Source organism: Luteimonas sp. 9C (genome assembly GCF_902506295.1).
In the GTDB taxonomy this organism is placed as follows: domain Bacteria; phylum Pseudomonadota; class Gammaproteobacteria; order Xanthomonadales; family Xanthomonadaceae; genus Luteimonas.
Genome location: NZ_LR733312.1, coordinates 1,781,373 through 1,895,358, shown reverse-complemented (window position 1 = coordinate 1,895,358; position 113,986 = coordinate 1,781,373). Strand labels below are relative to the sequence as shown.

Here is a 113,986-nt window from a genome sequence, read left to right as displayed (position 1 = left end):
TTGGCTGTCCGGTCCCGCACCCGATCCCGCTCGGATCGCCGGCACGCCGCAGCCGGCACTCGAGGCCTATCCCGTCTCGAAGCGGATCCGCAGCCGCGACGTCGACGATTACACCCTGCTCGAACCCGCGGTGCCAGAGGCCGCCGACGAGATGGACGACGACCCCGACGGAGACGTCGACGACGACTGACGAAAATCTCACATCGCAGCGCTATCGTCCGCGCTTCCCCCGACCGCTCCGGAGTTTCCCCATGACGATCCTGCGCACCGCCTGTCTTGCGCTGTCCCTTGCCGCCGTCGGCGCACCGGCATTCGCCCAGGCCCCGCTCGACGACACCCAGGCCGCTTACATGGGCGCACACGTCTTCGACCGGCAGATCGAGGTCTTCCGCGAGTTCTGCGCCAAGGATCCGGCCGGCGCACAGGCGCTCGACACCGGCGTGACGCAGTTCCGCCTGAACAACCCCGATTACGTGGCCGCGAAGGGCCGCAAGCCCGATTCGCCCGAGTTCGCCGCGACGGTCCAGGCCGTCGACGCACAGTTCGACCAGGTGGCCGGCACCATGCGCACGCAGCTCGCGTCACGCCCGGTCGGTCCCCAGTGCACGACGCTCGGCGACCAGCTGCGTCAGGCGCGTTTCGCGGCGTTGCTCGAGCAGGCCAAGCGCGGTGCGCCGCCGGCGCCTGCAACCCCCTGACGCAACGCTAGAACGGCGCGCCGTCGGTGGGATCGCGCGGCGGCGCCGGCAGCGCATGGATGCGCGCGCGCGTCGTCGCATCCGGCGCATCGCGCTGCAGATCCCAGTCCTGTCCATCGGGATAGGCACCGACCACGCGGAACGCGTCGTCGGAATTGAGACAGCGATGTCCGGTGCCCGCCGGCAAATACAGCGCGTCGCCTGTTTCAAGCGTGAAGATGCTGCCGTCCGGCCCTCCAATCTCCAATCGCGCGCGACCCGCGTACACGCCCAGCACTTCGTGCGCCGTCGAATGGTAGTGGTGATAGGCGTAGACGCCACCGCGCCAGTCCGGCGGCCAGCCGTGCGACGCGAACGTGCGCTCGAAGGCCGGCGCATCCAGCACGTGGCCGTCGGCTGCGCGCAGCCCGCGATACACGCGCACCGCGATTGATGGATTGTTCGGCACCCAGTCGTTGGGGCCGAGAACCAGATGTTCGACGCGCATCGCAGGCTCCGGACCGATCTGCCGACAGCCTGCCCAAGTAGGCGTCAGCGCGCCGGGAAGTCAGCCCTGCAGGGCGACGTGCAGCGGCGCGTCGCTGTCCCAGCGTGCGCGGCCCTCGAGCTCGGGTAGTTCGACGAGTACCGCGGCGCCGACGACGGCCGCGCCCTGCCGGCGTGCGAGCGACAACGCGGCGCGCAACGTACCGCCGGTGGCGAGCACATCGTCGACCAGCACCACGCGTGCGCCGGGCGGCAAGGCATCGGCGTGCATTTCCAGCCGGTCGCTGCCGTATTCGAGTGCGTAGTCGTGCGACAGCGTGCGCGCCGGCAGCTTGCCCGGCTTGCGCACCGGGACGAAGCCCGTGCCCAGCGCATGGGCGAGCGCGGCGGCGAAGATGAAACCGCGAGACTCGATGCCGATGAAGGCGTCGGGCACCGCGTCGCGCCACGGGGCGGCCATCGCGTCGATCGCATCGGCGAAGCCGCGTGCATCGGCGAGGACCGGCGTGATGTCCTTGAACACGATGCCGGGTTTTGGAAAGTCCGGGATGTCCCGGATCAGCGACGACCAGTGCGGCATCGGGGGAGGGCTCGTTCGGGGGGCGACGATCATGGCTGCACAGGCGTTCCGACACAATGTGCACCCACGGCGGCCTCGAAGGCCGCGCCCCGTCTCCGGTGCCGCCATGCCCCAGCTCCCGTCCATGTCGCACCGTTGGCCGGCCATCGTGATCGCGACCGCGCTCGTGGCCGCCGCGCCGGTCGAGGCGCGGACCGTGTGGCGCTGCGTCAAGGGCGGCACGGTGAGCCTGTCGACCGCGCCCGAGCCGGGGTCGAAATGCGAAGCGCGCGAGATCGCCGACGACGCGGTGCAGACGCCGAATCTGTGGGGCGCGATGGGCGTCTTCAGCGGCGTGCTGTACGAGCGCGAGCAGGACGGCGTGATGGTCTACGGCACGCGCCGGCTGCCGGGGTCGCGCGAGTACCTGCGCTTCACCGCACAGACGCCGCCCGGCGAGCCCGCCCACGCAGGCCTGGGCAACGTCGGCGCGCCACAGCTGAAGCCGCACTCGGCGCTGTTCGCGGCGAATGCGAAGACCTATGGACTCGACGAAGCCTGGCTGCGCGCGATCGCCCACGCCGAAAGCGGCTTCGATGCCACGGCCGTGTCGCCGAAGGGCGCGCGTGGGGTGATGCAGCTGATGCCGGATGTCATTGCCGACTACGGGGTCGTGGATCCGGACGCGCCGGCCGAATCGATCCGCGCCGGCGCGCGCCATCTGCGCGGTCTGCTGCGCCGCTACGACGGCGACCGCACGCTCGCGCTCGCCGCCTACAACGCGGGCATCGGCACGGTCACGCGGTTCGACGGCGTGCCGCCGTATGCGGAGACGCGCGCCTACATCGACAAGGTGCAGGCGCTGTACGTGCGCTACCGCGCGGCGCTGGGCAATCCGGTCGAGCGGCCGGAAATCTGAAGTTCCTAAAACGACGCAGGCCGCGGTGTCCCGCGGCCTGCGTTGCGACGCGTGGGCGGTCAGCCCGCGCGCGGCGCCAGCCGGATCAGGCGGCCGTCCTTGCCGTCCTCGATCACGTACAGCGCGCCGTCCGGGCCCTGCGCGACATCACGGATGCGCCCACCCATCGGGAACCGCTCGGCTTCGCGCGCGCTGTCGCCGTCGATCTCCACGCGGACCAGCGCCTGGCCCGACAGGCCGCCGATGAAGGCGTTGCCGGTCCACGCCGGGAACAGCGTGCCGCTGTAGAAGGCCAGGCTCGACGGCGAGATCACCGGCGTCCACGTGATCGCCGGCTTCTCGAACTCGGGGCGCGTGTCGTGGTCGGGAATCTCGCGACCATCGTAGTGGTCGCCGTTGGAGACGATCGGATAGCCGTAGTTCGCGCCGCGCTTGACGAGGTTGAGTTCGTCGCCGCCGGCCGGCCCCATCTCGCTGTTCCACAGCCGGCCCTGCGCATCGAAGGCGATGCCGAGCGGGTTGCGGTGGCCGAGCGACCAGACCTGCGAGGCGACCTCGCCCTTGCCGGCGAACGGATTGTCGTCGGGCACGCTGCCATCGTCGTTCAGACGCACGACCTTGCCGAGGTTGGACTGCATGTTCTGCGAGGGATCGAACTTCTGCCGCTCACCCGACGAGATCCACAGCTTGCCGTCGCCATCGAATGCGATGCGATGGCCGTAGTGTCCCGCGCCATCGACCTTCGGTACCTGGCGCCAGACGACCGAGACGTCCTGCAGTGCACCGGCTTCCAGATCGAGGCGTCCGCGTGCGACGGCCGCGCCGCGGCCGCCTTCGCCTTCTTCCGCGAAGCTCAGGTACACGATGCCGTTCTGCGCGAACTGCGGATGCGGCTTCACGTCGCCGAGCCCGCCCTGGCCGGTGTAGGCGACGGCCGGCACGCCCGAGATCTCGCGGACCTCGCCGCCCGGCAGCGTCACGTGCTTGAGCACGCCGCTCTTCTCGGTGACAAGCACGCTGCCGTCCGGCAGGAAGCCGATCGCCCAGGGCTCGTTGAACGTCGCCACGGCCGTGCTCGCGAACGGCAGGCCTTCGATCGCATCGGCGGCCGGCGCCGCGCCGGTATCGGCGGCAGTCGCCTGGGGCGAGGCGGCGTCCTGTGTCGCCGTCCCGTTGGCGGCATTGCCGTTACAGCCTGACAGCCACAGCAGCGAGGCAGCCAGGGTGGTGAGAACGAGGGGTCGCGTGCGTGTCATGCCGATCTCCGGGGCGCAATCAGGGTGAACCCGAGTGTCGCATAGCGCCTGCCATGGCGCGCTCTGGTGGGGCGCGCGGCGGAGATCGTAAACGTTGTGTTCGATTCAGCGCGCCGGGCGCATCAGGACGTCCAGTGGACGCAAATGTGTGCACGTCCGCATCGCCTGTGCGAAGGGGTTCCGCGGCTTGCGCTCACCTGCCGCGAACGATTGCACTAGAGCGCGTGGCACGCTCTGTGGTTAAGCGTTCGTAAGTCGCGCGTCCGCGGTCTCCGCCCGGTTCATTCGACCGCCTGCAAGGTGGCTTCCGTGCGGTATCCCCGACGAGGACGCATCACCACCCCGCGCAACAAACCCAAGTTCTGAAACACGGAGAAGACGCTCATGAAGAATGCACGCAAGCCGCTGACCGCGATGATCGCCCTGGGTGTTGCCATGGCCATGCCGATGGCATTCGCGCAGGATCCGGCCGCCTCCACCACGCAGGCGCCGCCGACCACCGAGGCTGCGACCACGACGCAGGATTATGCGCAGGACGCCACGGCCGAAGCGCCGCAGGCCCAGCAGGGCCAGGTCACCTGGGCCGATCTCGATGCCGATGGCGACGGCAAGCTCAGCCAGGCGGAAGCGGCAGGCCTCGAAGGCCTCGCGCAGGTGTTCAGTGAAGTCGACGCCGACGGTGATGGCTTCATCACGCCCGAGGAATATCGCGACTTCGTGAACCGCCAGGCAGCAGGCGCGGGCGCTGCGGAGGAGTGATTGCGGCGCATGCATGACGTGATCGATGCATGTGATCACGCGCCTTGGGGCGGCCTTCGGGCCGCCCTTTTTCGTGGCACGCCGCGATGTTTGCCTGACACGCCGGCGCATACTGCACGCATGACCGGACTCCGCATGATCGGCTTCGACGCCGACGACACGCTCTGGCGCAGCCAGGATTATTTCGACGACGCGCAGGCCGAATTCGAGCGGATCGTCGGTGGCTATGTCGATCTGGCCGATGTGCGGGTGCTCGACGCGCTGTATGCGGTGGAGACGGCCAACATCGCGGTCTTCGGCTACGGCGTGAAAGGCATGGCGCTGTCGATGGTCGAGTCGGCGACGCAGATCACCGGGGGGCGTATCGCTGCCCTGGATCTGCATCGCATCGTCGAGATGGCGAAAGGCCTGCTGCGGCATCCGGTCAAACTGTTGCCCGGCATCCGCAAGGCGGTCGAAGCGGTGGCCGTGGAGTTCGACGTGGTGCTGATCACCAAGGGCGACCTGTTCCATCAGGAGGCCAAGGTGCGCGAGTCCGGGCTGTCGGATCTGTTCCGGCGCATCGAGATCGTCAGCGAGAAGGATCCGCCGACCTATGCCCGGCTGCTGGCCGAGTTCGGGATCGACGCGGGGCAGTTCCTGATGATCGGCAATTCGCTGCGTTCGGACATCGCGCCGGTCCTCGCGCTCGGCGGCTGGGGCGTGCACATGCCGTACCGCACCACCTGGGCGCACGAGACCGCGGCGGAGATCCCGACGGACCAGGACCAGGCGCCCAGGATGCGCGTGGTTGCCGCGCCGGACGCACTGCCCGCAGCTGTCGACGCCTTGGCTGTATGCGCGAGGACGCCGCGCGAGGCCTGACGTCTGCTGCGCGTATCGTCGGCGTAAACGCTTTCAACGGCGGTAAACGGTTCCAGTTTGAACCGATTCTTTACGTCGCTGCCCGGCACGCGGCCTGCGCGGGGAAATTGCACGCCTGTTCATTCCGGACGCGCCATGTTGGCCCCATGGCCGCTGCGGTGGCGGCCCACTGGAGAGACGTCATGATCACCAACCCCCTGACCCGATGGATTGCGCCCGGCCTGCTCGCTGTCGGCCTGTCGGCCGCCGCGCTTGCGCCGGCGCCGGCGCATGCACAGTCCGGCGACGACCTCGTGCAGGTCATCGTCGATGTCGCCGATGTGGTGTTGCGCGGCAACCAGCCGTACTACCGCGGGAACTACAACGACCGTCTGCGCGTGTCGTACGACCATCGCGGCCGCCCGGTCTACTACCGGATGGCGCCGCGGCATTACGACGCGCGCTACTACTCGCGTCACAAGGGACCGCCGCGTCACGCACCGGCGCACGGCTGGCGCAACAACCACCAGGTGCGCCGCGAGAGCTGCGACCGTCGCGGTCGTTGCACCGTGCAGTACTACGATCCGCGCCAGGACCGCGCGCGCGATCGCCGCTGGCGCTGACGGCTGCACCGCGCGCGTGACGCGCGCCTCGCGCAAACCATTGCCATGCCGCAGTCACAGACTGCGGCGTGTGTCCGCCAGGCGCTTCTGCTAGCGTTGGGCCCATGCGCATTCCATGTCGTGTCCGTCGATTCCACCCACTGCCAGCGTGCGCCCTGGTGCTCTGCACACTCGCGGGCGTCCCGGCCACGGGGGTCGCAGCCGAGGCGATGCGCTGCGAACTGGCGTTCACGGCCGGTGACTGGTCGGCGCGTCACCGCACCGCGCGCGGCATCGGCGAACTGCGATGCGACGACGGGCGGACGTTGCCCGTGCGGGTCAGCGTGAAAGCCGACGGCGGCGACGCCCTGCGCATCGATGCGGGCGCGGCGAGCTTCAGCGGTCTCGAGGATCCGCGCGACGTGATCGGCGCCTACGTCGCCAGTGGCGAGGCCGGTGACGACCTGGCGATGCGCAAGGGCAGCATCGCCCTGCGCGTAACGGCAACGGGCGACTGGTGGCACCAGGGCGGGCGTCCGGGCACGCTGGTCATCGCCGCGCGCTGACCGGACGCGCGGTCCGTGGTAGGCGGATCAATCCGCCCGCAGGCGGTTGTCCTCGCTGCGCGGCAGTTCGCGCAGGCTGCTTTCCGCGTCGAGGCCGATCCGCGCGGCGAACCGGTCGAGCGCCAGCCACCAGACGCCCAGCAGTACGACGGCCACACCGATGCCGAGGCTCCAGCGCCAGATGCGGGCGGTGCGGGAGCGGGTGGGGAGGGCGGTCATCGCGGCTGTCCTTGTATCGCAGGGGTGGGCTATGGTCGTTCGCCGTGCGTCGCGGGGGCGTCGTGGTCACGCGGTCGCCTGCACGCATCCGGGTCAACGGCGCCCACGCGACCTCCCGGCCATTCGAGGAGCACGTCACCATGCCCATCCGTTCCGTCCTGATCGCGTTGCTGCTGATCGCCCCGGTGGCGCCTGTGCTCGCGCAGGACGCGCCCGCAGGCACGACGGCGCCTGCGGACGTGGCGCCGTCGCTTACCGGAGATGTCTGGCTCGACACCTGGCTCGCAGACGTCGACCTCTATGCCGGCCGCTATCGCGGCGCGTTCGTGGACGAGCTGGTGCGCTACCAGAGCGCGCCGCGCGCGTTCGTCGACGAGTTGCTGGCAGCCGGCGCGCGGCCGGCGGACGTGTATCTGGCCTGCGCGACGGCGCGGTCGCTGGGGCGGACCTGCCGCGAGATCATCGCCGAATGGCGGCGCGATCCGGCTGCCGGATGGCGCGGGGTGCTCGACCGGTTGGACGCAGGCCCCGGCACGGAGACATTCGTGCGCGTGCGTCGCGGGCTGGTGTCGAGCTTCGATCGCTGGGCGCGGCCGATCCGTCTGGACGCAGCCCTGCGTCGCGCGTTTCCGGATCGGGCGGACTGAGCGGTCCGGGCGCCGCGCAGGCGACGCCCGGAGATGCCTCAGCCGATCGCCAGCGTCTTGTTCTTGCGCTCGGCGAGGCGCTTCTCGAGATAGTGGATGTTCTGTCCACCGGCCGCGAAGCCCTGGTCGCGCATGATCCGCTGCTGCAGCGGGATATTGGTCTTGATGCCGTCGACGACCATCTCCGACAGCGCCACGCGCATACGGCAGATCGCCTGTTCGCGATCGGCGCCGTGCACGATCAGCTTGCCGATCATCGAGTCGTAGTTCGGCGGCACCGCATAGCCTTCGTAGACGTGCGTGTCCACGCGCACGCCCGGGCCACCCGGCGCGTGGAAGTGCCGGATCGTGCCGGGCGAGGGCATGAAGGTGTCCGGGTCCTCGGCGTTGATGCGGCACTCGATCGCATGGCCGGTCAGCACCACGTCTTCCTGCTTGATCGACAGCTTGTGGCCCGAGGCGATCATCAGCTGCTCGCGCACCAGGTCGATGCCGGTCACGAGTTCCGTCACCGGATGCTCGACCTGGATGCGGGTGTTCATTTCGATGAAGTAGAAGCGGCCGTCCTCGTAGAGGAACTCGAACGTGCCCGCGCCGCGATAGCCGATGCGGATGCAGGCATCCACGCAGACCTTGCCGATCTCCGCCCGCGCCTCGGCCGTGATCCCCGGCGCCGGCGCCTCCTCGACGACCTTCTGGTGGCGGCGCTGCATCGAGCAGTCGCGCTCGCCCAGATGGATCGCGCCGCCCTGGCCGTCGGCCAGCACCTGGATCTCCACGTGACGCGGGTTCTCGAGGAACTTCTCCATGTAGACCATGTCGTTCGAGAACGCGGCCTTGGCTTCCTGCTTGGTCGTCGCGATCGCGTTGACCAGCGCGGCCTCGGTGTGGACCACGCGCATGCCGCGTCCACCGCCGCCGCCGGCCGCCTTGACGATGACCGGATAGCCGATCTCGCGGGCGATCTTCACGTTGGTCGCCGCGTCGTCGCCGAGCGGGCCGCCGGAGCCGGGCACGCAGGGCACGCCGGCCTCTTTCATCGCGCGGATCGCCTCGACCTTGTCGCCCATCAGGCGGATGGTCTCGGCCTTCGGCCCGATGAAGATGAAGCCCGACTGCTCGACGCGCTCGGCGAAATCGGCGTTCTCGCTGAGAAAACCGTAGCCCGGGTGGATCGCCTGGGCATCGGTGACCTCGGCCGCGGCGATGATCGCCGGCATGTCGAGATAGCTCTGCGCGGAGGGCGGCGGGCCGATGCAGACCGATTCGTCGGCCATCGCCACGTGCTTGAGGTTGCGGTCGACGGTGGAGTGCACCGCGACCGTACGGATGCCGAGGGTGTGACACGCGCGCAGGATGCGCAGCGCGATCTCACCGCGGTTGGCGATGACGACTTTCTCCAGCATCGCGGCGGCCTCAGCCGATCACGAACAGCGGCTGGTCGAACTCGACCGGCTGACCGCTCTCGCAGAGGATCGCGACGACCGTGCCCGAGGTCTCGGCCTCGATCGGGTTGAACATCTTCATCGCCTCGATGATGCCCAGCGTGTCGCCGACCTTGACCGACTGGCCCACGGTCACGAAGGCCGGCTTGTCCGGCGCCGGAGACGCGTAATAGGTGCCGACCATCGGCGACTTGGCCACCTGGCCCGGGGGCAGCTCGTCGTCCGCGGCCTTCGGCGTGCCGCCCGTGGCGGCATCGACCGGCGAGCTCATCGGCATCACCGGTTCGGCCGGACGCGGTGCGGCCGGCGCCGGTGCCTGCGCGTACATCATCGGCGCGGCGGCCGAATTGCGCGACAGACGCACCGATTCCTCGCCTTCCTTGATCTCGATCTCGGTCAGATTGGACTCTTCGAGCAGGTCGATGAGCTTCTTGATCTTTCTCAGGTCCATGCGGGCCTCTCTCTTTGCGTGGGTCGCGCAATCGCGCGAAGACGGAACGGAAGGGTTGGGAGCGGGTCTCAGCCGGCGCGCAGCCGGGCGATCGCGGCGTCGAGTGCGTAGCGGTAGCTGTCGGCGCCGAAACCGCAGACCACGCCGATGGCGAGGTCGCTGAAGTAACTGGTGTGGCGGAACGGCTCCCGGCGGTGCGGGTTCGACAGGTGGATCTCGTAGAACGGCAGCGCCACCGCGGCCAGCGCGTCGCGCAGGGCCACCGAGGTGTGGGTGAGCGCGGCGGGGTTGAGCAGGATCAGCGCGGTGCCGTCGCTGCGGGCGGCCTGCACCCGGTCGACCAGCACGTGCTCGGCATTCGACTGCAGGCTCTCCAGCGTGTGGCCGGCGGCCTGTGCGGTCGTCTGCAGTGCAGTGTCGATGTCGGCCAGGGTCGCGTGCCCGTAGACCTGCGGCTCGCGGGTGCCGAGCAGGTTGAGGTTGGGGCCGTGCAGGACGAGGATCGAGGCCATCGGGGACGCGGTGCGGCGGGTGCGCGAAGTCTGCGGGATGTCCCCGATGGTGTCCAGTTCGCAGACGTTTGACGATTTTAAACGCCCGTTTGAATTTTCGCCGTCAGGGCTTGACCCAGCTGTCGATCTCACCGTGGGCAAACGGCCCGATCCGTTGCTTCAGCAACCGGCCGTCGGGCGACAGCAGCACGGTATAGGGCAACACGCCGCGCGGATTGCCCAGACGCACGCCGGCATCGGCCGGCCCCGGTGCATCGAGGGCGATGGGGTAGGCCACCGGAATGCGGTCGAGAAACGCGCGAACGGCGTCGGCGTCGTCGAGCGCGATCCCGAGCACCTGTACCCCGGTATCACCCTGCGCGCGGGCGAACCGGTCGAGTTCCGGCATCTCCTCGATGCAGGGGCCGCACCAGCTGGCCCACAGGTTCACCAGCACCGGACGACCCGCATAGGCGGCCGGCAGCTGCAGCACCGGGCTATCGAGACCGGCGACCTCGAAGGGCGCGATGACGTCGCCGCGGCGCGCGACGGTCACGCCTTGCGGCGGCGCAGGCGCGGTGGCGCTGAGCGTGTCGGCATACAGGTGTTGCCCGGTCTCGGTGCCGAGCAGCGGTCCCGGACCACCGACGAACAGGCTGGCGAGCACGCCGAGACCGCCGGCGACGACCGCGATCACGACGACCGTCAGCGGCCCGACCTTCACGGACCCGGTCCCGCGCGCCCGAGCGCGTCGACGACGATCGCATCGCTGAGCAGCGCCGGCAGCACCACACCGTCACCGCCGCCGGCGGGATACACCACGTAGAGCGGTACCCCGACGGCGCCGTGCGCTTCGAGGAAGGCACCGATCTCCGGATCCACATTGGTCCAGTCACCGACCATGTAGGCCGCCCCGGCATCGGCCAGCGCCGTCTTGAAGGCGTCACCCGACAGCACCCGGCGTTCGTTGGCCTTGCAGGTCACGCACCAGTCGGCGGTCATGTTGACGAACACCGGCGTGCCGGCGGCGCGCAAGGCGGCCAGACGGTCGGCGGCGTAGGCGATCCGCGCACCGTCGGCGCTGGCCGCAGCGGTCGTGGCCACCGGGGCGGTCAGCATCCCAACGGCGAACACCGGCAGCAGCGCCACCAGGGCGAGCGCCAGCGCGAGGCCGCGATGCAGCGCGTGGCCGGTCCAGCGACGGCGTTCGAACCACCACAGCGCCAGCGCGAGCACGGTCATGCCGGCCACCAGCAGCGCCATCGCATCGACGCCGCGCTGCTTGCCGAGCACCCAAGCCAGCCACAGGGCGGTGAGATACATCGGGAACGCCAGCACCTGCTTCAGCGTCTCCATCCACGCGCCGGGTTTCGGCAGGCGGTCGGCGAGCGCCGGCACCAGGCCGATCAGCAGGAACGGCAGGGCGAGGCCCAGGCCCAGCATCAGGAACACCGCCAGCGCCATCGGCGTGGACGCGGTGAACGCATAGGCCAGCGCGCCGCCCATGAACGGCGCGATGCATGGGCTGGCGACCACGCAGGCCAGCACGCCAGTGAAGAAGTCGCCGACCGGACCGGTGCGCCCGGCGAGGGCCTGCCCGACGTTGCCGATGCGCCCGCCGAGAGTGAACACACCCGACAGGCTCAGGCCCACCGCGAACATCAGATAGGCCAGCGCCGCGACGAACCACGGCTGCTGCAACTGGAAGCCCCAGCCCAGCGCCTGGCCGGCGGCGCGCAGCGCGATCACCAGTAATCCGACCGCGGCGAACGCGACCAGCACGCCGGCCGTGTACCAGAGCGCGTGCGAGCGCGCGGCGGCGCGACTGCCGCCGCTCTTCGCGATGCCCAGCACCTTCAGCGACAGGATCGGCAGCACGCAGGGCATCAGATTCAGCAGCAAACCGCCGAGCAGGGCCAAGCCGAGTGCGGCGAACAGGCCGATCGACGCGTCGCCGGGCGGCCGTGTACGCGCCGCGTTGTCGGCGCTGGCATCCGCGGCGTCGGCTGCCGCGCCCGGCCCTGCGGACGTGTCGAGGGCGCCGGATGTCGCGGGTGCCGGCGCTTCAGGCGCCCCGGCAACCTCGGACGCGCCGGACGGGGCCGTGGGGGACGCATCCCCCGACGCAGTGCCCGCCAGTGCCGCAGCCGCTTCGGCGACGGTCTGCGCGCGCCCTGCCGGCAGCGCGACGCGCACCGTGCGGGTCATCGGCGGATAGCAGATGCCTTCGCTCTGGCAGCCCTGGAAGGTCGCGACGACATCGACGTCCGCCGCGGCGGACGTCGTGCGTACCAGCGGCAACGGCACGTCGACCTGGTCGAAGTAGACGGTGACGTCGCCGAAATGCGCATCGTGATGCGCTTGTCCCTTGGGCCAGCGCGGCGCGCCGGCACGGATGCCTTCGACGCCGCGCACCTCGAAGCGGTTGCGGTCGCGGTAGAGGTAGTAGCCCGTGGCTGGGGTGAAGCGCAGCAGGATCGTGTCGCCGTCGCCCGCGATGGCCTCGAATGCGAACGCGCGCTCCGGCGGCAGGGCATCGTTCGCGCCGATGAGGGTCGGCGCGCGCCCCGCGCTGTTGCCGCCAAGCGCCTGGCCCAGCGCAGCGAAGCCGGAATCGCGAGTGGTCGGCGCGCGGCCTGCGCCGCGCGGCAAGGCGACCTGCAGGGTGCGCGTCTGCGGCGGATAGCAGATGCCCGCATCCGCGCAGCCCTGGTACTTCACCTCGACCTGCACCCGGTCGACGCCGTCGGCCGGCGCGCCGGTCAGGACGGCGGTGACTTGGCCGCGATACGTCTCGACCTCGCCGAAGAACTCGTCGGTGTGCTTGCGGCCGTCCGGCAACTGCAGGGGATTGGTCTTGAAGCCGGCCTCCACCCGCGCGCCCATGCGGTGGCGGTAGAGGTAATACCCGTCGGCGATGGCCCAGCGGATCTCGATCCGGTCCGGCGCGACCGCTTCGGTGGAGACCCGCAGCGCTTCGTCGACCGGCAGGACGTCGTCGAAGCCGATGCCCTGCGCCCGGGCCGGCAGCCCGGCCAGCAGCAGGAGGCCGGCCAGCAGTCCCGCGATCACGCGGGCCGGCGCGCCCGCAAAGAAGGAGAGCCGGCGATCGCGGCCTGACATGACTTCGGAGGAGAGCGCGCGCATCGCGCCAGTATCGCAGGCCGCCGCGACGGATGCCGAACAGCAGTTCAGCGCCGGCGGCGTGTGCGCCCAGGCCTGATCATCGACGGCCCGGGCCACCCGTGGCCCAGATGTACCCCGCCCGGGACCAGCTGGCCGGTCCGGCAGCGGATGCTCGCAAGCCGCACGGAGGCGGGAACACGGGCGGCCGAAGTCTCGACCGCTGCGTCGCTGCGGGTGGCGCAGTGCCGAAGCGCGACGCCGGTGCACCCGTGCACGGCGCCTCCACGCGTCCGACTCCACGCTTGCGCGCCGACGGGGACGCAGCATCCCGTCAGGCGGCCCCACGCATTAGTGAACCGGTCGGTATAATTTCCGACTTCCCGTTGCCAGACGAATCGCGCCGCGATTCCCACAGAGCTCGATGCGCCCGATTACCTCCCTCATTGCCGCAGCCGCGCTCGCCTGCGCCGCCCTTCCCGTCGCTGCCCAGAGCGCGCCCGTCGATATCGGTGTAGGCGCGTCCGCGACCCGCGAGAACGAGACCACGTTCGTCGCCAGCGCGGCCTGGCTGCCCGAATGGCGCCGCACCCGGAACGGCGTGCTGCGCTGGGACGTGGGCGCGATCTACGTGCGCGGTCGCGACAACACGCGATTCGACCTGTCCGAAGACGCCGGCGTCTTCCACGGCGGCGCGCGCTACGAGCGCGACAACGGATTCGTGGCCGGCTTCGGCGTGGGCGTACAGGCCGGGCGGACCAGTGCGCTGTCGGGCAATCCGCAGTTCGTCAGCACGGTGGGCTGGCGCTGGGACCGGTTCTCGCTGCTGGCCCGGCACATCTCCAATGCCAGCATCAAGCAGCCCAACGACGGCGAGACGATGCTGCTCGCGGCCTGGCGGTTCCGCTGAGTCCAGGCGTGTCCGGCGCGTACCGGGCACTGTTTTCGAGCGCCCGCGCCTGCGGATGACCGCGCGGCGCTGACAGCCGCACGACGATCTTCTTGACCGGTGCAGATCGCGCCGCGTGCCGGCGGGGCGCGCCCGGCGCATCCGGCCGCAGCGCCTGCACGGGCGATCGCCCGCGTGCCGGGCCGAGGCGCACCCGGTCCTGGTCCGGGCGCCGGAATTCTTTCGCCTCCCGCCCTTGTAATCCAATTCCCCGCGCCCATCTCCGGTGCGGCCCCGGTTCTGCCGGGTGCGTGCGCCAGGGTTTCTGGCACTCCCGCAGGGCGAGTGCTAGAATCGGCGTCCGATTTCTTTCCAATCAATCACTTAGCGAGGCTGTAATGAGCAACCTGAAGCCGCTTTACGACCGCATCGTGGTCAAGCCTGTCGAGGCCGAAGAGAAGAGCGCCGGCGGCATCCTGATTCCGGACAACGCCAAGGAAAAGCCCACCAAGGGTGAAGTCGTCGCCGTCGGCGAAGGCAAGGCCCTGGACAACGGCAGCGTGCGCGCGCCGAAGGTCAAGGTCGGCGACATCGTGATCTACGGTCAGTACGCCGGCAGCGCCTACAAGGCCGACGGCGTCGAATACAAGATCGTCAAGGAAGACGACGTCCTCGCGATCGTCGGCTGATCCGCGGCGGACGCCCCGGCGTCCGCGCGACTCGACGATCGACCCGGTGGGCCTCGCCCGCCATCCCATCCCCTTTCATTTCTGAGGTAATACCGCAATGGCTGCGAAGGAAATCCGCTTCGGCGAAGACGCACGTTCCAAGATGGTGCGTGGTGTGAACATTCTCGCCAATGCCGTCAAGGCAACCCTGGGCCCGAAGGGCCGCAACGTCGTGCTCGAGAAGAGCTTCGGCGCGCCGACGATCACCAAGGACGGCGTGTCCGTCGCGAAGGAGATCGAACTGGCCGACAAGTTCGAGAACATGGGCGCGCAGATGGTGAAGGAGGTCGCGTCCAAGACTTCCGACAACGCCGGTGACGGCACCACCACCGCGACCGTGCTGGCACAGGCGCTGATCCGCGAAGGTTCGAAGGCCGTCGCGGCCGGCATGAACCCGATGGACCTCAAGCGCGGTATCGACCAGGCCGTCAAGGCCGCCGTCGCAGAGCTGAAGAACCTGTCCAAGCCGACGGCCGACGACAAGGCGATCGCGCAGGTCGGCACGATCTCCGCCAACTCCGACGAGTCGATCGGCACGATCATCGCCGACGCGATGAAGAAGGTCGGCAAGGAAGGCGTGATCACGGTTGAAGAAGGCTCGGGCCTGGACAACGAACTCGACGTCGTCGAGGGCATGCAGTTCGATCGCGGCTACCTGTCGCCGTACTTCGTCAACAACCAGCAGTCGATGTCGGCCGAGCTGGATGATCCCTTCATCCTGCTCTACGACAAGAAGATCTCGAACGTCCGTGACCTGCTGCCCGTGCTCGAAGGCGTGGCCAAGGCCGGCAAGCCGCTGCTGATCGTCGCCGAGGAAGTCGAAGGCGAAGCGCTGGCGACCCTGGTCGTCAACACGATCCGCGGCATCGTCAAGGTCTGCGCCGTCAAGGCGCCGGGCTTCGGCGACCGTCGCAAGGCGATGCTCGAAGACATGGCCACCCTGACCGGCGGCACCGTGATCTCCGAGGAAGTGGGCCTGACGCTCGAGAAGGCGACCATCGCCGACCTCGGCCGCGCCAAGAAAATCCAGGTCTCGAAGGAGAACACCACGATCATCGACGGCGCCGGCGAGACCGGTGGCATCGAAGCCCGCATCAAGCAGATCAAGGCGCAGATCGAAGACACCTCGTCCGACTATGACCGCGAGAAGCTGCAGGAGCGCGTCGCCAAGCTCGCCGGTGGCGTGGCAGTGATCAAGGTCGGTGCCTCGACCGAGATCGAGATGAAGGAAAAGAAGGCCCGCGTCGAAGACGCCCTGCACGCCACGCGCGCAGCGGTCGAAGAAGGCGTGGTCCCGGGCGGCGGCGTGGCCCTGGTGCGCGCGCTGCAGGCCATCAATGGCCTGAAGGGTGCGAACGAAGACCAGAACCACGGCATCGTGATCGCCCTGCGCGCGATGGAAGCCCCGCTGCGCGAGATCGTCACCAACTGCGGTGAAGAGCCGAGCGTCGTGCTCAATGCCGTCAAGGACGGTTCGGGCAACTACGGCTACAACGCCGCGACCGGCGAATACGGCGACATGATCGCGTTCGGCATCCTGGACCCGACCAAGGTCACCCGTTCGGCACTGCAGAACGCGGCTTCGATCGCCGGTCTGATGATCACGACCGAAGCGATGGTCGCCGAGCTGCCGAAAAAGGAAGAGCCGGCGATGCCGGGCGGCGGCGGCATGGGCGGCATGGGCGGCATGGATTTCTGATCCAGCCCCATCTGCACTAACGCTCCACGAAGAACCCCGCCGCGAGGCGGGGTTTTTTTTGGCCTTCACACGGGACGCGACGCCGCCGGCCCCACGCGCTCACCTGCGTGGAGGCAGTCCTCACTGCCGGTCGCTCATGCTGATGGCATGCCGGCGACTCCTTCCCATCCGTGGTGGCGCGCGCACCGCACCGGCCTGCGCCGCGCGGGCATCGCCGCGTGCGTGCTGTATCTGCTGTATCTCGTCGCGGCCAATGTGTTCCTCAACAGCGCCTTCGGCGCCGATGTGATCAACCGCAAGCCCGAGCGCTTCCACGCGCGCTGGGACTGGGCGATGAGTCTGTACCCGGGGCACATCCACGCACGTGGCATCGTCATGGGTGGACATGCGCGCACGAACCTGTGGACGATCGCCAGTCCGCGCGCCAACGGACGCATCCGGGTCCTGCCGCTGCTGGGCCGCAAGATCACGTTCGGCACGATCCGTGCGCAGAACGTGTCAGTCCACGTCGCGCGCACGCCGCACGATCTGCCGACGACGGTGCGTCCGGGCACGTCGCCCTGGACACTGCGCTTCTCCGCGATCACCACGCCGAGTCTGTTGCGGCTGGATTTCTACGACGCGCGCGTGACCGGTCATGGTGAGGCGCGCTTCGTGTTCGAGAAGACCCTGCAGGGCGGGGCGATGGAAGTCGGGCCGTCCACGCTGACGATGCCCGACGCGACGCTGCAGGTCAGCGACGTCATCGTGCTGCGCGACGGCAGGCTCGATTTCGAGATCGAGATTCCGGCGCACATCCGCGAACAGGCGCAAGGCGAGGAAAAGCTGGTGCTGCTGGATGCGCGCATGCGCGTGGACGGGCCTGCGCCGGGCATCGACCTGGTGGCGCGCAACGACGATGCGCTGCCTGTGGGCACCGCGGGATTCGTCGGCCATCTGCGCGCCGACCTCACGCTGGCGCGCGGCGTGCTGATGCCCGGCAGCACGCTCGACTGGTCGGCGCCGGTGTATTCCACCGCGGCCGACGGGACGCCGTTGCGGCATCCGCTGGGGGTGGCGCTGCGCACGTCGCCCGACGCCATCCTGATGGCCGCCCGCGTCCCGGCGCCCGCATCGGGCACGCCGTGGCTGCGCGCCGATCTGCGGGTTGCCGATCGCCGCATCGGCCCGGACGACTGGCTGCGGCCGGTGCGTGCACTGGGCGGTACGGTCGAAACGCAATGGCCGGCCGTGCCGCTGCGCTGGATCGACGTGATCCTGCGTGACGTCGACTGGCTGGCCTTCGACGGCCGCGCGGATCTGGATGCCGACGTGCGTCTGCACGACGGACAACTGCAGCCGGGCAGCCGCATCGATCTCGACGATGCCGCATTGACCGCGCAAGTGCTCGATAACCGTTTCAGCGGCAATGCCCATGCACGCATGCGCATGCGCGAGGATGCAGACGCCGGGCAGCGCACGACGATCGGCATCGTGCTCGACCGCTTCACCCTCGCGCCTGAATCCGCGCCGGACCGGATCGATCTGCGCGGCCGCGATCTGCGACTGGATCTGAATTCCACCGGCACGCTGGCCGAATTCCACGAACGTCTCGATGCGCGACTGCGCTTCGAGGATGCGCAGGTGCCGGACCTGCGCACCTACAACCGCTATCTGCCTGGCGACAGTGCGCGTCTGGTCGGCGGCAGCGGACATGCCAGCGGCGACATCCGTCTCGACAATGGCGGCGAGATGATCGGCGGGCGCATGCGTGTGCGCGGACAGGATGTGCGCGTCGCGCTGGGGCCGTCGCAGCTGTCGGGCAATGTCGATCTCGACAGCCGTCTGTCACGGATGCAGCGCGTCGGGCGGCGCTACAAGATCGATGCGATGGCGTTGCGTCTCGACGGTGTGCGGCTCGACGGAGCGGGCGGCGACGATGCGCCGTGGTGGGCCAAGCTCGCATTGGAAGACGGCACGCTGGACTGGCGGGAACCGTTCGAGCTCACGGGCCGTGGACGCGTCGACATGCGCGATGTCAGCGTGCTGCTGGGCCTGTTTGCCGAGCGCAGCGTGTTCCCGCGCTGGATCGGCAATCTGATCGATTCCGGCGAAGCGCATGCGACCGGTGACCTGCGTCTGCGTGGCAACGAACTGGTGTTCGACCGCGTGCAGGCCCGCAACGACCGCATCGATCTGCAGGCGCGGCTGCGCATCGCCGACGGCACGCCGGATGGCGATCTGTACGCGCGCTGGGGCGTGCTGGGCATGGGCGTCGAGCTGCAGGGCGGCGACCGCAAGCTGCACATCGCCGGCGCGCGCGACTGGTATGAATCACAGCCGCCGCTGCTGCCGGAGTGACCGCGGTCCGGCGCGATGGTCGCGACTGCAACCGTCGCACCGCGCGGAGTGCCGTGTTATCAATAGCGCCATGAACCCGCGCCCCGCCTGCTGCTTCTATTGGTACGCGTTTCCGACGCCACAGGCGGCGGACGGTCCGCGCGCGCCCTGACACCAGGTCGCACGTATGTCCCGGAAGCCGCCAGAAACCCTGGCGGCTTTTTTCGTTTCCAGCCTGCCGTTTTCGAGATCGACCATGCCCCCGCACACCGACGACCTCCGCATCCGCGACCTGCAGCCCTTGACCCCGCCCGCCGTGCTGCTCGCCGAACTGCCCTGCAGCGAGGCGATGTCGACCACCGTCGCCGACGCCCGCGCCGCCTGCCACGCGATCCTGCACGGCGAGGACGACCGTCTGATCGTCGTCGTCGGCCCATGCTCGATCCACGACCCGGTCGCGGCGATGGACTACGCGCACCGCCTGCGCGCGCTGCGCGACATGCATGGCGACGCACTGGAACTGGTGATGCGTGTGTACTTCGAGAAGCCGCGCACGACTATCGGCTGGAAGGGCCTGATCAACGATCCCGATCTAGACGGCAGTTTCCACATCGACAAGGGCCTGCGCCTGGCGCGCGGCCTGCTGCGTGAGATCAACGCGCTGGGTCTGCCGGCGGGCGTGGAATTCCTCGACATCATCAGCCCGCAGTACCTCGCCGATCTGGTCGCCTGGGGCGCGATCGGTGCGCGCACGACGGAGAGCCAGGTGCATCGCGAGATGGCGTCGGGCCTGTCGTGTCCGGTCGGCTTCAAGAACGGCACCGGCGGCGACGTGCGCATCGCGGTGGATGCGGTCGGCGCGGCCTCGCATCCGCATCATTTCCTCGCCGTCGGCAAGGACGGGCGCTGCGCGGTGGCATCGACCGCCGGCAACCCGGATGGCCACGTGATCCTGCGCGGCGGGGCGGCGCCGAACTTCGATGCGGCGCATGTCGAGGCGGCGTCCGGCGTGCTGCAGGCGCAGGGCCAGCGCGCGGCGCTGATGATCGACGCCAGCCACGCCAACAGCAGCAAGAATCCCGACAACCAGCCGAAGGTGATCGCCGACATCGCGCGCCAGCTCGAAGGCGGCGAGCGCCGCATCGTCGGCGCGATGATCGAGAGCCATCTCGTGGCGGGCAAGCAGGCGCTGGTGCCGGGCACGCCGCTGGTCTACGGCCAGAGCATCACCGACGGCTGCATCGACTGGGAGACGACGGTGCGCACGCTCGATCGTCTGGCCGATGCGGTGCGGACGCGCCGTGCGCGCGCCGACGCGCAGGCGGCCTGATCCATGCAGGCGCGCGAGCGCGCTCCTACGACATTCCTTACGCCGCGCTGCCCGCGGCCATGCCCGACGCCCAGGCCCACTGGAAGTTGTAGCCGCCGAGCCAGCCGGTGACGTCGAGCACCTCGCCGATGAAATACAGCCCTGGCGCGTGCTGCGATTCCATCGTCCGCGACGATACGCCGCCGGTGTCCACGCCGCCCAATGTGACTTCGGCGGTGCGGTAGCCCTCGGTGCCACTGGCGACCAGCGGCCAGGCCTGCAGCAGCGCGGCGGTGTCCTGCAGCTGCGGCGGGGTGAACTGTTTCATCGGCCGGTTCGGCAGCCAGATTTCGCACAGGCGTTGCGCGAACCGGCGCGGCATCAGTTCCGCCAGCACGTTCTTCAGTTCGGTGCCCGGACGCTCGGCCTGCTGGGTCTGCAGCCACGCCAGCGCATCGCGACCGGGCAGCAGGTCCAGGCGCAGATCGTCGCCGGGTTGCCAGTAGGACGAGATCTGCAGGATCGCCGGTCCGCTGATGCCGCGGTGCGTGACCAGCATGCGGTTGCGGAAGAACGCGCCGTTGCAGCCGGCTTCGACATCGAGCGCGACGCCCGACAGGTCGTCCAGCCGTTCCTGGTGCTTGCCGCTGAGCGTCAGCGGCACCAGACCGGCGCGCGTCGGCACCAGCGTGTGGCCGAAGGCACGCGCGAGGTCGTAGCCGAAGCCGGTCGCGCCCATGCTCGGGATCGACAGGCCGCCGGTGGCGACGATCACCGACGCGCAGCGCAGTCGACCGGCCGCGGTGTCGATCACGTAGCCGCCGTCGACGCGTCGCGGCAGCTGCACCGCGCAGTGCGTGCGCACCTGCACGCCGACGGCGTCGGCCTCGTCGAGCAGCAGCTGCACGATCTGCTTCGAGGAGCCGTCGCAGAACAGCTGGCCCAGTTCCTTCTCGTGCCAGGCGATGCCGTGGCGGTCGACCAGCTCGATGAAATCCTGCGGCGTATAGCGCGCCAACGCCGACTTGCAGAAGTGCGGGTTGTGCGACAGGTACTGCGCCGGCGTGGTGCCGGTATTGGTGAAATTGCAGTGGCCGCCGCCCGACATCAGGATCTTCTTGCCGACCTTGTTCGCGTGGTCGAGCACCAGCACGCGACGCCCACGCTGGCCTGCCGCAATCGCCGCCATCAGGCCGGCGGCGCCCGCGCCGAGCACGATGACGTCCCAGTCGGTGGACGGCAGGGCGGTGGAGGCGGGGGCAGGAACGACGGACATCGTGGACGCAGGGGAGCAGGGGCGCGCAGTCTAGCGGGCGCCGGCCGGGCGCGTCGTCGGCGCATTCACGCGCCCGTGCCTAGGCTGTCGCACCTCCCCTCCGATGCACGCGCATGGATCTCAAGAGCGGTTATCCCTTCTGGGCCGTCCGCAACGGACTGATGCATGCGTTTCCGCGACTCGAGGCGCATGCTTCCTGCGACGTGCTCGTGGTCGGCGGCGGCATCACCGGCGCGTTGATCGCCGACGAACTCGCCACGCACGGGCATTCGGTGATCGTCGTCGAGCAGCGCGACATTGCCTGGGGCAGCACGGCCGCCAGCACGGCGCTGCTGCAGTACGAGATCGACACCCATCTGGTGGATCTGGCCAAGCGCTACGGCGAGGCCGATGCCGCGCTGGCGTATCGCGCCTGCGGCGACGCGATCGACATGCTGGGCGAGGTGGCGCGCGGCCTGCGCGACGTGGATTTCGAACGCGCCGACAGCCTGTACTACGCCAGCCGCAAGCGCGATGTCGCCAGTCTGCGCGAGGAGTACGCGGCGCGTCGCCGCCACGGGTTCGACATCGAATATCTGGAACCGGAAGCGCTGAAAGCGGAATACCGGATCGACGCGCCGGCCGCGTTGCGCAGCAAGCAGGCCGCCCAGGTCGATCCCTACCGTTTCGCGTCGCGCCTGCTCGCGCGGCTGGTCAAGCGCGGCGCGCAGGTGTTCGACCGCACCGCGATCCTCCGGCTCGATGCGCGCGCGCGCGATGTGGTCGCGACGACCGACAACGGTGCGCGCATCCGCGCCCGCCACGTCGTGATCGCGGCCGGCTATGCCAGCCAGCACTGGCTGCCCAAGCAGGTCGCGCGCAACCGCAGCAGCTATGCCTTCGTCACCGATCCGATCTCGGAGGCCCAGCTCGGCCCGCTCACCCACACCCTGGTCTGGGAAACCGCGCGGCCCTATCTCTATATGCGCACCACCGGCGACCGGCGTCTGCTGATCGGCGGCGAGGATGACGATGTCGACGTGCCCGCAAGGCGCGACGCGCGCGTGGAGAAGAAGGCGCGCGTGCTGATGAAACAGATCGCCAAGATCCGACCCGATCTCGACCTGACGCCGACCTTCTCCTGGGCCGGCACCTTCGCCGAAACCAAGGACGGTCTGCCGTTCTTCGGCCCGCATCCGGCCACCGGACCGCGCGTGCAGTTCGCGATGGCGTACGGCGGCAACGGCATCACCTATTCGATGCTGGGCGCCGGGCTGCTGCGCGCGCTGATCGAACGGCGCAAGCACCCCCTCGCGGCGCTGTTTGCCTTCGACCGACTGGACCGCTGACAGCGCTGCGCGCGTGTGGATAATCGGCGCGATGACCACACCGTCGCCCTGGCACCTGTACCTGCTCGAATGCCGCAACGGCAGCTGGTACGCCGGCATCACCAATGATCTCGATGCACGGTTTGCCGCGCACGCGGCCGGCCGTGGTGCGAAGTACACCCGCGGCAATCCACCGGTGCGCATTCTCGCCAGCCGCGGCTATCCCGATCGCGCCAGCGCCTCGCGCGCCGAGTGGCAACTCAAGCGCCAGCCGCGTGCGCGCAAGCTGGCCTGGCTGCAGGCGCCCACGTCGACGCTCGAGATCCGCGCCGGCGGTCTCGATGATCCACGCGTCATCGCGCTGCTGCAGGCGCATCTCGCCGCGATGGCCCTGCATTCGCCGCCCGAAAGTATCCACGCGTTGGACCTGTCCGGCCTGCGCGCGCCGGGTGTGTCGTTCTGGGGCGCCTGGCACGGCGACGCGCTCGCCGGCTGTGGCGCGCTCAAGGATCTCGGCGACCGGCATGGCGAACTCAAGTCGATGCGTACCGATGCCGCGCACCTGCGTCAGGGCGTCGCCGCGACGATGCTCGCGCACCTGATGGCGACCGCACGCGCACAGGGCTGGCGGCGGCTGAGCCTGGAGACCGGCACCGCGGCTGCTTTCGCGCCTGCGCATGCGCTGTATGCCCGCCACGGCTTCGAGCCCTGCGGTCCGTTCGGCGATTACGTCGACGATCCCTTCAGCACCTTCATGACCCGCACCCTGGACGACTGAGCGCGACGCGCGGGCGTGAACGCGTCGGGCGCACTGGCTATAGTCGTGCGCTGTCGTGATTCCCCGGGTTGTCCATGTCGCACGCGTCCCCCGCACCGCTTCCCACCATCGCCTGCGCCGCCGGCGGGACCGGCGGGCATCTGTTCCCGGCCGAGGCGCTCGCGCGCGAGCTGCAACGGCGCGGACATCCGGTGGTGATCTACACCGAGCGCCGCGGCGCCGCGTACACGCAGGCGCTGGCCGGGCTGGACCACGTGGTGCTGCCGGCGCGCAGCCTCGAGGGCGGCCTGACCGGCAAGCTGGCCGCCGGCCTGACGATCCTGCGCGCGACGGCGCAGGCCCGCGCCGACATGCGCCGCCGCGACGTGCGCCTGCTGGTCGGCTTCGGCGGCTATCCGAGCTTTGCCCCAGCGCTGGCCGCCAAGAGCCGTGCGCTGCCGCTGCTGCTGCACGAGCAGGGCGCACGGCTGAGCATGGCCAACCGCAAGCTGCTGCGCTTCGCCGACGGCGTGGCGACCTCGTTCCCGGCCACCGCGGGTCTCGACGGCTTCGACGCCGCGCGCATCGTCGACACCGGCAATCCGGTGCGTCAGGCGATCCTCGATGCGCGTGGCGACTATCCGCTGCTGGATGCGGCCGCACCGCTGCGCCTGCTCGTCGTCGGTGGCAGCCAGAGCGCGCGGGTGTTCGGCGACGTCGTGCCGCCGGCGCTGCTGCAGCTGCCGGATTCGATCCGCCAGCGCCTGCAGGTCTCGCTGCAATACAAGGGCGATGCGAGCGACCAGATCGAGCGCACGCTGCGTGCAGTCGGTATCGACGCGACCGTGCGTCCGTTCTTCGACGACATGGGCACACGCCTGCGCGATGCGCATCTGGTGATCACCCGCGCCGGCGCGACCACGGCTGCCGATCTGCTGACGGTCGGCCGGCCCGCCGTCCTCGTGCCGATTCCGCAAGGCGGCTCGCGCGAGGAGCAGCGCCGCAATGCCGATACGCTGGCCGCGGCCGGCATCGGCTGGTGCGTGCCGGAAGCCGACCTCACGCCCGAACGTCTGTCGACGCTGCTGTCCGATGCGTTCGTGTCGCCAACGGTGTTGCCCGAGGCCGCGCGTGCGTCCGCCGCGCTCGGTCGCCCGCAGGCCGCGTCGACGCTGGCCGATCTCGTGCAGTCCACGCTGGCCCGGCACGCATGAGCGGTCGCCGCGCCGACTGCGACGTGCTGGTCGTCGGCGGCGGCCACAACGGCCTGGTCTGCGCGGCGTATCTCGCCGGCGCCGGCCTGCGCGTGCGTGTACTGGAGCGCCGCCGCGTCGTCGGCGGCGCGGCCGTCACCGAGGAATTCCATCCGGGGTTCCGCAACTCGCTGGCGAGCTACACCGTCAGCCTGCTCAATCCGCAAGTGATCGCCGATCTGCGGCTGGCGCAGCACGGCCTGCGCGTGGTCGAGCGGCCGTACTCGAATTTCCTGCCGCTGCCCGATGGCCGTGCATTCCGGCTCGGCGGACCGGACGGCACGGCCGAACTCGCACGCTGGTCGCCGCGCGATGCCGCGCGTCTGCCCGAGTACTACGCGATGCTCGACCGCGTCGTCGTCGTGCTGCGCGCGCTGATGCACGCGACACCGCCCAACGTCAGCGATCGCTTCGTGCTCGCCGACTGGCTCAATTCGCTGACCGTCGCGAAACAGCTGAAATCGCTGGACATGCGCGGCCGCCGCGACCTGCTCGATCTGTTCTCGAAATCCGCCGGCGAACTGCTCGACGACTGGTTCGAGTGCGAACCGCTCAAAGCGGCGCTGGGCTGGGATTCGATCGTCGGCAATTTCGCCAGTCCCTACACGCCGGGCTCGGCCTACGTGCTGCTGCACCACGTGTTCGGCGAGGTCAACGGTAAGAGCGGTGTGTGGGGCCATGCGATCGGTGGCATGGGCGCGATCAGCGATGCGATTGCGACCGAATGCCGCGCGCGCGGCGTCGTGATCGACACGGATGCGGAGGTCGCGCAAGTGCTGGTGGAGGACGGGCGCGCGGTCGGCGTCGCACTCGCGGACGGGCGCACACTGCGCGCCGGCGTGGTCGCGTCCAACCTCAATCCGAAGCTGCTGTACACGCGTCTGGTCGCGCCCGAACATCTCGACGACGACACCACCGCGCGCATCCGCCGCTACCGCTGCGGTTCCGGGACGTTCCGCATGAACGTCGCGCTGTCGGAACTGCCGGATTTCCGCGCAGCCCCGGGCACCGTGCTGCAGCCGCATCACCAGAGCGGCATCCTGATCGGCGATTCGCTTGGCTATTTCGAACGTGCCTACTTCGACGCGAAATCGCGCGAACACAATCCGGGCTGGTCGCGCGCGCCGGTCGTCGAACTGGTGCTCTCGTCCACGCTCGACGACAGCCTCGCGCCGCCCGGGCAGCACGTCGCCAGTCTGTTCTGCCAGCACGTCAATCCGGTGATCGAAGCGGCCGACGGCGGCTGGGACGCGCATCGCGACACGGTCGCGCAGCTGATGATCGACACCGTGGATGCGCAGGCGCCGAACTTTGCGCGCAGCATGCTCGGCTACGACGCGCTGACGCCGCTGGATCTCGAGCGCCGGCTCGGCCTGATCGGCGGTGACATCTTCCACGGCGCGCTGGGGCCGGACCAGCTGTTCAGTGCGCGGCCGCTGCTGGGGCAGGGGCATTATCGCGGCGCGCTGTACGGCCTGTATCTCTGCGGCTCGGGGTCGCATCCCGGCGGCGGCGTCACCGGCCTGCCCGGTCGTAATGCCGCGCGCGAAATCCTGCGCGATCTGCGGCGCGGCCCGAAACCCTGAACAGGAAAGATTTTTTGAACCCGTCGGTATCGTTTTGCAATGCAGCGTGCAAAGCGGTAACGACTCTTTCACTATTGCCCTGCACCCGACGTGGGGGAGGGAGCAAGGCCCGCAACCGGTTTACCGGTCGCGGGCTTTTTTTTGCCTGATGTTTCTGCGCGGCCTGCCGGAACGCCACACGTCCCGGCGCGACGACGGCATCGCGATGCGACAATCGGCCGATGCCTGACGCCCCGTTGCCGCCCGAACTCGACGCCCAGCTCGACCGCCTGCTCGCACGGCTGCCGGAGCGCATCCGCAGCGACGCCGAGGCCATCGCGCGCATCCGCCCGGTGGCGCTCGCCAGCGATTTCGCGCTCGAGGTACTGCAGCGTCAGCTGGACGTGCTCGCGCAGCTGCTCGAAGACGATGCGCAGCACGGCCTCGCGGCGCCTGCACTTGAGGCCGCCAACCGCAGCGAATGGCCGGCGTTGCTGCGCCGCTACCGCACCGCCTGTTCGGCGCGGCTGGTCTGGCGCGACGTGCACGGTCTCGATGACGTCGACGCCACGCTGGCAGGCAGTACCGCGTTGGCCGAGACCTGCCTGTCCCTCGCGCTCGATGCACTGGAGGCCGAGTTCGCGCAGCGCTACGGCCGGGTGCGTGATGCGGCGGGCAACGCGGTGCGTCTGGTCGTGTTCGGCCTCGGCAAGCTCGGCGGCGGCGAACTCAATTTCAGTTCCGACATCGATCTGATCTATGGCTTCGCGACCGCAGGCGAGAGCGACGGCGCGCGTGCGCTCGCGGCCGAGGACTACTTCACCCGGCTCGGCCAGCAGCTCGCCAAGCTGCTCGACGAGCACACCGCCGACGGCTTCAGTCACCGCGTCGATCTGCGGCTGCGTCCCTTTGGCAGCGCCGGACGCATCGCGTTGAGCTTCGCGGCGATGGAGCAGTACTTCCAGCACGAGGGTCGCGACTGGGAGCGCTACGCGTGGCAGAAGGCGCGTCCGGTGGCCGGTGACCTCGAGGCCGGCGAGCGCTTTCTCACGCAGCTGCGGCCTTTCATCTATCGCCGCTATCTCGACTATGGCGCGCTCGACGGCCTGCGGGAGATGAAGGCGATGATCGCGGCCGAAGTCGCGCGCAAGGAGTTGTCCGACGACATCAAGCGCGGTGACGGCGGCATCCGCGAGATCGAATTCCTCGCCCAGGCGCTGCAGCTGATCCGCGGCGGCCGCGAGCCGGCGCTGCGCGATCGCCGTCTGTTGCCGACCCTCGAGGCGCTGCACGCGCATGCGCAGATCGATGCGGACACGCTGGGGCTGCTGCAACGTGCCTACCGCTTCCTGCGGCAGCTGGAGAACCGGCTGCAGATGCTGCGCGACGCGCAGACGCACGTATTGCCCGGCGATGCGGTCGACCGGCTGCGGATCGCGCGCGGACTGGGATACGCCGCCTGGGAGGCGCTGGTCGATGCGCTGCGTACGGTGCGCGCCTCGGTGGCGCAGGAATTCGATGCGCTGTTCGCCGTGCGCAGCCAGCAGCGTTCACCGCAGAGCGATGACGATCTCGCCGGCTACTGGCGGGCGCTGCCCGATGGCGGCGAGCGGGGCGTTCTCGAGGCGGCCGGGTTCGCCGACAGCGGCGACGTGGATGCCGCGCTGCGCGATTTCGCCCGTTCGCCCAGCGTGCGCGACCTGTCCGACAGCGCACGCACGCGTCTGGACAGACTGATGCCGGTTTTGCTCGAGGCCTCGGCGCCTGCCGACCGCCCCGTCCAGGCGATCCGGCGCCTGCTCGCGCTGCTGCACAACATCCTGCGGCGCGCGAGTTATCTGGCGCTGCTCGACGAGCGGCCCGCGGCGCTGGCGCGACTGGTCGACGTGGTCAGGCGGAGCGCATTCCTCGCCGAGCGCCTGGCCGCGCATCCCCTGCTGCTCGACGAACTGCTCGACGCGCGCGACGAGGGCCCGCTGCAGCCGCGCGGGGAGATGGCCCGGGCCTGCGCGCGCGCGTTGCGGCAGCCGGATCTGGAAGCCGGGCTGCTGGATCTCAACGAGACCCGGCAGCAGCTGAGCTTCCGCATCGCCCTGGCGACGCTCGACGGGCGCCAGTCCGGCCAGGACGCGACGCGCCAGCTCGCGTGGCTGGCCGACGCGGTGGTCGATACCGTGCTCGCGCTGGCCGTGCGCGATCTCGAGGCCACGCACGGCGCGCTGCCCGATGCGCGCTTCGCGGTGATCGGCTACGGCAGCCTGGGGGGCGAGGAACTCGGCTTCGGGTCCGATCTCGATCTCGTCTTCCTCTACGACGCGCCCGCCGATGCGCAGTCCACCGGTGCGCGCCCGCTCGATGCACAGCGCTGGGCGGCCCGTCTGGGGCAGAAGATCGTCGCGTTGCTGGGCACCGTCACCGGCGGCGGACGTCTCTACGACGTCGACGTGCGGCTGCGGCCGGACGGCGGCAAGGGCCTGCTGGTCTCGTCGCTGGCCAGCTATGCCGAGTACCAGCGCGAGCGCGCCTGGACCTGGGAGCACCAGGCCCTGGTGCGTGCCCGCTTCGTGGCCGGCCATAACGACATGGCCGCGGCGTTCGAGGCGGTGCGCCGCGACATCCTGACGACGCCGCGCGAGCACGACGCGCTGCACGCCGATGTCCTGTCGATGCGCCGTCGCATGCGCGCCGAGCTGGACCGCAGCAACGGCGAGCGGTTCGACCTCAAGCAGGGCAAAGGGGGGCTGGTCGATCTGGAATTCCTGCTGCAGTTCCTGGTGCTGCGCCACGCGGCCGCGCGTCCGGCGCTGACCGGGCCTCGGGCCACGCCTCTGCTGCTGGAGGCGGCCGCTGCGGAGGGCCTGCTGGACGCGGCCACCAGCGCGGGATTGCGGGCGGCCCACGCCACGCTGCTGGCGCTCGGCCTCGAGTGCACGCTGGACCGCCGCACCCGGATCGTCCTGGAGACGCCAGAACTGGAGCCGGCCCGCGAGACGATCCGTTGCGCCGCGGATTGGACCTGAATGCGCTGCTTTTCATGCGGGGTTGGCGGCTGGGCTTGCAGACTGGGCCTCGACACGTCGGCCTGGTTGCGAGCCACGGCAACGCGCCGAAGGTGAATAAAAGTCAACGAAATCTCGCACTTCGTTCTGTGAATGGAACACTCGGGAACTCCGCTCCGCCTTAGCAGTCCTATCTTGCGACTGCTAACATCCTTCCCCATGAGCACGCAGACCATGTCCCACGCCCTGGTTGCCAACAGCCTTCCGACCCTCAATCCGCTGGGTTCGCTGGATGCCTATATCGGCGCCGTGCACCAGATTCCGGTGCTGTCGGTCGAAGACGAGCAGGCCCTCGCGCAGCGCTACCGCGACGACGACGACCTCGACGCCGCACGCGAGCTGGTGCATTCGCACCTGCGCTTCGTCGTGCACGTGGCCCGCGGCTACAACGGCTACGGCCTGCCGCTGGGCGATCTGATTCAGGAAGGCAACATCGGTCTGATGAAGGCGGTGAAGCGTTTCGACCCCGAAGTCGGCGTGCGTCTGGTGAGCTTCGCCGTTCACTGGATCCGTGCCGAGATGCACGAGTTCATCCTGAAGAACTGGCGCATCGTGAAGGTCGCCACGACCAAGGCGCAGCGCAAGCTGTTCTTCAACTTGCGCAAGAGCAAGAAGCGTCTGGGCTGGCTCAATGCGAGCGAAGTCCGGGCGGTGGCCGCGGATCTCAACGTGTCCGAGCGCGAAGTGCTCGAGATGGAATCGCGCCTGTCCGGTCGCGACATCGGGTTCGACGCGCCCGCGGGCGAGGACGACGACAATGCACCGCCGGCGCCGGTGGCTTATCTCGTGGCCCAGGACGAAGACCCGGCGCAGGCCTACGAGCGTCACGACAGCGAAGGCAGCAAGCTCGACCTGCTGCGCGAAGGCATGTCCACGCTGGATGCGCGTTCGCGCGACATCATCAGCCGCCGCTGGCTCGACGACGAGCACAAGGTGACGCTGCAGGAGCTCGCCGACGAGTACGGCGTGTCCGCCGAGCGCATCCGCCAGGTCGAAGCCAACGCGCTGAAGAAGATGAAGGCGCTGTTCGCTGCCTGAGCCGCACGACCACAGCGATATATGGAACGGCCCGCGCAAGCGGGCCGTTTTCCGTTGGGTCGTTCAGAACTGTCGCGGGCTCACCATTTGAACAGCACCAGGCTGATCGCCAGCGCGGCCATGCCCGACACCAGGCCGTAGACCGTCTCGTGACCCTTGGCGTAGCGCTTGGCGGCGGGCAGCAGTTCGTCGAGCGCGAGGAACACCATGACACCGGCGATCAGGCCGAAGACGATGCCGAACACCGGCTCGGACAGGAATGGCCGCAGCACGGCGTAGCCGATCAGCGCGCCCACCGGCTCGGCGAGGCCCGACAGCAGGCAGGCGAGGAACGCGTAGAGCTTGTTGTTGGTGGCGAAGTACACCGGCACCGCGATCGCGATGCCTTCGGGAATGTTGTGGATCGCGATCGCGAACGCCAGCGGCATGCCGACGCCCGGGTTCTCCAGCGTCGCGAAGAACGTGGCCAGGCCTTCGGGAAAGTTGTGCGCGGTGATCGCGACGGCGGTCAGCAGACCGACGCGCTTGATGTAGCTGGCGTTGTGCTCGCGGAAATAGGGGTCGTCGACTTCCAGGCGCTCGTGCGGATTGGGCACCAGGCGGTCGATGCCGACGATGAACAGCAGACCGCCGAGAAACGACAGCGTGCCCCAGGTGAAACCGAGCTGCGGGCCATAGGCATTGGTGAAGGCGAGGATCGACTTGTCGAGGATCTCGGTCAGCGACACGTAGACCATCGCGCCGGCCGCGAACGCCAGGCCGAACGACAGCAGGCGCGCGTTGGGCTGCTTGGAGAACAGCACCAGCAAGCTGCCGAGGCCTGTGGCCAGGCCAGCGGCGGTGGTGACCGCGAGCGCGATCCAGAAGTTGTGGGTCGAGATTTCAAGCATGCGCGAAAACGCCGGAACGTATGAGGGGAGCGACTCAGCCTGGCTGCAGATCCGGCTTGGATGGGCGCGCGGCCATGCTAGCCGATGCGCGGTGCGTCAGGCCCTTCGCTCGTCGGCTTCGTGACCGGTTCGGCATCGACGGGCGGGCCGAAGATGATCCGCGCCGCGCGCTGGTAGCTCCAGTACGCCATGGTCCAGTTGAGCAGCACGACCACGCGATTGCGGAAGCCGATCAGGAAGAACACGTGGGCGACGAGCCAGAACCACCAGGCGAGCACGCCCGAGAGTTTCAGACGGCCGAAATGCACCACCGCGGCCATGCGCCCGATCGTCGCGAGGTTGCCGAAGTCGCGGTAGGCGAACGGCGTCGTCGACTGGCCGCGCAGCCGTGCGCGGATGCCGGCCGCGACGTGCCGCCCCATCTGTTTGGCGGCCGGCGCGACACCCGGCACGGGTTGGCCCGCGCTCTGGATCGCGGCGAGATCGCCGGCGACATAGATGTCGCGGTGACCCGGTACGCGCAGATCGGGTTCGACCAGCACGCGGCCGGCCCGGTCGCGCGGTGCACCGAGCAGGGCGCCCAGTGGCGACGCCGCCACGCCCGCGGCCCAGACCACCGTCTTTGCGGGCACGCGTCGATCGCCGAGGCGGTAGCCGTCGGCATCGATGTCGGCGACCGGCGTGCCGGTCTGCACCTCGACACCGAGCTTCTGCAGTTGTCCGCGCGCCTTCTCCGAAAGGTCGTCCGGAAACGACGACAGCACACGCGGACCGGCTTCGATCAGGCGCACCTTCGCCAGCGCCGGATCGATGTTGCGGAATTCGCTGCGCAACGTGTGGCGCGCGATTTCCGCCAGAGTGCCGGCAAGCTCGACACCGGTCGGGCCGCCGCCGACGACGGCGAAGCTGAGCCATGCCGCGCGCTTGTCCGGATCGGTTTCGGCTTCGGCGCGCTCGAAGGCGAGCAGCAGTTTGCGACGCAGCAGCAATGCGTCGTCGAGCGTCTTCAGGCCCGGCGCATGCGCGGCCCAGTGATCGTTGCCGAAGTACGCATGGGTGGCGCCGGCGGCGAGCACCAGCGTGTCGAACGCGAGCGTGGTGCCGTCGGCGAGCGCGAGGGTCTTCGCGGCGGTGTCGATGCCCTTCACCTCGGCGAGGCGCACCTCGACGTTGTCTTGGCGACGCAGGATGTGGCGCAAGGGCGCAGCGATGTCCGGCGCCGACAGGCCGGCCGTCGCCACCTGGTAGAGCAGCGGCTGGAACAGATGATGATTGCCGCGATCGACGAGGGTGATGCGCACCGGATCGCGCGCCAGCGCACGCGTGGCCCAGAGGCCGGCGAACCCGCCGCCGACGATGACGACGTGGGGAATGCGATCGGAACTGGACATGGCATCGACGTGCGTGGAGATGGCCGATTGTAGGCGGCGGCCCGGAAACGCGATGTCAGGATCGGGACCTGCAGGCGCGCTTGCACGCGATGGGCTCTGACAGAGGACGCCCGGTCGCGCACGAGCGCGCGCCTGCAGGAGACGCGTCGCGTGTGTCTCAGAGCCGCGCGCGCTGCGCGGCGAGAGCGTCGTGCTGTGCGGTCCAGTCGACGAGGCGCTGACGCTCCTGGTCGACGACGGCCACCGGCACCTTGTCGCTGAACTTCGCGATCTTCGCCGCGCTCTTGTCCTTCTCCGCCAGCACGCGGGCGATTTCCTTGTCCAGGCGCGCGCGCTCGGCATCCAGATCGACGAGGCCTTCCAGCGGCACGAACAGCTTCACGTCACCGACCAGGCCGGTCGCGGCCGGCGGCGGGTCGCCATCGACGGCGTCGATGCGTTCGAGCCGGTTGAGGAACTTCAGCTGCGACTCGAAGCGCTGCAGACGCACGCGCGCGGCGTCGCTGCCGGTCTGCACCAGCAGCGGCACCTGCTTGCCCGGCGACACGCCCAGCTCGCTGCGCACGCGGCGCAGCGCGGTGACCATCTGCTTGAGCCATTCGACGTCGGTCGTGGCCTGCGCGCAGCGGGCGATCAGGTCGCTGTCGGGCGCCGGGTAGGGCCGCAGCGAAATGGTCGCATCCGCGATGCCGACGCGCGGCGCGACCTGGCGCCACAGTTCCTCGGTGACGAACGGAATCAGCGGATGCAGCAGGCGCAGCAGCGACTCGAGCACGTGCAGCAGCGTGTGGCGCGTGCTGTGCGCGGCCGCGGCGTCGTCCCCGAGCAGCGCCGGCTTGGCGAGTTCGACGAACCAGTCGCAGAAGTCGTTCCACGCGAATTCGTACAGCGTCTGCGCGAGCAGGTCGAAGCGGTAGCTGGTGAAGTGCGCGCGCGCCTCGTCGGCGGTCGTCGCCAGTCGCGCGAGGATCCAGCGCTCGGCGTCGGTCGTCGGTTCGGGCGCACCGTCGGCGCTGAAGCCTTCGGTGTTCATCAGCACGAAGCGCGTCGCGTTCCACAGCTTGTTGCAGAAATTCTTGTAGCCCTCGGCGCGGCCGAGATCGAACTTGATGTCGCGGCCCGGGCCGGCCAGCGCGGCCATCGTGAAGCGCAGCGGGTCGGCGCCGTGGGCGATGATGCCGTCCGGAAATTCCTTGCGCGTCGCCTTCTCGATCTTCGGCGCGTCCTTGGGCTTCATCAGCCCGGTGGTGCGCTTGGCGACGAGGTCGTCGATGCGGATGCCGTCGATGATGTCGAGCGGATCGAGCACGTTGCCCTTCGACTTCGACATCTTCTGGCCGTCGCGGTCGCGCACAAGACCGGTCATGTAGACGTCGCGGAACGGCACCTGGCCGGTCAGGTGATCGGTCAGCATGATCATCCGGGCGACCCAGAAGAAGATGATGTCGAAGCCGGTGACCAGCACGCTCGACGGCACGAAGTGGTCGAAGCCGCGCTCGGCCATCGCCGCCTCGTCCGGCCAGCCCATCGTGTTGATCGGCCACAGGCCCGACGAGAACCAGGTCTCGAGCACGTCGGTGTCCTGGGTCAGGACGACATCGGCGCCGAGCCCGCTGCGCGCACGCGCGTCGGCCTCGTCGCGGCCGACGTGGGCGCGGCCATCGGCGTCGTACCACGCCGGAATGCGATGGCCCCACCACAGCTGGCGGCTGATGCACCAGTCCTGGATGTTCTCCATCCAGTGACGGTAGGTGTTGGTCCAGTTCGGCGGCACGAACTTCACCTGGCCGCTTTCGACGAGGTCCATGCCGCGCTTGGCGAAGCCGTCCATCGCGACGAACCACTGGTCGGTCAGGTAGGGTTCGATGACCTGGCCGGTCCGGTCGCCACGCGGGACCTGCAGCTTGTGCGGCTTGGTTTCGACGAGGAAACCGCCGCCTTCCAGATCGGCGAGCACGGCCTTGCGGGCGTCGAAGCGATCGAGGCCGCGGTAGCGCTCGGGCGCGTTCTCGTTGACCGCCGCGTCGGGCGTGAACAGGTTGATCATCGGCAGGCCATGACGCTGGCCGACCTGGTAGTCGTTGAAATCGTGCGCGGGCGTGACCTTCACCACGCCGGTGCCGAACGCGCGGTCGACGTAACCGTCGCCGATCACCGGGACCCGGCGACCGGTCAGCGGCAGCACGACCGACTGGCCGATCAGATGCGCGTAGCGCGCGTCATCGGGATGCACCATCGCCGCGGTGTCGCCGAGCATGGTTTCCGGGCGTGTCGTCGCGACGACGAGATAGTCACGCGTCTCGCGCAGCGTCTCGTTGCCGTCGGCGTCGACCTGGACGTGTTCGTAGCTCGCGCCATCGGCGAGCGGGTAGCGGATCGACCACAGCGAGCCGTCTTCTTCCTCGCTGACGACTTCCAGATCCGAGATCGCGGTCTTGAGCACCGGATCCCAGTTGACCAGGCGCTGGCCGCGGTAGATCAGGCCTTCCTCGTGCAGACGCACGAAGGCTTCGACGACCGCCTGCGAGGGCAGCGGATCCATCGTGAAGGTCTTGCGCGACCAGTCGCCGGACGCGCCGAGGCGACGCATCTGGCGCTCGATCGTGTCGCCGGACTGGCCCTTCCATTCCCACACCTTCTCGATGAAGCCGTCGCGGCCCAGCGAGTCGCGGGTCTCGCCCTTGCCTTCGAGCGCGAGGTTGCGCGAGACCACCATCTCGGTCGCGATGCCGGCATGGTCGGTGCCCATCTGCCACAGCGTGCGATGTCCCAGCATGCGGTGATAGCGGATCAGCGCGTCCTGCAGCGTGTGCTGGAACGCGTGGCCCATGTGCAGCGTGCCGGTGACGTTCGGCGGCGGCAGCAGGATCGTGTAGGCCGGGCCGTCGCCCTGCGGCTGGAAGACGCCGCTCTTCTCCCATTCCGCGTACAGGCGGGCTTCGAAGGTGCCGGGGTCGTAGCTTTGGGCGAGGGACATGGGAGGGCCGTGATGGGTGATTCGTAGTTCGGGACTGGACAGGCGGAGCGGCATCAAGCGATCGGCCCGGTGTCCTTTCGAATCACCCGTCACCCATCACCCGGTACCGCGTCTCACATGTCGTGCTTGGCGAGATCGAGGCCGGCGGCCTTGTACTGCTTCCAGCGCTCGCGCAGCGGTTCGCGCGCCGAGTCGTCGGCCGGCACCACTTCGAGCACGCGCTCGAAGCCCGGCGGCGCCACTTCGTCGCGCAGGTTGATGACCAGGGCGCGCATCGGCGCATCGAAGTCGGGTGGGGCGATGAGGACGGGGGTGTCATCGTCCTCCTCGTCCATGCCGGCGATCTGGTGCGGGATGTAGGCGTCTTCGCCCATGTCCCACAGCAGGTCGTCGAGCGCCTCGGCCTGTTCGGCGTCGCGGGCGAGGATCAGCGTCCACAGGTCGGCCGCATAGGACTTGCGGACCAGTTCGCAGACCAGGCGCAGCGGTTCCTCGCGGAAACGCGGCTTGGCGATCAGGTAGAAATCGGCGCGGGCCATGGCGGTGGCGGTCGGGCCGGAACCGGGGACGCGACGCGATGCCGCATCCCCGCTGGGCCCGGACCGGTCAGGCGACCTGGTCCATGAGCCACTGGCTCAGCAGGCCGACCGGGCGGCCAGTGGCGTAGGCCATCTTGCCGCTGCCGCTGGCACTGCCGGCGATGTCGAGATGCGCCCAGCGCTGGCCTTCGGTGAAGCGCGACAGGAAGCAGCCCGCGGTGATCGCGCCGCCCCAGCGGCCGCCGATGTTGTAGACGTCGGCGAAGTTGGAATCGAGCATCGACTGGTATTCGTCCCACAACGGCAGACGCCAGGCGCGGTCGAACACATGCTCGCCGGCGGCCAGCAGTTCGGCGGCCAGATCGTCGTGCTTGCTCATCAGGCCGGTGGCCTGCGTGCCCAGCGCGACCATGCAGGCGCCAGTCAACGTGGCGACGTCGACGAGCGCGGCCGGCTCGAAGCGTTCGGCGTAGGTCAGCGCGTCGCACAGGATCAGGCGGCCCTCGGCGTCGGTGTTGCCGACTTCGATGGTCTTGCCCGACATGCTGGTGATGACGTCGGACGGGCGATACGCGTCGCCGTCGATGCCGTTCTCCACCGCCGGCACGATCACGTGCAGGTTGATCGGCAGATCCAGGCCGACCGCGGACACGAACGTGCCCATGACCGTCGCCGCGCCGCACATGTCGAACTTCATTTCCTCGATGCCGCCCTGCGTCTTGAGGTTGACGCCGCCGGTATCGAAGGTGATGCCCTTGCCGACCAGCACGACGGGCTTGGCGTCGCCGCCGTTCTTCCAGCTCAGCACGACCAGGCGCGGCCGGTTGGCCGAACCACGCGCCACGGCGAGCAGCGAGCCCATGCCCAGCGCTTCCATCTGCGCCTCTTCGAGCACTTCGCACGAGGCCTTGTCGAAGCGCGAGGCGAATGTCTTCGCCTGCTCGCCGAGATAGGCCGGGTTACAGATGTTCGGCGGCAGGTTGCCGAGCTCGCGGGCGAACTGCACGCCCGCGGCGATCGCCTTGCCCTGCGCCAGGGCATCGCCATCGTCACCGACGATGGCGACCGACTGGAGGGTGTCGGGCTCGCGCTTCTTGTTCTTGGCGCCCAGCGTGGCGACGTAACGGTATGCCGCGTGATCGGCGGCGACCACGGCCTGGCGGATCTTCCAGGCGGTGTCGCGACCGGCGACGTCGAGATCGGCCAACGCGATCGCGGCGCTGGCGCTGTTGCCGTCGCGCAGCGCGCGCACCGCATCGGCGACCGCCTTGAGGTACTGCGGCACGCCGAACTTGGCGCGTTCGCCCAGGCCGATGGCCAGCACGCGCGGCGCGGTGACGCCCGGCAGGTCGTGCAGCAGGCTGGTGCGACCGGCCTTGCCGGACAGGTCGCCACGTGCGGCGAGGGCGGACAAACGGCCGCCGCTGGCGGTGTCGAGCGCGTCGGCAGCACCGGCGAGCGGGCCATCCGCGAAGACGCCAATGACGAGGCAATCGCTGGTCAGGGTGGCGGGGGACGTGTGGTTCAGGGTGAATTCGAGGGTCATCAACCAGATTCCATGGGGTGATCGGTACACTTCACGGTCCAGCGCACGGCGCCCAGTCAGGCTTGCCGCTGCAGAAGCGCCGTGGTGGCGCGGCTGGACGAACTCCCAAGTCTAAAGCAAAGCCCCCACACCCGATGTCGAAGCTCGACCGATACCTGTCCCGCGAGTTGGCCCAGTCCACGTTCGCCGCCCTCGTGGTGCTGCTGATCGTGAGCCTGGGCGGCGTGTTCGCGGACGTGCTGAGCGACATCGCCCGCGGCCGCGTGCCGGCCAAGCTGATGCTGGCCCAGCTGGGCCTGTCGGTCATCAGCTACATGCCGCTGATCCTGCCGCTGGGCCTGATGCTCGGGCTGATGCTGGGGTTCGGCAGGCTGTACCGCGACTCTGAAATGCCCGTGTTGACCTCGGTCGGCATCGGTCCGCGGCGCCTGCTGCGGTCGCTGGCGGTGGTGGTGGGCCCGATGCTGCTGGTGATCGGCGCCTGCTCGCTGTGGCTGGGCCCGTGGGCGCGCGACTATTCGCAGCAGATGATCGAAGCCGGCCAGCGCAGCCTGCTGGTGTCGGGCCTGGAGGCCGGACGTTTCGTCGAATTCCCAGGCGGCAGCGGCGTGGTCTACGTCAATGCGATGTCCGACGACGGCAGCAAGCTGGGCCGCGTGTTCGTCTATCGCCAGGACGAGGGGCGCATGGACGTGACCACCTCGTTGACCGGCGCGCTGAGCATCGACGGCACCGAACGCTTCCTGCGCCTCGATGAAGGCTTCCGCGTCGAAGGCCCGCTCGATGGCGGCCTCGACTACCGCCTGATGCGCTACGCCAGCAACGAACTGCGCCTGCCGGCGGTCGAATCGCGCGCCGACGGCGACGATCCCGAGCTGCAGCCGACGCTCTCGCTGTTCGGCGATGCCCGCCCCGAAGCGCATGCCGAGCTGCACTACCGCCTCGCGCCGGTGCTGCTGACCCTGGCATTCGCGCTGCTGGCGGTGCCGCTCGCGCGCAGCCCGCCGCGCCAGGCGCGCTATGGCCGGATGATGACCGGCTTCCTCGCCTACGTGATGGGCATGAACCTGATGATGCTCGGCAAGGACTGGGTCGCCGAAGGGCGCATTCCGGTGCTGCTGGGCCTGTGGTGGCTGGTGCTGCCGCTGCTGGGCTTCGCGGCCTGGATGTACTTCAGCGATGGCCGGGTCGCCGCGCCCAAGTGGAAGCGCGCGAAATGAAGCCCTTGATCCGCATCCATGACCTCTACGTCGCCAAGGTCGTCACCGTGATGGTGCTGGCGACCTGGATGGTGCTGGTCGGTCTCGACGCGGTGATGGCCGGCGTCAGCGAGATCGGCGCGGTCGGCCAGGGCGATTACACCTATTTCAGCGCGGTCACCTACATCCTGCAGACGCTGCCGCGGCGCGCGTATGTGATGTTTCCGACGGCGGCTGTCATCGGCTCGCTGATGGGCCTGGGCCAGCTGGCGGCGACCTCGGAACTCATCGCCATGCGCGCCGTGGGCCTGTCGCGCACGCGACTGAGCGTGTCGGTCGCGCTGCCATTGCTGCTGATGACCGCAGTCATGGTGCTCAACGGCGAGACGCTGGGTCCAATGGCCCAGCGCAGCGCGGACAGCATGAAGTCGGCCGCGCGTTCCAGCGACATGATCGTCGGCCGCTATTCGGGCCTGTGGGCGCGCGAGGGCGATACGTTCCTCAACGCGCAGAACGGGACCGAGATCAGCGACGGCGCTGGCGCCCGCATCCAGCTGCAGGACGTGCGCCTGTTCGAATTCGCCAGCGATGGCCGTCTGGAATCCGTGGCCCACGCCAAGACGGCGGAGCACGGCGTCGACGGCTGGCGCCTGCGCAACGTCCAGAGAACCTGGTTCGAGCCGCGCGCGGTGACCCGCACCGAAGCGCTGGAGGAGCAGTGGGATTCGCAGCTCGACGCGACGACCCTGGCGGCGAGCGCCAGCAACATCTGGCGTCCGCGGTACATGCCGGCGAGCGAGCTGCGGGCCGGCATCGAATATCGGCATCGCAACGAGCTCGATGCGAGCGAGTTCGAAGAGCACTACTGGGGGCGCTGGTTCTATCCCCTCAACGTACTGGCGCTGTGTCTGGCGGCGATTCCGTTCGCGTTCGGCTCCCTGCGCAGCGGCAACGCCGGCAAGCGCCTCTTCATCGGCGTCGTCTTCGCGCTGGGCTTCTGGCTGGGCCAGATGCAGATCGTCAAGCTCGCGGCCGTGTACCGCATCGACTATCGCCTGGCCTACCTCATACCGCCGGTGGTCATGCTGATCGTCTCCTGGACGCTCTTTCGCCGCCGGAGTGGGTGAGCGCCCGTCGCTCACGCGGCACTGCCGCGTGACGGGCGCGAACGCCTCGCGTGCGACGCGAGGCTGGACGCGCGATCCAATGAATCTTCGATAGCAGGTCGCCCAAGCCGCGTACGGCAGCGAACGCCTCGCGTGCTCCACGAGGCCGGACGTGAGATCCAATGATTCGTCGATGGCGGGTCGACCCGATCCGCGTGACGGGCGCGTACGCCGGACGCGCGATGCGACGAAAAGGCCGGGCGCAGCGCCGGAATGACGCGAGACCGCGTCAACCGCCGGCCGATCCCCGTTTCGCTTCCCGCACCATCCGCGTGCCGCTCGCGCGGTCGTGCCAGGTCAGCCGGTCTCGGTCGATCCAGGCCCACCAGAATCCCAGGCCGCCGGCCAGCAGCGAGATCGTCGCGACCCCGAATCGCAGCCACAGGGCGCGGGTCGATGCGCGCCCACCATCGAGCGTGCGCACGCGCAGACGCCATGGCCGCATGCCGAGCGTCTGCCCGCCGTTGCGCCAGCTGATCACGGCGTACAGCCCGGTCACGCCCCAGCACGCCGCCCACAGCGCGAACTGCAGCCCGCTCAGCGGCGCGATGTTCTGGTGCGCGTCGTGGCGGCCGAGAAACGTGAAAGCGGCCGTGAATGCCGCCGACAACAGCAGCCACAGCGCGAGTGCCGGCCACAGGTCGTAGACCAGGGCCAGCAGGCGCCAGCCGATCCATGGACGGGGACGCGCGGTCGGCAACATCGGGGCATCGGACATCGAGCAAGCATAGCCGCAGCGTCGACCGTCTAAGCTGGCGCCGATGTCCAGCCGAACCGCCACGACCACGCCTGCAGACCGCCGCGCGCTTGCGATCGCGCTGCCGCCGTTGCGCGAGGCCGACCGCCGCGACATCGAAAATTTCCTCGATGCGTTCTGGGCCGAACACGGCATCGCCCGGCAGACCGCGGCCGCCTACCGGCGCGATCTCGAGGGTCTGGCACGCTGGCGTGACGGTCGCGACGGCGGCATCGCGGACGCGGACCGAGTCGCGCTGTTCGAGCACCTCGCCTGGCGCACGCGGCATGGCTGGTCGCCCCGCAGCAACGCCCGGTTGCTGTCCGCGCTGCGGGCGTTCTTCGCGCATCGCCAGCGCCGACATGGACGTCGCGACGACCCCACCGCATTGCTCGATCCGCCGAAGCTGCCACGTTCCCTGCCCAAAGCGCTGGGCGAGTCGGAGATCGACGCGCTGCTGGGTGCGCCCGACACCACCAGCGTCGACGGCCTGCGCGATCGCACCATGCTGGAACTGATGTACGCCTGCGGCCTGCGCGTCAGTGAGCTGGTCGATCTGCCGGCCAACGGCGTCAATCTTCGACAGGGCGCGCTGCGCGTGACCGGCAAGGGTGAGCGCACGCGTCTCGTGCCGCTGGGCGAGGAGGCCCAGCACTGGCTGCAGCGGTATCTCGACGAGGCCCGGCCGACGCTCGCAGGCGGCAGGGGGGCGGCGCGCGACGCTGCGGGCGACACGCCCCTGTTCCTGACCGCGCGGCGCACGGCGATGAGCCGGCAACGATTCTGGGTGCTGGTGAAACGGCACGCGGCCGCGGCCGGCATCGACCCCGCCCGCATCAGCCCGCACGGCTTGCGGCACAGCTTCGCCACCCACCTGCTCAACCACGGCGCGGATCTGCGTGCCCTGCAGATGCTGCTGGGTCACAGTTCGCTGTCGACGACGCAGATCTACACGCTCGTCGCCCGCGAACAGCTCAAACGCCTGCACGCCACCCACCATCCGAGGGGGTGAGGCGCACCCGTATGCGCGGCACTGCCGCGCGGGTGCGCCGAACGCCCGGCGTGCTTCGCCGGGCCGGACGGGCGATGAAACGAAGGGCCGGCAGCGGGTCGATCCAGGCCGCGCGGGTGCGCCGAACGCCCGGCGTGCTTCGCTGCGACAACGCGCGTTCCCGCGAGCCGATCAGGTGCTGGCCGGGCGCGCGATCATCGTTGCGTGCAGTGCGCACGTAGATCGCCTGCACCGGTCGGAGGTGTCGTTCGCCGGGAGACCGGGAGTCAAACGCCCTCTCCCCGTGGGCGAGGGTTGGGGGCAGCAGGTCGCAGCGAACCGGCCGCCGTAACGAGGAGCGATGGGTTTCGCTTCGCTCTGGCCATCCTGCGAAACAGAACGATGCCCGGTCGCTGCGCTTTCGAACGCGCAGAACCGGTGTTTCCATCATCAGGCCGGGCCCGCCACGCCACTCCGGTCCCCACCATGAACGCCCCCAGCCGCGCTCCAGGCCGCGCGGAGCCCGCCCCAGCCCTTCATGCCAGAATGACCACCCCCGGGATCGCCCCCGCTCTTGGTCGTCAGATTCGATGAAGCACTACGTGTTCGCCCTGCTCGGCGCCTTCAGCCTGTCCGCCTGTGCCCAGAATCCCGGGGCCTCCGATCCCGTCACGGCGACTCCGTCGGCCACGCCCGCGCCGGCCGCGATCGAAGCGCCTGCAGGCTCGCCGGCTGCCGAGGCGCGCGATGCGATCCTCTCGATCAATCCGCGCGTGTCGATCGAAAGCGTCTCCGATGCGCCGCTGCCGGGTTTCCAGGAAGTGGTGGTGTCCGGCCAGGTGCTCTACGTCAGCAACGACGGCCGCTACGTGCTGCAGGGCAGCCTGTTCGACGCACGCGAGAAGCGTGACCTGAGCCAGGCGGGCCTGTCGAAGCTGCGCCAACGCCTGCTGTCGGAAGTGCCGGAAGACCAGCGAATCATCTTCGCGCCGGCCAATCCCAAGTACACGGTGTCGGTCTTCACCGATGTGGAGTGCGGCTACTGCCGCCGCCTGCATGAGGAGATCGCCGAGTACAACAAGCGCGGCATCGCGATCGAGTATCTGGCCTACCCGCGCATGGGCCCGGGCAGCGACGACTTCCGCCTGATGGAATCGGTCTGGTGCGCCGCCGATCGCAAGAAGGCCCTGACCGATGCCAAGGCCGGCCGCCGCGTCGATTCCAAGGCCTGCGAGAATCCGGTCGCCGCGCACTACGCGCTCGGCCAGCGCGCCGGCCTGACCGGCACGCCGATGATCATCGCCGCCGACGGCACCCAGATGCCCGGTTACATGCCGCCCGACCAGCTGCTCGAAGCGCTGCAGCGCCTCGATGGCGAGGCCGCTGGCGGCAGCCGCTGAGCCGATCGGACCCGCGCACAGGCGCGGTTGGGGCGGCGGGCGCGGCCATTGGCTACAATGGCCGGCCCTGAAATACGGTTTCCCCGGACATGATCGTCCTCGAGGGCCAGCAGGCCCTGTCGCCGTTCCGCCGCGAACGGCTTGAAGCACGTCTGCAGTCGGTGTCGCCCGCGCTTTCCGTCGCCGGTGCCTGGCATGTCTACTTCGTCGAAGCCGAGTCCGGGCAGTCGCCCGACGACGCCACGCTGCGACGCATTCTCGAGGTCGATGCCGGTCCCGCACCGGCGCGCGTCGACGGCGCGGTGTCGCGCTACGTCTCGCCGCGGCTGGGCACGATTTCGCCCTGGGCCAGCAAGTCGACCGAGCTGCTGCGCGGCGCCGGCCTTCCGGTGCATCGCGTCGAACGCGGCCTGCGCCTGGATCTGACCGGCTGGCCGGACGATGCGGCCACGCAGTCGGCTGTCTCGAAGTTGCTGCACGACCCGATGACGCAGTCGCTGCTCGACGACGTGGACGCCGCCGACGCACTGTTCGCAGCGCCCGCGCGCGGCGCGCTGGAGCGTATTCCGCTCGACGGTCTCGATGCCGCCAACACGCGTCTTGGCTTGGCATTGGCCGATGACGAAATCGCGTACTTGCGCGAACGCTTCGGCGCCCTCGGCCGCGATCCCGCCGACGTCGAGCTGATGATGTTCGCGCAGGCGAACTCCGAGCACTGCCGGCACAAGATCTTCAACGCGTCGTGGACCATCGACGGCGAAGACATGCAGCGCAACGGTCGCACGCAGTCGCTGTTCGGCATGATCCGCCACACGCATGCGACCACGCCCGAACACACGCTCTCGGCCTACAGCGACAACGCCGCGGTCGTCGAAGGCTATCCCGCGCAGCGGTTTCGGCCCGATCCAGTGTCGTTCGAATACCGCAGCGAGCCACTGGCCGACAGCGCGTTCTGCATCAAGGTCGAGACCCACAACCATCCGACCGCGATCTCGCCGTTCGCGGGCGCGGCGACCGGCGCCGGCGGTGAAATCCGTGACGAAGGCGCGACCGGCCGCGGCGGCAAGCCCAAGGCCGGCCTGACCGGTTTCTCGGTCTCGCACCTGCGCATCCCGACGCTGCCGCAGCCGTGGGAAGCGCCGCGCGCGCTGAATCCGCGCATGGCGCCGGCGCTCGAGATCATGCTCGACGGCCCGCTCGGCGGCGCCGCGTTCAACAACGAATTCGGCCGTCCGAACCTGCTCGGTTATTTCCGCAGTTTCGAACTGCCCGAAGGCGAGGACGGCCTGGTCCGCGGTTACGACAAGCCGATCATGCTGGCCGGTGGCCTCGGCGCGATCGATCGCACGATGGTCGAGAAGAAGACGCTGTCGGCGGGCGATGCGGTGGTCGTGCTCGGCGGCCCGGCGATGCTGATCGGCCTGGGCGGCGGCGCGGCGAGTTCGGTGGCCTCGGGCGAGAGCGCCGAGGATCTCGATTTCGCCTCCGTGCAGCGCGACAACCCCGAGATGGAGCGCCGCGTGCAGGAGGTCATCGACCGCTGCGTGGCGCTCGGCGATCACAACCCGATCCTGTGGTTCCACGACGTCGGCGCGGGCGGCCTGTCGAACGCGATTCCCGAGCTGCTGCACGACTCGGACGTCGGCGGCGTCATCGATCTCGACCGCGTGCCCAGCGACGACCCGTCGCTGTCGCCGATGCAGCTGTGGTGCAACGAGTCGCAGGAGCGCTACGTCCTCGGCATTCCGCAGGACCGCGTCGAGGAGTTCGAAGCCATCTGCGCGCGCGAGCGCTGCCCGGTCGCGATCGTCGGCGTGGCGACGGCCGAAGAACATCTGACGGTCGGCCATGGTGCGACGCTGGAGACGATCGGCAGCGGCCGTGACTGGCCCATCGATCTGCCGATGGATGTGTTGTTCGGCAAGCCGCCGAAGATGCATCGCGACACCGCACGCACCACACCGCATCGCTGGCCGGCGCTCAACAGCCGCGCCGTCGATCTGCACGAAGCCGGTCTGCGCGTGCTCGCGCATCCGACCGTCGCGTCGAAGTCCTTCCTCGTCACGATCGGCGACCGCAGCGTCGGCGGCCTGACCGCGCGCGACCAGATGGTCGGCCCGTGGCAGCTGCCGGTCGCCGATTGCGCGATCACGCTGTCGGGGTTCGAAGGCTTCACGGGTGAAGCCATGGCGATCGGCGAGCGCAGCCCGCTGGCGCTGATCGATGCCGCCGCCGCCGCGCGCATGGCCGTGGGCGAGGCGATCACCAACCTGTGCGCCGCGCCGGTCGAGACCCTGCACCGGGTCAAGCTGTCGGCGAACTGGATGGCCGCGGCCGGACATGCCGGCGAAGACGCGCGTCTGTTCGACGCGGTGCATGCGGTGGCCATGGAACTCTGCCCCGGGATCGACCTGGCGATTCCGGTGGGCAAGGATTCGCTGTCGATGCAGGCGCAGTGGCAGGCGGACGGCACCGCGCACAAGGTGGTGTCACCGGTCTCGCTGGTGATCACCGCCTTCGCCCCCGTGCCCGACGTGCGCACGCAGCTCACGCCGCTGCTCGGCCGCGAGCCCGACACCGAGCTGTGGCTGATCGGCCTGGGCGCCGGCAAGCAGCGTCTCGGCGGGTCGGTGCTGTCGCAGTGTTTCGAGGGCTTCGGCGGCGCCGTGCCCGACGTCGACGAACCCGAGCGCCTGAAGGCGTTCTTCGAACTGATCTGCGAAGCGCGCGAGGCCGGCCTGCTGATGGCCTATCACGACCGCTCCGACGGAGGCGCATTCGCCGCGCTGTGCGAGATGGCGTTCACTGCGCACGTCGGTCTCGACATCGACCTCGAAGGCTGGGGCGACGACCGCAACCGGGATGCCCTGCGCACGCTGTTCTCCGAAGAGCTCGGCGCGGTGGTGCAGATCGCAGGCGAAGACCGGGCCGAGTTCGCCGATCTCGTCGCACGCCATGGCCTGATCGAATGCGCGCAGCGCATCGCACGGCCGACGACGGCGAACGCGATCCGCGTCCTCGACGGCGACGACGTGCTCGCCGAGTGGAAATGGGAGGCGCTGTTCGATGCGTGGTGGTCGGTGACGCACGCGATGCAGGCGCTGCGCGACAACCCCGCATGCGCGGAGGAAGAGCGCGCGACCGCCCGCCGCTTCGATGCGCCGCCGATGCGTCCGGTGCTGACCTTCGATCCGTCCGAAGACATCGCCGCGCCCTACATCGCGACCGGCGTACGACCGAAGGTCGCCGTGCTGCGCGAGCAGGGGGTCAACGGCCAGATCGAAATGGCGTCCGCGTTCGACCGCGCCGGCTTCACCGCCGTCGACGTGCACATGAGCGACCTGATCGCCGGCCGCGTGGACCTGGCGACGATGCAGGGACTCGTGGCCTGCGGCGGCTTCAGCTACGGCGACGTGCTCGGCGCCGGCCGCGGCTGGGCGACGTCGATCCTCGAAACCGCCGAGCTGCGGGCCGCGTTCGAACGCTTCTTCGCGCGTGGCGATACGTTTTCTCTGGGTGTCTGCAACGGCTGCCAGATGCTCTCGCAGCTCAAGCCGATCATCCCCGGCGCCCAGCACTGGCCCCGCCTGCTGCGCAACCGCAGCGAGCAGTTCGAAGCACGCTTCGGCCTCCTCGAGGTCGAGGCCTCGCCATCGCTGTTCTTCAATGGCATGGCCGGCTCGCGGATTCCGGTGGCCATCGCCCACGGCGAAGGTCGGGTGCAGTTCGACGACGATGCCGACAGGATCGCGGCCACGGTCGCCCTGCGGTATGTCGACGGGGCAGGGCGGGCTGCGTGCTATCCGGCCAATCCGAACGGCTCGGAGGACGCCATCGCCGGCCTCGCCTCCGCCGACGGCCGCGCCACGATCCTGATGCCGCACCCCGAGCGCACACCGCGCACGGCCAATCTCAGCTGGGCACCGGCCGACTGGCCGGACGACAGCCCGTGGCTGCGCATGTTCCGGAACGCGAGGCAGCATCTCGGCTGAGCTGACGCACTGCGTCAGATGTTGCGCATACAGGTCGGGGCGGGCGATGGAGACATCGTGCCGGCCCGATCCATTTTGTGCGCTGTGCACGGTGTCATCCGACGTGATCGGCGCCGGCAGGGACGAAACCGCCGCCGTTGAGTCGCTCCGTGCGCCCATAAAAGCCAAACCGAATCAGTGATTTAACTGGATTTCTAGATCGCGGGCGGCAGGCGTTCGCCTGCAGGCATGGCGCATTGCACCCTCGGCCACGGAGTGACAATTTTTGCGCACCGCCGCTTGACGCCAGCGCTCACTCGGGAGGAGTATCGGGTCACAGTTTGGCGTTTGGGGAAGATTCAAGTTGCATACATCCCGCCTTCATCTGGCGCGTTATCGCGCTGCAACGCCGGTTCCGGGACGCGGAACCGCCATCGCCTGAGACATACCGAAGCCGCAGTGGTCGCTCGACGACCCTGCGGCTTTTTTTTCGCCGAAATTCCAATCAAACCAAGCACTTCTAGGGGCTGTCGAAATGAATCGCATCTATCGCAAGGTATGGAACAAGTCGCTGGGCCAGGTCGTGGTCGCATCCGAGCTGGCCTCCAGCGACAGCGCTGGCGCATGTGACGGTGGCGGCGCAGCCGCGCACAGCCGCTCCGCGCTCGCGGTGGCCCTGAGTCTGATGCTGTTCGGCCTGGCCTCGCCCATGGCATTGGCACAAGCGGTATGCGTGGACGCGGACGGCAACCCGATCGGCACTGCGGCGGGTGCGGACAGCACCGCCTGCGGTATCGGCGCCGAGGCGACCGGCGCCGCGTCGACCGCGGTCGGTCGCGCAGCGATCGCCAGTGGCCTGCGGGCGACGGCCGTGGGCGCCCGCGCCAATGCGACCGGGGACAACGCCACCGCGCTGGGCAACAACGCCCAGTCCACCGGCAACGCATCGACCGCCGTGGGGCGCAATGCCGTCGCCAGCGGCACCGCCGCGGCGGCGATGGGTGTCAACAGCACCGCGTCGAACACCAACACCACCGCGCTCGGCACCGGCAGCAACGCCACCGCGTCGAACAGCACGGCCGTCGGTCGCAGCGCGAACGCCCTCGACACGAATGCGGCCGCGTTCGGTGCGCTGTCGAACGCGGCGGGCCTGAACTCGACCGCGATCGGCACGGCGGCCATCGCAGGCGGCAATGCCGCCGTGGCCCTGGGTCGCGGCAGCCAGGCGCTGGGCGTCGCGTCGACCGCAGTGGGTACCACCAGTACGGCCTCCGGCGATGGTTCGGTGGCCCTCGGGACCTCGGCCAGCGCGGAAGCGGTGCGCTCCACCGCGCTGGGTCGTGGTGCGGTCGCCAGCGCCGCCGGCAGCGTGGCGCTGGGTCATGGCTCGGTGGCTGATCGCGCGAATACGGTGTCGGTCGGCACGGCCGACGCGCAGCGCCAGATCACGAATGTGGCCGCGGGCACGCAGGCGAACGACGCCGTCAACGTGGCGCAGCTGGAGGCCGTGGCGGACGACGCCGCGCAGTCGGTGCGTCATTTCCAGGCGACGGGTGTCGCCGATGCCAGCGCCACAGGTGCCGAATCGGTGGCGTCGGGTGCGGGCGCGAGTTCGTCCGGCGACGGCAGCGTGGCATCGGGCGCGGGCGCGGATGCCTCGGGCGTCGAAGCTGTTGCGATCGGCTACGCGACCGATGCGTCGGGGGACGGGGCCACTGCGGTGGGCGCGGAGAGCAGCGCGGCGGGTTCGCAGGGCGCGGCATTCGGTCTGGGTGCCTCGGCGGGCGGTGATTTCACGACTGCAGTCGGCGCGAATGCCGACGCCAGCGGCTTCAACAGCACCGCGGTCGGTAATGCGAGCCGCGCGACCGGTCTGCTGAGCCTGGCCGTGGGCGCCGACAGTGGCGCTGCCGGGGATTTCAGTACCGCGATCGGTACGGTCGCCTTCGCATCGGGTGACGAGAGTGTGGCGCTGGGCCTGTTCTCGGAAGCCGCGGCAGCGGGCAGCGTCGCAATCGGTGCGTTTTCGCTTGCCGACCGCGAGAACAGCGTGTCGGTCGGTTCGGCCGGCAACGAGCGCCAGATCACCAACGTCGAGGCCGGTACGGAAGCGACGGATGCGGTGAACGTCGGCCAGTTGGAAGAGGCGACGGCCAACAGTCGTTATTTCCGCGCCGATGGTGCGGGTGAGGCCTATGCGCTCGGCGCCGATTCGACCGCAGCGGGCTCCGATGCCTATGCGGAAGGCGACTTCAGCACGGCGATCGGTGCAACGAGCAGCGCGAACGCGGAAGGTGCTTCGGCATTCGGCAGCGGCTCGACTGCGCAGGCGAGCAATTCCACGGCGGTCGGCTTCAACGCGACCGCGTTCGGCCAGAACAGCGCCGCACTCGGCGCCGGGGCGCAGGCTGATGGTGCCGCCAGTGTCGCGATCGGCGGCAACGCGGTGGACGAAAACGGCGATCCACTGCTGACGCTGGGCGGCGCGCCGGTGGAGACCTCGGCCACCAGCGCGGGCGTCGCCGCGACGGCCGTCGGTGCAAGCGCGGACGCGACGGGCTTCGCATCCGCTGCGGTCGGCGTGGGTGCCAGCGCAATCGGTGACCAGTCGCTGGCGCTGGGTGCGGTATCGACCGCGTCGGCCGATTTCGCGACGGCGGTGGGCTCCCAGGCGGTTGCCAGTGGCGCCAGCAGCGTGGCGGTCGGCGGCCCGGCGGATCTGATCCCCGGGTTCGGCTTCTTCGTCTCGACGGCCGCCACCGGCGACAACGCCGCGGCATTCGGCGCGGGCACCATCGCGTCGGGCGACAACAGCACCGCGGTCGGCACGCTCAGTGAAGCGGCGGGCGCGGGCAGCACCACGGTCGGCTACTTCGCATACGCGGCAGGTGAGAACGCGACCGCGATCGGCGGCGAGTCCTGGGCCAGCGGCGTGGACAGCCTTGCAGTGGGCTACTTCTCGACGGCACTGGGGGCGAACAGCGTTGCGCTCGGCGCCAACTCGACGGCTTCGCGCGCGAACACGGTGTCAGTGGGCGACGTCGACAACGAGCGCCAGATCACCAACGTCGCGGCCGGTACGGAGACGACCGATGCGGTGAACGTGGGTCAGCTGGAAGAGGCGACGGCCGACAGCAAGTACTTCCGCGCGACCGGCGAGGGCGAAGCATTCGTCAATGGCGAAGACGCCACGGCCGCCGGCTCGAATGCCTTCGCCGATGGCGACTACGCGACCGCATTGGGTGCATCGAGCGATGCGTTCGGCACCGGTGCGTCGGCGATCGGCAGCGGCGCAGTCGCGCAGGCCGAGTACGCGACGGCGCTCGGCTACAACGCGAGCGCGTTCGGCCAGAACAGCGTGGCGGTCGGCGCACTTGCGCAGGCGGATGGCGCAGCGAGCGTGGCGATCGGCGGCAACGCCGTGGACGCGGACGGCGAACCGCTGCTGACCCTGGGCGGCGTGCCGGTGGAGACGGCCGCCACCAGCGCCGGCGTGGCCGGTACGGCAGTGGGTGCGAGCGCGGATGCCTCGGGTTTCGCAGGCTCTGCCTTCGGCGTCGGTGCAACGGCGTCGGGCGAGGTGTCGTCCGCCTTCGGTGCGGTTGCGACGGCCGCGGGCGATGCGTCGACGGCGATGGGCTATGCATCGGCGGCGAGCGGCGTGGACTCGACCGCGATCGGTTCGTACTCGGTGGCTTCGGGCCTCAACAGCGTCGCCGTCGGCGGCGGCGCGGGGATCTTCAGCCTCTTCCCGACTGCAGCCTCCGGCGACTACTCGACCGCCGTCGGTGGCGCCGCGTCGGCGAGTGGTTTCAACAGCACGACGGTCGGCAACTTCTCCGAAGCGTCCGGTGATGACTCGCTGGCACTGGGTTCGGACGCCATCGCCTCCGCGGAGGGCAGCGTTGCGCTCGGCCAGGGCTCGGAAGCCACGCGTGCGAATACGGTGTCGGTCGGCAGCGAAGGCAGCGAGCGTCAGATCACCAACGTTGCTGCCGGTACGCAGGGCACCGATGCGGTGAATCTGGACCAGCTGGAAGACGCCACCCAGTACAACAAGTACTTCGCCGCGACGGGCGGCGTGGACAACGACAACGCTGCCGCTGCGGATGGCGAATACGCCACGGCGGCGGGCGAGAGTGCCTTTGCGGGCAGTGATGGAGCGTCCGCTTTCGGTAGCGGCGCGTTCGCGTTCGAAACGGGCGCCACGGCGATCGGCTTCAACGCAACGGCCAGCGGCGCCAGCAGCGTGGCCCTGGGCGAGTCGGCAGAGGCGAGCAACATAGAAGCGGTCGCGGTGGGCTACACGGCCGCTGCAACCGGCAGCGCAGCCACCGCCGTGGGTGCGGAGAGCGTCGCCAGTGGCGACCAGACGGCAGCATTCGGTCTGCTGGCCGAAGCCTCCGGCGATTTCGCGACCGCGGTCGGTAGCAGCGCAGTGGCCAGTGGCTTCAACAGCGCCGCCTTCGGCAGCGCGAGCGCGGCCACCGGCGACGACAGTGTGGCGGTCGGCTCCGACAGCACCGCCTCGGGCCTGGGCAGCACGGCGGTCGGTCAGGGCAGCGTCGCTTCGGAAGAAGCGACCACCGCAGTCGGCGGAATCGCGGCTGGATTCGCAACACGCGCGTCGGGACTTGCCGCAACCGCACTGGGCGCTGGCGCGGAAGCGACGGCCGACTTCACCACTTCCGTGGGCACGTTGTCCTGGGCCGAAGCCGAAGACTCGACGGCGCTTGGTTTCGGCGCCTATGCCTCTGCAACCAACAGCGTCGCGCTCGGCGCGCTCTCCGAGGCCGACCGTGCGAACAGCGTGTCGGTGGGCTCGGCCGGCAACGAGCGCCAGATCACCAATGTCGCGGCCGGTACGGAAACGACAGACGCGGTGAACATGGGCCAGTTGGAAGAGGCGACGGCCGACAGCAAATACTTCCGCGCGACCGGCGAGGGTGAGGCGTACGCCGACGGCCTGGACGCGACTGCGTCGGGTTCGAACGCGACTGCCGGTGGAGACTATTCGACCGCCACAGGTTCGGGAACGAACGCCATCGGCGTCGGCTCGTCGGCCTTCGGCAGCGGTGCGGGTGCCTGGGGCGACTACGCCACGGCGTCCGGCTACAACGCAGTAGCCGAGGGCAATTCCAGTACCGCAGTCGGCGGCTGGCTGTATTACGAAGATCCGGACACCGGTGAAGTGCTGCTCGACCAGACGACGACCGCGCTCGGGGACGGCGCGTCGGCATTCGGCGCCGGCGCGCAGGCCAATGGCGCGTTCAGTACCGCAACCGGCGCAGCTTCGACCGCCGACGGTCAGCAGTCGACGGCGGTGGGCTACAGCAGCACCGCAATGACGGACGGCTCGAGCGCGCTGGGCGCGTTCTCCGAAGCGACGGGCGGTTTCGCAACCGCCGTGGGCTACGGCAGCGTGGCCAGCGGTGACTACGGTCTCGCGGTTGGCGGCATTGCCGACTACGGCGATCTGCTGATTGGCTTCCCAGGTCTCATCCTGCAGACGACGGAAGCCAGCGGCGTTGCATCGACGGCGCTCGGCAACGGCGCGCTGGCGACCGACATCGGCGCGACCGCCGTCGGCACGCTTGCCGAAGCGACCGGCATCCAGTCGACGTCGGTCGGCACACTGGCCTACGCCACCGCGGATGGCGCATCTGCAATCGGCAGCGGCACGTCGGCCTCGGCCGACGACGCAACTGCGATTGGATTCCTGGCGGATGCCAGCGCGGTGAACAGCGTGGCGCTGGGTGCGAACGCGGTGGCCGATCGCGAGAACAGCGTGTCGGTCGGTTCGGCCGGCAGCGAGCGCCAGATCACCAACGTTGCCGCGGCGACCGAGGGGACGGACGCGGTGAATCTGGACCAGCTGGAAACCGCGACCCAGTACAACAAGTACTTCGCGGCGACGGGCAACAACGCCGATCCGGCGGACGACGTCGGCGCATACGCAGAAGGCCTCAACGCCACCGCGGCCGGCGATGCCAGCAATGCGTTCGGTGACGGCGCATCGGCGTTCGGCAGTGGCGCCTTCGCGGGTGCCGACCTGGCCACCGCGATCGGCTTCAATGCGACTGCATCGGCCGCCAACGCGATTGCCATCGGTGCAACGGCCGAGGCGACCGGCGAGTACGCCGTCGCACTGGGTGCCGAAAGCCTGGCGAGCGGCGAACTCTCGACCGCCACCGGCGCTGCCGCTGTCGCCAGCGGCGACGGTAGCTTGGCGTCCGGTTCCCTGGCCGAGGCCTCGGGTGTCGAGTCGACCGCGGTAGGCTTCTTCGCCGAAGCATCCGGCGAGACCGCAACCGCAGTGGGCGCGGAGAGCATCGCCAGCGGCACCGAGTCGGCTGCGTTCGGTTTCCTCGCCGAGGCATCGGGCAGCTTCTCCACTGCCGTGGGTGGCAGTGCGGCCGCCTCGGGCTTCAACAGCTCGGCATTCGGCAACGCGAGCGCGGCATCGGGGGATGACAGCGTCGCGGTGGGCTCGGACAGCACCGCCTCGGGCCTGGGCAGCACGGCGGTCGGTCAGGGCAGCATCGCCTCCGAAGAAGCGACGACTGCAGTCGGCGGTATCGCGGCTGGATTTGCGACCCGCGCGTCGGGACTTGCCGCAACCGCCCTGGGCGCGGGCGCGGAAGCCACGGCAGACTTCACCACCTCGGTCGGCACGTTGTCGTGGGCCGAAGCCGAAGACTCGACGGCGCTCGGCTTCGGCGCGTATGCCTCTGCAACCAACAGTGTCGCGCTCGGCGCGCTTTCCGAGGCCGACCGTGCGAACAGCGTGTCGGTGGGCTCGGCCGGCAACGAGCGTCAGATCACGAACGTCGCGGCCGGCACGGAATCGACCGACGCGGTGAACGTGGGCCAGCTGGAAGAGGCCACCGCCGACAGCAAGTACTTCCGCGCGACCGGCGAGGGAGAGGCCTACGTCAACGGCGAGGATGCAACGGCCGCGGGCTCGAACGCGTTCGCCGACGGTGACTACGCCACCGCGCTGGGCGCAGCGAGCGACGCGTTCGGCACCGGCGCATCGGCAATCGGCAGCGGTGCACGTGCGCAGGCCGACTACGCGACGGCGATCGGCTTCAATGCCTCGGCGCAGGGCCAGAACAGCGTGGCGGTCGGCGCACTTGCGCAGGCAAACGGCGCTGCGAGCGTGGCGGTGGGCGGCCAGGCTGTCGACGAAAGCGGGAACCCGCTGCTCGTTGACGGTGACGGCAATCCCATCGAAACCGGTGCAACGAGTGCGGGCGTCGGCGGCACTGCAATGGGTGCGAGCGCCGACGCGACCGGGTTCGCGTCGACGGCGGTCGGCGTCGGCGCGGCTGCAACGGGCGCCCAGTCTTCGGCGTTCGGTGCGGTGGCCAATGCGCTGGGTGATTTCTCGACCGCGGTCGGCACCGAAAGTGCGGCCACCGGCGACAGCAGCGTGGCAGTCGGTGCGGGGGCAAGTGCAACGGGTGGATTTACGACGGCGGTCGGCAGCGGTTCGCGTGCGACTGCGGAGAATGCGACCGCGCTCGGCGAATTCGCCTGGGCGACCGGTGCCAACGCCACCGCCGTCGGCGAGTTCGCGTGGGCGACTGGCGCGGGCACCACGGCGCTCGGTCAGGATTCCTTCGCGACCGGCGCGAGCGCGACGGCCCTGGGGCTGGGTGCGTTCGCGTCCGCCTCGAACAGCGTGGCGCTCGGTGCCAACTCCCAATCCACGCGTGCAGACACCGTTTCGGTGGGCACCGCGACCAGCCAGCGACAAATCGTCAATGTGGCTGCAGGTACGCAGGCGAATGACGCGGTGAACCTCGCGCAACTCCAGGGTGCGGTCGCATCGGTCGATACGGAAGGCAATCGCTACTTCGCAGCGACGCCTGCCGATGGTGACGTCGGCGTCGGTGCGACGGCCGGCGCGGCCAGTTCGGTGGCGGCGGGTGAACTGGCGGTGGCGTCCGCTGAAAACTCGGTCGCTGTCGGTGCCAACGCCAGTGCCAGCGGCGTCCGCTCGACCGCGGTTGGCCAGGGTGCGTCTGCAAGCGACGAAGAAGCGGCAGCGTTCGGCCAGGCGGCCGATGCGTCCGGCTTCCATTCGACGGCGATCGGCGCGCTCGCCGAGTCCAGCGGCCGTGGCGCGACCGCGATCGGTTGGGACTCGACCGCGTCGGGTGCGCTCTCCACCGCCCTGGGCAACTCCGCAGCGGCGACGGGCGAGAACAGCACGGCACTGGGTCGCGCGGCCATCGCTTCGGCAGCCCGCTCCACAGCGGTCGGCCAGGCTGCATCGGCCAGCGACGAAGAGGCGGCAGCGTTCGGCCAGGCCGCTGATGCCTCGGGCTTCCATTCGACGGCGATCGGTGCGCTCGCCGAGTCCAGCGGCCGCGGCGCGACCGCGATCGGTTGGGACTCGACCGCGTCGGGTGCGCTCTCCACTGCGCTGGGCAACTCCGCGGCGGCGACGGGCGAGAACAGCACGGCACTGGGTCGCGCAGCCATTGCTTCCGCAGCCCGCTCCACAGCGGTCGGCCAGGCTGCATCGGCCAGCGACGAAGAGGCGGCAGCGTTCGGCCAGGCCGCTGATGCCTCGGGCTTCCATTCGACGGCGATCGGCGCGCTCGCCGAGTCCAGCGGCCGCGGCGCGACCGCGATCGGTTGGGACTCGACCGCGTCGGGTGCGCTCTCCACTGCACTGGGTAACTCCGCAGCGGCGACGGGCGAAAACAGCACGGCCTTGGGTCGTCAGGCGGCTGCATCGGGGCTCAACAGCACGGCGGTCGGCCAGACCGCGGTCGCAACTGCGGACAATAGTGTCGCGCTGGGCCAAGGTTCGATCGCAGATCGTGCCAATACCGTCTCCATCGGCGCTGCCGGTAACGCGCGACAGCTGACCAATGTGGCGGCAGGCACGGAGGACACGGACGCGGTCAACATGTCGCAGTTGAATGACACGAATGCGCGCGTCGACGTTGTTGAAGGACGCGTGGACGATCTTGATGTGCGGATCGGGGATGTGGAAGGCGCGGCGGCCAATGCCGTTGCGTACTCCGATGCCGACAAGTCGACCGTTGAGTTGGCCGGCGAGAACGGGACACGGATTTCCAATCTCGCTGCCGGCAGCGTCTCCGCTGCTAGCACGGACGCGATCAACGGTGGGCAGCTCTACGACGGTCTCGCGAGCACGGCGAACGCGCTCGGCGGCGGTTCGATGGTCGATACCGCGTTCGGCACGGTGACGATGCCCAACTACTCGATCCAGGGCAGCAGCTACGCCGGCATCGAAGCGACCTTCGGTGCGCTCAATACGGAAATCACCAACCTCAAGAACCGCGTCGGCAGCGTCGAAGGCGTGATCGAAGGCGGGGCCGGCACCAACGACCGCGTGGCGGTGGGCGGTGACGGCTCTGGTGACGACCATGCCAGCGTCGGCACCGACACCAACGGTGTGGCGATCGGCTCCAACGCCACCGCCAACGGCCAGAACGGCGTCGCGGTCGGCGGAGACGCCTACGCCGCCGGTCCCAACGACACGGCGATCGGCGGCAATGCACGCGTCGATGCGGACGGCAGCACGGCGGTCGGTGCGAACACCAGCATCTCGGCGAACGCGACAAATGCGGTAGCGGTGGGCGAGGGCGCGTCGGTGACGGCGGCGTCGGGCACTGCGATCGGTCAGGGCGCCAGCGTGACCGCGCAGGGTGCAGTGGCGCTGGGTCAGGGCTCGACGGCCGACCGCGCGAACACCGTGTCGGTGGGCAGCGCGGGCAACCAGCGCCAGATCACCAATGTGGCGGCGGGTACGCAGGCAACGGATGCGGCGAATGTGGGCCAGGTGGACGCTGCGCGGACCCAGGCTGTCGCAACCTCCAACGCCTACACGGACCAGAAGTTCGCCGCATGGAACGACAACTTCGAAACCTTCCAGGGGGACGTCGACCGTCGCTTCTACGACACCGATCGCCGGATCGACCGTCAGGGTGCGATGGGCGCGGCCATGCTCAACATGGCCACCAGCGCCGCCGGCATCCGGACCGAGAACCGAGTCGGCGTCGGCATCGGTTTCCAGGGTGGCGAGAGCGCGCTGTCTGTGGGTTACCAGCGCGCGATCAGTGAACGTGCGACGGTGACCGTCGGCGGCGCCTTCAGTGGTGACGAGAAATCAGTGGGTGTGGGTGCCGGCTTCGGCTGGTAAGCAATGCGTACGGGTCGCCGTCACGTCCGCTCGCGGGCAGGCGGGGCGGCGGCCCGCAGCGTCATGTCGAAAGTGGAACAAATCCAAAAACGTTGAGGAGAGTGTTGATGTCGATGAAGAACAAGACGCTGCTGTGCGCCGCTGTCGCAGCCGCAATGAGCATGCCGAGCGCGTTCGCAGCCGGTCCGGTGATTGGCGACTCGAAGATCGTCCAGCCGTCGGCGTCTGCGCAGCAGGCGGGCGCGCGCCTGATCGTCAAGTATCGGGAAGGCACGCTGGAGCGCAGCAGCAACAGCGCCAAGACGCGCGTCATCCAGTCCGCAGCAGCCCGTTCGGGTGCCAGCGCCAAGGCGGCCCGCAGTGGCGGTGTTTCGGCCACGCACCTGCGTCAGCTTGGCGTCGGTGCGGATCTGCTGCGTCTCTCGCAGAAGATGGACAGCAGCGCGCTGAACGCGCTGGTCCGCGAGATCTCGGCCGATCCGTCCGTTGAGTATGCGCAGGTCGACACGCGTGACTACGCGCTTGTCGGACCGCGCCGCACGACGGATGCGCAGCCGCAGTTCACGCCCAACGACCCGTTCTACGCGCAGTACCAGTGGAACTTCACCAACCCCGTGGGCGGCGTCAATGCATCCGCGGCGTGGGATGTCTCCAGTGGTGAGGGCATCGTGGTGGCGGTGATCGACACCGGCATCCTGCCGACGCATCCGGACATGAATGCCGGTCAGTTGCTCGACGGCTACGACTTCATCACCGATGCGTTCGTGTCGCGTCGTCCCACGGACGAACGTGTGCCGGGTGCACTCGATTATGGTGACTGGAATCCGGAAGCGGGTGAGTGCTATGCCGGCTCCCCGGTCAGCGGCAGCTCGTGGCACGGCACGCACGTGGCCGGTACGGTGGCCCAGTCCACCAACAACGCGCTGGGCGCAGCCGGTCTTGCTTACAACGCCAAGGTTCTGCCGCTGCGCGCCCTGGGTCGCTGTGGCGGTTACGGCTCCGACATCGCCGATGCCATCGTCTGGGCCTCCGGCGGTTCGGTTCCGGGACTTCCCGCGAACGAAAACCCGGCCGAAGTCATCAACCTCAGCCTCGGTGGCGGTTCCGCATGTGATGCCACGTACCAGGACGCCATCGACATCGCGACCGCCAACGGCAGCCTCGTGGTCGTGGCTGCAGGCAACAGCAACTCCAACGTCGCCAATTTCCGCCCTGCAAGCTGCAACAACGTGGTCGCCGTCGGCGCGTCGCGCATCACCGGCGGCCGCGCGTCGTACTCGAACTTCGGTCCGCTGGTCGACCTGGCGGCACCCGGCGGTGGTGGTGGCCAGGATACGGGCAACGACGGATGGGACGGCTACATCCTCCAGGCAGGCTCCAATGCCGAGACCACGCCCGATTCGGGTACGTTCTCCTACGTCGGTTACACCGGCACATCGATGGCCTCGCCGCACGTCGCGGCGGTGGCAGCGCTGGTGCAGAGCGCGTTGTCGGCTGCGGATCGTGACCCGCTGACGCCGGCGGCGCTGGAAGCCCTGCTGAAGTCGACGGCACGACCGTTCCCGACCACCATTCCCAGCAACACCCCGATCGGCACCGGCATCGTCGATCCGGTCGCGGCGCTGTCGCTGGCCCTCGAGGAGCCTTGCGATCCGGAGGTCGAAGAGTGCGCCCCGCCGGCCACGCCGCTCGCCAATGCGACGCCCGTGCGTGCGCTGTCGGGCACTGCGGGTGGCGAGACGCTCTACAGCATCGACGTGCCGGCTGGCGTCAGTGGCCCGCTGAGCGTCACCACGAGTGGTGGCAGCGGCGATGTGTCGCTGCATGTCAGCCTCGACGAGGCGCCGGGTGAGACCGGAACCTGGAACTCGACGCGTCCGGGCAACTCCGAAACCATCCGCATCAATGCCCCGGCTGCGGGTACGTACTACATCAAGCTGAAGGGCGTTCGCGCGTATTCGAACGTCACGCTGCAGGCGCGTTTCAGCCAGCCGCCGGTCTGACCCGGCGACCGCGCCGCGTTCGCGCGGCGCGGGTTGCATTGAAGACACGTCGCCGGCGGATGCACGCATCCGCCGGCTTTTTCTTGCCTGCATGAAAAACAAAGCGTCGCAGTCGCGGGATGCGTGCAGGTCCATGCGCAGACCGGTCGGGATGCAGCCGCGTTCGAGACCGCAAGCAGCACCGATCAGTTTCGCTGCGCGCTTCCCAGCACCGTGTCGGCCAGCGCACGCCCCAGGCCCTGGAACGCGGTTTCGGCCTGTGCGATGTCGTCGAAATCCTCCGCGCATGCGAGCACCAGCGTGGCGCCATTGCGGGCGCGTTCGGGATCGATCACGCCGACATTGCAGGCGCGTCGCAGCTGGGTGCCGGTCTTCTGGGCGAAATCCGTACCCGGTGGCAAGCCGGCGCTGATGCGGCGGTCCCCGGTGCTGATGGCGCGCATGTGGTCGAGCATGCGGCGTGTGCTGTCAGATGACAGCAGTTCGCCGGCCGCCAGACGGTCGAGCACGGTGGCGAATGCAGCCAGGGTCGCGGTATTGCGGTCGCCGCGGTAGTAAGCGTCGAACACCGATTCGAGCGTGTCGGCATCGAGATCCGCGCGCGGCACAACGAGTTCTTCCGCCAATGCCTGCAGACGCGGCTCGCCGGCGTCGGCATTGCGCAATCGCACGATCGCCATGTTGTCGAGCTGTGCCACCCCCGGATGCACCGGATCGTAGGCGTCGTAACGCACCTGCAGGATCGTCGTGACCGGGCCGAAGCCGCCGCCGATCCACTCGCGGATATGTGCGTTGAGGTGGTCTTCGCCGACCTTGCGGATCAGCATGTCGGTCGCCGTACTGTCGCTGTCGCGCAGGGACTTCTCCAGCAGCGTGGCGATGGTGAAGGTCTCGCCGGGCATGTGCTCGAGCATGTCGCCGGAGCCGTCGACGAAATCGGTCTGCGCGAGCGTCAGCGTCTCGTCGAGCGACAGCGTGCCGGCGTCGACCTGCTCGAGCACCGCGATCGCGACCGGGATCTTGATCGTCGACGACAGATACCACGCGCGATCGCCGCCGCGGTCGAGCGTGCCGGGCCGCGGGCCGTAATGCCGCACGTACACACCGAAACGGCCTGGCATCGCGTCGTCGAGTGCTTCGACACGTGTCTGCAGCGCCGACACCCACGGCGCATCCGTCAGGGACGCGGCATCGATAGCGGACTGCTCCGCCGGATCGTCGGTCGGTGGCGGCTCTTCGCCGCGACACGCCCCCAGCAGGGCAGCAGCCAGCACGACGGGGACGCATCGCCGCAGGCAGCGGGTGTACGATCGAGGCGTCATCGGGCAGGTGCCTGCGGCTTGAGGGAATCCAGTAGTCCGGACGCCGTAACCGCTGCGCCGAGTTCGCGCAACGCGCGCTCGCTGGCAACGGTGCCGGCGCCGCGGGCGCATGCGGCAATGACTACGTGCGGCTGCGTCCCGCCGTCGCGCGCCGGCACGCTGGCGATGCCTGAATCACAGATACGCCGGTACTGGGTGCCGGTCTTGTGCGCGAAGCGCGCATCCGGCGGCAGCCCCGCGCGCAGACGCTGCCTGCCGGTCTGCACGCGCGCCATCACGTCGAGCAGATAGCGCGTGCGGTGGAGGTCGAGTGCACGGCCTTCCTGCAGCGCTGCCAGCATGTGTCCGTAGTCGCGCAGCGTGGCGCTGTTGACGTGGGTCGCGTAGTAGGACTCGAAGGCGCTGTCGAGGTCGGGCAGCAGGAAATCCGCAGGCGTCACGCCGAGCCGTTGTGCGAGCGTGCGCACGCGCGCCTGGCCGGCACCGGCGCGTTGCAGGGCCAGCATGTCCTGCGAGGTGAGTCGCGCGGCGCCGGGGTGGAGCATGCCGTAGGCGAGACGTCGTACATCCGCCAGGGTGGTGATGCGCACGTCGCGCGCGATCAGTTCAGAGGCCACCGCGTTGACCTGCCCGAGGCCGACGGTCCGGATCAGTACGTCACTCGCGGTGTTGTCGCTGTGGATGATCATCTGTTCGAGGAGCCAGCCGATCGCCAGCCGGTCGCCGGCGCGATGTGCATTGGTGCGGCCGGCGCCATCGACGAAGTCGGTGTCGAGCAGCGTGATCGGCGTGTCGAGCGTCAGCCAGCCCTGTTCGATCTCGCGCAGCACCGCGATCGCGATCGGCACCTTGACGCCGGACGCGAGATACCAGATCTCGTCGCCGCGGAAGTCGTAGGCGCCATCATCGTCGAGTCGCTGGACGTGGACACCCAGTTCGCCCGCGAACCGCGCATCGATGGCGCGCACGCGCCGGTCCAGATCGATTGCCCACGGCGGCATGGCCGCGGGCATCGACCCGCCCGCTTTTCCGGCGGCGGGTTCGACGGGGATGGGCGCCGTCGCACTCGACGGGGTCGACTGCGCGAGCGCCGCGCCGCCCATCCAGAGCAGCGTGAGCGAGGCCGCCACGAGCCTCTGGCGCAGCGGTCTCAGCATGGCCATGGATACTTGATGACGCGCCGGTTCATTTGCGTTGCACGTCCGTGTCGGGCGTGCGCTTCAAGGCGCGCTTCATCGCGCTCCACAACCAGATCCAGGTTGCGGTGGCGGCGAGCAACAGACCCGTCAACACCAGCGCGCGTTCGTAGGTCACGGACTGGTACAGGCCCATGCCTTCGCGCAGCACCAGGAAGATCACGCTGATGTGCACGATGAAGGCCATCAGGGCGTCGCTGCCGATGACCGCGATCGGACGCAGCCAGGCCGCCAGGCGCTCGCCGCCGGCGACGGCGAGTGCGAGCAGCGCGAACGCACCGGCGGTGCTGAAGAGCATGAACATCAATTGGGGCGGATGCTTGCCGGTGTTGCGGGCGATCTCGACCAGCAGTGGTCGCAGCTCGCCGGCGCAGATCGCAAACCAGGCGAACAGCGCCGCCGAGACCAGCGCCAGCACACCCGCCAGTGCCCAGCGTGTGCGCGGCGCACGGTAGGCCTGCAGGAGCACGCCGCCGATCAGCAGGCCGATCAGGATCAGCGGTCCACGCGCGAGCTGGCCCCAGGTGTAGTAGTCGGGATGCTCGACGATCAGCGCCTGCAGCTGCGGCACGCCCCAGAAATCGAAATGGTGCAGCAGCCACCACGATGCGAACGCAACCGGGATCGGGCTCAACCAGCGCAGCATGGCCGGCGTCTTCGCCCACAGCGGCAGCAGCCAGGGAATCCACAGCAGGGCGATCGCGTAGAAGCCGAGAATCTCCACGAACGAGGGAAAATCCCGGTACAGCAGCGTGTCGACGATCGCGGCGGTGTCGTGGCGGCCATACATCTCCACGACGGTCAGCACCTTGTACCAGAACAGCACCACCAGACCGCGCCACAGCAGGCGGTTGCGCCGCTGTGGCCAGTCGGGCGCCGTGGTCCTGGGCACGAACGCGACTGCGAGCGCGATACCGAACACGATCACGAAGAGCGACGAGGAGAACTTGGTGATCGCATGGACCGGCACCTGGCCCCACGCGGGAAAGTCGTCGAGCGGCATCAGGCCGTTGGTGCCGTGACTGAGGATCATCAGGCAGACCGCGAAGCCGCGGGCGAGATCGATCGCGCCGATGCGCCCGGTGGATGGTGTCGACACGCGGCTGGTGGACGCCGCCGCCATGTCTGCCGTCGCCTCCGTCGCGCTCATGCCAGCAACTCGCGAGCCGACGATCGTGTCGGGCCTGTCGCCTGCGACATCACAACCGGTCCGCTGCGGTCCCCACTCGTGGCCCGGTGCGCAGATCCGGCTGCAACGGGCGCACGACGGCGCAACGGACGCAGCCTGTGGACGGAAGCGGGCACCTGGACCATGCGGATCCTTCAGGCTCGGGTGCTGCATTCCAGCAGCGCCTGCGTGAGGACCCGGTCAGCGGGTCCCCGCCGATCTGGGATACTGTCGCGCCAGACTTCCGCGCGAATGCAGTCCGATGTCCATTTCGTCCAAGTCCCGTCGCGACGCCAGGCGTCGCAACGCGCCGCGCCGTACTGACGGCGTGGCCGGCGCGCCGCAGGTCCATGCGCAACTCAAGGGTCCGGACGAGCGCGTGCTCGCCGGTGCCACCTATCACGAGGGCGAGTGGACGCTGGTCCTGCGCGGCGAGCCCGTCACCGCCACGCCGAGCGCGGCGATGGTGCTGGCGATGCTCCGCCACACCGCGGCCTTGCGGCATGCGAGTGGCATCGCCACCAAGCTGTCGGTGTCGAAGGCGCTTGACGCTGCGGCCAGCGCCGAGGCCCAGGCCGAAGGCCGCACGCTGGTCGAACATCTCGACTGGCTCGAGACGGAACGGCAGACGCGCAACGCGCCGCCCGCGGCCCCACCCACGACGCACTGACCTGACGGCGCGTCCGTCTGCGCGATGAACGTGCAGGGCGCGTCGGGATCGGCACGCTTGCGGGTCGGTATCATGCCGCGGTCCCGTCTTTCGACCGCCCCGATGCCGTCCGTCCGAGCCCTGTCGCGTGTGTCCGCCATCGCCGTTGCCGCCCTCGTACTGGCGGCATGCGGTCGCAATGCACGCGAGGACGCGCCGTTCATGGGGGAGTCCTTCGATTCCGACGAGACCTATTCGCGGACCTACGAACTGCCGCCGGCGCAGGTCTGCAGCGCCGCGCGACTGGCGCTGCTCGGCCAGGGCTACGCGGTGAGCAAGTCCAGCGACGACGCGGTGGAGGCCACCAAGAATTTCCAGCCCGAGGACGATGTGCATACGCAGCTCTCGGTGCGCGTGTCCTGTGTCTCGCGTGGCACCGACCGCTCGCTGTTGTTCGTCAGCGCGCTGCTCGACCGTTACGTGATGCGCAAGAGTTCCAATTCGGCGAGCGTCGGTGTCGGCGGGATCGGCTCGCTGTCGCTGCCGGTCGGCAGTCGCGAGGATTCGCTGGTGCGGACTGCCAGCAGCACGGTGCAGGACGCCGGTTTCTATCGTCGATTCTTCGAGCGCGTCGGGTTCTATGTGCCTGCGCCGAGCAGCCGGGACCGCACGCCGAGTGCCGACGAGATGCGCCGCGAGGATCCGCCGCCGGCGGATCTCCAGCAGGGCGCGGCGCCGGTGGCGGACGACCTCCGCCAGCGCTGATCCATCCCGGCGCCCGACGCCGTCGAACTGCTAAAGTCGGCCGGTCCGTAATCGATGGGATGGCCGTGCAGTGAATGCGGTGCTCGAGGATTCCACAGCGACCCCCGACACGCCCGAGGCGCGCATCGTGGCGCGCCTGCGCGCCAGTGGCCGGCTCAAGGACGTCGATCTGGCCCGCGCGCAGCGGCTGCACGCCGAAGCGGGCGGCAGTCTGCTGACGCTGCTCGGCCGGCTCGGCCTGGTGTCAGAGCGCGACCATGCTGAAGCCTGCGCCGCCGAACTGGGCCTGCAATTGTTGCCAGCCAAATCGGTGCCCGAGGAACCGCCGGAACTCGTCGATGGCGCGCAGCCGCTCTCGGTGCGTTTCCTGCGCCAGTTCCATGTCCTGCCGATCGGTGAAAGCCGCGGCCGCCTGCACGTCTGGATGTCCGATCCGCACGACGGTTACGCCCTCGATGCCGTGCGTCTGGCGACCGGCTGCGACATCGCGCCCGCAGTCGGTCTGCGTTCGGAGATCGACGATCTGATCGAACGCTGGTACGGCCAGGGCCGCAGCGCCATGGGCACCATCATCGAATCGGCCGACGGCGAAGGCGGTGGCGACGTCGACGACGTCGAGCACCTGCGCGACCTCGCATCCGAGGCGCCGGTGATCCGGCTGGTGAATCTGGTGATCCAGCGCGCCGTCGAACTGCGCGCGTCCGACATCCACATCGAACCCTTCGAGAGCCGGCTGAAGGTGCGCTACCGCGTCGACGGCGTCCTGATCGACGGCGAAAGTCCCCCGGTGAACCTGACGGCCGCGGTGATCAGCCGCATCAAGATCATGGCGCGGCTCAACATCGCCGAACGTCGCCTGCCGCAGGACGGGCGCATCATGCTGCGCGTGCAGGGCAAGGAGCTCGACCTGCGCGTGTCGACGATGCCGACCGCGCACGGCGAAAGCGTGGTGATGCGTCTGCTCGACCGCGAGACGGTGGTGTTCGATTTCTACCGGCTCGGCTTCACCGACGAATTCCTGCCGCAGTTCAACAAGGTGCTCGACCAGCCGCACGGGATCCTGCTGGTCACCGGCCCCACCGGCTCGGGCAAGACGACGACGCTCTACACCGCGCTGTCGCAGCTCAATACGCCGGACGTCAAGATCATCACCGTCGAGGATCCGGTCGAATACCAGATCGAAGGCATCAACCAGATCCAGGCCAAGCCGCAGATCGGTCTCGATTTCGCGCACGCGCTGCGCTCGATCGTGCGCCAGGACCCGGACATCATCATGATCGGCGAAATGCGCGATCTGGAAACCGCGCGCATCGCAATCCAGTCGGCGCTCACCGGCCATCTCGTGCTCAGCACGCTGCACACCAACAACGCCGCCGGCGGCATCACCCGCATGCTCGACATGGGCGTCGAGGACTACCTGCTGACCTCTACCGTCAACGGCATCCTCGCCCAGCGCCTGGTGCGCAAGCTCGAGCCGACGCACCGCGTGCGCTACGCCGCCTCGCCCGAGGAGATCGAACGCTTCGAACTGCGCCGGTTCCAGCCGGACGGCGAGATCATGCTGTATCGCCCGGGCCCGTCGGCCGGTGCGCCGACCGGCTATCTCGGCCGCACCACGATCGTCGAGTTCCTGGTCATGAACGACACGCTGCGCCGCGCGGTCATGCGCCACGCCGGCATGGGTGAACTCGAACAGCTCGCCCGCGAATCAGGCATGCGCACGATGTACGAGGACGGCATCCTCAAGGCGCTGGCCGGCGAGACGACGATCGAGGAAGTGCTGCGGGTGACGGAGGACGCATGACCCATCCGCAATGGCGCCGGACGTGCTCGGCAGGCACTGGATGAGATCGGCCGCAGCAGTGTGCGTGCTCGCCCTGTGCGTCGTGGCGTGCGGCGCTGATCGGAACCCGGAAGCACACGCAACGGGCGGTGCTGCGGTGGGTGAGAGCGACGATGTCGATCGCGCGGCGCACCTGGACGCTAACATCGGCGCGCTGACGGACGATGCACAAGACCCGACTGGATCGAGCCCGGCCGTCGAGGGCCGCATCGGTAGCGGTATCGGGTCCGGCGCGACCGATGCGCGGGGTCGGGCGTCACAGTCTCGCGCACCCGCTGAAGCACGCTTTCTGCAAGGAGAAACAGTGCTGGCGGACACGGCGCGGATCATCAACGACAGTGCGGCGTGGACCGATGCAGTCCGCCGATTCGAACATGCGGGCCTGACAGATCCCGAAGCGCTCGACCTGCACCGGCTTTTCGGCGATTGGCTGCGGGCGTCGCTCGCTCGCCACGAGTTGGCGCTTTCGGGTTTTGGCTGTGGGCGCAGCCTGTGCGCGGCGACGATCCCGCTTGCCGCCCACGATGGGCGTGCGCGGTACGATCTGTGGAAGTCGGCCGAGGCCAGCCAGCCGCCCATGCCGCTGCCAGTGTTCGTCGAGTTCATGTCCCCGATGTCGAGTGACGCGAGCGAGATTCGGATTCTCTTTTCGACGGATCCGGACGTCTCCGCGATCCAGGCTCCAGACCGTCCAGCCCCATGACCCTCTACCGCTACAAGGCCCTCAACAGCCGCGGCGAGACGCTCGACGGCACCATGGATGCCGGCAGCGAGGCCGAGGTCGCGTTGCGTCTGCAGGAACAGGGACATCTGCCGATCGAGGCGCGTCCTGCGAGCGAGGCGCGGGCGGTCGAGGACTGGAAGGCGCTGTTCAAGCCCAAGCCGTTTTCGGGGCAGCGGCTGGTGCAGTTCACCCAGCAACTGGCGACGCTGCTCAACGCGGGCCAGCCGCTCGACCGGGCGCTGACGATCCTGCTCGATCTGCCCGAGGAACCCGAAGCCAAGCGCACGATCACCGAACTGCGGGATGCGGTGCGCGGCGGCGTGTCGCTGTCGACGGCGCTCGAGCGCCAGCACGGCACGTTCTCGCGGCTGTACGTGAACATGGTGCGCGCCGGTGAGGCCGGCGGCAGCCTCGAAGACACGCTGCAGCGACTGGCCGACTACCTCGAAAGCGCGCGCCTGTTGCGCGGACGCGTGGTCAACGCGCTGATCTATCCGGCGATCCTGATCGTGATGGTCGGCGCGTCGCTGATGTTCCTGCTCGGTTACGTGGTGCCGCAGTTCGCGGCGATGTACGACAGCCTCGATGCCGAACTGCCCGTGTTCACGAAGATCGTGCTCGGGCTGGGCGAGTTTGTGCGCGACTGGTGGATCCTGATGCTGGCGGTGCCGGTGATCGCGCTCTACGCGTTCGTGCTGAAGCTGCGCGATGCGCGGTTCCGGCTGCGGTTCGATGGCTGGCTGCTGCAGCGGCGGATCTTCGGGCCGCTGGTGGCGCGCATCGAAACCGCGCGGATCGCGCGCACGCTCGGCACCCTGCTGCGCAACGGCGTGCCGCTGATCGCGGCACTCGGCATCGGCCGCAAGGTGCTGGGCAACCTGGCGCTGTCGGCGGACGTGGAAGCGGCCGAATCCGAGGTCAAGAACGGTGTCGGCCTGTCGACGGCGCTCGGCCGCAGCAAACGTTTCCCGCGACTGGCGATCCAGATGATCCAGGTCGGCGAGGAGTCGGGCGCGCTCGATACGATGCTGCTCAAGACCGCCGACACCTTCGACCAGCAGACCGGCACGTCGCTCGACCGCATGCTCGCCGCGCTGGTGCCGGCGATCACGATGCTGCTCGCGCTGGTGGTGATGGTGGTGATCCTCGCGGTGCTGGTGCCGATCTACGACCTGACCAGCGTCATCGGCTAGGTTCAGCTGCGCCGCGTCATACAATGCGGGTCCGATTCCACAGCGAGGCAGTGTCGATGCAGCCCATCCGCAGATCGCGTCCCCTCGGCAGTCCGCGCGGCGCGCAGGGCGGCTTCAGCCTGATCGAGATCATCCTCGTCGTCGTGCTGATCGGCGGCATCGTCGCGTTCGCCGCGACCCGCATCCTCGGCGGTGGCGACCGCGCACGCGTGAACCTCGCCAAGGCGCAGGTGCAGACGCTGGCCGAAAAGGTCCACCAGTACGAGATGGACACCGGCACGTTGCCGAATGCGCTGGGTGACCTGGTGACGCAGCCCGGCGGTGCCAGCGGCTGGCTCGGCCCGTATGCGAAGGATGCCGAACTGCGCGACCCGTGGAACACGCCCTACGAGTTCGCTGCGCCGGGCAGCAGCCAGCCCTTCGACATCGTCAGCTACGGCGCGGATCGCAAGCCGGGCGGCGACAGCGTGAACGCCGATATCCGCTACGAGTAAGCGGTCCGCACGCCGTGGAAAGCGGCGCCGATGATGCTAGATTCCGGGGCTGCTCCCGCTCCGGAACGTCGCCGCGCCAGATGTCGCATCGCATCGCCAGGGTCCGCGGTTTCTCGCTGCTCGAAGTGCTGCTGGTCGTCGGCCTGATCGCCGTGACCGGCGTGCTGGCGGCGGCCGCCATGAGTGGCGGCTTCGATCGCATCGCGCTGCAGTCCACGAGCAAGACGATCGCCGCGCAGCTGCGCTACACGCGCGCGCAGGCGATCGCGACCGGTGCGCCGCAGCGCTTCGTGGTCGATCCGCAGGCGCGGACCTGGCAGGCGCCGAACGGGCGTCACGGCACGATTCCCGAACCGCTCGCCGTCGAGTTCACCGGCGCGCGCGAGGCGCAGGCGAGCGACAGCGAAGGCGCGATCCTGTTCTTCGCCGATGGCGCGGCCACGGGCGGGCGCGTGCGGGTCCTGCTGCGCGATGCCGCGTGGCAGATCGACGTGGCGTGGCTGACCGGCGAAGTGCGTCTGTCCCGTGCGAATGCGAACGAATGAGGATGTGCAGCCAGCGCGGTTACACCCTGATCGAGGTCATCGTGGCGTTCGCGGTGCTGGGCATCGCGTTGATGCTGTTGCTCGGCACCTTGTCGAATGGCACGCGCCAGGTGCGCTGGGCGGCCGATTCGGGGCGCGCGGCGTTGCATGCGCAGTCGCTGCTGGACGGCATCGGCATCGACATCCCGGTGGTGCCCGGCAGTTCCACCGGCGAGTTCGAGGACGGCCGCTATCGCTGGTCGCTGGAGATCGCGCCCTACGTCGATCCGGCGCTGCCACCGGCCTTGGCCGATTCGTCCGGCCAGCAGCTCTTCGAGATCGGGCTCGCCGTCGACTGGGGCGAGCGCGGTCCGCGCGAGCGCCTGCAGGTGCGCACGTTGCGGCTCCGCGAACCCGACGCGCCCGGCGTGGCCCTGCCATGAAGCACGCGCGCGGCTTCACGCTGATCGAAGTCCTGCTGGCGACGGTGTTGCTGGCGGCCGGCCTGGCGTTGGCGCTGACCACGCTGCGCGCCGCGACCGCGACGGTCGATCGCGGTGAAGCGCTGTCCCAGCGCAGCGAGCGTCTGCGCGCCGTGGAGGGCTTCCTGCGCCGGCGGATCGCGTCCGCGCAGCAGATCGCGTTCCAGACCGACGACAACACCGGCGAGATCTCGCAGTTCATCGGCGAGCCGCAGCGCCTGCGCTTCGTCGCCGATCTGCCCAACTACCTGGGGCAGGGCGGCCCGCATCTGCACGACATCGCCGTCGACGAGGTGCGCGGCACGCAGCGCCTGACGGTGGCGTTCGGCATGGTGATGACCGGCCGTACGATCGAGCCGCGCAGTCCGCGCCCGGCCGAACCGCTGGTCGACGATCTCGTCGAACTGCGCCTGCGCTACCGCGGCTTCGACGAGACGGGCGCACTGGGTGACTGGCAGGACCGCTGGGGACCCGCGGCATTGCCGTTGCAGGTCGAAGTGTCGATCGAGACCGAGCGCGACGGCGCCTGGCCCGCGCTCGTGGTCACGCTGCCGCAGGGCACCGGACAGGCCGCGCCGGTGGCGATGCCATGAACGCGCGCCTGCATCGCGGGGCCGCGCTGCTGCTGGTGCTGTGGCTGATCACGCTGCTGGCGGCGCTGGTCGGTGCCTTCGCGCTGACCGCGCGGATCGAACAGCAGCAGGGCCGCACGCTGAGCCGCGGCGTCGCCGGCGACCAGGCGGCACGCGCAGGCCTCGAGTACGCCCTGACCCGGGTGGCGATGGACGACCCCGCGCTGCAGTGGCAGCCCGATGGTCGTCCTTATGCCTGGCGGTTCCACGACATCAATGTGGAACTGAAGATCGTGGACGAGACCGGCAAGATCGATCTCAACGCCGCCGACGGTCTGCTGCTGGCCGCGGTGCTGGAGATCACGGGCGCCGACCAGGCCACTGCGGTGCAGGTGGCCGGCGCGATCGTCGACTGGCGCGACGGCGACGATTTCGTGCAGATCACCGGCGGTGCCGAGGCCGCGGACTACATCAGCGCCGGGCGGCCCTACGGCGCCAAGAACGCGCCGTTCGAGAGCGTGGCCGAAGTCGAGCAGGTCCTGGGGATGACGCCAGCCCTGTTCGATGCGGTGGCGCCGCATCTGACGATCCACAGCCGCCTGCCGACGCCCGATCCCCAGTTCGCCGCGGGCCCCGTGCTGCAGGCGATGGGCGTCGACGCCGATCCCATCCTCGCCGCGCGCGATGCCGCCGTGGCGCAGCTCACGGGCGTCCTGCTGGGCGGCGGCAGTGGCACGTATAGTATCGAGAGCCAGGCGCGGCTTCCGGAGGGACGGGCCGCGCGGCTGCGTGCAGTCGTCAGGACCGGCGGTGGCGCCGTACCAGGCACGGCCTACACCGTGCTGCGTTGGGAGGAAGGAGCGTCACCACGATGATGTCCGCTACACCCGCATCTCCGGCCGACACCGCGCCCGGCCGCCGCGCCTGGCGTCTGGACGGCCGCACGTCGGCGCGCGTCCGCACGTTCCTGTCATGGTGGGGCGCGGCGCTGTCGAGCTGGTTGCCGGCGCGGGTACGGGAACTGTTCGGACTCGCCAGCCGGCGCCTGCTGCTGCGCGGCGACGTCGGCGAGATCGCCCTGCATCTGCAGGATGCCGACGGCGTCCGTGATCTCGCGCGCGTGCCCCGCGCCGCCTTCGACGACGGCGTGGGCGACCCGCTGGCGACCCTGCTCGCGCCGCGCACCATCGACCTGCCGCGCTGGCTGCTGCTGCCCGCGCGCGCCGGGCTGCGTCGCCAGCTGACCTTGCCCGAAGCCGCGGGCGATCGCCTGCACGACGTGCTCGGCTTCGAGATCGACCGCCAGACGCCGTTCGCCGCCGCCGACGTGCGCTACGACCATCGCGTGCTCGGGCGGCGCGGCGATGGCCAGATCGACGTGGAGCTGGTGGTGGTGCCACGCGCTGCGATCGACACCCAGCTCGCCGCACTCGGTCCGCTGGCGCCGATGCTCGCCGGCATCGATCTCGACGGTGAATCCGGTCCGCTCGGCGTCAATCTGATCGACGATGCACGGCGTCGTCGCCGCGAGGATCCGCAGCGGCGCGTGCAGGTGCTGATTCTCGGTATCGCGGTGCTGCTGACCGCGTTCGGTCTGTGGCAGATGCGCGAGAACCGCAGCGCGGCGGCCGATGCACTCGAAGCACGCGTCGCCGCCGAAGCCACGCGCGCGCGCGCCGCCTCGGCGCAGCGCCAGCAGTTGACCGATCTCCGCGAAGGCATGGCCTTCCTGCAGGCGCAGCGCGCCGCGCGCCCGCTGACGGTGGCGGTGCTCGATGAACTGGCGCGCCGCCTGCCCGATTCCACATCGCTGGAGAAGGCCGCGATCGAGGGCGACCGCGTGCTGCTCATCGGCCTGAGCACCGAGGCCTCGGCGCTGGTCGGGCAACTGTCGGGTTCCACGCTGTGGCGCGCACCCGCGCTCGCCGGCGCGCTGCAGAACGATCCGCGCACGCGCTCCGACCGCTTCACCCTGACTGCCGAGCTCGTGCCGCCCGTGGCCACGGCGGCATCCGCATCCCCTTCACCACAGGAGCCCGTGCGTGCGGACGACGCCCGATAGGCCCGTGTCGGCCCGCGACCGCTGGCTGGCGCTCGCGCTGCTGCTGGGCGTGCTGTTGCTGGGCTACCTGCTGTTGATCCATCCATGGTGGACGCAGCCGATGCGCGAGCTCGGTACGCGCATCGACACGCTGCAGGAGCGCGAGTTGCGCATCCGCCGCGAACTCGAGCAGGCGCCGCTCGTGCGCGCCGAGCTCGAGCGCGCCCGCGCGGCGATGGACGACGCGCCCGGTTTCATGCCGCAGGCCGGCGTCGAACTCGCGACTGCGGCGCTGGTGCAGCGGCTGGAAAGTGCGGTGCTCGAGGCCAGCCCCGGCAACCGCAGCTGCGCGATCAGCAACCGCTCGCCGATCGCCGGCCAGCGCAGCGACAAGTACCCGCGTGCCACCGTGCAGGTGCGCCTGCGATGCGGCAATGCCGAACTCGCCAACGTGCTGCATTCGCTGGAAACCGGCACGCCGCGATTGTTCATCGACAACCTCAATATCCTCAGCCAGCGGCATACGCTCGCCGCCGGCGCGACCAGTGGCGGCGTGGACGTGAGCTTCGACCTGTCCGGCTACGTGCTGCCGGCGCCCGGCGCGGCGCCTGCGGCCAATGCCGCCGCGCGCCCGGCTGCGGCCGATGGAGGCGCCGATGCGGATTGATGCCACCAACGCGCGCACCTGGCTGGTCGCGGCGGTCGGCGCCTGGGCACTGCTGTTCGCGCTGCTGTCGCTGGCCGGACTGGGCGGCCGGATCGGTGCGCTGGAGGACGACGGCATCGTCGCCGCGCCGATCGGTCCTGCGCCCGGCACTGCCGCGCCTGCACCGCCGCTGTCGAGTTTCAATGAAGTCGCCGCGCGTCCCCTGTTCACCGGCGACCGCCGCCCGCATCCGTTCTTCATCGATCCGCAGGACGAAGGCGAGGGCACCGGCACGGGCTTCGACTACGTGCTGACCAGCGTGCTGCGCACCCCCGAGTTCGCGATGGCGATCCTGCAGCCCAGCGGCGGCGGCGAGTCGATCCGGCTCAAGGTCGGCGAAGGCCCGCCCGAGGCCACGAACTGGCTGCTCGATTCGGTGGACACGCGCAGCGTGGTCTTCAATACGCCCGAGGGCCCTCGCACGCTGGAACTGCGAGTGTTCGACGGCACCGGGGGGCAGCCGCCGACACCGATGACGCCGACACCGCCCCCGGACGGGCAATCGCCGACGCAGGCGGCATCGCGCCCGCCGGCGACACCCGCACCGAACGCAGCCATCGCGGCGCGCGCGTCTGACAACGGCGCGGCGCCGCCCCCGGGCGGCACCGCGCAGACCGGCAACGGACAACCGCGGGGGCCCGCCAACCAGCGGCCGGCCCCGGTGGCCGACAACGGAAGCAGCGCGACACCCGAAACGGCGGCCGCCGCCGGCCCGTCCGAAGCCCAGGTCGAAGCGATCCGTCGCCGGATCGAAGAACGGCGCGCACGTCTGCGCCAGCAGCAACAGCAACCCAATTCCGCCCAGGACTAGACTCCCGTCGATGAAGCCTTTCCAGACGCCAGCCTTCCACCTCCGGGCGATCGCCCTCGGAACCGGCATCGCACTGCTCGCCGGCTGCGCCACCGCGCCGACGCCCGCGATGCGCCGCGATGCGGACCTCCGCCAGGGCGCGCAGGCGGGCGACACGTCCGCCGACACCGCCTCCGCGCCGGGCGCACGCACGCAACCGCTGCTCGGCGATGACGAGCGTCCGCAGCCGCAGATCCGCCGCGGCAGCGGCACGGTCATCAACCAGCGCGCTGCCTCCGCCGCGCCGCCCACGCTGGGCGCGACCAGCGGCCAGGCCTCGTTCAATTTCGAGGGCGAATCGGTGCACGCGGTCGCCAAGGCGATCCTCGGCGACATGCTGGGCCAGAACTACGTCATCGCGCCGGAAGTGCAGGGCACGGTGACGCTGGCGACGCCGCAGCCGGTGAGCGCGGCCCAGGCGCTGAGCCTGCTGGAGATGGTGCTGGGCTGGAACAACGCACGCATGATCTACAGCGACGGCCGCTACAACATCGTCGCTGCCGACACCGCACTGGCCACCGGTACCGTCGCACCGCGCACGGGCAGCACCGGCGCCGCCCGCGGCTTCGAAGTGCGCACCGTGCCGCTGCGCTACATCTCCGCGACCGAGATGGAAAAGGTGCTCGAGCCGTACGCGCGTCCGAACGCCATCGTCTCCGCCGACAACGCGCGCAACGTCATCACGATTTCCGGCAGCCGTTCCGAGCTCGACAACTACCTGCGCACGATCGAGATCTTCGACGTCGACTGGCTGTCGGGCATGTCGGTCGGCGTGTTCCCGCTGCAGTCGGGCAAGGCCACGCAGGTGGTCGCCGATCTGGAGAAGGTCTTCGGCCAGGACAGCGAATCGCCCGTGTCGGGCATGTTCCGTTTCATGCCGCTGGAGGGCGCGAACGCGGTGCTGGTGATCACGCCGCAGGCCGACTATCTCGGCGAGATCCAGCAGTGGCTGGAGCGCATCGACAACGCGGGCCAGGACCCCAAGCTGTTCTCCTACGAACTGAAGTTCATCAAGGCACGCGAACTCGCGCAGCGCCTGTCGGAAGTCTTCGGTGGCGGCAGCGGCAGCAGTGGCGGCCAGGATGCGGCGTCGCTGATGCCCGGCCTGACCGGCAACACGCTGCGCACCGGCGGCACGGACGGGTCTTCGGGTTTCGACAGCGGCAGCAGCTCGGGCCTGGGCAGCAACAATCGTGGGGGCACGTCGGGCATGGGCCGCGGCGGTAGCAGCAGCGGTGGCGGCGGCAACATCGGCCAGATGGAGCTCAGCGAGCAGCAGGACGGCCCCGGCAGCGTGACGCTGGAAGTCGAAGGCGACCGCGTCGGCGTGTCGGCGGTCGACGAGACCAATACCCTGCTGGTGCGTACGACGCCGGCCGCCTGGCGCTCGATCCGCGATGTCGTCGAACGGCTCGACGTGATGCCGGCGCAGGTGCACATCGAGGCGCAGGTGGTGGAGGTTTTGCTCAGCGGCGACCTCGAGTACGGCGTGAACTGGTTCATCGAAAAGGGATTGACGGATAACCAGATCGGACCGTTCCCCGGACCGGGTGCTCCCGGGATCGGCGGGCCGAGCCGCTGGAGCACGCTTGGCGCCAGCATCGGGGGGGTCTCGGGTCCGGGGCTCGCATGGTCGCTGGTGAAGAACGACGCCGCTGCGATCATCCGGGCGCTCGACCAGGTCACCGACGTGCAGGTGCTGCAGTCTCCCTCGGTGTTCGTCCGCAACAACGCGATGGCCGAGTTCAACGTCGGCGCGAGCATCCCCGTTGCATCGAGCAGCGTGAACCCGATCCTCGGCGACAGCCAGTTCACCCAGGTCCAGTACATCGAGACCGGCACCATCCTCAAGGTGCGGCCGCGCGTGACCCGCGACGGCATGGTCTTTCTCGATATCGTGCAGGAAGTCAGTACCCCCGGCGCGCAGAACACGGCCGACTCGCAGGGCAATGTCCGCATCGACACGCGGCGGCTCAAGACCGAGGCCGCCGTGCAGGCGGGCGACACCGTCATGCTGGCCGGTCTGATCCGTGACCAGGTGTCGCGCACGTCGTCGGGACTTCCCGGTCTGAGTCGTATTCCGGTGATCGGCGGGCTGTTTGGCTCACAAGGTTCGGGTACCGAACGCAGCGAAGTCATCGTTTTGCTGACGCCGACCATCGTGCGCAACCCGCTCGAAGCGCGTCAGCTGACCGACGAATACGGGCGTCGCTTCCGCGCGTTGCAGCCGTTGCAGACCCCCCGGGACTGAGGGGCCGCGGTGCGCGGAGCCACTGCGCATGGCTGAGCTGCCGGTGATCCTGCTGCCGGTCGGGCACGACGACGACGCGCTCGACGCGTGCCTGGCCGCGCTCGATGCCGGCACGCCGGCGGGCACGCGGATCTGGCTGGCCGACGATGCGCGCATCGGACCGCGCGGTGCGGAGATCGTGCAGCGCTGGCTCGCCACCACGCCGTTGCAGGCCGACTACACCTGCCGTCAACGTGCCATTGGTGAGGTCGCGCACCTCGACGACGTGCTGCGCGCCTGTGGCGATGTGGATGTCATCGTCCTCGCGCCCGATGCGATACCGACGCCGGGCTGGGCGAACGCCCTGGCTGCGTGCTTCGCGCGCGATGCCGCGATCGCCACCGCGACGCCGTGGTGCAACGCCGGCGAGTCCGCCGCGTGGCCGCGCATCGGTGAGATCAACCCGGTGCCCGACGATCCCTCGCGCCTCGCGCGCGCCTGCCGGGCACTGCCGCCGCTGTATCCGGAACTGCCGGCCGCGATCGGCCATGCGGTGCTGCTGCGGGGCAATGCGCGCCGCAAGGCCGGCGGCCTCGACGCGTCGAGTTACCACTCCTGGTACGCCGCCCTGATCGACCTGTCGTTGCGCATGGCCGGCCTGGGCTGGCGCAACGCGCTGTGCGAGACCGCATTCGTCGCGCGCGGTGGCGAGGGCGGTCCGGCCGACGGGGACATGGACGCACTCGCGGTGCGCTGGCCGTCCTGGCATTCGCGGCTGGCGACCTTCCTGATGCAGGATCCGCTCTATGCGACACGCGTGGCCCTGCAGCGCGGCTTCGATGCCCTGGAGAACGCACCGGCGCAGCAGCAGCTGTTCCGCGAGGAAACCGCGGATGCAGTCCCCCCGCTCACGTCCCGCGCCCTCCCGGAGGACGTGGGAACCGTCCGCGAAGCGGATGGTGAGGGGCGGGCAGCCGACGCGCGCGATACGCCAACTGCACCCGACGCAGCGGACAATATCGCGTCCACCGAAGACATGCCGCCCAAGTGACCGCTGCCGATTCCGCCCCGCCCGACATCGTCGCCGTCGTCGTCACCCATCGCAGCGGCAGCACGATCGACGCCTGCCTGTCGCGGCTGCGCGCGGCCGAGCGCATCGCGCAGATCCGCGTGGTCGACAACGCCTCCGACGACGCCACGCTGGCCATCGTGCAGCGACACGCGTCGCTCGATCCGCGCGTGCACTTCATCGGCAACCCGGACAATCCCGGGTTCGCGGTGGCCTGCAACCAGGGCGCGCGCGATGGCGACGCGTCCTGGATCGCATTCGTCAATCCGGACTGCCTCGTCGACGGGGACACGCTCGCGCGCCTGCACGCGCACGCCGACGCGCTGGCGGCGCCGTGCCTGCTGGGCACGGACCTCGTCGGCGAAGACGGCGCGCGGGATCCGGCCGCGCGCCGCCGTGACCCGGATTTCGTCGCGATGCTGCGTGACCCGCAGGCCCGCGTGCTCGCCGTGCCGCGTGATGCCGCGCAGCCGCTGCAGCGCGTGCAGGCGATCTCCGGCGCGCTGATGCTGTTGCCGCGCGCGCTGTTCGAGTCCATCGACGGCTTCGATACCGGCTACCGGCTGCATGCCGAGGATCTGGACCTGTGCCGGCGCGCGCGCGAGGCGGGCGCCGTCATCGCGGTCGCCAACGACATCGCGGTGCTGCACGTGCGCGGCGTGTCCAGCCGGTCGCGACCGGTCTTCGTCGAGTGGCACAAGCACCGCGGACTGTGGCGTTACTTCCGCCGCTTCGAAGCGGCGCGCCGCAGCAGCCTGCAGCGCATCGCGGTGTGGGCGATGATCTGGGCGCGGTTTCCGGTCGCGGTCGTGCGTCGCGCGGCGCAGGCGGGCTGACGATGGCCGCGGTCGCGTCGCTGCTCGATACCGATCTGTACAAGTTCACGATGATGCAGGCGGTGCTGCACCAGCACCCGGGCGCCCTCGTGCAGTACCGGTTCAAGTGCCGCACGCCCGGCATCGATCTCGCCCGGTACATCGACGAGGTCGACGCGGAGATCGATGCGCTGTGCGCGTTGCGGTTCACGGCCGACGAGCTCGCATACGTGCGCGGGCTGCGGTTCGTGAAGCCGGACTTCGCCGATTTCCTCGGCCTGTTCCATCTCGACCGCAAATACATCGACCTGCGCGCCTCGACCCGGGTGCCGGGCGAACTCGAACTCGAGATCACCGGCCCCTGGTTGCACACCATCCTGTTCGAAGTGCCGCTGCTGGCGATCATCAACGAGGTCTGGTTCCGCAACACCACCCGTCCCGATTTCGGGGAAGGCGAACGGCGCCTGCAGGCCAAAGCCGCGCTGCTGCGCGATGTGGCCGGGTACGAGGACTGCCGGATCGCCGACTACGGAACGCGTCGCCGGTATTCGCAACACTGGCACGGGCACATGCTGCCGCTGCTGCGCGATGCGCTGGGCGACCAGTTCGTCGGCACCAGCAATGTCCACTTCGCGCGCCGGTTCGGCATGACGCCGCACGGCACGATGGCGCACGAGTACCTGCAGGCGTTCCAGGCGCTCGGCCCGCGCCTGCGCGACTCGCAGATGGTGGCGCTCGACGCCTGGGCGCACGAATACCGTGGCGATCTCGGTATCGCCCTGTCGGACGTCGTGGGGCTGGACGCGTTCCTGCGCGATTTCGACCTGTATTTCTGCAAGCTGTTCGACGGGGTGCGCCACGATTCGGGTGACCCGTTCGTCTGGGGCGACCGGATGCTCGCGCACTTCGCCGAGCACCGCGTGGACCCGGCCAGCAAGATCCTGGTCTTCAGCGATGGTCTGGACATCGACAAGGTCAAGCGCCTGCACGCCTATTTTCGCGGGCGCTGCCGACTGGCCTTTGGCGTGGGCACGCATCTGACGAACGATCTCGGGCCGACCCCGCTGAGCATCGTGATCAAGATGGTCCGCTGCAACGGCCAGCCGGTCGCCAAGCTCAGCGATTCTCCGGGCAAGAGCATGTGCGACGACGCAGGCTATCTCGCCTATTTGCGGCAGGTGTTCGAAGTGCGGGCCGACGCCGGCCCCTGATCAGGGTTTCGCGTCATCGGCATGACACGGGGACGCGCTGGAATGTGCGGTCGCGATGTCTCGCGTCGTCCTCCATCGCCCGAATCCTCCATGCCTCGACTCTCCCGCGTGTCCCCGCTTGGCTTTTCTCCTTCCCCCGCATGCGGGGGAAGGCCGGGATGGGGGCGAACCATCCGGTTTCGGGGATCACAATCTCGTGCGGTCGCGAGGCGCGGGGCCATGCATGTCTCGATCCGAACGTTCGCCCCCACCCAACCCTCCCCCGTGCACGGGGGAGGGCTCAGGCAGCCTCAGCGATAGCGGTTGATCGCATCCCGCAACGTGCGCGCCTCGCGCGCTGCCGCATCCGCGTAATCGTCGCCGTTCGACGCGTACAGGATCGCGCGCGAGGAGCTGACCATCAGGCCGGTGCCGTCCGCGGTCTTCGCGTTCGTCACGACGGCCCCGACATCGCCGCCCTGCGCGCCGACACCGGGCACCAGGAACGGCATGTCGCCGACGATCGCGCGCACCTCGCGCAGCTGTTCGGGCCAGGTCGCACCGACGACCAGCGACACGTTGCCGTGGCCGTTCCACTCGCGCGCGATGGTCTCGGCGACATGCTGGTACAGCGGCCGCGTGGCGCCGGCATGCGCGACGGGCAGGTCCTGCAGATCGGCGGCGCCCGGGTTCGAGGTGCGGCACAGGATCACCACGCCCTTGTCGCTGCGGTCGAGGAAGGGCTGCACCGAATCACGACCGAGATAGGGATTCACCGTCACCGCATCGGCCTCGAAACGCTCGAAGGCCTCGGCGACGTAGCGCTGCGCGGTGCTGCCGATGTCGCCGCGCTTGGCGTCGAGGATCACCGGCACGCCGGGGTGCGTGGCATGCAGATGCGCGATCAGCCGCTGCAGCGCGTCTTCCGCGCCCAGCCCGGCGAAGTGCGCGATCTGCGGCTTGAACGCGCAGGCGTATTCGGCGGTGGCATCGGCGATGTCGCGGCAGAACGCGAACACCGCATCGGGGTCGTTGGCGAACCGCGCCGGAAACTTCGCCGGTTCGGGATCGAGGCCGACGCAGACCAGCGTGTCGGCGGACTGCCAGCGCGCGCGCAGCGCCTGCATGAAGGTGTGCGTCATGGAACGGCTCTCAGGTGACGATGATCGGCGCGCCGTGGGTGACGACGACCGTGTGCTCGAACTGCGCGCCGACACCCTTGGGGCAGATCAGCGACCAGCCGTCGTCCAGGTCTTCGGTGCGGGTGGCGTGGGTCGCCAGGAACGGCTCGACGGTGATGACCATGCCGTCGTGCAGGCGACGGGTGTCGCGGCGATCGAAATAGCCGGGAATCGAACCCGGCGCCTCGTGCAGTGCACGGCCGACGCCGTGGCTCTGCAGGTTGCGGATGATGCGGAAACCGCGGCGCGCGGCGACGGTCTCGATGGTGCGGCCGATGCCGCTGAGCAGTTCGCCCGCGCGCAGCTGGGCGATGGCGGCGTCGCGTGCTTCGCGCGTCGCATCGAGCAGACGCTGCTGCGCGGTGCTCGCGGTGCCGACGACGAAGCTCGCGCCGGTGTCGGCGAAGAAACCGTCGAGTTCGGCGGACACGTCGATGTTGACCAGATCGCCATCGCGCAGCGGCGTGGCATCCGGGATGCCGTGCGCGACGACGCGGTTGACGCTGATGCAGGTCGCGGCCGGGAAGGCGTAGGTCAGCACCGGCGCGGACTGCGCGCCGGCGTCGCGCAGCATGCCGGCGCCGATGGCGTCGAGTGCCCGCGGGGTGATGCCGGCCAGCGCCTGCGCGCGCATCGTCGAGAGGATGCGTGCCACCAGCGCACCGACGCGCTTGAGGCCTTCGAGTTCTTCCAGCGTCTGGATGGTCATGCGTGGCTCCCGGTGGTCTGCGCTGCGCTCCGCCCGACCCCGTTCCGGAAGGAGCGGGGGGCATCACCTGCCGGTCTGTGGGCCGCGTCTGCATCGACGTCGGCCCGTGACCGGCAGGTTTACTTCAGCGCCTTGAACCGCAGACGCTTCGGACCGGCGTCGTCGCCCATGCGGCGGCGCTTGTCTTCTTCGTACTCGCGGTAGTTGCCCTGGAAGAACTCGACGTGGCTGTCGCCTTCGAACGCGATGATGTGCGTGGCGATGCGGTCGAGGAACCAGCGGTCATGCGAGATCACGAACGTGTTGCCGGGGAACTCCAGCAGCGCGTCTTCGAGCGAACGCAGGGTCTCGATGTCCAGATCGTTCGACGGTTCGTCGAGCAGCAGCACGTTGCCGCCCTGCAGCAGGGTCTTGGCCATGTGCAGACGGCCGCGCTCACCACCCGACAGCGTGCCCACCAGCTTCTGCTGGTCCTGGCCCTTGAAGTTGAAGCGGCCGATGTAGGCCCGGGACTGGATCTCGACGCCGTTGATGTTGAGGATGTCCAGGCCGCCGGAGATTTCCTGGAAGACGTTGTGGTTGCCCTCCAGCGCATCGCGGCTCTGGTCGACGTACGAGAGCTGCACGGTGGGGCCGACGACGATCTGGCCCGAATCGGGCTTTTCCTGCCCGGTGATCATCTTGAACAGCGTGGACTTGCCCGCGCCGTTCGGGCCGATGATGCCGACGATCGCGCCCGGCGGAATGATCATCGACAGATCGTCGATCAGCAGGCGGTCGCCGAACTTCTTGGTGACGCCCTTGAACTCCATCACCGCATTGCCCAGGCGCTCGCCCGGCGGGATGAACAGCTCGTTCGTCTCGTTGCGCTTCTGGTAGTCGACCGACTGCAGTTCTTCCAGTCGGGCCAGACGTGCCTTGCCCTTGGTGCGACCGCCCTTGGCGTTCTGGCGCGACCATTCCAGTTCCTTCTGGATCGCCTTCTGGCGGGACTTCTCCTGGTTGTCTTCCTGCTTGAGGCGCTCGTCCTTCTGGGTCAGCCACTCGGTGTAGTTGCCCTTCCACGGAATGCCGCGGCCACGGTCGAGTTCGAGGATCCACTCGGCGGCGTTGTCGAGGAAGTAGCGGTCATGGGTGACCGCGACGACGGTGCCGGTGTAGCGGGCGAGGAACTGCTCCAGCCATTCCACCGATTCGGCGTCGAGATGGTTGGTCGGTTCGTCGAGCAACAGCATGTCCGGCTTCTGCAGCAGCAGGCGGCAGAGCGCGACGCGGCGCTTCTCACCGCCCGACAGATTGCCGACCTTGGCCTCCCACGGCGGCAGGCGCAGCGCGTCGGCGGCGACGTCCAGCTGGTTCTCCAGCGTGTGCGCGTCGCCCGCGGCGAGGATCGCCTCCAGGCGCTCCTGTTCCTTGGCCAGCGCGTCGAAATCGGCGCCTTCCTCGGCATAGGCGTCGTAGACCTTGTCGAGCGCGGCCTGGGCCTGCAGCACCTCGCCCACGCCTTCCTCGACCGCTTCGCGCACGGTCATCTCGGGGTCGAGCTCGGGTTCCTGCGCCAGATAGCCGACCTTGGTGCCGGCCTGCGCGCGGGCTTCGCCTTCGAAATCCTGGTCCACGCCGGCCATGATCTTCAGCACCGTGGACTTGCCCGAGCCGTTGAGGCCCAACAGACCGATCTTGGCGCCCGGGAAGAACGACAGCGAGATGTCCTTGATGATCTGCCGCTTCGGCGGGACCACCTTGGACACGCGGTTCATGGTGTAGATGTATTGCGACATGGGGGCTCCGGTTGTGCCGGCCCGCGCCGGGGCCCGGTCGGGCGGCGTCGGGTGGGAAGGGGATGGCGGCGATTATAACGGCTCGCGCCCGGCGGGGCCGCGCGCCGGGCGGGCCGGCGCTACAATGGCCGGCCCCGCCGTTCACTGTTCCGGAGCCCTCGATGTTCCAGCGCGACGCCCGTCTCGAAAGCTACGATCCCGCACTCGCCCAGGCCATCGCGAACGAGGTCCGCCGCCAGGAAGATCACGTCGAGCTGATCGCCTCGGAGAACTACTGCAGCGCGCTGGTGATGGAAGCGCAGGGCAGCCAGCTGACCAACAAGTACGCCGAGGGCTATCCGGGCAAGCGCTACTACGGTGGCTGCGAGTACGTCGACATCGCCGAGCAGCTCGCGATCGACCGGCTCAAGCAGCTCTTCGACGCCGATTACGCGAACGTGCAGCCCCATTCGGGCTCGCAGGCCAACCAGGCCGTCTTCTTCGCGCTGCTGCAGCCGGGCGACACCATCCTGGGCATGTCGCTGGCCCACGGCGGTCATTTGACCCACGGCGCCAAGGTCAACGCCTCGGGCAAGCTGTTCAACGCAGTGCAGTACGGCGTCGACGACGCCGGCCTGATCGATTACGACGAAGTCGAGCGCCTCGCGCTCGAGTACAAGCCGAAGATGGTCATCGCCGGCTTCTCGGCGTATTCGCAGATCGTGGACTGGGCGCGCTTCCGCGCCATCGCCGACAAGGTGGGCGCCTACCTGTTCGTGGACATGGCGCACGTCGCCGGCCTCGTCGCTGCGGGCGTCTACCCGACGCCGGTGCCGCATGCCCACGTCGTCACCTCGACCACCCACAAGACCCTGCGCGGTCCGCGCGGCGGCATCATCGTCGCCAGCCAGCAGGGCGCCGGCGAGCAGTTCGACGAGATCGCCAAGAAGCTGCAGTCGATCGTGTTTCCCGGCATCCAGGGCGGCCCGCTGATGCACGTGATCGCCGGCAAGGCGGTCGCGTTCAAGGAAGCGCTGGAGCCCGCGTTCAGGACCTACCAGCAGCAGGTGATCAAGAATGCGCAGGCGATGGCCAAGGTCATCATCGAGCGCGGCTACAAGATCGTCTCCGGCGGCACCGAGAACCATCTGATGCTGGTCGACATGATCGGCAAGGACGTCAGTGGCAAGGATGCGGAAGAAGCCCTCGGGCGCGCCCACATCACCGTCAACAAGAACTCCGTGCCGAACGATCCGCGCAAGCCCTTCGTGACCTCCGGCCTGCGCCTGGGCACGCCGGCGGTGACCACGCGTGGCTATGTCGAGCAGGACTGCACCGATCTCGCCCACTGGATCTGCGACGTGCTCGATGCACCGAAGGACGAGGGCGTGATCGCCACCGTGCGCGACAAGGTCGCCGCCCAGTGCGCGAAGTATCCGGTGTATGGCTGAGCAGCTGGGCATGCGGGGTCTTGATCCGGGTGTGGCGGAGCGCCTGATCCCCGGGACGGCCGTTGCGTCGTACGCTCGAATGCTGTTCCCGACGCCCCGCGCCTGATGCATTGCCCCTTCTGCCAGCACACCGACACCCGCGTGATCGATTCGCGCGTGTCCGAGGACGGGGCGACGATCCGTCGTCGCCGCGAGTGCGAAGCCTGCGGGGAACGTTTCAGCACGCTCGAGACCATCGAGCTCAAGTTGCCGACGATCATCAAGGGCGACGGCCGGCGTGAGCCGTTCGATGCGCGCAAGTTGCGTCTGAGCATGGACCGCGCGCTGCACAAGCGTCCGGTGTCGGAAGAGCAGATCGAGGCGACGGTGCGCGCGGTGGTGCATCACCTGCGCATGACCGCGGAACGCGAAGTGTCCTCGCGCCGGGTCGGTGAGTTCGTCATTGCGGAACTGCGCAAGCTCGACCACGTCGGCTTCGTGCGCTTCGCGTCGGTGTACCGCTCGTTCGAGGACGTTGCCGATTTCCGCGAGGAACTCGACCGGCTCGAACGCGACCTGCCGGGCGATGGCCAGCTGCCGCTGCTCGAAGGTGAGACGGCGCCGGTCAAGACGCCGCGCAGACGCTGAGCGTCCGCAGGATTTCGTGCAGGCGCGCGGTCGCGCGCGAGGGTGCTGTGGGATTGCCGGGTTGCGCGCACGCGCCCTCCTACAATGGCGCCATCTCACGCACGCGTCGCCGAGGACCCATGACCGCTTTCACTGCCGACGATCACCGCTTCATGGCCCAGTCGCTGCGCCTCGCCGAGCGCGGCGCCTGGACGACGCGGCCCAATCCGATGGTCGGCTGTGTGCTCGTCGCGGACGGCGAGGTGGTCGGCGAAGGCTTCCACGTGCAGAAAGGCGGCCCGCATGCGGAAGTGGTCGCGCTGCAGGCGGCGGGTGATCGCGCGCGCGGCGCGACGGCCTACGTGACCCTGGAACCCTGTGCGCATACCGGCAGCACGGGACCGTGCGCCGATGCACTGATCGAGGCCGGCGTGGCGCGTGTCGTCGCGGCGATGCGCGACCCGTTCCCGCAGGTCGACGGCGCCGGGTTCGACCGCCTGCGGGCGGCGGGTGTGGTGGTCGAGTCCGGCCTGATGGAGGCGCAGGCGCGCGCCCTCAACCGGGGGTTCCTGTCGCGCGTCGAGCGCGGCCGGCCTTGGCTGCGGGTCAAGCTCGCCTGCAGCCTCGACGGGCGCACCGCGATGGCGAACGGCGATTCGAAATGGATCAGCGGGGAGGCCTCGCGCGCCGACGTGATGCGCTGGCGCGCACGCGCCGGCGCGCTGCTGACCGGCAGCGGCACGGTGCTGGCCGACGATCCGCACCTGACCGTGCGCCTCGCCGGCGACGCGCCGTTTGCGGTGCCGCTGCGGGTGGTGCTGGATCCGGGCCTGGCGACGATCTCGCGGGGCAACGTCCGCGACGGCGCAGCGCCCACGCTGTACGTCCACGCGCACGACACCAAGGTGCCCCAGGGCTTCGACGCGCCGCGCATGGCGGCGCCCCGCGGCAGCGATGGTCAGCTGGACCTGCGCGTGGTGCTCGATGCGCTGGGCGCGGGCGGCATCAACGACATCCAGGTCGAGGCGGGCGCCACCTTGTCGGGCGCCTTCCTGCGTGCAGGCCTCGTCGACGAGCTGTTGCTGTACATCGCGCCGTTGCTGCTCGGTGAGCGCGGCCGACCGCTGTTCGACGGGCTCGGCGTCGACACGATGGCGCAGCGCCTCCATCTGGAGACGATCGACACGCGCCGGGTCGGCGACGACACGCGCCTGCTGCTGCGGCCGAAGCCGACGGCCTGACGCCGCACCCGCCGGCGTTGCGCCACCCCGGCAGGCGCGTGGGGCGCCATCTCGGACGACCATTCCGTACGCAGGCGCATGAACGCACCGGGCCGACTGTCGTGGCCAGCGCGGCCCGCCTGTCCCTGCAATGAAGCGTCCCGCCGCTGCCGGCCGGGCTGCCCGAGCGGCGCTGGTAGAATCGCCGGGCCGGCCCAGCCGGCATCACACAATCGAATGTCTTCGGGGCGGGGTGGAAATCCCCACCGGCGGTAGGCGCGGCGACGCGCGAGCCCGCGAGCGCTGCCGGCACACGCCGGCGGGTCAGCAGATCCGGTCGAATGCCGGAGCCGACGGTCAGAGTCCGGATGCGAGAAGACGACCTCATGCGTGGCCTTCCGGCCGCGCACGCTGTCGCGTCCCGGACCGTTCCCTTTCGGCTTGACCGTGCGGGTGGCCCGCGCGGAGGGAGACAGCGACATGTTCACCGGACTGATCGAGGGCGTCGGGCGCCTGGTGTCCACCGAGGCACGCGGCGGCGACGCGCGGCTGCGCATCGCGGTCGGCACGCTGCCGTTCGACGGCGTGGCGATGGGCGAGAGTATCGCGGTCAATGGCGTGTGCCTGACCGTGGTGGCCTTCGACACCGCGCACTTCGAGGCCGATGCCTCCACCGAGACCCTGTCGCTGACCACGCTCGGCGCGCTGGCGCCGGGGCGTGCGGTGAACCTGGAGCGCGCGATGCGCCCGACCGACCGCCTGGGCGGCCACATGGTCAGCGGCCATGTCGACGGCGTCGGCAGCGTGGCCTCGGTGCACGACGATGCACGCGCGCAGCGCTGGCGGATCACAGCGCCGGCTGCGTTGCTGAAGTACGTCGCGCACAAGGGGTCGATCTGTGTCGACGGCGTCAGCCTGACCGTCAACACCCTCGATGCGTCCGGTTTCGAGGTCGCCCTGGTGCCGCATACCGTCGCGCACACCGCGTTCGGCAGCACGGCGGTCGGCGAGGCAGTGAACCTGGAAGTCGATCTGGTTGCCCGGTATGTCGAGCGTCTGCTCAGCGCGGGCGTCGTCCTGGCGGGAGCGGCGGCATGAATTTCGCACCCGTTCCCGAACTGCTGGAAGAGATCCGCCAGGGCCGGATGGTCGTCATCGTCGACGACGAGGACCGCGAGAACGAAGGCGACCTGATCATGGCCGCCGAGCTGGTGAAGCCGTCGGACATCAATTTCATGGTCACCCACGGCCGCGGCCTGGTGTGCCTGCCGGTGACGCCGAGCCGCGCCGCGCAGCTGGGCCTGGCGCCGATGGTCCGCGCGAATACCGCGCAGTTCCAGACCAACTTCACCGTCAGCATCGAGGCCGCCGAAGGCGTGACCACCGGCATCTCGGCGCACGATCGCGCGCACACGATCCGCACCGCGGTGAAGGCGAACGCGAAACCCGAGGATCTGCACCAGCCCGGTCACATCTTTCCGCTGGTCGCCCAGCCCGGCGGCGTGCTGACCCGCGCCGGTCATACCGAAGCCGGTGTCGATCTGGCGATGCTCGCGGGCCTCGAGCCGGCCGGCGTGCTGGTCGAGATCCTCAACCCCGACGGCAGCATGGCGCGCCGCCCGGAGCTGGAAGTCTTCGCCCGCACACACGGCCTGAAGATGGGCTCGATCGCCGATCTCATCGCCCATCGCCTGGCGACCGAGCACACCGTCGAGCGCATCGATGAGCGCGAGATCGAGACCGAATTCGGCGCGTTCCATCTGGTGACCTACCGCGACCGCATCGCCCACGAGCTGCATTTCGCGCTGGTGCGCGGGACCCCCGACGCCGAGACGCCGACCCTCGTCCGCGTGCAGGTGGAAAACCCGCTCGTCGACCTGCTGCACTGGCGCCGCGACGATTTCGGTGTGTCCGGCAGCGATGCGCTGCGCGCGATCGCCGGGGCCGGGCAGGGGGTGATGGTGGTGCTGTCGGCGCCACGCGACTCCGAAGCGCTGCTGGCGCGCCTGCGCAAGGAAGCCGTGGTCCGGCCGCCCGGCAAGGACAAGGACGTGGGCCAGTGGCGCCGCAACGGCGCCGGCGCACAGATCCTTGCCGACCTCGGCCTCGGCCGGCTGCGCGTGCTGGGCACGCCGCGCAAGCAGGTGGGCCTGGCCGGCTACGGCCTGGAAGTCGTCGAATACGTCACGCCCTGACCCACGCTAAACTGACCGGCCCTGCGCGAACTCCCATGCCCATGAGCTACCTCGAAGGCGACCTGCGCGCCCCGGCCGGCGCGCGTTACGCGATCGTCGCCAGCCGCTGGAATCCCAAGATCACCGACGCCCTGATCGCCGGCGCGCGCAAGGCGTTCACCGATCACGGTGTCGCCGAAGACGCGGTCGACGTGATCCGCGTGCCCGGTGCATGGGAAATTCCCGTGGTCTGCGCGCGGCTCGCCGCGGCCGGCGGCCACGCCGCGCTGCTGGGGCTGGGCTGCGTGGTGCGCGGCGACACCCGCCACTACGAGCAGGTGGCCGACGGCTGCAGCGACGCGCTGATGCGCGTGGCGCTCGACAGCCGCGTGCCGGTCGCCAACGGCGTGCTCGCGGTCGAAGCCTACGTCGACGCCGAGAAGCGCGCGGGCGGCAGTCACGGCAACAAGGGCGAAGAAGCGGCGCTGGTCGCCATCGAAATGAGCAACCTGTTGGACACCATCGGATGAACCAGACCCGCAAACCCCATGGCGTCGATCCCGTGCTGCGTTCGCGCGCGCGTCGCCGCGCCCTGCAGGCCATTTACGCGATGCAGATGTCGGGCACTGAGCCGCGCGAGATCGTCGCCCAGTTCGCCCACGAGCAGGCCAAGGAAGTCGCCGACCTCGCGTACTTCGAGGATCTGGTCCACGGCGTCGGCACGCGCTACCGCGAACTCGATGCCGCGCTGGCGCCGTTTCTCGACCGCACGATCGAAGAGGTCGATCCGATCGAGCGCGCGATGCTGCGCATCGCCGCCTACGAACTGCAGCACCGTGTCGACGTGCCGTATCGCGTCGTCATCGACGAGGCGCTGAAGACGGTCAAGCGCTTCGGCTCCGAGCACGGCCACACCTACGTCAACGGCGTGCTCGACCGCGCCGCCGCGGAATGGCGCGCGCCGGAAGTCGGCGCGCCGCGCGGGCGCTGAGCCCGGCCCCGTCGGATGACCGCCGGCGAGTTCGAGCTGATCGACCGGATCGCCGCGCGTACCGTCGCGCGCACGGATGTGGTGCTGGGCATCGGCGACGATGCCGCGCTGCTGCAGCCGCCCGCCGGCATGCAGCTGGTCGTGGCAATGGACACGCTCAACAGCGGCATCCATTTCCCGCACGACACCGCACCCGCCGACATCGGCTGGAAAGCGCTGGCGGTGAACCTGTCGGATCTGGCGGCCATGGGCGCCACGCCGGCGTGGTGCACGCTCTCGCTGTCCCTGCCCGAACCCGATTCGGCGTGGGTGGATGCGTTTCTCGACGGATTCGACGCGCTCGCGCGCCAGCACGCGGTCACCCTGGTCGGCGGCGACACCACGCGCGGACCGCTGTCGGTGTGCGTGACCGTCTTCGGGTTCATCGCCCCCGGCCGCGCGCTGCGGCGGGATTCTGCATGTGTCGATGACGATATCTGGGTCAGTGGCACGCCCGGCGATGCCGCGGCTGCACTCGTGCAGTGGTCGTCAGGCGTGACGCGTGATCCGGCGTTGCGCGCCAGGCTGGACCGGCCGACGCCACGGGTCGCGCTCGGTCTGCGGCTGTCCGGTCTGGCCCGTGCCGCAATCGACATCTCCGACGGCCTGCTGGCCGATCTCGCCCATGTCTGCCGCGCGAGCGCTGTACGTGCCGAGCTCGATGTCGACGCGTTGCCGGCATCCGATGCCCTGCGCGCCGCTGCGCCCGATCCGGACACACGTCGCGCGCTGCAGGCGAGTGGCGGGGACGATTACGAACTGTGCTTTACCGCGCCGGTCGGCGCTCGTGATGCGATCGAGACCGCTGGGAAGGAGGCAGGCGTTCCTGTGACCCGCTTCGGACGCATCGTGGAAGGGCAGGGTGTCGTCGCGACGACCGCAGATGGCGCGCTGTGGGCTCCAGTGCGCGCTGGGTGGGATCACTTCGCGGGTTGAAGCGCTTTCGCTGGCGGAGCTCGGGCGTACCGAAGTGATGTTTTCGAGCGATGGTCTGGCTCGGCAGCTGGCACGCTCCGGCTCCGGCTCCGGCTCCGACTCTGGCTTTGGCTTTGGCTTTGGCTTTGGCTGTTCGCTTTTGACTTGAATCGAGCCGTAAAGCGTGCCGAGCATCGCGTCCGGCGAAGACGGTTTTGCTTACTTTTGCCAAGACAAAAGTAAGCCGCGCGACAGCGCGGAAGCCCTGTACTTGATCTTCGCTCTGCGAGCAATTCGCTTGGCGATAGAAAAGGCCAACGCCAAGGCTGAAAAGCGAGAGCAAGTGCACGGCTTTCGCCCGCTGCGCGTGCGAGTCCCTTTTGGATGGACCCAAAAGGAACCAAAAGGTCCCTTCGCCGGACGCGAGCCGATGCGATGAAGCCGCATCGGTGCCCTGTGCGCCTCGCCTGACGCGGCACGCAGCCCAAACTCGCTGCGCTCAGACATGGGCTGCTCTCCGGCCACGCCAGGCTCCGGTGCTCGGCTCGCTCTACGGCTCGGTTCAAGTCAAAGGCTGAAAGCCAAAGCCAAAGCCAAAGCCAAAGCCAAAGCCGAAGAAAGAAACACGCCAACGTAAGTCCACGACGGCACGAACAATCGAACACCAAGCAGAGGCGCGTCCTGCCAGGACGAATCAATCATCCGCGCGAAACGCATCCTCGATCCACCGCAGCGTCGGCGCTTCCGCATCGCCGCTTGCCTCGACGACATCAAAACGGCAGGGCAGATCACGCAGCCCGCGCTCGCGCATCAGGAACTGCTGCGCCGCCAGCACCAGGCGCCGGCGCTTGCCGGCATCGACCGAGGCCGCGCCGCCACCGAACGCCGCGGTGCGGCGATGGCGGACTTCGATGAACACCACAACGCGCGTCGCACCGCGTGTGTCCAGCATCACCAGGTCGAGTTCGCCGCCGCGGAAGCCCACGTTCGCAGCGAGCGGTTGCAGGCCGGCGGCCTGCAGATGCGTGGCCGCTGCCCGCTCGACGGCAGCGCCATCGCGCCGCCGGTCGTTCAACCGCCGGCGTCCGCCTGCGGCACCACGTAACCGTTGCGCCACGTCGCCCACGCCGGCTGGCGCATGACGTTGCCGTCGCCGGAGATGCGCAGCATGCCGGTCGCGCCGCCGATGGACGAATCAGGCGTGCGGGCGAGATGTTCGAGATAGCCGCTCAGCAGCCAGGCATCGAAGCCGAACGCGAACAGACGCGCGGCGCCGCCGCGTGCGGTCGGCAAGTCGCGCGACACGGTGGTCAGCGGCGGCAGGGACCGCGCACTGGCGCCGGTCGACCAGCTTTCGGTCGGGAACACGATGCCGTCGAGGATCTGGTCTTCCTCCGCTTTGCCCGTGCCCTGCGCCAGCAGCGAGCTGCCGACGCGCGGGCGCGTGGCCAGGCCGGCGACCGACAGCTGCGGCGCCAGCACGCGGGCCTGGTTGCCGCGGATCGCGAGATACACCGCGTCGACCCCGACGCCGCTGGCCAGTGCGTTCTGCAGCACCGGCGTCTGGTCAACCGGCGTGTCGCCGATGATCGCGAGCGTGCCGACCACGCTGCCGCCGTTCTGGGCCAGACGCGCGGTCAGCGCATCGACGCTGCGCCGCGCGGCATCCTCGCCGTTGCTCAGCACCAGCACGTTGCGCGCGTTGCGCTTGAGCAGGTACTGCGCGGCGGCGTCGCCTTCGTCCTCCGGTGCCAGCGAAAACGCGGCGGCATTGTCGGGGGCCTGCATCGAACCCCGATTCAGGGCGATCACCGGCACCTGCGCCGGGCTGTGGAACAGCGCGTCGACTTCCTCGCGGCCCAGCGGACCGACGACCTGGTCGGCGCCTTCGGCGATCGCGCGGCTGTAGGCATTGGCGGTGCCGGCCGCAGTGCCGGCGGTGTCGTAGAACGCGAGTTCGGGGCGCGTGCGGCGCTCGCCGTAGTAGCCGGCCAGCAGGCCGTCGCGCACCGGCGCGGCGGCGGTCGCCAGCGATCCCGTCATCGGCAGCAACACCGCGAGCTTGCGCGGCGGGCGATAGCCGTCGCGTTCGGCGGCGGGGCGGGTGTCGTCGAAGGTCCAGCGACCCGGCGCGGCCGGGGTTTCCGACGGCGCGGCGACCGGGCCGGCACTGCCGGTGGTCTGCACGGTCGCGCAGCTGGCGAGCACGGCGGCCAGCGCGGCGCCGGCGAGCAGGCGCAGGGCGCGGGGCGGCGCGCCGACGGCGCGCGTCGTGCGCGTGCGGGCGTTCGAAGGCTGGACCGTTGCTGCCATGTCGCGGTTCCGCTGCGGGATAATGGGCGCATTCTAGCGTTCCCGGTGTGCAGACGATGAGCGACCCTTCCCGCGCCCCCGGCGTCCTGCATGTCGTGGCGACGCCGATCGGCAATCTGGGCGATCTGTCGCCGCGCGCGCAGGCAGTGCTGCGCAGCGTCGATGCGATCTGCGCCGAGGACACCCGGCACACGCGCCAGTTGCTCGGCCATTTCGGCATCGAGCGCCCGTTGATCGCCCTGCACGAACACAACGAGGACGGCCTGGCCGCGCGGCTGGTCGAGCGGCTGCAGGCCGGCGAATCGCTGGCGCTGGTCAGCGATGCCGGCACGCCGCTGGTGAGCGATCCCGGCTTTCGTCTGGTGCGGGCCGCCCGCGAGGCGGGGCTTCGCGTGTCGCCGGTGCCAGGGCCCAGCGCGCTGATCGCCGCACTGAGCGTCGCCGGTCTGCCGAGCGACCGTTTCGTGTTCGAAGGCTTCCTGCCGGCCAAGGCCGGTGCCCGCCGCGAACGCCTGCAGACGCTCGCGTCCGAGCCGCGCACGGTGTTGTTGTACGAATCCTCGCACCGCATCGAGGAGATGCTGGCCGACGCGGTGCAGGCCTTCGGTGGCGGGCGCCCGGCCGTGGTCGCGCGCGAGCTGACCAAACTCTTCGAGACCGTGCTCGACGGCCCGCTGGAAACCCTGGCCGCGCGCGTCGCGGGCGAGGCGGACCAGCGCAAGGGCGAGTTCGTGGTGCTGATAGAAGGGGCGGGCGACGACGTCGATGCGCGCCTGGCCGAGGGCCGGCGGGTCTATGCCCTGCTGAGCCGCGAGATGAAGCCGTCGCTGGCCGCCAAGCTCGCCGCCGACATCACCGGCGCACCGCGCAAGTCGCTGTACGGGCAGGGAACTCCGGAGGTCTGATCGCGTCCAACGGTGTCCCAAGGAAGGAAGTCACCGCATGCAGTCCCGATCCGCCCGCGGCCTGGTGGCCGCCGCGCTGTGCGTCGTCATGGCCGGTTGCACGTATTCGCTCAAGGAGTCGCATCTGCTCCGGCCGATGCCGGCGCCGGCGCCCGATCTCGCCGTGTTGGCCGCCACGCATGCCGGCTACACCGCCGCCGAGTCTCGAATCGACACGCCGGACGACGTCTCGATCTACCGCGTCGACCTCAAGCGCGCCGACGCCCGCGCGACGGTGCTGTACTTCGGTGGCAACGGGTTCCGCACCGGCCTGCACGCCCGGCGCATCTTCGACGCCTACGCCGGGCTCCCGGTGGATCTGGTGCTGGTCGACCATCGCGGTTACGGCGCCAGCACCGGCGCGCCGACCATTGAAGGGCTGCGTGCCGACGCGTTGCAGGTCTACGACCGGGTGCGCGCGGAGACGGTGGGCCGGCCGCTGATCGTGCACGGCCAGTCGCTGGGCAGCTTCTTCGCCGGCCATGTGGCCGATGCGCGACAGCTCGACGGCCTGGTGCTGGAAAGCTCGATGACCACCGCCGAGGACTGGGCCCGGGCGATGCGGGCGCGCGCCGGCTTCTGGACGCGGCTGGCGGTGCGACGTTTCGACATCGCGCCTGCCCTGCAGAAGACCGGCAATCTCGCGGTTGCGCGTCGGCTCGACGAGCCGGTGCTTTACCTCGTCGGCGAACTCGACGTCACCACCGCGCCGGAGTTCTCACAGGCGCTGTTCGATGCGACGCCGTTGCCTGCCACCGACAAACAGCTGGCCATCGTGCCTGGTCGCGGCCACAACGACGCCACGCTGTCGCCGGAATTCGGCGTCGTGTTCACCACACTGCTGGACCGGGCATCCGCCGACTGAGCCCATGGCGCCGGTGTGAGGCGTCACCGGCGTGCGACAATGCGCGCGGCGGAGTCGGCCAGACAGTCGCGTCATCCCGGGTGCTCGCATCCGGCGGTGCCGAGGAAAGTCCGGGCTCCACAGGGCAAGGTGCCAGGTAACGCCTGGGCGGCGCGAGCCGACGGAAAGTGCAACAGAAAGATACCGCCGAACGATTCTTCGGGATGCGTGGCAAGGGTGAAATGGTGCGGTAAGAGCGCACCGCGAGCCTGGTAACAGGCCGGCACGGCAAACCCCACCTGGAGCAAGACCAAATAGGGACCTCATGACGTTGCCCGCGTCGGGTCCGGGTAGGTTGCTCGAGCGTACCGGTGACGGTGCGCCTAGAGGAATGACTGTCCACGACAGAACCCGGCTTATCGGCCGGCTCCGCCACCTTGATCCCGCAAGCCCTCCGACGGACCGGAGGCCCGCCGCGTCTGTGGCCGTGGTCGGGGGCGACCTGTCCGGCTCCGTTCGATGCAATCCGCTGGCCCTCGCGGTACCTACGACCGGCGCCGAGCGGGGGCGCTCGTCGAATGCGTGCAGGACGGGTGCGGTTGCGCCGTCGGTTACCTCACGCCTCGACGCCGCCTGGAGGGATGTCAGGGCTCTGCCGTCTGCGCACCGTGTGGCTTCGACACCGCTGATGCTGCGGCGCAGCAGGCCGATTCCGTGAAGCCTGCGTGAGGGTTCCGTTCGTTGTCAATTTGACCGGAATCTCAAAATTTGAGACGAAACAGAAGCTTGTGGATAAAGCTTGAACAAGTCTCTGAAGAGTGCCGCAAGTCATTGACCAGACAGGTGAAAAGTTCTCGACAAAGCTGTTGACAACCCAAATGACGGGTCCTAAGGTGGCGACACGTGGGGAAACCGGGAATTTCGTGGTTTTCCGAACGCCAAAGCCCGCTCCAGACGGGCACTCAAGGGCAGGAACGGACGTGTTGCAGGGCGAGACCGCCATCACCATCGACGACAAGGGCCGACTGGCGATTCCCACCGCCTATCGGGACTTCGTCGCGCGTGAATGCGACAACCGGCTGGTCCTGACCTACAACCCCTTCGATGCCGGCGGGCTGTATCTCTATCCGTTCAAGGCCTGGGAAGCGCTGCGCGACCAGGTCAACGCACTGCCGCGCACCCTGGCCCGCAACCGCATCCTGCAGCTCAAGCTGGTCGGTGCCGCCACGGTGCTCGAGCCCGACGCGAGCGGCCGCATCGGCATTCCGCCCAGCCAGCGCAATACGGTCGGCATCGACCGCCGCGCCGTGCTGGTGGGCATGGGCGACAAGTTCGAGCTCTGGAGCGAGCAGGCGCATCAGGCGCAGATCCGCCAGACCCTGACCGACGAGGACATGGCCGGCGACGATCTCGAAGGATTGCCGTTGTGACCGCGGGTGGTACGGATGTCGTGTCCGGCCACCTCCCGGTGTTGTACGCGCAGGTGCTCGACGGCCTGCACGTGCGCCCGGATGGCCGCTACCTCGATGGCACCTTCGGCCGCGGTGGCCATGCCGCCGGCGTGCTCGCGCAGCTGGGCGCCGATGGCCGCCTGCTGGTGATGGACAAGGATCCCGATGCGATCGCGGTTGCCCAGGCGCGCTTCGGCGATGACCCGCGCGTGTCGATCTTCCGTGGCAGCTTCGTCGAGCTCACCGGCTGGCAGGACGTGACCCGCGCGCCGCTCGACGGCGTGCTGTTCGATCTGGGCGTGTCCTCGCCGCAGCTCGATGTCGCCGAGCGCGGCTTCAGCTTCGGCAAGGACGGTCCGCTCGACATGCGCATGGATCCCGACGCCGGCGAAAGTGCGGCGCAGTGGATCGCGCGCGCCGACGAGGCGGAGATCGCGGACGTGCTGTGGACCTATGGCGAGGAGCGCATGAGCCGCCGCATCGCGCGTGCGGTCGTCGCGCGCCGCGCCGAAGCGCCGTTCCTGCGCACGGCCGACCTGGCGGCCGTGATCGCCGCCAACGTACCGCGCAAGACCAAGCCGGGCCAGAAGGAAACGCATCCGGCCACGCGCTCGTTCCAGGCGATCCGCATCCACATCAACCGCGAGCTGGCCGATCTCGAAACCGGTCTCGATGCCGCGTTCGCTGCGCTGCGTCCGGGCGGCCGTCTCGCGGTGATCAGCTTCCACTCGCTGGAAGACCGCATCGTCAAGCGCTTCATCGCCGGTCACGCCAAGGCGCCGGCCGGCAACCGCCGTCTGCCGGAAGCCGCGCCTTTCGTGCCGCGCCTGCGCATCGTCGCCGACGCGACCAAGGCCGACGATGCCGAACTGCGGGCCAATCCGCGCGCCCGCAGTGCGGTGCTGCGTGTGGCCGAGAAGCTCGACCTGGAGGTGGCCGCATGAAGCTGCGCCATCTCGTGGTCGCGATTCTGCTGTGCGCCAACGTGATCACGGCGATCGGCGTGGTCCACGCGCGCCACGACTACCGCCAGCTCTACATCGACCTGACCCGTCTGGAGCGCGCGCGCGACGAGCTCAACATCGACTTCGGCCGCCTGCAGCTCGAGCAGGCCACGTGGGCGATGAGCAACCGCGTCGACCAGGTGGCACGCGAGCGCCTGGGCATGCGTTTCCCCGAGACGGCCGAGATCGTCGTGGTGCGCCCATGAACTTCCGCAAGTTCATCAAGGCCGGCGACGGCCACGCCAAGAAGCCGCGCAAGCGCGCGCAGTTCGACCTGCGCCTGCGCCTGATGCTGGTCGGCGGCGCGCTGGGCCTGGGCGCGGTGGCGCTGGTCGGCCGCGCGGTGGACCTGCAGCTGATCGACAACGCGTTCTACCAGCAGAAGGCCGACGCGCGTTTCCGCCGCGAAGTGCCGATCCCGGCCTCGCGCGGCATGATCACCGACCGCAATGGCGAGCCGCTGGCGATCTCCTCGCCGGTCGAATCGCTGTGGGCCAATCCGCAGGAACTGAGCAAGCATCCCGACCGCCTGCCCGAGCTGGCCCGGGCGACGGGCCTGCCGCTCGAGGAACTGTCGCGCGCGGTGTCGCAGCGCGCCGACAAGGAATTCATGTACATCCCGCGCCACCGCCGGATCAGCCCGGTCGCGGCCAAGCGCGTGCTGGATCTCGGCGTGCCGGGCGTGTTCTCGCAGCGCGAATACCGCCGTTTCTACCCGCAGGGTGAAGCGGTCTCGCACGTGCTCGGCTTCACCAACATCGACGACAACGGCCAGGAAGGCGTGGAACTCGCGTTCGACGAATGGCTGGCCGGCAAGCCGGGCGCGCAGAACGTGATCCGCGATCGCCACGGCCGCATCGTCGAACACGTGAGCCTGGTGCGCGCCGCCGAGCCGGGCAAGGATCTGGTGCTGAGCATCGACCGCCGCATCCAGTTTCTGGCGCACCGCGAGCTGCGGCGCGCGCTGGAAGACACCGGCGCGAGCGCAGGCTCGATCGTCGTGCTGGACGTGGCGACCGGCGAGGTGCTGGCGATGGCCAACCTGCCGACCTACAACAACAACCGCGTCACCGGCGAGAACCGCGACGCGCACCGCAACCGCGCGCTGACCGATCTGCTCGAGCCCGGCTCGACGATGAAGCCGATCACCGTGGCGGCAGCGCTGGAGAAGGGCGTCATCACGCCGGCGAGCACGTTCAATACCAGCCCGGGCTGGATTCCGAACGGCCGCTTCCGCACCAGCGATTTCCGCAACTACGGCGTGCTCGACACCACCGGCATCATCACCAAGAGCTCGAACGTCGGCTCGGCGATGATCGTGCACAAGCTCGAGAACCAGTACTTTTACGACTTCGTGCGCAGCTTCGGCTACGGGCAGAGCACCGGCAGCGGTTTCCCGGGCGAGGCCGCCGGCCTGTTCCCGGATCCGTCGCGCTGGAGCGGCACCAGCAAGCAGGGCATGTCCTACGGCTACGGCCTGTCGGTCACGCCGATGCAGATCGCCCACGCCTACGCCACGCTCGGCAATCACGGCCGCGCGATCACGCCGACCTTCGTCAAGGGGCAGGCGGGTGAATCGCACCAGGTGGTCTCGGCCGCGGTCGCCGACGAAGTGGTGCGGATGATGCAGACCGTCACCGAGCCCGGCGGCACCGGCACGCGCGCGGCGATCCTCGGCTATCACGTCGCCGGCAAGTCCGGCACGGCGCGCAAGGCCAGCGGCGGCGGCTATGCGCGCCGTTACCTCGCGTTCTTCGCCGGCCTGGTGCCGGTCGAGAATCCGCGCTTCGCGATGGCCGTCGTCATCGACGATCCCGACACCTCCAAGGGCGGCTCGACCTACGGCGGCGGCTACGTGTCCGCCCCGGTGTTCCAGCGGGTCATGGACGGCGCGCTGCGCCTGATGGACGTGCCGCCGGACGATATCGACACCTGGCTGGCCGCGCAGGCCACGGCCGATGCCAAGCGTGCGCGCGAGCAGGGCCGGACCGTGCCCGCGACGCCGGCGGCCGCACCCGCGGCGCCGGTCGTGTCCGCCGCGCAGCCCACGCCGGTCGCCGCGACGCACGTCGCCGGAGGCCAGCGATGAGCCGCGCGATGGCGCTCAGCACCTTGCTGCCCGACGTGGCGGCGGTGCCGGCCGACACCGTGATCATCGGTCTCGTCCAGGACAGCCGCGCGATCCGTCCGGGCGACGCCTTCGTCGCAATCGGCGGCTTCGGTACCCACGGCCTGCACTTCACCGACATCGCGCGCGCCGCCGGCGCCAGCGCGATCCTGTTCGAGCCGCCGGTCCCGGCGGAGATTCCCTCGCTGCCGGCCGATGCGATCGCCGTCACCGGTCTGCGTGCGCGCATGGGCACGATGGCCGATGCGTTCCATGGCCAGCCGTCGCAGGCGATGACGATGGTCGGCGTGACCGGCACCAGCGGCAAGACCTCGACGGTGCAGCTGCTGGCGCAGGCGCTCGAAGCCATCGGCACGCGCGCCGGCACCATCGGCACGCTCGGCGCCGGCCTGCATGGCGCGATCGCGCCGACCGGCTTCACCACGCCGCTGGTGCTGCAGACGCATGCGCTGCTCGCGCAGCTGCGCGACGCCGGCGCAGCTGCGGTGGCGATGGAAGTCAGCTCGCACGCGCTCGACCAGGGCCGCGTCGACGCCGTGCATTACGACGTCGCGGTGTTCACTAATCTCACCCGCGACCATCTCGACTATCACGGCGACATGGCCGGCTACGGCGCGGCGAAGGCCAAGCTGTTCGTGCGCGAGGGCCTGAAGGCCGCGGTCATCAACATCGACGACGCCTTCGGCGCCACGCTGCCCGCGCAGCTCGACGGCAGCGTCCGTGCGATCACCACCAGCGCTGCCGGCAATGCCGCGGCCGACATCGCAGCGCACGACATCACGCTCGACGACCGCGGCCTCGCGTTCACGCTGTGCATCGACGGCCAGTCGCTGCCGGTGCGCGCGGCGCTGCTCGGCCGCTTCAACGTCGACAACCTGCTGGTCGTGGCCGGCGTGCTGCGTGCGCTGGACCATGCGCCGGCCGACATCGCGCGCGTGCTCGGCGCTCTGCAACCGATCGCCGGCCGCATGAACCGTCTGGGCGGCGGCGACACGCAGCCGCTGGTCGTCGTCGACTATTCGCACAAGCCCGATCCGCTTCAGCAGGCGCTGCAGTCATTGCGCGGTCATCTGCGTGGCGAGCTGGTCTGCGTGTTCGGCTGCGGCGGTGAGCGCGACACCGGCAAGCGTCCGCAGATGGCGGCCATCGCCGAAGCGCACGCCGACCGGGTCATCGTCACCGACGACAACCCGCGCGGCGAGAACGGCGATGCGATCGTCGCCGACATCCTGGCCGGCTTCGCCAGGCCCGACGCCGTCACGATCGAGCGCGACCGTCGTCGCGCGATCGAACGCGCGATCGGCGAAGCGAAGCCGGGCGACATCGTGCTGATCGCCGGCAAGGGCCACGAGCCCTACCAGGAGATCGACGGCGTGCAGCATGCCTTCGACGACCGCGTCGTCGCGCAGGCCGCGCTGGATGCACGTGATGCGGAGGCGCGGTCATGAATCCGTTGTCGCTCGCCCGCATCGCACAGCTGGTCAACGGTCGTCTGCACGGCGTCGACAGCGATTTTCCGATCGATGCCGTCGCCACCGATACCCGCAAGCTCGACGCGGCCGAAGTGCATGCGCTGCTGTTCGTCGCGCTGAAGGGCGACACCTTCGACGGGCACGATCACGTCGCTGATGCCGCCGCCCGCGGCGCGCGTGCGGCACTGGTCGCGCGTCCGCTCGACATCACGTTGCCGCAGATCGTGGTCAGTGATCCGCAGCTGGCACTCGGTGCGCTGGCCACCGCGGTGCAGCGCGCACGCGCCGCGACGGTCGTGGCGATCACCGGCAGCAACGGCAAGACCAGCGTCAAGCAGCTGGTCGCCGCGATCCTGTCGCGTCATGCACCCACCAGCTTCAACCCCGGCAATTTCAACAACGAGATCGGCCTGCCGCTGGCGGTACTCGATGCGCCGGAAGATGCGGTCTTCGCGGTCTACGAGATGGGCGCCGGCAAGCCGGGTGACATCGCCTACCTGACCGCGATCGCGCAGCCGCGCATCGCACTGGTCAACAACATCGCGCCGGCGCACATGGAGCGCATGGGCAGCCTGCTGGGCATCGCCGATACCAAGGCCGCGATCTACGACGCGCTGCCCGCAGACGGCACCGCGATCATCAATGCCGACGACGCGTTCGCACCGTATTTCGCGGAGCGCGCCCACGGCCGTCGCCTGCTGCGCTTCGGCATCGAGGCCACGGCCGACGTGTCCGCGCGCGACGTGCGCCTCGATGAAGCCGGTGCGCACTTCCGTCTGCTCACGCCCGCGGGCGAGGCCGACGTCACCCTGCCGTTGCCCGGCCGCCACAACGTGCGCAACGCGCTCGCCGCGACGGCCATCGCGCTCGCCGCCGGCGTGCCGCTGGCGACCATCGTCGTCGCGCTCGGCAGCGCCGAAGCCGTCGCCGGCCGTCTGGTCCGCTACACGGTGGCTGAAGGCGCGGTGCTGATCGACGACAGCTACAACGCCAATCCCGGTTCGCTCAACGCCGCCATCGACACGCTCGCCGCCGGCGGCGGTGACCGCTGGCTGGTGCTGGGCGACATGCGCGAACTCGGCACCGATGGCGCGGCGATGCACGCCCAGGCCGGTGTGCGCGCGAAGTCGGCCGGCATCGCGCGGCTGTATGCGCTGGGCGCACTGAGCGCGGCCGCCGCTGATGCCTTCGGCGACGGTGCGCGCCGATTCGAGACCCACGACGCGCTGATCGAAGCGCTGCGGGCCGACCTGCACGCCGATGCGCGCGTGCTGGTGAAGGGCTCGCGCGGCAGCGCGATGGACCGGGTGGTCACCGCGCTGCGCACGACTGAAGGAACCGGACATGCTGCTTGAACTCGCCCGCTGGCTGCAGGGTCTGGAAGACTTCTTCAAGCTGTTCGAATACCTCACGTTCCGCGGCATCCTCGCGGCGCTGACCTCGCTGCTGCTGTCGCTGTGGCTGGGCCCGGCGGTGATCCGCAAGCTCGCCCAGTTCAAGGGCGGCCAGCCGATCCGTCAGGACGGTCCGCAGACGCATTTCTCCAAAGCCGGTACGCCGACCATGGGCGGGGCGCTGATCCTGCTGACCATCTTCCTGTCGGTGCTGCTGTGGGGCGACCTGCGCAACAAGTACGTGTGGGTGGTGATGGGCGTGATGGTGGCCTTCGGCGTGATCGGCTGGTACGACGACTGGATCAAGATCGTCAAGCGCGATCCCAACGGCCTCAAGTCCCGCTGGAAGTACCTGCTGCAGTCGATCTTCGGCCTCGCCGCCGGTCTCTACCTCTATCTCTATGCCGACGTCGCCGCGGCCACCACGTTCTACGTGCCGCTGTTCAAGTCGATCGCCCTGCCGCTGGCCGGCGTCAGTTTCGTGGCGATCGCCTACTTCTGGATCGTCGGCTTCTCCAATGCGGTGAACCTGACCGACGGGCTCGACGGTCTGGCGATCATGCCGACCGTGCTGGTCGCCTGCGGTCTCGGCGTGTTCGCCTACGCCTCCGGCAACGCGGTGTTCTCGAACTACCTGCAAATTCCGCAGGTGCCGGGCGCGGGTGAACTGGTGATCATCTGCGCGGCGATCGCCGGCGCGGGCCTGGGCTTCCTGTGGTTCAACACGTATCCGGCGATGGTGTTCATGGGCGATATCGGCGCGCTGGCGCTCGGCGCCGTGCTCGGCACGATGGCGGTGATCGTCCGCCAGGAACTGGTGCTGGTAATCATGGGCGGCATCTTCGTCATCGAGACGCTGTCGGTGATGATCCAGGTGGCCAGCTTCAAGCTGACCGGCAAGCGCGTGTTCCGCATGGCGCCCATCCACCACCACTTCGAACTCAAGGGCTGGCCCGAGCCGCGCGTGATCGTGCGTTTCTGGATCATCTCGGTGATCCTGGTGCTGGTCGGCCTCGCCACGTTGAAGGTGCGCTGATGGCCCGCAGCTACGATGCCATGGCCCACGACGGCGCCGGCACCCGCCAGGCGACCCGCATCGACGACATCGTCGGCCGCTTCGATCCGTGGCTGGTCGGCATCATCGTGTCGATCGCGACGCTCGGCGTGATCATGGTCGCGTCGAGCTCGATCGCCATCGGCGAGGACCTGCGCGTCGGCCGCTACTACTTCCTGACCCGTCATCTGATGTTCCTTGCGCTGGGTTTCGGCCTGGCGTTCGCGGTGATGCGCACGGAACTCAAGACGATCGAGAAATACGACCGCTTCGTGCTGCTGGCCTGCTTCGGCCTGCTGCTGCTGGTGTTCGTGCCCGGCCTCGGCCGCTCGGTCAATGGCGCGCACCGCTGGATCTGGCTGGGCGTGTCGAACTTCCAGGTCGTCGAGGCGGTCAAGGTCATCTACATCGTGTGGCTGTCGAGCTATCTCGTGCGCTTCCGCGACGAGGTCAACGCGACCTGGCCGGCGATGCTCAAGCCGCTCGGCGTCGCGGTCGGCCTGGTCGGCCTGCTGCTGCTGCAGCCCGACTTCGGCCACGCCTCGCTGATCCTCGCGGTGACCGCCGGCATGCTGGTGCTCGGCGGCGTGCACATGCCGCGCATGGCTGCGCCGGTCGTCATCGGCCTGCCGATCTTCGCCTTCATCGCGATCCTCGAGCCCTACCGCGTGCGTCGCCTGACCTCGTTCCTCGATCCGTGGGCCGACCAGCTCGGCGCGGGCTACCAGCTCAGCAATGCGCTGATGGCGGTGGGGCGCGGCGAGTTCGCCGGCGTGGGCCTGGGGGCATCGGTGCAGAAGCTGTCGTACCTGCCCGAAGCGCATACCGACTTCATCTTCTCGGTGCTGGCCGAGGAACTCGGCTTTATCGGCGTGTGCCTGGTGATCGGCCTGTTCGTCGCGCTGGTCGGCCGTGCGTTCTGGGTCGGCCTGAAGTGCGTCGAGATGCGCCGCCACTTCGCCGGCTACTGCGCCTTCGGCGTGGCGCTGATGATCGGCCTGCAGAGCATGGTGTCGATCGGCGTGAACCTCGGCTTGCTGCCGACCAAGGGCCTCACCCTGCCGCTGGTGTCGTCGGGCGGCTCCAGCGTGATGATGACGTGCGTCGCGATGGGCCTGCTGCTGCGCGTGTCCTACGAACTCGACCGTGCCCAGCGTCAGGTCGCCCGGTTGCGCGGCGACGCCGCGGCGCCGGCGCCCGCAGGCCCGGTTCCCCCCACCACCCAGCCGCCACTGCCCGTGCAGTCGGGCGCGCCGTCGCGCGGTACCAGCCGCCTGCAGCAGCGCGTCGAGCCGAGCTTCGGCGGCAGGAGCCAGGCATGATCCGTCGTCTCCACCAGACCCGCGGCCTGTCGAAGGAAGACTTCGCCAAGGTGTTCTCGCGCGTCCACTTCGTCGGCATCGGCGGCATCGGCATGAGCGGCATCGCCGAAGTGCTGTGCACGCTGGGCTACAAGGTGTCGGGTTCCGATACCGCCGACAGCGCGACCACGCGTCGCCTGACGCGTCTGGGCGCGACGATCCATCGTGGCCACGCCGCGGCCAACGTGCTGGGCACCGACTGCGTGGTCGTGTCGAGCGCGATCCGCCACGACAACCCCGAGCTGATGGAAGCGCGCGCGCAGCGCATTCCGGTGGTGCCGCGCGCCGAGATGCTCGCCGAGCTGATGCGCTTCCGCCGCAGCATCGCGGTGGCCGGCACCCACGGCAAGACGACGACGACCTCGCTGACCGCGAGCGTGCTCGCCGAGGGTGGCCTCGATCCGACGTTCGTCGTCGGTGGCCAGTTGCTGGCCGCGGGCGCGAATGCGCGGCTGGGCAGCGGCGACTGGCTGGTGGCCGAGGCCGACGAGAGCGACGGCAGTTTCCTGCGTCTCAATCCGCTGGTCGCCATCGTCACCAACATCGACGCCGATCACCTGGAGAACTACGGCGGCGACTTCGCCCGCGTGCAGGCCGCGTTCCACGAATTCCTGCACCGCCTGCCGTTCTACGGTCTCGCGGTGCTGTGCATCGATGACGCCGAAGTCGCGCGTCTGGCGTCGGAAACGCCGCGCCACGTGATGACCTACGGTCTGTCCGAAGACGCCGACGTGCGCGCCGAGGACATCGGCCAGGACGGCGCGGCGATGACGTTCACGCTGTGCCTGCCCGAGAACACCCGCGTGCGTGCGCGTCTCGCGCTGCCCGGCCGCCACAACGTGCTCAACGCGCTCGCCGCCGCCGCAGTGGGCTGGCAGCTCGGCGTCGCGCCGGAAGCCATCGTCGCCGCGCTCGGCCGCTTCGAGGGTATCGGCCGCCGCTTCAATCTGCTCGGCGAGCTCGTCACGCCGACCGGCGCACGCGTGCAGCTGGTCGACGACTACGGCCATCACCCCAGGGAACTCGCTGCGGTGTTCGAAGCCGCGCGTGGGGGCTGGAGCGACCGTCGCCTCGTCGTGGCGTTCCAGCCGCACCGCTACAGCCGCACGCGTGACCTGTTCGACGATTTCGCCGGCGTGCTGTCGGATGTCGACGCGCTGGTGCTGACCGAGGTCTATCCGGCCGGCGAAGCGCCGATCGCGGGCGCGGACGCGAAGGCGCTGGCGCGTGCGATCCGGGCGCGTGGCCGCATCGATCCCGTCGTCGTCAACAGCGCCGACGACCTGGCCGGCGTGCTGCCGGACATCCTCCAGGACGGCGACCTGCTGCTGATGATGGGCGCCGGCGACATCGGCGCCGCCGTGCAGCAGCTGGCGCAGTCCGGCTTCCAGGTGACGGAGGGCACGCGATGAGCCTGACACTGTCGCCGCCGCGCTTCACCGATCCGGCCGTGTTCGGTCGCGTCGCCGTGCTGCTCGGCGGTCCCGGTTCCGAGCGCGAGGTCTCGCTGCAGTCGGGGCAGGGCGTGCTCGAGGCGCTGCGTTCGCGCGGCGTCGATGCGCATGCCGTCGACGGCGTACCGGCGCTGGCCAAGGCGATCGTCGCCGGCCAGTTCGACCGCGTGTTCAACATCCTGCACGGCGGCGACGGCGAGAACGGCGTGGTGCAGGGTCTGCTCGACGCATTCGCGGTGCCTTACACCGGCTCGCGCGTGCTCGGTTCGGCGCTGACCATGGACAAGATCCGCACCAAGCAGGTGTGGATGAGCCTCGACCTGCCGACGCCGCGCTACCGCCGCCTGCAGCAGGGCGACGACGTCCATGCCGCGGCGCGCGAGATCGGCCTGCCGGTCATCATCAAGCCGTCGAAGGAAGGCTCCAGCGTCGGCATCAGCCGCGTGTTCGAAGACGCCGATCTGGAGGCCGCGGTCGCGCTTGCTGCGCGCTATCCGGGCGAACTGCTGATGGAGCAGATGGTCGAGGGCGACGAACTCACCGTCGCGGTAATCGAAGACCTCGAAGGCCCGCGTGCGCTGCCGTCGATCCGCATCGTGCCCAAGGGCGCGTGGTACGACTACGACGCCAAGTACGTGTCCGACGACACCCAGTACCTGTGCCCCGGCCTGGACGGTGCCGACGAGACGCGCATCCGTGCGCTCGCCGTCGACGCGTTCGTATCGGCCGGCTGCAGCGGCTGGGGCCGCGTGGACGTGATGCGTGACCGTCGCACCGGCGCGCTGCTGCTGCTCGAAGTGAACACCGCGCCGGGCATGACCAGCCATTCGCTGGTGCCCAAGGCCGCGGCGAAGATCGGCATCGACTATCCGGCGCTGTGCTGGCGCGTGCTCGAAGCGACCCTTCCGTTGGAGGTGACGGCGCGATGAGCCAGGCGTTCGGCACGATGCTGCGGGTTCTGGCCTGGACACTGGCGATTGCGCTGGTGGCCCTGCCGGTGGTCGCCGTCGTCAACGGCTGGATCGGCGCCGACCGCTGGCCGCTGCGTGTGCTGCGCGTCAACGACGGCCTGGAGCAGGTCGACACCGCGCGCGTGCGCGCCGCGGTGCTGCCGCATGCGCAGCGTGGATTCTTCGCCGTCGATCTGGGCGATGCGCAGCGCGACATCGCGCGTCTGCCGTGGGTGGCCGGCGTCGAAGTGCGCAAGACCTGGCCGGACGTGCTGGACGTGCGCATCGCCGAGCACGTGCCCTTCGCGCACTGGGGCGACGCGCGCCTGCTGTCGACGCGTGGCCGCCTGTTCGCCGCGGACGGTGTCGAGGCCCCCGCGCAGATGCCGCACTTCGAAGGTCCCGAGAACCGCATCGCCGACATCGTCGCGCTCTACAACGAATCCCGCGATCTGTTCGGCGGCGCCGGCGTGCAGGTCGAGCGCGTGGTGCTCGACGCGCGCGGCAGCTGGCACCTGACGCTGTCGAGCGGTACCGAAGTCATCGTCGGCAGCCAGGAAGCGCGTCTGCGTCTCGCCCGGTTCGCGCGGATGCTGCCGCGCCTGACCACCGGCCGCGCCGAGCCGCTCGCGCGCGCCGACCTCCGCTACACCAACGGCTTCGCCCTCGTCTGGGCGCAGCCCGAAGCGGCCGAAGCCGCTGCCGATGCAGGCGCTGCGGCGCTGGCCGGCACACCCGCCAACCGCGTCGCGGTGGCCCCGATGTCCCACGCACTCCGCATCCAGAAGCACGGCCTCACATGAACCGCAAAGGCGACAAGACGCTCATCGTCGGACTCGACATCGGCACCTCGAAAGTGGTGGCGCTGGTCGGCGAATATTCGCCGGGCAACCCGATCGAAGTCATCGGCATCGGCAGCCACGAATCGCGCGGGCTCAAGCGCGGCGTGGTGGTCGACATCGAATCGACGGTCCAGTCGATCCAGCGTGCAGTGGAAGAGGCCGAGCTGATGGCCGGCTGCGAGATCCGCTCGGTCTACGCGTCGATCTCCGGCAACCACGTGCAGTGCCGCAACTCGCCGGGCATCGTGCCGATCCGCGACAACGAAGTGACCTGGGCCGATCTCGACCGCGTGCTCGACGCCGCCAAGGCCGTCGCGATTCCGGCCGACCAGAAGATCCTGCACGCGATTCCGCGCGAGTACGTGCTCGACGATTCGCAGGAAGGCATCCGCAATCCGGTCGGCATGACCGGCGTGCGCCTCGAAGTGCATGCGCACCTCGTGGTCTGCGCGCAGTCGGCCGCGGCCAACATCAGCAAGTGTGTGCAGCGTTGCGGCCTCTTGATCGACGATCTGATCCTGTCGTCGCTGGCCTCGAGCACCGCGGTGCTGACCTCGGACGAGCGCGAGCTCGGCGTGGTGCTGGTCGACATGGGCGCGGGCACGACCGATCTGGCGGTGTTCGTGCAGGGCGCGATCTGCCACACGGCCAGCCTGCCGATCGCCGGCGACAAGGTCACCGAAGACATCGCGCACATGCTGCGCACGCCGACGCCGGAAGCCGAGCAGATCAAGGTCCGCTACGCCTGCGCGCTGGCGCAGCTGGCGACCAGCGAGGAATCGATCCAGGTGCCGAGCGTCGGCGACCGTCCGCCGCGTCGCCTGCCGCGCCAGTCGCTGGCGCAGGCGGTGCAGGCGCGCTACGAGGAAATTTTCGAGATGGTGCAGGCCGAACTGCGTCGCTCGGGCTTCGAACAGCACGTCCGCGCCGGCATGGTGCTGACCGGCGGCGCCTCGAAGATGGAAGGCGTGGTCGAACTCGCCGAGGAAATGCTGCAGATGCCGGTGCGCGTGGGCATTCCGCAGCACGTCACGGGCCTGGGCGAAGTGGTCGGCAATCCGGTCCACGCGAGCGGCGTGGGCCTGCTGCTGATGGGCAGCCAGATCGAACACCCGCGGCGTCCGGTGGTTTCCGGCGGTCGCGCCGGCGGGTGGATGAAGAAGATGTGGGCGCGGTTCAACGGCGAATTCTGATTCGCGCCAGTGCGGGATGCGGCGGGCAGGGCGACGGCGACAGATGCAAGTGCGGCAGGCGACACCTAAACCAATAGATGCCGGGAAGGACGTGGACACCACGCCGAAACCCGGCCCAAACCCAGAGGACGACGGACATGGCACATTTCGAACTGGTCGAGAAAATGGCTCCAAACGCGGTGATCAAGGTCATCGGTGTCGGCGGCGGCGGCGGCAACGCGGTCGCCCACATGGTCAACAACAGCGTCGACGGCGTTGAGTTCATCACCGCCAACACCGATTCGCAGGCGATCAAGAACTGCGGCGCCAAGCTGCAGCTGCAGCTCGGCAGCAGCGTCACCAAGGGTCTGGGCGCAGGCGCCAACCCGGAAGTCGGTCGTCAGGCCGCGCTGGAAGATCGCGAGATCATCATGGACGCGCTGCAGGGCGCCGACATGGTGTTCATCACCGCCGGCATGGGCGGCGGCACCGGCACCGGTGCGGCGCCGGTCGTCGCGCAGCTGGCCAAGGAGATGGGCATCCTGACCGTCGCCGTGGTCACCAAGCCGTTCCCGTTCGAAGGCCGCCGCCGCATGCAGGTCGCGCTCAAGGGCATCGAAGAGATGTCGGCGCATTGCGACTCGCTGATCACCATTCCCAACGAGAAGCTGATCACCGTCCTCGGCCGCAACGCCACGATGATCCAGGCCTTCCGCGCCGCCAACGACGTGCTGCTGGGCGCCGTGCAGGGCATCGCCGACCTGATCGTCCGTCCGGGCCTGATCAACGTCGACTTCGCCGACGTGCGCACCGTGATGTCGGAAATGGGCCTGGCGATGATGGGCACCGGCAACGCACGTGGCGACGACCGCGCCCAGGCCGCCGCCGAAGCCGCGATCCAGAACCCGCTGCTCGACGACGTCAACCTGGCCGGCGCCAACGGCATCCTGGTCAACATCACCGCCGGCGCGGACTTCACGATGGCCGAGTTCGACGAAGTCGGCCGCACCGTGGAGAACTTCGCCAGCGAAGACGCGACCATCGTCATCGGCACCGTGCTCGATCCCGACATGCAGGACGAAGTCCGCGTGACCGTGGTCGCCACCGGCCTCAACCGTGCACCCGCGCGCGCCACCGGCTACAACGGCGACAGCGCCGGCCGCGGCAAGCCGCAGGTCCAGCTGATCAGCAACAACCAGCGGGGCGTGCGCGACGGCACGACCGGCATGCTGATCGACGACGCGCCCGATGCTGTGGCCCCGTACAGCCCGGGCCACAGCATCGCGGCGTCGCTGCGCGGCAACGGTGGCGGCGCGTCGACGGCTTCGCCGCTGCGCGGTGCGACGCGCGCTGAACCGTCGGAAGCGCCCAAGGCGGCCGACTTCGGCAGCGACAGCAGCTACCTGGATATTCCGGCTTTCCTGCGTCGCCAGGCTGACTGATGCCATCCATGGCGCAGATCATCGGCTCCGGTAGGTCCGGCCCGGCCATCCATGGCCGGGCGCGCGACGAAGCGCGAGGCAGTGCCTCGCAAGCGCTTCGTCTCGCCCTGCGTCGCCAGGCCGACTGATCCGCGTCCATCGCGGCAGTCCGTTGCGCGCGTACCGGTGACTGGTGCGCGGCGATGGCAAGCCGCTGCGTGACGGATCGTCCTCCCGTCACGATGTGTTGCCCGGCGTCGCGTTGTCCGCGCGATGCCTTTGGGTCCACCGGGCATTCCGGTGGACCGTTTTCAGGCGTTGCGATGCGGGGTTTTCCGCATGCCTCCAGCGCATTGCTGCACTGCCGCGCTTTCGTTCAGGTTCAGGCGGTGCCGTGATAATCTGCCCCCCGGTTCCGATGACCGTCTGATGTCGGACGTTGCGGATCCTTCCTTTCTGCGGACTCCCCCATGCCCCGCCAACGCACCATCAAGAACGTGATCCGCGCGACAGGCGTCGGCCTGCACAGTGGCGAGAAAGTGTTCCTGACCCTGCGTCCGGCAGCGCCCGACACCGGCATCGTGTTCCGCCGCGTCGACCTGGAGCCCGTAGTCGAGATTCCGGCCGACGGCAACCTCGTCACCGAAACCACGTTGTGCACCGGCCTGAGTTGCGGCCCGGCCAACGTGCAGACCGTCGAACACCTGATGTCCGCGCTCGCGGGCCTGGGCGTCGACAACCTCTACATCGAACTGTCCGCGGCCGAAGTGCCGATCATGGACGGCTCGTCCGGTCCGTTCGTGTTCCTGCTGCAGTCGGCCGGTGTGGTCGAGCAGGACGCGCCCAAGCGCTTCATCCGTGTGCTCAAGGCGGTGGAAGTGCGTGAAGGCGACAAGATCGCGCGCTTCGAGCCCTACGACGGCTTCAGGCTCGACTTCACCATCGCCTTCGACCACCCGGCGATTCCGGTGGCGCAGTCGCGCGCCGAAGTGGAGTTCTCCACCGAGGCCTATATCCGCGAAGTCAGCCGCGCGCGGACGTTCGGCTTCATGCGCGATCTCGAATACATGCGCGAGCGCAACCTCGGCCTCGGCGGTTCGATGGACAACGCGATCGTGCTCGACGAGTTCCGTGTGCTCAACGACGACGGCCTGCGTTACGCCAACGAGTTCGTGCGTCACAAGATCCTCGACGCGGTGGGCGACCTGTATCTCGCCGGTCATCCGATCCTCGGCCGCTTCGTCGGCTACAAGTCCGGTCACGCGCTCAACAACAAGTTGGTGCGCGCGCTGCTGGCACAGGCCGATGCGTGGGAGACGGTGAGCTTCGACCACACCGCGCCGGCGCCCGTCGCTTACGGCACCCCTGCGCTCGCCTGATCGGGCCGTTCATCTTCGGCAATCCGGGTTGAATCCCGTCTCCGCGGCTGCGAAGCGTTCAGGCCTGCCTGCGTAGTTAACAGAAATTTAATTCTTAATTTCTGAATCTTTAATTTTCAGTTAACTTCCCGCCGCGGAACCGCCGGTAGGATGCCCGCTCCCCTTCACCCGGCGTCGACGTCGGTGACCAGGGGACCGGGATCCACCGACTCATCGCGTCCCGCTGTCTTCGTCATCCGACGGTTGCAGCGACGCCAGCGCGGCCGCCACGGCCCTGCGGGCGACGGGGGATGGCGGTGTCGGACGCGCGCGACCCGCATCGATTTCGGGGCGCAGCGGCCGGGTCGAGGTCCTGATCACGATGTCGCTGACATCCAGCCCGATGGACCGGGCGGCGTCGAGCAGCACGTCGGCCGACAGGCGCAGCCTGGCGTGCCAGATGGGCGAATCGACGAGGAAAACCAGCCTGTTGCCATCGACATTGGCCAGCCGCGCATGCGGCGCCAGCGTTGGAGGCAGCAGGGGAACGAGGCGGCGATCCAGCGCGTCGAGCCACATGGCCCGGCGGATCGGATCGGCCGACGCACCACCCAGCGCCGCATCCAGTGCGGCCGTCGGTATCCCGCTACGGGACGCGCCGATGCGGGGTGGCTTGAACCTGGACCTGAAATCAGACATTGGCACGCATGACTCTAGATACGTTGTTGAATGATATGCGCGGTCGCGCTGCGCAGGTGGCCGCCAAGGCCCGCGCACTCGCGGTCCGCAAGCCGCTGACCGTGATGACCGCCGTTGCGGTGGCCAGCCTGTGCGGCGGCGTCGCCCTCAACGCCACCGAGGTCGTGCGCATGCACGGCGTGGCCACGGCGAACGAGCGCGGCATCGAGGACACACGCCGCGAGGCGCAGCGCGAGATCAACGCACTGGCCGCCCGCATGGGTGAACTGCAGGCGCAGGCCAACCGGCTCAATGCGCTCGGCGACCGCCTCGCGCGCGGCGCGGGACTCGAGGACGGCGAATTCGATTTCGACCGCCCGGTGGGCCAGGGTGGTGCGGAGCCCGCCCATGACATGCCGGCGCGGAAGCTGCTCGGTGGCATGGATGCGCTCGACAGCGATCTGGCCAGCGCCGGTCAGCAGCTGTCGGTGCTGGAGGCGCTGCTCTTCGACCGCAAACTCGAACAGAATGCGCGTCCGTCGCGCTCGCCGGTCACCAGCACCTTCGTGACGTCGTCCTACGGGTACCGCGCCGATCCCTTCGGTCGCGGCGGGCAGTTCCACAAGGGCATCGACTTCAATGCCCGGACCGGCGATCGCGTGATGACCGTCGCCGACGGCGTGGTCAGCTACTCCGGCGTGCGCAGCGGTTACGGCAACGTGGTCGAAGTGGACCACGGCAACGGCTACGTGACCCGCTACGCGCACAACTCGCGCAACGTGGTGCGGGTGGGCGATCTGGTCCGCGTCGGCGACGAGATCGCCAAGGCCGGCTCGACCGGTCGCTCGACCGGCGCCCACGTGCATTTCGAGGTCTGGGAAAACGGTCGCGTGCAGAACCCGCGCAAGTTCCTCGGCGACATGGGCGTGCGCCGCCAGTAAGCCGGTCGCGCGCGCAGCTCGCTTGCGGCGCAACGATCGGGCCACGCCGCTTTTCGTGAGCGGTCGATGCGCACGGCGCGTCGGCTGCGGCCCGCTTGAAAACGCGGCCGCGCTCCCCAAGCTACAATGCGTGTTGCCATCGAAGGGCGCTTGGCGCCCTTTTTCTTGTGTGCGGATTCGGGGGAAACCGCCCCGGACCGCGTTCCGTCTCCAGAACCCGGACTTCCCATGCTCAATCGCCTGCTCACCAGCGTCTTCGGTAGCCGCAACGACCGTTTCGTCAAACAGCTCGAGAAGATCGTTGTGAAGATCAACGCGCTCGAGCCGCAGATGGAGGCGCTGTCGGACGCCGAACTGCAGGCCAAGACGCCCGAGTTCAAGGCGCGTGTCGGCAACGGTGAGACGCTCGACAAGATCCTGCCGGAAGCCTTCGCGGTGTGCCGCGAGGCCAGCAAGCGCGTGCTGGGCATGCGCCCCTACGACGTGCAGCTGATCGGCGGCATGGTGCTGCACATGGGCAAGATCGCCGAGATGCGCACCGGTGAGGGCAAGACGCTGGTCGGTACGCTGCCGACCTACCTCAATGCACTCGAGGGCAAGGGCGTTCACGTCATCACGGTCAACGACTACCTGGCCCGCCGCGACGCGGCGCAGATGGGCAAGCTCTACAACTGGCTGGGCCTGTCGGTCGGCGTGATCTGGCCCGGCATGCCGCACGGCGAAGCCAAGCGTGACGCCTATCGCGCGGACATCACCTACGGCACCAACAACGAGTTCGGCTTCGACTACCTGCGCGACAACATGGCGCTGTCGAAGGCCGACCGTTACCAGCGCGGCCTCAACTACGCGATCATCGACGAGGTCGACTCGATCCTCATCGACGAGGCGCGCACGCCGCTGATCATCTCCGGCCCCGCCGACGATTCGCCGGAGCTCTACATCAAGGTCAACCGGATCGTGCCGTCGCTGGTGCGCCAGGAAACCGAGGACGGCGACGGCGACTTCTGGGTCGACGAGAAGGGCAAGCAGGTGCATCTGTCCGAGGCCGGCCAGGAGCACGCGGAAGAA

General features: G+C 69.3%; 93 protein-coding genes, 1 other RNA gene, 2 pseudogenes and 1 riboswitch (2 of these 97 only partly in view). Of the genes and pseudogenes, 71 read left to right on the top strand and 25 right to left on the bottom strand.

Translation table 11 applies throughout. The features are described from left to right. Positions 1–190, top strand: the 3' end of a protein-coding gene (locus CURTO8I2_RS08610; protein WP_159680386.1) for an SOS response-associated peptidase. Its footprint begins 521 nt before the window's first position; 190 of the gene's 711 nt are visible here — the last part of the coding sequence; its start codon lies beyond the left edge, outside the window; it ends in the stop codon at positions 188–190. Positions 191–251: 61 nt separating this feature from the next. After that, positions 252–698: a hypothetical protein gene (locus CURTO8I2_RS08605; protein WP_159680384.1), complete on the top strand. Its 447-nt coding sequence runs from the start codon at positions 252–254 to the stop codon at positions 696–698. Positions 699–705: 7 nt separating this feature from the next. On the opposite strand, the gene CURTO8I2_RS08600 is transcribed toward CURTO8I2_RS08605, so the two are convergent. Next, complete coding sequence (locus CURTO8I2_RS08600) at positions 706–1,185, bottom strand: cupin domain-containing protein (RefSeq protein ID WP_159680383.1); 480 nt, start codon at positions 1,183–1,185, stop codon at positions 706–708. A 60-nt stretch (positions 1,186–1,245) separates the two neighbouring features. Beyond that, positions 1,246–1,764: an adenine phosphoribosyltransferase gene (locus CURTO8I2_RS08595; RefSeq protein ID WP_236551043.1), complete on the bottom strand. Its 519-nt coding sequence runs from the start codon at positions 1,762–1,764 to the stop codon at positions 1,246–1,248. 124 nt (positions 1,765–1,888) lie between these two features. On the opposite strand from CURTO8I2_RS08595, the gene CURTO8I2_RS08590 reads away from it, so the two are divergent. Next, positions 1,889–2,662 carry a lytic transglycosylase domain-containing protein gene (locus CURTO8I2_RS08590; protein WP_159680381.1) on the top strand — a complete coding sequence of 258 codons (774 nt, stop codon included), beginning with the start codon at positions 1,889–1,891 and terminating at the stop codon, positions 2,660–2,662. A gap of 59 nt (positions 2,663–2,721) precedes the next feature. Here the strand turns inward: CURTO8I2_RS08590 and CURTO8I2_RS08585 are convergent, their stop codons facing one another. After that, positions 2,722–3,918 carry a PQQ-dependent sugar dehydrogenase gene (locus CURTO8I2_RS08585; RefSeq protein ID WP_159680380.1) on the bottom strand — a complete coding sequence of 399 codons (1,197 nt, stop codon included), beginning with the start codon at positions 3,916–3,918 and terminating at the stop codon, positions 2,722–2,724. A gap of 384 nt (positions 3,919–4,302) precedes the next feature. On the opposite strand from CURTO8I2_RS08585, the gene CURTO8I2_RS08580 reads away from it, so the two are divergent. The 4 genes from CURTO8I2_RS08580 (at position 4,303) to CURTO8I2_RS08565 (ending at position 6,688) form a co-directional block, all read left to right on the top strand. Further along, the gene (locus CURTO8I2_RS08580; RefSeq protein WP_159680379.1) at positions 4,303–4,677 is read left to right on the top strand and encodes an EF-hand domain-containing protein; all 375 of its coding nucleotides are present in this window, start codon (positions 4,303–4,305) and stop codon (positions 4,675–4,677) included. Positions 4,678–4,797: 120 nt separating this feature from the next. Then, a complete protein-coding gene (locus CURTO8I2_RS08575; RefSeq protein ID WP_159680378.1) occupies positions 4,798–5,541 on the top strand; it encodes an HAD family hydrolase in 744 nt (247 codons plus the stop codon). Between the two features lie 182 nt (positions 5,542–5,723). Beyond that, positions 5,724–6,143, top strand: coding sequence for a hypothetical protein (locus tag CURTO8I2_RS08570; protein WP_159680377.1), 420 nt, complete (start codon positions 5,724–5,726; stop codon positions 6,141–6,143). A gap of 209 nt (positions 6,144–6,352) precedes the next feature. Then, the gene (locus CURTO8I2_RS08565; RefSeq protein WP_159680375.1) at positions 6,353–6,688 is read left to right on the top strand and encodes a hypothetical protein; all 336 of its coding nucleotides are present in this window, start codon (positions 6,353–6,355) and stop codon (positions 6,686–6,688) included. Positions 6,689–6,715: 27 nt separating this feature from the next. Here CURTO8I2_RS08565 and CURTO8I2_RS08560 read toward each other — a convergent pair whose 3' ends face one another. After that, on the bottom strand, positions 6,716–6,907 hold the full coding sequence (locus CURTO8I2_RS08560; RefSeq protein WP_159680374.1) for a hypothetical protein: 192 nt from the start codon (positions 6,905–6,907) through the stop codon (positions 6,716–6,718). Between the two features lie 140 nt (positions 6,908–7,047). On the opposite strand from CURTO8I2_RS08560, the gene CURTO8I2_RS08555 reads away from it, so the two are divergent. After that, a complete protein-coding gene (locus CURTO8I2_RS08555) occupies positions 7,048–7,554 on the top strand; it encodes a hypothetical protein (protein WP_159680373.1) in 507 nt (168 codons plus the stop codon). Between the two features lie 38 nt (positions 7,555–7,592). Here the strand turns inward: CURTO8I2_RS08555 and accC are convergent, their stop codons facing one another. From accC to CURTO8I2_RS08530, 5 genes are all read right to left on the bottom strand, one after another. Next, complete coding sequence (gene accC / locus CURTO8I2_RS08550; protein WP_159680372.1) at positions 7,593–8,960, bottom strand: acetyl-CoA carboxylase biotin carboxylase subunit; 1,368 nt, start codon at positions 8,958–8,960, stop codon at positions 7,593–7,595. Positions 8,961–8,970: 10 nt separating this feature from the next. Next, positions 8,971–9,450: an acetyl-CoA carboxylase biotin carboxyl carrier protein gene (accB, locus tag CURTO8I2_RS08545; protein ID WP_159680371.1), complete on the bottom strand. Its 480-nt coding sequence runs from the start codon at positions 9,448–9,450 to the stop codon at positions 8,971–8,973. Between the two features lie 68 nt (positions 9,451–9,518). Continuing rightward, a complete protein-coding gene (gene aroQ / locus CURTO8I2_RS08540) occupies positions 9,519–9,962 on the bottom strand; it encodes a type II 3-dehydroquinate dehydratase (RefSeq protein ID WP_159680369.1) in 444 nt (147 codons plus the stop codon). Between the two features lie 103 nt (positions 9,963–10,065). Then, positions 10,066–10,665: a TlpA disulfide reductase family protein gene (locus tag CURTO8I2_RS08535; RefSeq protein ID WP_159680368.1), complete on the bottom strand. Its 600-nt coding sequence runs from the start codon at positions 10,663–10,665 to the stop codon at positions 10,066–10,068. Further along, entirely contained in the window at positions 10,662–13,064 is a 2,403-nt protein-coding gene (locus CURTO8I2_RS08530; RefSeq protein WP_159681613.1) for a protein-disulfide reductase DsbD, read from the bottom strand. Before CURTO8I2_RS08530 ends, CURTO8I2_RS08535 begins: the two co-directional genes overlap by 4 nt. Positions 13,065–13,488: 424 nt before the next feature. Between CURTO8I2_RS08530 and CURTO8I2_RS08525 the strand changes: the two genes are divergently transcribed. The 5 genes from CURTO8I2_RS08525 to CURTO8I2_RS08505 all read left to right on the top strand — a co-directional run bounded on the left by CURTO8I2_RS08525 (position 13,489) and on the right by CURTO8I2_RS08505 (position 20,029). Continuing rightward, positions 13,489–13,974 (top strand): acyloxyacyl hydrolase, encoded by a 486-nt coding sequence (locus tag CURTO8I2_RS08525; protein ID WP_159680367.1) that lies wholly within the window; start codon positions 13,489–13,491, stop codon positions 13,972–13,974. A 377-nt stretch (positions 13,975–14,351) separates the two neighbouring features. Next, positions 14,352–14,642, top strand: coding sequence for a co-chaperone GroES (gene groES, locus CURTO8I2_RS08520; RefSeq protein ID WP_159680366.1), 291 nt, complete (start codon positions 14,352–14,354; stop codon positions 14,640–14,642). Between the two features lie 97 nt (positions 14,643–14,739). Beyond that, positions 14,740–16,380, top strand: a complete 1,641-nt coding sequence (gene groL, locus CURTO8I2_RS08515; protein ID WP_159680365.1) for a chaperonin GroEL — start codon at positions 14,740–14,742, stop codon at positions 16,378–16,380. A 147-nt stretch (positions 16,381–16,527) separates the two neighbouring features. Continuing rightward, on the top strand, positions 16,528–18,720 hold the full coding sequence (locus CURTO8I2_RS08510; protein ID WP_159680363.1) for a hypothetical protein: 2,193 nt from the start codon (positions 16,528–16,530) through the stop codon (positions 18,718–18,720). A gap of 235 nt (positions 18,721–18,955) precedes the next feature. Next, entirely contained in the window at positions 18,956–20,029 is a 1,074-nt protein-coding gene (locus tag CURTO8I2_RS08505; RefSeq protein WP_159680361.1) for a 3-deoxy-7-phosphoheptulonate synthase, read from the top strand. Between the two features lie 37 nt (positions 20,030–20,066). On the opposite strand, the gene CURTO8I2_RS08500 is transcribed toward CURTO8I2_RS08505, so the two are convergent. Then, a complete protein-coding gene (locus CURTO8I2_RS08500) occupies positions 20,067–21,284 on the bottom strand; it encodes an NAD(P)/FAD-dependent oxidoreductase (protein WP_159680360.1) in 1,218 nt (405 codons plus the stop codon). Between the two features lie 113 nt (positions 21,285–21,397). On the opposite strand from CURTO8I2_RS08500, the gene CURTO8I2_RS08495 reads away from it, so the two are divergent. The 7 genes and pseudogenes from CURTO8I2_RS08495 to rpoH all read left to right on the top strand — a co-directional run bounded on the left by CURTO8I2_RS08495 (position 21,398) and on the right by rpoH (position 30,263). Next, the gene (locus CURTO8I2_RS08495) at positions 21,398–22,612 is read left to right on the top strand and encodes an FAD-dependent oxidoreductase (RefSeq protein WP_159680358.1); all 1,215 of its coding nucleotides are present in this window, start codon (positions 21,398–21,400) and stop codon (positions 22,610–22,612) included. A 31-nt stretch (positions 22,613–22,643) separates the two neighbouring features. After that, a pseudogene (locus CURTO8I2_RS08490) lies at positions 22,644–22,895 on the top strand (GIY-YIG nuclease family protein); the annotation flags it as partial. Positions 22,896–22,976: 81 nt separating this feature from the next. Then, positions 22,977–23,369 carry a GNAT family N-acetyltransferase gene (locus tag CURTO8I2_RS08485; RefSeq protein WP_201295539.1) on the top strand — a complete coding sequence of 131 codons (393 nt, stop codon included), beginning with the start codon at positions 22,977–22,979 and terminating at the stop codon, positions 23,367–23,369. 74 nt (positions 23,370–23,443) lie between these two features. Next, positions 23,444–24,562, top strand: coding sequence for a UDP-N-acetylglucosamine--N-acetylmuramyl-(pentapeptide) pyrophosphoryl-undecaprenol N-acetylglucosamine transferase (locus CURTO8I2_RS08480; RefSeq protein WP_159680355.1), 1,119 nt, complete (start codon positions 23,444–23,446; stop codon positions 24,560–24,562). Beyond that, complete coding sequence (locus CURTO8I2_RS08475) at positions 24,559–26,187, top strand: NAD(P)/FAD-dependent oxidoreductase (protein WP_159680354.1); 1,629 nt, start codon at positions 24,559–24,561, stop codon at positions 26,185–26,187. The genes CURTO8I2_RS08480 and CURTO8I2_RS08475 overlap by 4 nt, the downstream gene beginning before the upstream one ends. Positions 26,188–26,408: 221 nt before the next feature. After that, positions 26,409–29,186, top strand: coding sequence for a bifunctional [glutamate--ammonia ligase]-adenylyl-L-tyrosine phosphorylase/[glutamate--ammonia-ligase] adenylyltransferase (glnE, locus tag CURTO8I2_RS08470; RefSeq protein WP_159680351.1), 2,778 nt, complete (start codon positions 26,409–26,411; stop codon positions 29,184–29,186). A 198-nt stretch (positions 29,187–29,384) separates the two neighbouring features. Beyond that, positions 29,385–30,263: an RNA polymerase sigma factor RpoH gene (rpoH, locus tag CURTO8I2_RS08465; RefSeq protein WP_159680349.1), complete on the top strand. Its 879-nt coding sequence runs from the start codon at positions 29,385–29,387 to the stop codon at positions 30,261–30,263. An 80-nt stretch (positions 30,264–30,343) separates the two neighbouring features. Here rpoH and zupT read toward each other — a convergent pair whose 3' ends face one another. The 5 genes from zupT to CURTO8I2_RS08440 form a co-directional block, all read right to left on the bottom strand. Next, positions 30,344–31,153, bottom strand: a complete 810-nt coding sequence (gene zupT, locus CURTO8I2_RS08460; protein ID WP_159680346.1) for a zinc transporter ZupT — start codon at positions 31,151–31,153, stop codon at positions 30,344–30,346. A 77-nt stretch (positions 31,154–31,230) separates the two neighbouring features. Then, positions 31,231–32,544: an NAD(P)/FAD-dependent oxidoreductase gene (locus tag CURTO8I2_RS08455; RefSeq protein WP_159680344.1), complete on the bottom strand. Its 1,314-nt coding sequence runs from the start codon at positions 32,542–32,544 to the stop codon at positions 31,231–31,233. Positions 32,545–32,701: 157 nt separating this feature from the next. Further along, complete coding sequence (locus CURTO8I2_RS08450; RefSeq protein WP_159680342.1) at positions 32,702–35,521, bottom strand: valine--tRNA ligase; 2,820 nt, start codon at positions 35,519–35,521, stop codon at positions 32,702–32,704. Between the two features lie 113 nt (positions 35,522–35,634). Beyond that, positions 35,635–36,060 (bottom strand): DNA polymerase III subunit chi, encoded by a 426-nt coding sequence (locus tag CURTO8I2_RS08445; protein ID WP_159680339.1) that lies wholly within the window; start codon positions 36,058–36,060, stop codon positions 35,635–35,637. Positions 36,061–36,127: 67 nt separating this feature from the next. Beyond that, positions 36,128–37,606, bottom strand: a complete 1,479-nt coding sequence (locus tag CURTO8I2_RS08440) for a leucyl aminopeptidase (RefSeq protein WP_159680337.1) — start codon at positions 37,604–37,606, stop codon at positions 36,128–36,130. Positions 37,607–37,740: 134 nt separating this feature from the next. On the opposite strand from CURTO8I2_RS08440, the gene lptF reads away from it, so the two are divergent. Together lptF and lptG are read left to right on the top strand one after the other, a co-directional pair. Continuing rightward, the gene (gene lptF / locus CURTO8I2_RS08435) at positions 37,741–38,826 is read left to right on the top strand and encodes an LPS export ABC transporter permease LptF (protein WP_159680335.1); all 1,086 of its coding nucleotides are present in this window, start codon (positions 37,741–37,743) and stop codon (positions 38,824–38,826) included. Next, positions 38,823–39,932, top strand: coding sequence for an LPS export ABC transporter permease LptG (lptG, locus tag CURTO8I2_RS08430; RefSeq protein WP_159680333.1), 1,110 nt, complete (start codon positions 38,823–38,825; stop codon positions 39,930–39,932). Before lptF ends, lptG begins: the two co-directional genes overlap by 4 nt. A gap of 268 nt (positions 39,933–40,200) precedes the next feature. On the opposite strand, the gene CURTO8I2_RS08425 is transcribed toward lptG, so the two are convergent. Then, on the bottom strand, positions 40,201–40,689 hold the full coding sequence (locus CURTO8I2_RS08425) for an RDD family protein (RefSeq protein WP_159680331.1): 489 nt from the start codon (positions 40,687–40,689) through the stop codon (positions 40,201–40,203). 43 nt (positions 40,690–40,732) lie between these two features. Here CURTO8I2_RS08425 and xerD point away from each other — a divergent pair, with 43 nt between their 5' ends. The 5 genes from xerD to CURTO8I2_RS08400 all read left to right on the top strand — a co-directional run bounded on the left by xerD (position 40,733) and on the right by CURTO8I2_RS08400 (position 59,258). Further along, positions 40,733–41,719: a site-specific tyrosine recombinase XerD gene (gene xerD, locus CURTO8I2_RS08420; protein WP_159680329.1), complete on the top strand. Its 987-nt coding sequence runs from the start codon at positions 40,733–40,735 to the stop codon at positions 41,717–41,719. Positions 41,720–42,288: 569 nt separating this feature from the next. Continuing rightward, the gene (locus tag CURTO8I2_RS08415; RefSeq protein ID WP_159680327.1) at positions 42,289–43,098 is read left to right on the top strand and encodes a DsbC family protein; all 810 of its coding nucleotides are present in this window, start codon (positions 42,289–42,291) and stop codon (positions 43,096–43,098) included. Between the two features lie 89 nt (positions 43,099–43,187). Then, positions 43,188–47,090, top strand: coding sequence for a phosphoribosylformylglycinamidine synthase (purL, locus tag CURTO8I2_RS08410; protein WP_159680326.1), 3,903 nt, complete (start codon positions 43,188–43,190; stop codon positions 47,088–47,090). A 514-nt stretch (positions 47,091–47,604) separates the two neighbouring features. Next, positions 47,605–57,255, top strand: a complete 9,651-nt coding sequence (locus CURTO8I2_RS08405; protein ID WP_159680324.1) for an ESPR-type extended signal peptide-containing protein — start codon at positions 47,605–47,607, stop codon at positions 57,253–57,255. A gap of 107 nt (positions 57,256–57,362) precedes the next feature. After that, positions 57,363–59,258 (top strand): S8 family peptidase, encoded by a 1,896-nt coding sequence (locus CURTO8I2_RS08400; protein WP_201295492.1) that lies wholly within the window; start codon positions 57,363–57,365, stop codon positions 59,256–59,258. Positions 59,259–59,443: 185 nt separating this feature from the next. Here the strand turns inward: CURTO8I2_RS08400 and CURTO8I2_RS08395 are convergent, their stop codons facing one another. From CURTO8I2_RS08395 to CURTO8I2_RS08385, 3 genes are read right to left on the bottom strand one after another with little or no spacing between them, the layout of a single operon-like run. Further along, complete coding sequence (locus tag CURTO8I2_RS08395; protein ID WP_236551042.1) at positions 59,444–60,532, bottom strand: serine hydrolase; 1,089 nt, start codon at positions 60,530–60,532, stop codon at positions 59,444–59,446. A 44-nt stretch (positions 60,533–60,576) separates the two neighbouring features. Then, on the bottom strand, positions 60,577–61,737 hold the full coding sequence (locus CURTO8I2_RS08390; RefSeq protein ID WP_236551041.1) for a serine hydrolase: 1,161 nt from the start codon (positions 61,735–61,737) through the stop codon (positions 60,577–60,579). Positions 61,738–61,765: 28 nt separating this feature from the next. Beyond that, positions 61,766–62,926: an acyltransferase family protein gene (locus CURTO8I2_RS08385; protein WP_159680319.1), complete on the bottom strand. Its 1,161-nt coding sequence runs from the start codon at positions 62,924–62,926 to the stop codon at positions 61,766–61,768. Positions 62,927–63,206: 280 nt separating this feature from the next. On the opposite strand from CURTO8I2_RS08385, the gene CURTO8I2_RS08380 reads away from it, so the two are divergent. The 17 genes and pseudogenes from CURTO8I2_RS08380 (at position 63,207) to pncB (ending at position 79,112) form a co-directional block, all read left to right on the top strand. Then, the gene (locus CURTO8I2_RS08380) at positions 63,207–63,614 is read left to right on the top strand and encodes a hypothetical protein (RefSeq protein ID WP_159680317.1); all 408 of its coding nucleotides are present in this window, start codon (positions 63,207–63,209) and stop codon (positions 63,612–63,614) included. Positions 63,615–63,716: 102 nt separating this feature from the next. Then, the gene (locus CURTO8I2_RS08375) at positions 63,717–64,358 is read left to right on the top strand and encodes a DUF2242 domain-containing protein (RefSeq protein ID WP_159680314.1); all 642 of its coding nucleotides are present in this window, start codon (positions 63,717–63,719) and stop codon (positions 64,356–64,358) included. A gap of 124 nt (positions 64,359–64,482) precedes the next feature. Next, positions 64,483–66,162 carry a type II secretion system ATPase GspE gene (gspE, locus tag CURTO8I2_RS08370; RefSeq protein ID WP_236551133.1) on the top strand — a complete coding sequence of 560 codons (1,680 nt, stop codon included), beginning with the start codon at positions 64,483–64,485 and terminating at the stop codon, positions 66,160–66,162. A gap of 10 nt (positions 66,163–66,172) precedes the next feature. Then, entirely contained in the window at positions 66,173–66,904 is a 732-nt protein-coding gene (locus CURTO8I2_RS08365) for a hypothetical protein (protein ID WP_159680309.1), read from the top strand. Then, the gene (locus CURTO8I2_RS08360) at positions 66,901–68,118 is read left to right on the top strand and encodes a type II secretion system F family protein (protein WP_159680307.1); all 1,218 of its coding nucleotides are present in this window, start codon (positions 66,901–66,903) and stop codon (positions 68,116–68,118) included. The genes CURTO8I2_RS08365 and CURTO8I2_RS08360 overlap by 4 nt, the downstream gene beginning before the upstream one ends. Positions 68,119–68,174: 56 nt before the next feature. Beyond that, positions 68,175–68,612 carry a type II secretion system major pseudopilin GspG gene (gspG, locus tag CURTO8I2_RS08355; RefSeq protein WP_159680306.1) on the top strand — a complete coding sequence of 146 codons (438 nt, stop codon included), beginning with the start codon at positions 68,175–68,177 and terminating at the stop codon, positions 68,610–68,612. Positions 68,613–68,692: 80 nt separating this feature from the next. Next, positions 68,693–69,157, top strand: coding sequence for a GspH/FimT family pseudopilin (locus CURTO8I2_RS08350; protein ID WP_159680303.1), 465 nt, complete (start codon positions 68,693–68,695; stop codon positions 69,155–69,157). A 2-nt stretch (positions 69,158–69,159) separates the two neighbouring features. Then, positions 69,160–69,579 carry a prepilin-type N-terminal cleavage/methylation domain-containing protein gene (locus CURTO8I2_RS08345; protein ID WP_159680300.1) on the top strand — a complete coding sequence of 140 codons (420 nt, stop codon included), beginning with the start codon at positions 69,160–69,162 and terminating at the stop codon, positions 69,577–69,579. Beyond that, complete coding sequence (locus CURTO8I2_RS08340; RefSeq protein ID WP_159680297.1) at positions 69,576–70,211, top strand: prepilin-type N-terminal cleavage/methylation domain-containing protein; 636 nt, start codon at positions 69,576–69,578, stop codon at positions 70,209–70,211. Before CURTO8I2_RS08345 ends, CURTO8I2_RS08340 begins: the two co-directional genes overlap by 4 nt. Next, entirely contained in the window at positions 70,208–71,065 is an 858-nt protein-coding gene (locus tag CURTO8I2_RS08335) for a type II secretion system protein GspK (protein WP_159680294.1), read from the top strand. The genes CURTO8I2_RS08340 and CURTO8I2_RS08335 overlap by 4 nt, the downstream gene beginning before the upstream one ends. Further along, positions 71,065–72,252: a PilN domain-containing protein gene (locus CURTO8I2_RS08330; RefSeq protein ID WP_159680292.1), complete on the top strand. Its 1,188-nt coding sequence runs from the start codon at positions 71,065–71,067 to the stop codon at positions 72,250–72,252. Before CURTO8I2_RS08335 ends, CURTO8I2_RS08330 begins: the two co-directional genes overlap by 1 nt. 4 nt (positions 72,253–72,256) lie before the next feature. Continuing rightward, entirely contained in the window at positions 72,257–72,898 is a 642-nt protein-coding gene (gspM, locus tag CURTO8I2_RS08325; protein ID WP_236551040.1) for a type II secretion system protein GspM, read from the top strand. Beyond that, entirely contained in the window at positions 72,888–73,748 is an 861-nt protein-coding gene (locus CURTO8I2_RS08320) for a hypothetical protein (protein ID WP_159680289.1), read from the top strand. The genes gspM and CURTO8I2_RS08320 overlap by 11 nt, the downstream gene beginning before the upstream one ends. A gap of 10 nt (positions 73,749–73,758) precedes the next feature. After that, positions 73,759–76,038: a type II secretion system secretin GspD gene (gspD, locus tag CURTO8I2_RS08315; RefSeq protein WP_159680288.1), complete on the top strand. Its 2,280-nt coding sequence runs from the start codon at positions 73,759–73,761 to the stop codon at positions 76,036–76,038. Between the two features lie 28 nt (positions 76,039–76,066). After that, positions 76,067–76,834 (top strand): annotated as a pseudogene (locus CURTO8I2_RS08310) (glycosyltransferase); the annotation flags it as partial. A 230-nt stretch (positions 76,835–77,064) separates the two neighbouring features. Then, positions 77,065–77,922, top strand: a complete 858-nt coding sequence (locus CURTO8I2_RS08305; RefSeq protein WP_236551039.1) for a glycosyltransferase family 2 protein — start codon at positions 77,065–77,067, stop codon at positions 77,920–77,922. 2 nt (positions 77,923–77,924) lie between these two features. Next, entirely contained in the window at positions 77,925–79,112 is a 1,188-nt protein-coding gene (gene pncB, locus CURTO8I2_RS08300; RefSeq protein ID WP_159680285.1) for a nicotinate phosphoribosyltransferase, read from the top strand. A gap of 290 nt (positions 79,113–79,402) precedes the next feature. On the opposite strand, the gene pyrF is transcribed toward pncB, so the two are convergent. From pyrF to ettA, 3 genes are all read right to left on the bottom strand, one after another. Continuing rightward, positions 79,403–80,233 carry an orotidine-5'-phosphate decarboxylase gene (gene pyrF / locus CURTO8I2_RS08295; protein WP_159680284.1) on the bottom strand — a complete coding sequence of 277 codons (831 nt, stop codon included), beginning with the start codon at positions 80,231–80,233 and terminating at the stop codon, positions 79,403–79,405. Positions 80,234–80,243: 10 nt separating this feature from the next. Continuing rightward, positions 80,244–80,981 carry a type I methionyl aminopeptidase gene (gene map, locus CURTO8I2_RS08290; protein WP_159680282.1) on the bottom strand — a complete coding sequence of 246 codons (738 nt, stop codon included), beginning with the start codon at positions 80,979–80,981 and terminating at the stop codon, positions 80,244–80,246. Positions 80,982–81,100: 119 nt separating this feature from the next. After that, on the bottom strand, positions 81,101–82,762 hold the full coding sequence (gene ettA / locus CURTO8I2_RS08285; RefSeq protein ID WP_159680281.1) for an energy-dependent translational throttle protein EttA: 1,662 nt from the start codon (positions 82,760–82,762) through the stop codon (positions 81,101–81,103). 161 nt (positions 82,763–82,923) lie between these two features. Between ettA and glyA the strand changes: the two genes are divergently transcribed. From glyA to thiL, 8 genes are all read left to right on the top strand, one after another. Further along, the gene (gene glyA / locus CURTO8I2_RS08280) at positions 82,924–84,192 is read left to right on the top strand and encodes a serine hydroxymethyltransferase (protein WP_159680278.1); all 1,269 of its coding nucleotides are present in this window, start codon (positions 82,924–82,926) and stop codon (positions 84,190–84,192) included. Positions 84,193–84,297: 105 nt separating this feature from the next. Then, a complete protein-coding gene (gene nrdR / locus CURTO8I2_RS08275; RefSeq protein ID WP_159680275.1) occupies positions 84,298–84,819 on the top strand; it encodes a transcriptional regulator NrdR in 522 nt (173 codons plus the stop codon). Between the two features lie 119 nt (positions 84,820–84,938). Next, the gene (gene ribD / locus CURTO8I2_RS08270; RefSeq protein ID WP_159680273.1) at positions 84,939–86,039 is read left to right on the top strand and encodes a bifunctional diaminohydroxyphosphoribosylaminopyrimidine deaminase/5-amino-6-(5-phosphoribosylamino)uracil reductase RibD; all 1,101 of its coding nucleotides are present in this window, start codon (positions 84,939–84,941) and stop codon (positions 86,037–86,039) included. Between the two features lie 214 nt (positions 86,040–86,253). Further along, positions 86,254–86,402: riboswitch (FMN riboswitch) on the top strand. A 96-nt stretch (positions 86,403–86,498) separates the two neighbouring features. After that, entirely contained in the window at positions 86,499–87,116 is a 618-nt protein-coding gene (locus tag CURTO8I2_RS08265) for a riboflavin synthase (RefSeq protein ID WP_159680271.1), read from the top strand. Beyond that, positions 87,113–88,213 carry a 3,4-dihydroxy-2-butanone-4-phosphate synthase gene (gene ribB / locus CURTO8I2_RS08260; RefSeq protein ID WP_159680268.1) on the top strand — a complete coding sequence of 367 codons (1,101 nt, stop codon included), beginning with the start codon at positions 87,113–87,115 and terminating at the stop codon, positions 88,211–88,213. Before CURTO8I2_RS08265 ends, ribB begins: the two co-directional genes overlap by 4 nt. 41 nt (positions 88,214–88,254) lie before the next feature. Next, positions 88,255–88,722, top strand: a complete 468-nt coding sequence (ribH, locus tag CURTO8I2_RS08255) for a 6,7-dimethyl-8-ribityllumazine synthase (RefSeq protein WP_159680266.1) — start codon at positions 88,255–88,257, stop codon at positions 88,720–88,722. Then, the gene (nusB, locus tag CURTO8I2_RS08250) at positions 88,719–89,183 is read left to right on the top strand and encodes a transcription antitermination factor NusB (protein WP_159680265.1); all 465 of its coding nucleotides are present in this window, start codon (positions 88,719–88,721) and stop codon (positions 89,181–89,183) included. Before ribH ends, nusB begins: the two co-directional genes overlap by 4 nt. Positions 89,184–89,198: 15 nt before the next feature. Further along, a complete protein-coding gene (gene thiL, locus CURTO8I2_RS08245; RefSeq protein ID WP_159680263.1) occupies positions 89,199–90,158 on the top strand; it encodes a thiamine-phosphate kinase in 960 nt (319 codons plus the stop codon). Positions 90,159–90,831: 673 nt separating this feature from the next. On the opposite strand, the gene CURTO8I2_RS08240 is transcribed toward thiL, so the two are convergent. Together CURTO8I2_RS08240 and CURTO8I2_RS08235 are read right to left on the bottom strand one after the other, a co-directional pair. After that, the gene (locus CURTO8I2_RS08240; RefSeq protein WP_159680260.1) at positions 90,832–91,212 is read right to left on the bottom strand and encodes a YraN family protein; all 381 of its coding nucleotides are present in this window, start codon (positions 91,210–91,212) and stop codon (positions 90,832–90,834) included. Then, positions 91,209–92,450, bottom strand: a complete 1,242-nt coding sequence (locus tag CURTO8I2_RS08235; protein ID WP_159680258.1) for a penicillin-binding protein activator — start codon at positions 92,448–92,450, stop codon at positions 91,209–91,211. Before CURTO8I2_RS08235 ends, CURTO8I2_RS08240 begins: the two co-directional genes overlap by 4 nt. Positions 92,451–92,506: 56 nt before the next feature. Here CURTO8I2_RS08235 and rsmI point away from each other — a divergent pair, with 56 nt between their 5' ends. The 17 genes from rsmI (at position 92,507) to lpxC (ending at position 111,320) form a co-directional block, all read left to right on the top strand. Continuing rightward, positions 92,507–93,355 carry a 16S rRNA (cytidine(1402)-2'-O)-methyltransferase gene (gene rsmI, locus CURTO8I2_RS08230; protein ID WP_159680256.1) on the top strand — a complete coding sequence of 283 codons (849 nt, stop codon included), beginning with the start codon at positions 92,507–92,509 and terminating at the stop codon, positions 93,353–93,355. 37 nt (positions 93,356–93,392) lie between these two features. Then, entirely contained in the window at positions 93,393–94,259 is an 867-nt protein-coding gene (locus CURTO8I2_RS08225; protein WP_159680254.1) for an alpha/beta fold hydrolase, read from the top strand. Positions 94,260–94,309: 50 nt separating this feature from the next. Continuing rightward, positions 94,310–94,673, top strand: an RNA gene (rnpB, locus tag CURTO8I2_RS08220) — RNase P RNA component class A. A 545-nt stretch (positions 94,674–95,218) separates the two neighbouring features. Beyond that, positions 95,219–95,668, top strand: a complete 450-nt coding sequence (locus tag CURTO8I2_RS08215) for a division/cell wall cluster transcriptional repressor MraZ (RefSeq protein ID WP_159680251.1) — start codon at positions 95,219–95,221, stop codon at positions 95,666–95,668. 20 nt (positions 95,669–95,688) lie between these two features. After that, a complete protein-coding gene (rsmH, locus tag CURTO8I2_RS08210) occupies positions 95,689–96,633 on the top strand; it encodes a 16S rRNA (cytosine(1402)-N(4))-methyltransferase RsmH (RefSeq protein ID WP_236551038.1) in 945 nt (314 codons plus the stop codon). A gap of 2 nt (positions 96,634–96,635) precedes the next feature. Then, the gene (ftsL, locus tag CURTO8I2_RS08205; protein ID WP_159681607.1) at positions 96,636–96,899 is read left to right on the top strand and encodes a cell division protein FtsL; all 264 of its coding nucleotides are present in this window, start codon (positions 96,636–96,638) and stop codon (positions 96,897–96,899) included. Then, positions 96,896–98,782, top strand: coding sequence for a penicillin-binding protein 2 (locus CURTO8I2_RS08200; protein WP_159680249.1), 1,887 nt, complete (start codon positions 96,896–96,898; stop codon positions 98,780–98,782). The genes ftsL and CURTO8I2_RS08200 overlap by 4 nt, the downstream gene beginning before the upstream one ends. 8 nt (positions 98,783–98,790) lie before the next feature. After that, a complete protein-coding gene (locus CURTO8I2_RS08195) occupies positions 98,791–100,269 on the top strand; it encodes a UDP-N-acetylmuramoyl-L-alanyl-D-glutamate--2,6-diaminopimelate ligase (RefSeq protein ID WP_201295537.1) in 1,479 nt (492 codons plus the stop codon). After that, positions 100,266–101,648 (top strand): UDP-N-acetylmuramoyl-tripeptide--D-alanyl-D-alanine ligase, encoded by a 1,383-nt coding sequence (gene murF / locus CURTO8I2_RS08190; protein ID WP_159680245.1) that lies wholly within the window; start codon positions 100,266–100,268, stop codon positions 101,646–101,648. The genes CURTO8I2_RS08195 and murF overlap by 4 nt, the downstream gene beginning before the upstream one ends. Next, positions 101,638–102,723 carry a phospho-N-acetylmuramoyl-pentapeptide-transferase gene (gene mraY / locus CURTO8I2_RS08185; protein WP_159680242.1) on the top strand — a complete coding sequence of 362 codons (1,086 nt, stop codon included), beginning with the start codon at positions 101,638–101,640 and terminating at the stop codon, positions 102,721–102,723. The genes murF and mraY overlap by 11 nt, the downstream gene beginning before the upstream one ends. Then, complete coding sequence (ftsW, locus tag CURTO8I2_RS08180) at positions 102,723–104,063, top strand: putative lipid II flippase FtsW (protein ID WP_159680240.1); 1,341 nt, start codon at positions 102,723–102,725, stop codon at positions 104,061–104,063. The genes mraY and ftsW overlap by 1 nt, the downstream gene beginning before the upstream one ends. Then, positions 104,060–105,514, top strand: coding sequence for a UDP-N-acetylmuramate--L-alanine ligase (gene murC, locus CURTO8I2_RS08175; protein ID WP_159680238.1), 1,455 nt, complete (start codon positions 104,060–104,062; stop codon positions 105,512–105,514). The genes ftsW and murC overlap by 4 nt, the downstream gene beginning before the upstream one ends. Next, positions 105,511–106,485, top strand: a complete 975-nt coding sequence (locus CURTO8I2_RS08170) for a D-alanine--D-alanine ligase (protein ID WP_159680235.1) — start codon at positions 105,511–105,513, stop codon at positions 106,483–106,485. The genes murC and CURTO8I2_RS08170 overlap by 4 nt, the downstream gene beginning before the upstream one ends. Continuing rightward, on the top strand, positions 106,482–107,309 hold the full coding sequence (locus CURTO8I2_RS08165) for a cell division protein FtsQ/DivIB (RefSeq protein WP_236551037.1): 828 nt from the start codon (positions 106,482–106,484) through the stop codon (positions 107,307–107,309). Before CURTO8I2_RS08170 ends, CURTO8I2_RS08165 begins: the two co-directional genes overlap by 4 nt. Continuing rightward, positions 107,306–108,541, top strand: coding sequence for a cell division protein FtsA (gene ftsA / locus CURTO8I2_RS08160; protein WP_159681606.1), 1,236 nt, complete (start codon positions 107,306–107,308; stop codon positions 108,539–108,541). The genes CURTO8I2_RS08165 and ftsA overlap by 4 nt, the downstream gene beginning before the upstream one ends. Before the next feature lie 137 nt (positions 108,542–108,678). Beyond that, positions 108,679–109,962: a cell division protein FtsZ gene (gene ftsZ, locus CURTO8I2_RS08155; RefSeq protein ID WP_159680233.1), complete on the top strand. Its 1,284-nt coding sequence runs from the start codon at positions 108,679–108,681 to the stop codon at positions 109,960–109,962. Between the two features lie 449 nt (positions 109,963–110,411). Beyond that, positions 110,412–111,320 (top strand): UDP-3-O-acyl-N-acetylglucosamine deacetylase, encoded by a 909-nt coding sequence (gene lpxC, locus CURTO8I2_RS08150; protein ID WP_159680231.1) that lies wholly within the window; start codon positions 110,412–110,414, stop codon positions 111,318–111,320. 210 nt (positions 111,321–111,530) lie between these two features. Here the strand turns inward: lpxC and CURTO8I2_RS08145 are convergent, their stop codons facing one another. Then, complete coding sequence (locus CURTO8I2_RS08145; RefSeq protein ID WP_159680228.1) at positions 111,531–111,998, bottom strand: DUF721 domain-containing protein; 468 nt, start codon at positions 111,996–111,998, stop codon at positions 111,531–111,533. A 35-nt stretch (positions 111,999–112,033) separates the two neighbouring features. Here CURTO8I2_RS08145 and CURTO8I2_RS08140 point away from each other — a divergent pair, with 35 nt between their 5' ends. Next, positions 112,034–112,918, top strand: a complete 885-nt coding sequence (locus tag CURTO8I2_RS08140) for a M23 family metallopeptidase (protein ID WP_236551036.1) — start codon at positions 112,034–112,036, stop codon at positions 112,916–112,918. A gap of 228 nt (positions 112,919–113,146) precedes the next feature. After that, positions 113,147–113,986: the 5' end (the start) of a preprotein translocase subunit SecA gene (gene secA, locus CURTO8I2_RS08135; protein ID WP_159680222.1), read on the top strand. It continues 1,914 nt past the right edge of the window; 840 of the gene's 2,754 nt are visible here — the first part of the coding sequence; the start codon lies at positions 113,147–113,149; its stop codon lies off the right edge, out of view.

What these genes read in the sequence shown, in the direction of transcription:
- CURTO8I2_RS08605 (WP_159680384.1), top strand. Translation starts at nt 252, where the DNA reads ATGACGATCCTGCGCACCGCCTGTCTTGCGCTGTCCCTTGCCGCCGTC.
- CURTO8I2_RS08600 (WP_159680383.1), bottom strand. Translation starts at nt 1,185, where the DNA reads ATGCGCGTCGAACATCTGGTTCTCGGCCCCAACGACTGGGTGCCGAAC.
- CURTO8I2_RS08595 (WP_236551043.1), bottom strand. Translation starts at nt 1,764, where the DNA reads ATGCCGCACTGGTCGTCGCTGATCCGGGACATCCCGGACTTTCCAAAA.
- CURTO8I2_RS08590 (WP_159680381.1), top strand. Translation starts at nt 1,889, where the DNA reads ATGTCGCACCGTTGGCCGGCCATCGTGATCGCGACCGCGCTCGTGGCC.
- CURTO8I2_RS08585 (WP_159680380.1), bottom strand. Translation starts at nt 3,918, where the DNA reads ATGACACGCACGCGACCCCTCGTTCTCACCACCCTGGCTGCCTCGCTG.
- CURTO8I2_RS08580 (WP_159680379.1), top strand. Translation starts at nt 4,303, where the DNA reads ATGAAGAATGCACGCAAGCCGCTGACCGCGATGATCGCCCTGGGTGTT.
- CURTO8I2_RS08575 (WP_159680378.1), top strand. Translation starts at nt 4,798, where the DNA reads ATGACCGGACTCCGCATGATCGGCTTCGACGCCGACGACACGCTCTGG.
- CURTO8I2_RS08570 (WP_159680377.1), top strand. Translation starts at nt 5,724, where the DNA reads ATGATCACCAACCCCCTGACCCGATGGATTGCGCCCGGCCTGCTCGCT.
- CURTO8I2_RS08565 (WP_159680375.1), top strand. Translation starts at nt 6,353, where the DNA reads ATGCGCTGCGAACTGGCGTTCACGGCCGGTGACTGGTCGGCGCGTCAC.
- CURTO8I2_RS08560 (WP_159680374.1), bottom strand. Translation starts at nt 6,907, where the DNA reads ATGACCGCCCTCCCCACCCGCTCCCGCACCGCCCGCATCTGGCGCTGG.
- CURTO8I2_RS08555 (WP_159680373.1), top strand. Translation starts at nt 7,048, where the DNA reads ATGCCCATCCGTTCCGTCCTGATCGCGTTGCTGCTGATCGCCCCGGTG.
- accC (WP_159680372.1), bottom strand. Translation starts at nt 8,960, where the DNA reads ATGCTGGAGAAAGTCGTCATCGCCAACCGCGGTGAGATCGCGCTGCGC.
- accB (WP_159680371.1), bottom strand. Translation starts at nt 9,450, where the DNA reads ATGGACCTGAGAAAGATCAAGAAGCTCATCGACCTGCTCGAAGAGTCC.
- aroQ (WP_159680369.1), bottom strand. Translation starts at nt 9,962, where the DNA reads ATGGCCTCGATCCTCGTCCTGCACGGCCCCAACCTCAACCTGCTCGGC.
- CURTO8I2_RS08530 (WP_159681613.1), bottom strand. Translation starts at nt 13,064, where the DNA reads ATGTCAGGCCGCGATCGCCGGCTCTCCTTCTTTGCGGGCGCGCCGGCC.
- CURTO8I2_RS08525 (WP_159680367.1), top strand. Translation starts at nt 13,489, where the DNA reads ATGCGCCCGATTACCTCCCTCATTGCCGCAGCCGCGCTCGCCTGCGCC.
- groES (WP_159680366.1), top strand. Translation starts at nt 14,352, where the DNA reads ATGAGCAACCTGAAGCCGCTTTACGACCGCATCGTGGTCAAGCCTGTC.
- groL (WP_159680365.1), top strand. Translation starts at nt 14,740, where the DNA reads ATGGCTGCGAAGGAAATCCGCTTCGGCGAAGACGCACGTTCCAAGATG.
- CURTO8I2_RS08510 (WP_159680363.1), top strand. Translation starts at nt 16,528, where the DNA reads ATGCCGGCGACTCCTTCCCATCCGTGGTGGCGCGCGCACCGCACCGGC.
- CURTO8I2_RS08505 (WP_159680361.1), top strand. Translation starts at nt 18,956, where the DNA reads ATGCCCCCGCACACCGACGACCTCCGCATCCGCGACCTGCAGCCCTTG.
- CURTO8I2_RS08500 (WP_159680360.1), bottom strand. Translation starts at nt 21,284, where the DNA reads ATGTCCGTCGTTCCTGCCCCCGCCTCCACCGCCCTGCCGTCCACCGAC.
- CURTO8I2_RS08495 (WP_159680358.1), top strand. Translation starts at nt 21,398, where the DNA reads ATGGATCTCAAGAGCGGTTATCCCTTCTGGGCCGTCCGCAACGGACTG.
- CURTO8I2_RS08485 (WP_201295539.1), top strand. Translation starts at nt 22,977, where the DNA reads ATGGCCCTGCATTCGCCGCCCGAAAGTATCCACGCGTTGGACCTGTCC.
- CURTO8I2_RS08480 (WP_159680355.1), top strand. Translation starts at nt 23,444, where the DNA reads ATGTCGCACGCGTCCCCCGCACCGCTTCCCACCATCGCCTGCGCCGCC.
- CURTO8I2_RS08475 (WP_159680354.1), top strand. Translation starts at nt 24,559, where the DNA reads ATGAGCGGTCGCCGCGCCGACTGCGACGTGCTGGTCGTCGGCGGCGGC.
- glnE (WP_159680351.1), top strand. Translation starts at nt 26,409, where the DNA reads ATGCCTGACGCCCCGTTGCCGCCCGAACTCGACGCCCAGCTCGACCGC.
- rpoH (WP_159680349.1), top strand. Translation starts at nt 29,385, where the DNA reads ATGAGCACGCAGACCATGTCCCACGCCCTGGTTGCCAACAGCCTTCCG.
- zupT (WP_159680346.1), bottom strand. Translation starts at nt 31,153, where the DNA reads ATGCTTGAAATCTCGACCCACAACTTCTGGATCGCGCTCGCGGTCACC.
- CURTO8I2_RS08455 (WP_159680344.1), bottom strand. Translation starts at nt 32,544, where the DNA reads ATGTCCAGTTCCGATCGCATTCCCCACGTCGTCATCGTCGGCGGCGGG.
- CURTO8I2_RS08450 (WP_159680342.1), bottom strand. Translation starts at nt 35,521, where the DNA reads ATGTCCCTCGCCCAAAGCTACGACCCCGGCACCTTCGAAGCCCGCCTG.
- CURTO8I2_RS08445 (WP_159680339.1), bottom strand. Translation starts at nt 36,060, where the DNA reads ATGGCCCGCGCCGATTTCTACCTGATCGCCAAGCCGCGTTTCCGCGAG.
- CURTO8I2_RS08440 (WP_159680337.1), bottom strand. Translation starts at nt 37,606, where the DNA reads ATGACCCTCGAATTCACCCTGAACCACACGTCCCCCGCCACCCTGACC.
- lptF (WP_159680335.1), top strand. Translation starts at nt 37,741, where the DNA reads ATGTCGAAGCTCGACCGATACCTGTCCCGCGAGTTGGCCCAGTCCACG.
- lptG (WP_159680333.1), top strand. Translation starts at nt 38,823, where the DNA reads ATGAAGCCCTTGATCCGCATCCATGACCTCTACGTCGCCAAGGTCGTC.
- CURTO8I2_RS08425 (WP_159680331.1), bottom strand. Translation starts at nt 40,689, where the DNA reads ATGTCCGATGCCCCGATGTTGCCGACCGCGCGTCCCCGTCCATGGATC.
- xerD (WP_159680329.1), top strand. Translation starts at nt 40,733, where the DNA reads ATGTCCAGCCGAACCGCCACGACCACGCCTGCAGACCGCCGCGCGCTT.
- CURTO8I2_RS08415 (WP_159680327.1), top strand. Translation starts at nt 42,289, where the DNA reads ATGAAGCACTACGTGTTCGCCCTGCTCGGCGCCTTCAGCCTGTCCGCC.
- purL (WP_159680326.1), top strand. Translation starts at nt 43,188, where the DNA reads ATGATCGTCCTCGAGGGCCAGCAGGCCCTGTCGCCGTTCCGCCGCGAA.
- CURTO8I2_RS08405 (WP_159680324.1), top strand. Translation starts at nt 47,605, where the DNA reads ATGAATCGCATCTATCGCAAGGTATGGAACAAGTCGCTGGGCCAGGTC.
- CURTO8I2_RS08400 (WP_201295492.1), top strand. Translation starts at nt 57,363, where the DNA reads ATGTCGATGAAGAACAAGACGCTGCTGTGCGCCGCTGTCGCAGCCGCA.
- CURTO8I2_RS08390 (WP_236551041.1), bottom strand. Translation starts at nt 61,737, where the DNA reads ATGCTGAGACCGCTGCGCCAGAGGCTCGTGGCGGCCTCGCTCACGCTG.
- CURTO8I2_RS08385 (WP_159680319.1), bottom strand. Translation starts at nt 62,926, where the DNA reads ATGAGCGCGACGGAGGCGACGGCAGACATGGCGGCGGCGTCCACCAGC.
- CURTO8I2_RS08380 (WP_159680317.1), top strand. Translation starts at nt 63,207, where the DNA reads ATGTCCATTTCGTCCAAGTCCCGTCGCGACGCCAGGCGTCGCAACGCG.
- CURTO8I2_RS08375 (WP_159680314.1), top strand. Translation starts at nt 63,717, where the DNA reads ATGCCGTCCGTCCGAGCCCTGTCGCGTGTGTCCGCCATCGCCGTTGCC.
- CURTO8I2_RS08365 (WP_159680309.1), top strand. Translation starts at nt 66,173, where the DNA reads ATGGCGCCGGACGTGCTCGGCAGGCACTGGATGAGATCGGCCGCAGCA.
- CURTO8I2_RS08360 (WP_159680307.1), top strand. Translation starts at nt 66,901, where the DNA reads ATGACCCTCTACCGCTACAAGGCCCTCAACAGCCGCGGCGAGACGCTC.
- gspG (WP_159680306.1), top strand. Translation starts at nt 68,175, where the DNA reads ATGCAGCCCATCCGCAGATCGCGTCCCCTCGGCAGTCCGCGCGGCGCG.
- CURTO8I2_RS08350 (WP_159680303.1), top strand. Translation starts at nt 68,693, where the DNA reads ATGTCGCATCGCATCGCCAGGGTCCGCGGTTTCTCGCTGCTCGAAGTG.
- CURTO8I2_RS08345 (WP_159680300.1), top strand. Translation starts at nt 69,160, where the DNA reads ATGTGCAGCCAGCGCGGTTACACCCTGATCGAGGTCATCGTGGCGTTC.
- CURTO8I2_RS08340 (WP_159680297.1), top strand. Translation starts at nt 69,576, where the DNA reads ATGAAGCACGCGCGCGGCTTCACGCTGATCGAAGTCCTGCTGGCGACG.
- CURTO8I2_RS08335 (WP_159680294.1), top strand. Translation starts at nt 70,208, where the DNA reads ATGAACGCGCGCCTGCATCGCGGGGCCGCGCTGCTGCTGGTGCTGTGG.
- CURTO8I2_RS08330 (WP_159680292.1), top strand. Translation starts at nt 71,065, where the DNA reads ATGTCCGCTACACCCGCATCTCCGGCCGACACCGCGCCCGGCCGCCGC.
- CURTO8I2_RS08320 (WP_159680289.1), top strand. Translation starts at nt 72,888, where the DNA reads ATGCGGATTGATGCCACCAACGCGCGCACCTGGCTGGTCGCGGCGGTC.
- gspD (WP_159680288.1), top strand. Translation starts at nt 73,759, where the DNA reads ATGAAGCCTTTCCAGACGCCAGCCTTCCACCTCCGGGCGATCGCCCTC.
- pncB (WP_159680285.1), top strand. Translation starts at nt 77,925, where the DNA reads ATGGCCGCGGTCGCGTCGCTGCTCGATACCGATCTGTACAAGTTCACG.
- pyrF (WP_159680284.1), bottom strand. Translation starts at nt 80,233, where the DNA reads ATGACGCACACCTTCATGCAGGCGCTGCGCGCGCGCTGGCAGTCCGCC.
- map (WP_159680282.1), bottom strand. Translation starts at nt 80,981, where the DNA reads ATGACCATCCAGACGCTGGAAGAACTCGAAGGCCTCAAGCGCGTCGGT.
- ettA (WP_159680281.1), bottom strand. Translation starts at nt 82,762, where the DNA reads ATGTCGCAATACATCTACACCATGAACCGCGTGTCCAAGGTGGTCCCG.
- glyA (WP_159680278.1), top strand. Translation starts at nt 82,924, where the DNA reads ATGTTCCAGCGCGACGCCCGTCTCGAAAGCTACGATCCCGCACTCGCC.
- nrdR (WP_159680275.1), top strand. Translation starts at nt 84,298, where the DNA reads ATGCATTGCCCCTTCTGCCAGCACACCGACACCCGCGTGATCGATTCG.
- ribD (WP_159680273.1), top strand. Translation starts at nt 84,939, where the DNA reads ATGACCGCTTTCACTGCCGACGATCACCGCTTCATGGCCCAGTCGCTG.
- CURTO8I2_RS08265 (WP_159680271.1), top strand. Translation starts at nt 86,499, where the DNA reads ATGTTCACCGGACTGATCGAGGGCGTCGGGCGCCTGGTGTCCACCGAG.
- ribB (WP_159680268.1), top strand. Translation starts at nt 87,113, where the DNA reads ATGAATTTCGCACCCGTTCCCGAACTGCTGGAAGAGATCCGCCAGGGC.
- ribH (WP_159680266.1), top strand. Translation starts at nt 88,255, where the DNA reads ATGAGCTACCTCGAAGGCGACCTGCGCGCCCCGGCCGGCGCGCGTTAC.
- nusB (WP_159680265.1), top strand. Translation starts at nt 88,719, where the DNA reads ATGAACCAGACCCGCAAACCCCATGGCGTCGATCCCGTGCTGCGTTCG.
- thiL (WP_159680263.1), top strand. Translation starts at nt 89,199, where the DNA reads ATGACCGCCGGCGAGTTCGAGCTGATCGACCGGATCGCCGCGCGTACC.
- CURTO8I2_RS08235 (WP_159680258.1), bottom strand. Translation starts at nt 92,450, where the DNA reads ATGGCAGCAACGGTCCAGCCTTCGAACGCCCGCACGCGCACGACGCGC.
- rsmI (WP_159680256.1), top strand. Translation starts at nt 92,507, where the DNA reads ATGAGCGACCCTTCCCGCGCCCCCGGCGTCCTGCATGTCGTGGCGACG.
- CURTO8I2_RS08225 (WP_159680254.1), top strand. Translation starts at nt 93,393, where the DNA reads ATGCAGTCCCGATCCGCCCGCGGCCTGGTGGCCGCCGCGCTGTGCGTC.
- CURTO8I2_RS08200 (WP_159680249.1), top strand. Translation starts at nt 96,896, where the DNA reads ATGAACTTCCGCAAGTTCATCAAGGCCGGCGACGGCCACGCCAAGAAG.
- CURTO8I2_RS08195 (WP_201295537.1), top strand. Translation starts at nt 98,791, where the DNA reads ATGGCGCTCAGCACCTTGCTGCCCGACGTGGCGGCGGTGCCGGCCGAC.
- murF (WP_159680245.1), top strand. Translation starts at nt 100,266, where the DNA reads ATGAATCCGTTGTCGCTCGCCCGCATCGCACAGCTGGTCAACGGTCGT.
- mraY (WP_159680242.1), top strand. Translation starts at nt 101,638, where the DNA reads ATGCTGCTTGAACTCGCCCGCTGGCTGCAGGGTCTGGAAGACTTCTTC.
- ftsW (WP_159680240.1), top strand. Translation starts at nt 102,723, where the DNA reads ATGGCCCGCAGCTACGATGCCATGGCCCACGACGGCGCCGGCACCCGC.
- murC (WP_159680238.1), top strand. Translation starts at nt 104,060, where the DNA reads ATGATCCGTCGTCTCCACCAGACCCGCGGCCTGTCGAAGGAAGACTTC.
- CURTO8I2_RS08170 (WP_159680235.1), top strand. Translation starts at nt 105,511, where the DNA reads ATGAGCCTGACACTGTCGCCGCCGCGCTTCACCGATCCGGCCGTGTTC.
- CURTO8I2_RS08165 (WP_236551037.1), top strand. Translation starts at nt 106,482, where the DNA reads ATGAGCCAGGCGTTCGGCACGATGCTGCGGGTTCTGGCCTGGACACTG.
- ftsA (WP_159681606.1), top strand. Translation starts at nt 107,306, where the DNA reads ATGAACCGCAAAGGCGACAAGACGCTCATCGTCGGACTCGACATCGGC.
- ftsZ (WP_159680233.1), top strand. Translation starts at nt 108,679, where the DNA reads ATGGCACATTTCGAACTGGTCGAGAAAATGGCTCCAAACGCGGTGATC.
- lpxC (WP_159680231.1), top strand. Translation starts at nt 110,412, where the DNA reads ATGCCCCGCCAACGCACCATCAAGAACGTGATCCGCGCGACAGGCGTC.
- CURTO8I2_RS08145 (WP_159680228.1), bottom strand. Translation starts at nt 111,998, where the DNA reads ATGTCTGATTTCAGGTCCAGGTTCAAGCCACCCCGCATCGGCGCGTCC.
- CURTO8I2_RS08140 (WP_236551036.1), top strand. Translation starts at nt 112,034, where the DNA reads ATGCGCGGTCGCGCTGCGCAGGTGGCCGCCAAGGCCCGCGCACTCGCG.